The organism is Faecalibacterium sp. Marseille-Q0746, from assembly GCF_017377595.1.
Classification (GTDB): domain Bacteria; phylum Bacillota; class Clostridia; order Oscillospirales; family Ruminococcaceae; genus Faecalibacterium; species Faecalibacterium duncaniae.
The window spans coordinates 1-102,286 of sequence record NZ_JAFREI010000010.1 but is presented as its reverse complement, the minus strand read 5'-3'; the positions used below and the strand labels follow the sequence as shown (position 1 = coordinate 102,286).

The window sequence follows — 102,286 nt, the reverse complement described above, 5'->3', positions numbered from 1 at the left end:
CAGCAGCAGGCAGGCCGCCGCCAGCCTGTTTCTGGCAGCGGCCTGCCTGCTGCTGAGCGTTTCGGTCTACCCGGCCACGGCGGCTACCAGCATGTCCAGCCTGCAGAACAAGCTGGATAAGCTCTCCCAGTCCATTGTACAGCACAAAAAGGAACTGTCCAATGCAAAAAAGAAGGAGCAGGCCGCCAAGGCGCTGGAATCGGAGCTGAAGGAAAAGGTCACGGTGGTCCAGAGCCAGATCAGCGTGCTGAAGGGCCAGATCGCCGAGGTGCAGAACAGCATCGGCCTGAAGGAACAGGAGATCGCCGCCAAGGAACAGCAGATCACCGAAAAAGAAGCGGAGATCGCCGACCAGTGGGGGGATTTCAAGCAGCACATGGCCGCCATGCAGGAGCTGCGGGACGGCGGCAGCGTTGCCATGCTGTCTGCGGTGAACGACCTGTATGAGCTGCTGACTTTCAACGAGGTCATGCAGGACATCTCCATCAAGGACACCGAGATCCTGGACAACATGAAGAACGCCAAGGAAGCGCTGGAAAGCGATAAGCTGACGCTGGAATCCCAGCGCAGCGAGCTGCAAAGCAAAAAGGCAGATCTGGATGCCCAGAACAGCCAGATGCGTGCCAAACAGAACGAGCTCAACTCCAGCGTGGCCGCCGCCCAGATGAGCGCTGCCGAGGCGCAGCAGGCCCAGAAGGATGCGCAGGCCGCCATTGAATCGGACGAGATGAACTATGAGGCGGTCAAGAAGCAGATCCAGAAGATGATCGCTGCGGCCGCTGCCTCCAAGCCCACCCTGAGCTTTACCGGCTTCATCTGCCCGCTCAAGAGTTATAGCCGCATTTCCAGTGAGTACGGCTGGCGCAAGAACCCCGTTACGGGGGTCAACAAGCTCCACGCCGGTACCGACTTTGCCGCCCCGGGCGGCACGCCCATCTATGCAGCCGCCAGCGGCTATGTGCAGGTGGCGGGCTGGTCCAGCGGCGGCTACGGCAACTATGTCATCATCTACCACGGCAAAATGTCCGATGGCAACCAGTACAGCACCCTGTACGGCCACATGCGGTCGGTCGCCACCTCGGCAGGCAAGTATGTCCAGCAGGGTGAGATCATCGGTTATGTGGGCAGCACGGGCAACTCTACCGGCAACCACCTCCATCTGGAGGTCTGGAAGGGCGGCTCCAAGGCCAATGCCGTCAACCCCCGTGGTTATATCCCCATGAAATAATCTGCATTGTATCAAAGGAGGCCGTCAGGGCTTATGAAGGAAGAAAAACGCAAGCGCATCCTGCGCGTGGGCTGTCTGATCCTGGCAGGGATCTTTGCACTTTCCATGCTGGGCAGCGTGGTTATGATGCTGCTGGTCTGACAGAGGAGGGAAGAAGATGAACCGTAAGATATCGGTCGGCATGGCGGTCAGCATCGTCATCCTGGCCATGACCGTTACCTTTTCTATCACCATGCTGGTGGCGATGCGCCTGTTTGACAGCACCGTTTCCAGCGTGAAGGAAAAGGAAAGCATGTACAACAAGATCGCTGAGGTGGACCGCTATGTCCGCAGCAACGATTACTATCCCATCGATGAGACCACCCTCTACGACCGCCTGACGGCTGGCTACCTGCTGGGCACCGGCGACAAATACGCCCGCTATTTCAGCGCTACCGCCTATACGGAGCTGATGAATACCCAGAACGGCACCCTGATCGGCATCGGCGTGGAGCTGGCTGTGGATCAGTCCGGCTATGCCAAGGTCATCAAGGTCTACGATGAATCCCCCGCCAAGGAGGCAGGCATCCAGGTCGGCAACTACATCACCGCCGTGGACGGCACCGATGTCAAGAGCATGAGCAGCGTGGATGCCATCCAGACCCGCCTGCGCGGCGAGAGCGGCACCACCGTCAATGTGACCTGGCTGGACAGCGAGGCCGCCGAGCATACCGCTGACCTGACCCACTCCGGCTACAGCTCCACCACCGTGGATTACCAGATGGTGCAGGGCAATGTGGGCTACATCCGGATCCGCCAGTTTGATTCCACCACCCCCAGCGAGCTGGATTACGCCATCCGCAGCCTGAGCGCCAGCGGCGCAGGCAGCCTGGTGTTTGACCTGCGCGACAACGGCGGCGGCCTGCTGGACGATGCCATCCAGTGCATCGACCTGATCGCCCCGGAGGGCACGCTGGCCTTTGCTGAGGACAAGAACGGCACCCAGACCCTGCTGGGCACCAGCACCAGCGAGTCCCGGATCGACCTGCCCGTTGTCTGCCTGGTCAACGGAAGCACTGCCAGCGCTGCGGAACTCTTTGCCAGCAGCCTGCGCACCCTGAATGGTGCCCGTCTGGTGGGCACCACCACGCAGGGCAAGGGCACCATCCAGAGCAGTCCCCAGCGCCTGTCCGATGGCAGTGCCGTGGTGGTTACCGTGGCAAAGCTGGTCTGCGGCGACGGCAGCTGCTTTGACGGCACCGGCCTGACCGTGGATGTGGAGCGGCCCCTGACTGCGGACGAACAGACCGCATACTATGATTACACTGTGGAGAACGATCCCCAGATCCAGCGTGCCGTGAGCACTGCCCAGCAGATGAGCGGCACCACCACCGTGAGCGGTGTCAACGAAGCGGCTTCCAGTGAAGCTGCCGACAGTGCCGCCGCCGAGAGCGTAGCAGAGGGGGACGCTGAGGCTGCATCTGCCGAGAGCACTCCGGCAGAGACCGCGCCCGCCGAAAGTGAAGCAGCAGGGGAGAGCACTGCATCCAGTAGTCAAGAATAAGAGAACAACCCTCTCCGTCAGCGCTGACGCGCTGCCACCTCTCCCGAAGGGCGAGGTCTTGGCAATTCATGCAAAGTTTGCGGTTTTGTCAAAAGCTCCCCCTTTGGGGGAGCTGGCGAGCGAAGCGAGACTGAGAGGGTTATTTTGGAAAAGAAAGGATAGAGCCATGCCCGAACTGACCGACCTGTCTTATGTGCGCGCCCTGTGCGAAAAATATGATTTTGCCCTCTCCAAGGGCTTTGGCCAGAACTTCATCGTCAACCCCGGCCTGCCCCCCAAGATCGTGGATGCCAGCGGCGTGGACAAGCGCTACGGTGTGCTTGAGATCGGCCCCGGCATCGGCGTGCTGACCCGGGAGCTGGCAAAGCGGGCGGCAAAGGTGGTCTCCATCGAAGTGGATGAGCGCCTGCCGCCCCTGCTGGCCGAGACCATGGCCGGTGTGGACAACTTCAAGCTGGTATTGCAGGATGTGCTCAAGGTGGACCTGAAAGCCCTGATCGCGCAGGAGTTCCCCGGGATGCCGGTGGCTGTCTGCGCCAACCTGCCCTACTATATCACAAGCCCTATTGTGATGAAGCTGCTGGGTGACCGCCTGCCCATTGAGAGCCTGACCGTGATGGTGCAGAAGGAAGCTGCCGATCGTCTGGCTGCCGCTCCGGGCACCCGGGCCTCCAGCGCCATCAGCTGCGCGGTGAGCTATTACGCGACCTCTAAGATGATGTTCACCGCCGCCCCGGGCAGCTTTTACCCGGCCCCCAAGGTGACCAGCGCTGTGGTGCGGATGGAGATCCGCCCCACCCCCGCCGTGCAGGTGGAGGACGAGGAGGGCTACTTTGCCCTTGTCCGCGCGGCCTTTGGCCAGCGGCGCAAGACTGCCGCCAATGCCATTGCCAGCGGCCTGGGGATGCCCAAGGATGCCGTGACCGCTGCCATTGAAGCCGCCGGTTTCGATGCCCGCATCCGTCCTGAGGCCCTGACGCTGGAGGATTTTGCAAAGATCCAGAACGCACTGGCCCGGTGACTTGTTTTAATAATTCGGTTTTCCAAAAGCAGGAGCTCTTCGCAAAGCGTGGAGCGCCTGCTCTTTTAGAATATAAAGCAGAAAATACGGTGTCTTTTTGACAAGAACAATTCCGGTTGTTTTGTCCGCAGCATGGTCTGTTAAATTTCCTGCACGCTTTACCATGTAAAAGCAAATATATTTCATCGTTTTTGCGCGGCAGACTTTGCTTTTTGAAGAAAAAGCTGTGTGTGTTCCATTGACATCTTTTTATTTCAATGGTACAATATATGACGTGTTAAGGTTTTGCGGGAGGAGCACAGGTGCAGACAGAGGGGTCTGTTTCTGCGCTCTTTTGTATTCCCTGGCAATACAGGATTCAAAAAACCTCCGCAGAATAGTGGGAAAACAGCAGGACATCCCGCCCTGCACCATGCACTGAAGCACGGAATTATTATAGGGAGGAAAACACAATGAACAACAACTACGAGTCTCATGCAATCAGCCGCCGCAGCTTTCTGAAGGCTTCCGGTGTCGTTGGTGCCGCCGGCATTCTGGCCGCCTGCGGCGGCAACTCTGGCAGCAGCTCCACCGCCGCTTCCTCTGGTGCTACCAGCGCTCCCAACACCACCGGCGCTACCCCGCTGAAGGAGTTCATCTCCTGGGAGAGCACCAACCGTGAGCTGGAGAGCTGGAACATGCTGTACAGCCAGATGGCTTCCGACATGAATGTCACCACCAACCTGTGGGAAGGTCTGCTGAGCTTTGACTGCTACGGCAAGGCTGTGCCTTCCGTGGCCAAGGAGTGGAGCCACAATGAGGACTCTTCCGTTTGGACCTTCAACCTCCGCGACGATGTGGACTGGGTGGATGTGAACGGCGAGGTCAAGGCTCACCTGACCAGCAAGGACTTCCTCGTGGGTCTGGAGTGGGTGCTGAACGCAGCCAAGAACCAGGCCAACAACACCTCCATGCCCAACGAGACCCTGACCGGTGCTGCTGATTACTATCAGAAGACCAGCGATATGGGCGATGCTGCTGCCGAGCTGACCTACCAGGATATGCTGGATGCAGGCGTGGGCGTTGAGGCTCCGGATGACTACACCCTGGTCTTCACCTGCAAGGATCCCTGCCCCTACTTCGATACCGTTGCTGCCTACACCAGCTTCTACCCCGTCTCTGAGGATCTGATCAACGAGCTGGGCATCGAGGGCTTCCGTGCATGCGATTACACCAACATGTGGTACAATGGTCCCTATGTGGTGGAGGAGTTCATCAGCCAGAACACCAAGAGCTACATCCCCAACCCCAACTACTATGCAGCTGACGAGGTGTCTCGCTTCGACCGCTTCACCGTCACCATGATCAGCGACGGCACCGTCACCTTCCAGCTGTACCAGAACCGTGAGCTGGACGAGATGGATGTGGGCGAGAGCACCCTGACCACCATCCAGGCTGATCCCAACAGCGAGTACAATGCTCAGCTGTGTGAGAAGCGTCCCAAGAAGTTCAGCTTCCAGATGCACTTCAACTACCAGAAGAACAACGAGGACGGCACCCCCGACGACAACTGGAACAAGGCCATCGCCAACACCGCCTTCCGTCAGTGCTTCTACAAGGGCCTGAATCTGACCAACTACTATGCCCGTACCAACAAGATCAACCCCCTGAAGTGCGAGAACGACTACTACACCATGCCGGGTGTCTGCTATAACACCCAGGGCCAGGAGTACACCACTCTGGTGGCCAAGGAGATGGGCTTCGACAAGGAGTCTTATGACGGCAAGACCATGATCCGTCTGCGCGCCAACAACGGCGACATCGCGGATCTGAAGAAGCAGGCCATGGACGAGCTGAGCGCCATCGGCGTCACCTTCCCCGTCCACGCTGCTTACCACATCATCGCTGGTTCCACCACCGCTCTGGATACCGCAACGGTTCTGAAGCAGTGCTTCACCGACAGCTTCGGCGATGACTTCATCGTGCTGGACATCAAGACCTACGTCTCCTCCATCACTCAGGAAGTCCGTAATCCTCAGCTGCAGAGCTTCGTCATCAACGGCTGGGGCGCTGACTACGGCGATCCTGTCAACTTCGTTGGTCAGGAGATCCTGCACGACGACAACGCTTACTACAGCTGGTACTACTCCAACATCGCCAAGATCGTGGAGGCCGGCCCCGCTGACTGGCAGAAGGATCTGGTGGCCTGCTACGAGGAGTTCACCGATCTGGTCAACACCGCAAAGGCCATCGTTGATGATACCGATGCCCGCTACGCTGCCTTTGCAAAGGCTGAGGCCAGCATGCTGAACAGCGTTCTGGCCTGCCCCTGCAACTTCGATGTTTCCTGGACTCTGACCCACGCCAACGAGTACAGCAAGATCAACGCTATGTATGGTCCCTGCAACTACAAGGCTGTGAACTGGGAGACCAGCGAAGAGGCTTACACCACCGAGCAGTACGAGGAGTTCGCCGCTGCATTTGACGCAGCTACCAAGGCTTAAGTTCCCCGTTTCCCCGCCCGAAAGGGTAGAAATAAAAGTTAAGGGTTCGATAACATGTTAAAATACACGGTTAAGCGGCTGCTCCAGTCGCTTGTCACAATCTTTCTGATCGCAACAGCAGTTTTCCTGATGATGCGCTGCCTGCCGACGGACTACTACTTCACTGAGGAACAGCTCATGAAGTTTACCGATCAGCAGAAGACCGCCGCTCTGGAAGCAGCTGGCCTGACCGATCCCATCCCCACCCAGCTGGTCAAGTTCTATAACAACCTGCTGCATCTGGATTTCGGCACTTCCCGCCGCATTCAGAACGGTGCCCCGGTGGTCAAGGTCATTGGCAAAAAGTTTGGTGTCTCCATGCGTCTGGGCCTCATCGCCTCCGGCATCTCTCTGGTGGTCGGTGTGCTGATGGGCATCCTGCAGGCGGCATTCAAGGACAAGGTATTCGACTGGATCGGCACGGCCTACACCGTGTTCGTCAACGCGGTCCCGTCGCTGGTGTCGTATTCTCTGGTGCTGGTCTTTGGTTCCAAGTACCTGGGATTCCCCACGCTGTACTCCACCCGCAATGTGAGTGCTTCCAGCGTGCTGCCCATCACCTGCCTTTCGCTGGCATCTATTGCAGGCTATGCCCTGTGGACCCGCCGCTACATGGTGGATGAGCTGACCCGCGACTATATCAAGCTGGCCCGTGTCAAGGGCCTGAGCTCCCGCGAGATCATGTTTAAGCATGTTCTGCGCAACGCCATGGTTCCCATGGTGCAGTATATCCCCCAGTCCATCCTGCTGACGGTTGGCGGCTCCCTGCTGATGGAACGGTTCTTCTCCGTTCCCGGCATGGGCCCCCTGCTGACGGATGCCATCCAGCGCTATGACCTGAACGTTGTGCAGACCCTGGTCATCCTCTACGCTGTGCTGGGCATCGTGGGCGTGTTCCTGGGCGATGTGCTGATGATGGTGGTTGACCCCCGTATTACTCTGACCGGAAAGGAGGAGGCTCGCTGATGGCTAAGGCATCGGATTTTGAGGGCAAGAAGCCCGAAGAACTGTTCTACTTTGTGGATTATTCCCCGGAAGAAGCGGAACGCATCGGCTACTCCAACTATTCCTATTGGGGTTCTGTCATCCAGAACTTCCTCAAGCAGAAGGTCGCTGTCTTCTGCCTGATCCTGTTCCTGGCGCTGACGGTGTTCTCCTTCATTGCGCTGGGCATCGGCAAGTATCACTACACCACCCTGATCTCTGATTCCAGCAAGGCTTTCATCAAGCCCAACAGTGAGTACTGGTTCGGTACCGACAACCTGGGCCGTGACTACTGGTGCCAGGTGTGGTATGCCACCCAGGTTTCCATCCGTCTGGCTCTGGTGGTCGCCGTGGGCGAAAGCATCGTGGGCGTGATCTTCGGCCTGATCTGGGGCTATGTGCGCAGTCTGGACCGCTTCTTCACGGAGCTGTACAACCTGATCGACAACGTGCCCTATATCATCTATATGACCCTGATCGCCCTGATGGTGGGCCAGAGCTTTTGGATCATGGCCATCTCCATGATCGCCATCAACTGGCTTTCTATGGCACGCCGTGTCCGCAACATGGTGTTCATGTTCCGTGACCGCGAGTATAACCTCGCGTCCCGCTGCCTGGGCACCCCGCTGTGGCGCGTGCTGACCAAGAACATCCTGCCGTATCTGGTCTCCGTTATCATCCTGCGTATGGCGCTTTCCATCCCGGGCACCATCAATCTGGAATCCACGCTGTCCTACCTGGGCCTGGGCCTGGGCATCGACACGCCTTCTCTGGGCCTGATCCTGAGCAAGGTGCGCGGCTTCTTCCTGGATTATCCGTACCTGCTGGTTTTCCCTGCATCCATCGTGTCCATCATTTCCATTTCCTTCTATATCATGGGCAACGCTTTGTCGGATGCGGCTGATCCGCGCAACCACGTTTGATAGATTGGAGAGAGAGACGTAAATGGATAGACAACCGATTATCTCTGCCAAAGACGTGGAGATCACTTTTAGCCTGCGCGGCCGCAAGCTGAACGCCATCCGCAAGTGCTCGCTGGACCTGTACGAAGGCGAGACCCTTGCCATCGTGGGCGAGTCCGGCTCGGGCAAGTCCGTATTCACCAAGAACTTTGTGGGTATGCTGGATGCCAACGGTAAGATCACCGGCGGCTCCATCATGTATGAAGGCCGCGATATGACCAAGTTCACCGAGAAGGATTGGCTGGGTGTCCGCGGCAAGAAGATCGCCATGGTCATGCAGGACCCCATGACCAGCCTGAACCCGCTGAAGAAGATCGGCAAGCAGATCCAGGAGAGCATTGAGCATCACCAGGGTCTGAAGGGCGAGGAAGCCAAAAAGGCTGCCATCGAGATGCTGGGCAAGGTGGGTATCCCCGACCCCGAGCGTCGGTACGAGCAGTACCCCCACGAGTTCTCCGGCGGTATGCGTCAGCGTGTCGTCATTGCTATTGCAGCGGCCTGCCGCCCGCAGATCCTGATCTGCGACGAGCCCACCACTGCACTGGACGTGACCATTCAGGCACAGATCCTGCAGCTGATCCGCGACCTGCAGAAGGAACTGGGCATGTCCGTTATCTACATCACCCATGACCTGGGTGTTGTGGCAAACGTGGCAGACCGTGTGGCCGTGATGTACGCCGGCCAGATCGTGGAATACGGCACCGTGGAGGAAATCTTCTACGACGCATGGCACCCCTACACCTGGGCTCTGCTGCAGGCTCTGCCGCAGCTGGGCACCAAGGGTGAGGCCCTGCCCAGCGTGGACGGTACTCCCCCGAACCTGTTCAACGAGATCAAGGGTGACGCATTTGCGCCCCGCAACAAGCATGCGCTGGCAATCGACTTTGTGCAAGAGCCTCCGTTCTTCCAGGTGTCCGAGACCCACGCCGCAAAGACCTGGTATCTGGACCCGCGCGCTCCTAAGATCGAGCGGCCGCACTCCATCCAGAACCTGCGTGAGAAAATGGGAAAGATGGGAGGCGCCAACTTAAATGGCTGAACGCGAAAAGCTGATTGAGCTGAAAGACCTTCAGATCACCTTTGGCTCCGGTAAGAAGAAATTTGTTGCTGTCGATCATGTCAACTTTGACATCTATAAGGGCGAGACCTTCTCGCTGGTCGGCGAGTCCGGCTCCGGCAAGACCACCATTGGCCGTGCCATCTGCCGCATCAACCCGACCTCCGGCGGCGACATCTTCTTCAAGGGCCAGAAGATCAACGGCAAGATCTCCAAGGAACTGGACAAAGAGGTCATCCGCAAGATCCAGATGATCTTCCAGGACCCCATGGCTTCGCTGAACGAGCGTGCCAAGGTGGAGTATATCATTGCTGAGGGCCTGCTGAACCATCATCTCTACAAAGATCAGGAAGACCTGCACGAAAAGGTGATGAACGCCCTGCATGAGGTCGGCCTGCTGCCGGAGTTTGCCTCCCGCTTCCCCCACGAGTTCTCGGGCGGTCAGCGCCAGCGTATCGGCATTGCCCGTGCACTGGTCATGGAGCCGGAGTTCATCGTGGCCGATGAGCCCATCTCTGCACTGGATGTCTCCATCCGTGCACAGGTGCTGAACCTGCTGAACGAGATGAAGAAGAGCCGCGGCCTGACCTACCTGTTCATTGCACATGACCTGTCGGTGGTTCGGTTCATCTCGGACCGTATCGCTGTTATCAGTAAGGGCCGCATCGTGGAGCTGGCTGAGGCGGAGGAGCTGTTCCTCCATCCGCTGCATCCCTACACCAAAGCCCTGCTGAGCGCGGTTCCCATCCCTGACCCCAGCCTTGAAAAGCACAAGAAGCTGCTGGTCTATGACCCCTCGATCCACGATTACAGCGTGGACAAGCCGGTCTGGGAAGAGATTGCAAACGGCCACTTCGTGTATGGCAACCAGCGTGAGCTGGAGGGCTACCGCAAGGAGTATGAAAGCCAGCTGTAAGCTGAACCGCTTTCCTGTATTTTAACACAATGACCCCGCCGCGCTGGGAGTTTTCCCGCGCGGCGGGGTTTTGTGCTGTCAGGGAGCAAAAAAGAACCGGACGCTTCAAAAACGTCCGGTTCTGCTTTTTGCGATTGGCTACTGGTTCACGCGATCAGGCCTGAGTGGCTGCGTCGAATGCGGCGGCAAACGCATCGTACTGTTCGGTGGTGTAAGCCTCCTCGCTGGTCTCCCAGTTCACAGCCTTGTAGTTGCAGGGACCATACATAGCGTTGATCTTGCTGTACTCGTTGACGTGAGTCAGGCACCAGGTGATATCGTAGACGGTGGGGAAGATCAGGTTCTCGTCCAGGAAGTAAGCTTCGGCCTTGGCAAATGCAGCGTAGCGCGCATCAGTGTCGTCAACGATGGCACGGCCCTCGTTCACCAGATCGGTGAACTTCTCGTAGGCGGCAACCAGCTCGGTCTGGTAGCTGGCGGGGCCATTGTTCACAATGCCTGCGATGTTGGTCATGTTGCAGCTGTAGTAAGCATTGTCGTCGTGAACGATGATCTGGGTCAGGAAGTTGATGGGATCGCCGAAGTCAGCGCCCCAGCCCATGTGGGTGAAGCTCTGCAGCTTGGGCGCCACGACTTCCTTCATGGTGGAGGACACGAAGGTGTTGATATCCAGCACGATGAAATCATCGCCGAAGCTGTCGGTGAAGCACTGCTTCAGGACGGTTGCGCTGTCCAGAGCGGTGGTGGAGCCGGCCAGAATGTAGTAGGAGCAGTGAACAGGGAAGGTGACACCAATGGCGCTCAGCTCTTCCATGGCCTGCTTCTTCAGCTCGGTGATGTCGCCGTTGTTGGCGCGCAGGCGCTTCATGGTCTTGCCATCGTAAGCTTCGCCGTCCAGACCCATCTCCTTGGCCACCAGGTTGGTGTAGTCGGTGCCGTCAGAGGTGTAGCACAGGCCCTTCATGGTGAAGAAATCGTTCTCACACTTCAGGGGATTGATGGGGTTGTAACGGGCGAAGAACTTGTTCAGCACCATGCCCTTGGAGAAGCACTGACGGAAGGCCTTGTTGGCAATGGCCTTGTTCCAGTTCTCATCGGGGGTGCCATCGGTGTTCTTCTTGTCGTAGTTGAAGATGAAGCAGTAGCTGAACTTCTTGGCACGCTTCTCGCACAGCTGCTGATTGTACTCGTTGGAAGGATCGGACTGAATGGTGGTGATGTTGCTCTCGCCCAGGTCCACCTCGTCCAGCTCGCGGTTCTGATACAGCTGCAAGCTGATGGAACCGTCGCTGATCATGGTGACGGTGAAGCGCTCAAAGCGGCTGACATTGGCAGCATCGTAGTAGTTGGGGTTGGGGATGTAGCTCTTGGTGTTGCCCTGGATGTACTCCTCCACCACATAGGGTCCGTTGTACCACATGGTGGTGTTGTCGCAGCTCCGGAAGCCATCGACACCCAGCTCCTCGATCAGAGCAGGAGCCACGGGGTAGAAGCTGTTGTAGGCGGCAACGGTATCAAAATAGGGGCAGGCGCTGGGGCAGGTAAACACCAGAGTGTAATCATCCGGAGCCTCAATGCCCACACCGGCAGCCAGCATGTCCTCGTAGGTCATGTCAGCGGCAGCGTCACCGGCTTCCTTGGTCAGCTCGTAGTACTCGTAAGCGCCCACAATGGTATCGTTGGGCATGGAGGTGTTGTTGGCCTCGTTCTTGATGGCGTTCATCACCCATTCAAAACCAACCAGGAAGTCCTTGCTGGTCAGGTGAGCTTTCACCTCACCGTTGCAATCCACCCAGTCCACATCGTCCCGCAGGTGGAAGGTCCAGACCGTGGCATCCTCATTGTGCTCCCAGCTGGAAGCGATGGCGGGCACCACCTTGCCGTAGCAGTCAAAGCTCAGCAAGCCGTCCCACAGGTTGGTGACCACATTGGCATCCTCAGCCTTCTGGGTGTACAGCATGTTCCAGCTTTCCAGCTCACGGTTGCCGCTCTCAAAGGAGATGAACTCCTTCAGGGGGGTAGCGCCGGTGGAGTTGGGGGCAGCAGCGCCGCTGGCGGCAGCACCATTGCCGGTGTTGTTGGACTTTTCGCCGCAGGCTGCCAGCAGGCTGGCGGCACCCACAGCACCTGCACCCTTCAGGAAGGTGCGGCGATCAAAATTGAAGCTCATTGGATGATCCTCCCAGATCTTGCGCGGACAGAGCCGCGCGTTTTTCCTTTTCCTAAACGCAGTGAGGCTGTCTGCCTTTCCAAAAAGTGCGCAGGAAAGACAAAAGTCGCACCGCTGTATATTTTAGCACTTTACTGGAAAGAAGTCAATCCGCCGCAGCACTGAATTGGAAACAAAACGGTGACAAACACTTTCATGGAAAAAGAGTGTGGAAAAAATTACTATAAAATGGAAAGAACTGTATATCCGAGAAGAACAGATAAAAGGGGTGAATCGTTCACACGGCGCGCACAAAACAGCTATCTTTTTTCACGAAAACATGATACAATAAAGTGTATCTGTATCAATAAGGAGCGCACCATGAAGAAACTGACCTCGATGTACAAACGCTACATGTTCCACCCCATTTTATATAAGACCGTGACCCGCACCTCCATTGTGGCCGTGCTGATGCTGCTGTGGCAGCGCTATGTCAGCGATGGCACGTTTACCATCTGGGAGGCCCCGGGCTTTCTGTGCGGCGTGGTGCTGCTCATCTGGGCCTGGGTGGACTACCTGCGGCTGGATGGCGTAACCATCCACCATCTGCTGGAGGAATTCAAGGGGATGGGCAAGCGGCAGAAAAAGATCCACTCCACCCGCTCCATCATCGACTATGCGGATGAGAAGATCGTCTCCTTTGAGGAGCTGGAACCCGAGGAGCGCACCTATTGCAGCCTGCTCTCCAATCTGGTGCTGGGCCTGCCGCTGGTCGCTGCTGCGCTGATCGCCAGCGTGCTGTAAGGGGGCCGCGGCATGGAACAAGAGCACAAACAGCTGGTCATCGGCATTCTGGCCCATGTGGACAGCGGCAAGACCACCCTTTCCGAGGCCCTGCTCTACGGCACCGGCACCATCCGCAAGCTGGGTCGCGTGGACCATAAGGATGCCTTTCTGGACACCGACGCGCTGGAAAAGGCGCGCGGTATTACCATTTTCTCCAAGCAGGCCCTCTTCACGGCGGGCAATACCGATTTTACCCTGCTGGACACCCCGGGCCATGTGGATTTTTCCACGGAGACCGAGCGGACACTGCAGGTGCTGGATTATGCGGTGCTGGTCATCAGCGGCACCGATGGCGTGCAGAGCCATACCGAGACGCTCTGGCGGCTGCTGCGGCGGTACCGCATCCCCACCTTTGTGTTCGTGAACAAGATGGACCTGCCCGGCCCGGGCAGGGAAGCGCTTCTGACCCAGCTGAACCGTCGGCTGGGGGATGGCTTTGTGGATTTTGGGGCAGAGCAGGCTGACCGGGACGAGGCGCTGGCTCTCTGCGATGAGCGGCTGATGGAGGCAATGCTGGACCGGGGAAACCTGACCGATACCGACCTCATCCCCGCCATTGCCCGGCGGCATGTGTTTCCCTGCTGGTTTGGCTCAGCCCTGAAGCTGCAGGGTGTGGATGCGCTGGTGGAGGGCCTGGACCGCTATACCCGCCCGGCTCCCGCGCTGGAAGCCTTCGGGGCCAAGGTGTTCAAGGTGAGCCAGGATGAGCAGGGGAACCGCCTGACCTGGCTGCGGGTGACCGGCGGTGTGCTCAGGGTGAAAGCCCAGCTTGCCGGAGAGGTCGACGGGGAGCCATGGGCCGAAAAGGCCAACCAGCTGCGGCTCTACTCCGGCGCAAAGTTTACGCTGGCAGAGTGCATCGGCCCCGGCCAGGTGTGCGCCGTTACCGGCCTGACCAAAGCCCGCCCGGGCGAGGGTCTGGGGGCGGAACGGGACAGCGACCTGCCGGTGCTGGAGCCGGTGCTGAGCTATCAGGTGCTGCTGCCCGAGGGCGCGGATGTGCACGCCGCGCTGGGAAAGCTCCATCGGTTGGAAGAGGAGGAGCCCCAGCTCCATGTGGTCTGGAACGAGACCCTGGGCGAGATCCATGTCCAGCTGATGGGCGAGATCCAGCTGGAGGTGCTGAAAAGCCTGCTGGCCGAGCGGTACGGGTTGGAGGTCAGCTTCGGCCCCGGCGGCATCCTGTATAAGGAGACCATCACCGAAGCCATGGAGGGTGTGGGCCACTACGAGCCCCTGCGCCACTATGCGGAAGTCCACCTCAAGCTGGAGCCGCTGCCCCGGGGCAGCGGAATGCAGTTTGCCACCGACTGCCGGGAAGAGGTGCTGGACAAGAACTGGCAGCGGCTGGTGCTGACGCATCTTGAGGAAAAGCAGCATCTGGGTGTACTCATCGGGGCACCCCTGACCGATGTGAAGATCACCCTCATTGCGGGCCGCGCTCACCTCAAGCACACCGAGGGCGGCGACTTCCGGCAGGCGACCTACCGCGCCGTCCGGCAGGGCCTGATGATGGCAGACCAGATCCACAAGACCCAGCTGCTGGAGCCGTGGTATGCCTTCCGGCTGGAGCTGCCCTCTGACAATGTGGGCCGCGCCATGAACGATATCCAGAACATGGGCGGCAGCTTTGACCCGCCCGAGACCGGAGCCGACGGGGATACCACCCTGCTTACCGGCACGGCACCGGCCTCCACCATGCGCAGCTACCCCATGGAGGTGGTGGGCTACACCCGGGGCAGGGGACACCTGACCCTGACGCTGGACGGCTACCGTCCCTGCCACAATGCAGCAGAGGTCATCGAGGCCGCGGGCTATGAGCCGGAACACGACCTCGACAACCCGGCGGATTCGGTGTTCTGCGCCCACGGGGCCGGATTTGTGGTGCCCTGGGAGCAGGTGCGCAGCCACATGCATGTAGACAGCGGCTGGGGCAAGACTGCAAAGACCGAGGAAACGGTGCAGGCCCGCCCCCGCCGGATGGCCGCCTACCGCGCTACCCTGGAAGAGGATGCTGAGCTGCTGAAGATCTTTGAACAGACCTATGGGCCCATCAAGCGGGACCCGCTGGCGGCGTTCCGCCCCACCCAGAAGCGGGAACGCCCCGATTTCAACGCCGAGCAGTGGGAGATCCAGCCCGAATACCTGCTGGTGGACGGCTACAACATCATCTTTGCATGGGACGAGCTGAACGCACTCTCCAAAGAGAGCCTGGAAGCGGCCCGCCACAGGCTGATGGACATCCTCTGCAACTATCAGGGCTTTAAGAAGTGCGTGCTCATCCTTGTGTTTGATGCCTACCGTGTGCCGGGCAGCCCCGGCAGCATAGAGCAGTACCACAATATCCATGTGGTCTACACCCGGGAAGCCGAGACCGCCGACATGTTCATCGAGCGTGTCACCCATGAGATCGGCAAGGGCCGCCGCGTCCGCGTGGCCACCTCCGATGGCATGGAACAGGTCATCATCCTGGGCCATGGTGCCCTCCGTGTCTCTGCCCGCATGTTCCATGAAGAGGTGCAGGAGGCGGAGAAGGAGATCCGGAGGTATTTGCAGGGGGAAGGGTAACATCCTCGCCCTCTCCGTCAGCGCTTACGCGCTGCCACCTCTCCCAAAGGGAGAGGCAATGCTGCCTTTATCCAAGACCCGCAATAGGCTCCCCCTTTGGGGGAGCTGGCAAAGCCGTAAGGCTTTGACTGAGAGGGCGAAATCTTACCTGAAAGGAGCCGCCTATGTTCGAAACAACTTCTGATTTTGTTTGGCAGAAGATTCAGCCCCGTCCCCGGGATGCGCATAAGGGGATCTTTGGCTCCGTGCTGGCGGTGGCGGGCAGTGCGTCCTACCGGGGCGCGGCGGCGCTGGCCGTGGAAGGTGCCCTGCGCACAGGGGCCGGTATCGTTACGCTGGCAAGTGTGGAGCCGGTGCTGGCGGCGGTGGCTGCCCGCCTGCCCGAGTGCTGTCTCTGCCCCTGCGAAGCGGGGGCAGAGGGCGGCATCTCGCCCCAGAATATCGACCGCATCCGGCGGCAGAAGGCCTCTGTCCTGCTGGCGGGCCCCGGGCTGGGTTATACGGCCCAGAGCGCGGCCCGTGCCGCCGAGACCCGAACGCTGGTAAAAACGCTCCTGCCCGGCTTTTCCGGCAGTGCAGTGCTGGATGCGGACGGCCTGAACGCCGCCGCTGACCTGCTCCAAACGGAAAAAATGCCTCACCCTCAAGGAGAACTGATTTTAACGCCCCACCCCGGCGAGATGGCCCGGCTGACCGGGCGCTCTGCGGCAGAGATCAATGCGGACCGGGAAGGCACGGCGCTGCGCTATGCGAAAGCATGGAATGCTGTGGTGGTGCTGAAGGGGGCACATACCGTCATTGCAGGGCCGGATGGCCGCTGTGCGGTCAATCCCACCGGCAACCCGGGGCTTTCCCGGGGCGGCAGCGGGGATGTGCTGGCGGGCATGACCAGCGCCCTGCTGGCCTGCGGTCTGCCTGCCTTTGAGGCCGCTGCCTGTGCCGTTTATCTCCACGGTGCCGCTGCCGACCGTGCCGCTGCCCTGCACGGGGAAACCGGGATGCTCCCGCATGATCTGCTGGATGCACTGGGGACCCTGTTTGCCGAAAACGGGCGCTGAGCAAGGGGACGATCCCATCAAAAAAAGAAACGCTTCCCTTCCGCTGGATTTGTGTTATACTGGAGCTATCCAAAACACAACGATCTGCCGGAAAGGAAGCGTTTCTTTTATGGTTCCTGCACTGGAAAAAATCATTGCCGAGAGCGACCGCATCGTCTTTTTTGGCGGCGCGGGGGTCTCCACCGAAAGCGGCATCCCCGATTTCCGCAGCGTGGACGGCCTGTACCACCAGAAGTACGATTACCCGCCCGAGACCATCCTGAGCCACACCTTCTGGGAGGAGAACCCCGAGGAGTTCTACCGGTTCTACCGGGATAAGCTCATTGTGAAGGGGGCAAAGCCCAACGCTGCCCACCTGCGGCTGGCAAAGCTGGAGCGGGAGGGCAAGCTGAAAGCCATCGTCACCCAGAACATCGACGGCCTGCATCAGGCGGCTGGCTCCAAGACCGTTTACGAGCTCCACGGCAGCACCCTGCGCAACTACTGCGTGAAGTGCGGCGCGTTCTACGATGTGGACTTCATTGCCAACAGTACCGGCGTGCCCCGCTGCCCCAAGTGTGGCGGCATCGTCAAGCCGGATGTCGTTCTGTATGAGGAAGGGCTGGACGAGGAAGTGCTCTCCGGGGCCGTGTCTGCCATCCGCAAGGCGGATACTCTCATCATCGGCGGCACCAGTCTGGTGGTCTACCCGGCGGCGGGGCTCATCCGGTACTTCCGGGGCCGCCATCTGGTGGTCATCAACATGCAGCCCACCGGGGCCGATGCGCAGGCAGACCTGTGCATTGCCAAGCCCATCGGTCAGGTGCTGAGCGAGGACGTATTGTTGGAGGACTGAGATGAAAGCTGTCATTCTGGAAAGCTATGTCATGGAGGAAGGCGACCTCGACTGGTCGGGGGTAAAGGCGCTGGTGCCGGATACCACCAGCTATGTCCGCACGACCTACGAGGAGATCGCCCCCCGCATTGGAGATGCGGACATCGTTCTGCTGAACAAGTGCCGCATAGATGAGAAGATCTTACAGCAGTGCCCGAACCTGAAATGGGTAGGCATCATCGCCACGGGCACCGACAACCTGGATCTGGAAGCCTGCCGCCGCCACGGCGTTGCAGTGGCCAATGTGCCGGGCTATTCTACCTACAGCGTGGCCCAGATGACCTTCAGCCTGCTGCTGGCCATCTGCCAGTGCGCGGAGCGCTACAACCGTGCCGTCAAGCAGGGATGCTGGCAGTTGGATATCCCGGAGAGCATCGGCCTGCTGCCCCAGATGGAACTCTACGGCAAGACCTATGGCGTTTACGGCTATGGCAGCATCGGGCGGCAGTCGGCCCGCATTGCCAGAGCCTTTGGAATGGAGGTACTGGTCTGCACCCGCACCGTCCGGCCAGAATACGCCGCCGACGGTGTGGAGTTCGTGGATTATGATACCCTGCTGAGGCGGTGCGATATTCTCAGCCTGCACTGCCCGGCCACGCCCCAGACCCGGGGCCTTGTCAACGCGGAGGCGCTGGCGAAGATGAAGCCCGGGGCCATTCTGCTCAACACGGCCCGGGGCGCGCTGGTGGATGAGGAGGCCGTGGCAGCGGCCCTCCACAGCGGTCAGCTGGGCTTTTACGGGGCCGATGCCTTTGTCACCGAGCCTCTGCCTCAGGAAAGCCCCCTGCGGGCAGAACCCCACGCGATCCTCACACCGCACATTGCGTGGACTACCCGGGAGGCTTTGCAGAACCTGATGGACATTACCACCCGGAACCTGCGCACCTGGCTGGAAGGAAACGGCGAGCACATCGTCAACAGATAAAAAGGAGAGATGAATCATGCAGGCAACCATTCACAACGAATTCCTGACCCTGACCGTGGATACCCATGGTGCCGAAGCAGTCAGCCTGAAAAATGCCGCCGGGCAGGAGATGCTCTGGCAGGCCGACCCGGCTGTCTGGAAGCGCCACGCTCCCATCCTTTTCCCCTGGACGGGCAAGCTGACCGGCGGGGCCTTTACCCACAAGGGCAAGACTTACACCGGTGGTCAGCACGGCTTTGCCCGAGACGTGGAGCACACCCTGCTCTGCGCCGAGGGTGACACCATCCGGCTGGAGCTGCGCTCGGATGAAAAGAGCAAGGCAGAGCGCTTCCCCTTTGATTTTGTTCTGACCAGCACCTTCCGGCTGGAGGGCAGGACGGTGCACCACACCCTGACCGTCACCAACCCCGCCGATGCCGCCGAGGAGCTGCGGTTTGGCATCGGCTACCACCCGGCGTTCCGCATCCCCTTTGATGACAAGCACACCACCACCGATTACGAGTTCCGCTTCGACCGGCCGGAAAGCCCGATGATCCTGGACGCTTACCCCGACGGCTTGCTGACGGGCAAGTGCGGTTACCGGTGGAAGAACGAGCAGAGCATCCCCCTGACAGACGATCTGTTTGAGAACGACAGCTTCTGCATGGCCGGTCTGCGCAGCCGCACGCTGGGCATCTACGAGAAGGACACCGGCAAGGGGATCGTCTGCAATGTGGAGGGTTACCCCTATACCCTCATCTGGTCGGCTCCGGCAAAGCCTGTGCGCTTTGTCTGCATTGAGCCGTGGCACTCCCTGCCCGGTGCCCAGACCGATCCCCAGGAGTGGAGCCAGCGCGCCGCTGCCGCCTGCCTTGCCCCCGGCCAGACCTGGGAGACCACCCTCAGCACAACGTTTGAGCGCTGAAGCAAAGTTTGGCAAAGAAATGCAGGAACCCCTTGACAGAGGGGACTGCATTCTGATTTAATTAAAATCGATAAAAGGGAGTAAAGGGCATTCCGCAGGGCCTGCGGGGTGCTGCATGGCAGCGTCATCACGGCAGAAATGCCCGATGTCATGTGTTGGCTTGAGACTTTTGTCACAGACAGAGTGCTGTGGCAGGGGTCTCTTTTTTCTTGCCCGGCACAGGAACACAAGGAGGAAAAATAAATATGGATCTTCTGAACACATTCGCCAGTCTCTTTTCCAATTTTGGGAATCTGACCTGGCAGATGGTGGTGATGTGGGGCATCGGTGCGCTGCTCATCTACCTTGCCATCGCCAAAAAGATGGAGCCGAGCCTGCTGCTGCCCATGGGCTTTGGTGCCATTCTGGTCAACCTGCCTCTCTCGGGTGCCATCACGCAGGGGGATACGGTCGGCCCCATCTCTGCATTGTTTGAAGCAGGCATGTCCAACGAGCTGTTCCCACTGCTGCTCTTCATCGGCATCGGTGCCATGATCGATTTTGGCCCGCTGCTGGAAAAGCCGTGGCTGATGCTCTTTGGTGCGGCGGCCCAGTTCGGCATCTTCTTTACCCTGTTTCTGGCGGGCTTCTTCTTTGACCTGAAGGATGCTGCCTCCATCGCTGTCATCGGTGCGGCAGACGGCCCTACCGCCATTTTCGTGGCCAACACGCTCAACTCCCAGTACCTCGGTGCCATCATGGTGGCAGCCTACAGCTACATGGCGCTGGTGCCCATCGTGCAGCCGCCCGTGATCCGGCTGCTGACCACGCAGAAGGAGCGCCGCATCCGGATGTCCTATGAAAAGGGCAGTGTTTCCCAGCTGACCAAGATCCTGTTCCCCATCGTGGTCACGATCATTGCAGGCATGGTGGCTCCGGCCAGTGTGGCGCTGGTGGGCTTTTTGATGTTCGGCAACCTGCTGCGGGAGTGCGGGGTGCTGAATGTGCTGAGCGAGACCGCCCAGAATGTGCTGGCAAACCTCATCACCATCGTGCTGGGCCTGACCGTTGCCGGGCAGATGACCGCCGACAAGTTCGTGCGGCCCGACACCCTGCTCATCCTTGCACTGGGTCTGGTGGCCTTTGTCTTTGATACGGCAGGCGGCGTGCTGTTTGCAAAGCTGCTGAACCTTTTCCGGCCGGAGGGCAAAAAGCTGAACCCCATGATCGGCGCGGCCGGTATCTCGGCCTTCCCCATGAGCGGCCGTGTGGTCAACAAGATGGGCCTGGAAGAGGACAACCAGAATTTCCTGCTGATGTATTCCATCAGCGTCAACGTTTCGGGACAGATCGCGTCCGTCATTGCAGGCGGCCTGATCCTGACCCTGATGGTTTAACGGAGGTGATCGCATGCTTCATCTTACTTCGTGGATGACCACGCTGCCGATGATGCTGATCGGGATGGTCGGCATCATCCTTGTCATCGGCATCATTGTTCTGGCAGTGATGCTGCTCAACCGGCTGACGGGCCGGAAATAAAAGAAAAAGGCGATGCAGCTGTTCAAAACTGCATCGCCTTTTTGCTTGTGTAAGATTACAGGGCCTGGATGGCGGCCTTGATGCGCTGGGCGGCGATCTTGGTCTTTTCGGCATCGCCGAAGGCGGTCAGGCGGAAGTAGCCCTCGCCGCACTCACCAAAACCGACACCCGGGGTGCCGACCACGCCGCAGTTCTCCAGCAGCCAATCGAAGAATTCCCAGCTCTTCATGCCGCCGGGGCAGCGCAGCCAGATGTAGGGGCTGTTCTTGCCGCCGCAGTACCACACGCCGCACTCGTCCAGCGCGTCGGCAATGACCTTGGCGTTCTGGCGGTAGTAATCGAGGTTGGCCTGGATCTCAGCCATGCCGCTCTCGGTGAACACGGCGGCAGCAGCGCGCTGAACGACGTAGGGCACGCCGTTGAACTTGGTGGTCTGGCGGCGCAGCCACAGCTTGTTCAGGTTCATGCCCTCGCGCTCCAGCTCGTGGGGCACGATGGTGTAGCCGCAGCGGGTGCCGGTGAAGCCTGCGATCTTGGAGAAGGAGCAGATCTCAATGGCGCACTCGCGGGCACCCTCCACCTCAAAGATGCTGCGTGCCAGAGCGGGATCGGTGATGAAGCACTCGTAGGCGGCATCGTACAGGATAACGGCGTTGTTCTTTTTGGCGTAGTCCACCCAGGCCTTGAGCTGCTCGCGGGTGTAGGCGGCACCGGTGGGGTTGTTGGGGCTGCAGATGTAGATGATGTCAGCCTTCACGCTGTCATCGGGCATCCCCAGGAAGCCGTTCTCCTGGCTGGTGCGGCCGTAAATGATCTTGCGGCCGTCGGTCACGTTGTCGTCCACATAGGTGGGGTAAACGGGGTCCGGGACCAGAACGGTGTTGTCCACATCAAACAGGCCCAGCACGTTGGCCAGGTCGCTCTTGGCACCGTCGGAGATAAAGATCTCGTCCTCAGCCAGCTGGGTGCCGCGGCCTGCGTAGTAGCCCTGAATGGCCTGCTTCAGGAACGGATAGCCCTGCTCGGGGCCGTAGCCGTGGAAGCCCTCCTTGGTGCCCATCTCAGCGGCGGCATCCTGCATGGCGGTGACCACGCACTTTGCCAGAGGCTGGGTCACATCGCCGATGCCCAGGCGGATGATCTCCTTTTCGGGGTGTGCTTCCTGATAGGCGGCCACCTTGTGGGCAATGTCCACGAACAGGTAGCTTGCCTTCAGCTCGCCGTAATGGTGATTCATTTTCATAAGTTGTTCCCTCACTTTATAAGATTGCCCGCCCTCTCAGGCCGCTTCGCGTCCAGCTCTCCCAAAGGGAGAGCCGATGCAGCGTCTACGCCAGCAGAAGCTGACCGTTGAGCCGCAATTGCCTCTCCCTTTGGGAGAGGTGGCATTGCAAAGCAATGACGGAGAGGGCGAGGATGTTAAACTTCCGCAACTCCCTCGTACACCGTGACAGCGCTGCCGGTCATCAGCAGCTGCCTGCCCGGCAGTACCCGGATGACCAGCTCACCGCCGCGCAGCTGCACATGGATATCCTGCCCGGCGGGGCAGATGCCCAGCTCAGTCAAGGCCGCCACGGTGGCGCAGGTGCCGGTGCCGCAGGCCCAGGTCTCGCCGCTGCCGCGTTCCCACACCCGCATCTTCAGGTGGGCAGCATCCACCACCTGCACGAACTCGGTGTTGATGCGCTCCGGGAAGTTGGCGTGATGCTCGAACGCCGGGCCGATGGCTTCCAGCTTCAGGCTGTCCACATCCTCCACTACGGTCACGCAGTGGGGGTTGCCCACGCTGATGCAGGTCACCTTCCACACTTTTCCCTCTACGGTGAGCGGCTGATCCACCAGCGGGCCTTCGCCCATGTGGATGGCAGGCAGGTCGGCCGGCAGGGTGCTGTAAGCGCCCATCTCCACCTGCCACAGCTGTGCGCCCTGCCGGGTAATGCGCTTGACACCGCTGTTGGTGTCGATGGTCAGGACAGGCTTTTCCACCCCGTGGGTGTAGAGCCACTCGGCCACACAGCGCACGCCGTTGCCACACATCTGGGCCTCGCTGCCGTCCGCGTTGAAAATGCGCATCCGGCCATCGGCCCCGGGGGTCACAGGGGCGCAGATGCAGATGATGCCGTCCGCACCCACGGAAAAATGCCGGGCAGAGAGCCGCTGTGCAAGTGCGGCAATGTCTGCGGGCACACCGGATGCACGGCAGTCCAGATAGATGTAATCATTGGCACAGCCCTGCATCTTGGTAAATGACAATTTCATGGAGCATTCTCCTTTACAGGCGGGACCTCTGCGGCCATGCTGATGCAGCACGGCTGAGAGGTTTGGTTCGTCACATATAATCATAAGAATCAAACGGGCTTCTGTCAAGCAAAAAAGAGGGCTTTGTGCAATTTTCATCGGTTTTTTCTGCCCGTAAAGGGCCGGAATGCAAAACAGGGCTTGACAAGATACGGCCCATGGGATATAAAAAGAGAGAGTGCTTTTGCGCGCCGGAGAGGGCGTGCAGGCAGAGAAGAAAGAATCATTGACAAAAGGAGACCGCGACGATGGATACTTTTGAAAAGATCCGTGCACTGCTGGCAGAGCAGCTGGATATTGACCCTGCTAAGATCACGATGGAGAGCGACATTATGAGTGATTTCGAGGCCGACAGCCTGGATATCGTGGACATGGTGATGACGCTGGAGGATGAGTTCGGCATTGAAGTGCCGGACGATGCCATCGAGAATCTGCGCACCGTGGGCGACGTGGTGGAATTTGTGGACAGCCACAAGGGCTGATAACGGTTTTGCAAAAAGGCCCCGCATCCGCAGCGCTGCACACGGCGGCACTGCAGCGGGGCTTTTAATATGAGCTCGTGCGGAACGGCTGGAACACAGGCGTTTGGCGCACGGCTTAGGAGGATATAACAAAATGGCAAAAGACAACAAGAAGCTTGTGCAGGCGATCACCAGCCAGGAAGAAAACTTTGCACAGTGGTACACCGACATCTGCGTCAAGGCAGAGCTGGTGGAGTACTCCAGTGTCAAGGGCTTCATCATCCTGCGCCCCTATGGTCAGGCCATCTGGGAACTGATCCAGAAGGACATGGATGCCCGGTTCAAGGCAACCGGCCACGAGAACGTGGCCATGCCCGTGCTGATCCCCGAGAGCCTGCTGCAGAAGGAAGGCGAGCTGGTCAATGGCTTCGCGCCGGAGGTGGCGTGGGTCACGATGGGCGGCTCTGATAAGCTGGAAGAGCGCCTGGCGGTGCGTCCCACCAGCGAGACCATGTTCTGTGACCACTGGTCCCGCGTGCTGCACAGCTACCGTGAGCTGCCCATGAAGTACAACCAGTGGTGCAGCGTGGTGCGCTGGGAAAAGACCACACGTCCCTTCCTGCGCAGCCGTGAGTTCTGGTGGCAGGAAGGCCACACCATCCACGAGACTGCCGCCGAGGCCGAGGCCGAGACCCAGCAGCAGCTGAACTGCTACGCGGATGTCTGTGAGCAGGATCTGGCCATCCCTGTTGTCAAGGGCCGCAAGACCGATAAGGAGAAGTTTGCCGGTGCCGAGGCTACCTATACCATCGAAGCCATGATGAAGGACGGCAAGGCCCTGCAGAGCGGCACCAGCCATTACTTCGGCGATAAGTTCAGCAAGGCTTACGACGTGACCTTTACCGGCCGCGACAACCAGCTGCATCACCCGTTCCAGACCAGCTGGGGTGTTTCCACCCGTCTGGTGGGTGCCATCATTATGACCCACGGCGATGACGACGGCCTGATCCTGCCCCCGGCAGTGGCCCCCATCCAGGTCGTGGTCGTGCCCATCGCCGCCCACAAGCCCGGCGTTTCCGAGAAGGCCGCCGAGCTGGCTGAGAAGATCAGCAAGTATGCCCGCGTCAAGCTGGACGACAGCGACAACGCCCCCGGCTGGAAGTTCTCCCAGTGGGAGATGAAGGGCGTGCCCCTGCGCCTGGAGATCGGCCCCAAGGATCTGGAAAAGAACCAGTGCGTGCTGGTTCGCCGCGACACTCGTGAAAAGATCTTCGTGAGCCTGGACGAGCTGGAGACCGCGATCCCGGCCCAGCTGGAGGCCCTGCGCAAGGACCTGTACGAGCGTGCCCTCGCCAACCGCGAGAAGCGCACCTGGGCAGCCACCACCATGGAGGAGGTCAAGGAGCTGGCCAAGGCCAACACCGGCTACATCAAGACCATGTGGTGCGGCGACCTGGCCTGCGAGATGAAGATGAAGGAAGAGGCTGGCCTGTCCAGCCGCTGCATGCCCTTTGAGCAGGAGCACATCAGCGATGTCTGCCCCTGCTGCGGCAAGCCCGCCAGCAAGATGGTCTACTGGGGCGTGGCCTACTAAGCCGCCCCACAGTCAGAGCCTGATCAGATGAAAAAAGCAGCTTTCCCGTCCAAATGGGAGAGCTGCTTTTTTGTGTCTGCCTATTGACAACTGTGTATCTACTGTATATACTGTAAATATACAGATGCAACGGAGGCGGCAGACATGAATCTCTTCATCGATAACAAGAGCGGTGCACCCATCTACGAGCAGCTCTACACCCAGATCAAGAACCAGATTTTGAACGGGGAACTGCAGCCGGAGGAAGCTATGCCGTCCATCCGGGGGCTGGCGCGGGATCTGCGCATCAGTGTTATTACTACAAAGCGGGCCTACGATGAGCTGGAACAGGAGGGCTTTTTGTATGCGGTGCCCGCCAAGGGCTTTTTCGTGGCAGCGAAAAACACCGAGCTGCTCCGGGAAGAGAACCTGAAAAAAATCGAAGCACACCTGACGGAAGCCGTACGGCTGGCGGCTCCCTGCGGGCTGACCAAACAGGAACTGACCGAAATGTTGGAATTGCTGTGGGAGGAATGAACCATGAACGCATTAGAACTGCACGACCTTGAAAAGCACTACCCGGATTTTACGCTGGGGCCCATTGATCTCGAACTGCCCGGCGGCACAGTCTGCGGGCTGATCGGTGAGAACGGCGCGGGCAAGAGCACCACCATTAAGCTGATTCTGGACATGATCGACGGGGACGCTGGCACTGTGAAGCTGTTCGGGCAGGAGGGGATCACCCCGCTTGCCAAAGCCGATATCGGCGTGGTGCTGGGCGGCGAGGGCATCCCCACCTGCCTGACCGCGCCGCAGGTGGGGAAAGTGATGGCGGGCATCTATCCCAATTGGGATGCCGCCGCCTACGCCGACTGGTGCCGCCGCTTTGACCTTCCGGAGAACAAGAAGTACGGCGACTACTCCACCGGCATGAAGATGAAGCAGTGCCTTGCCGTGGCACTTTCTCATCACCCCAAGCTGCTGCTGTTGGACGAAGCCACCAGCGGTCTGGACCCGGTGGTGCGGGATGAGCTCATCGATCTGCTGCTGGACTTTGTGCGGGATGAGAACCATGCAATTTTGATCTCGTCCCACATCGTCAGCGATTTGGAAAAGCTCTGCGATACCATTGCTTTTCTGCACAAGGGCAGGCTTCTGCTCTGCGAAGATAAGGACACCCTGCGGGAGGAGTACGCCCTTTGGCACGGCACTGCCGGGCAATTGGAGGAGCTGGATAAAAACGCCATCGTCAGCCGTCGGGTGACAGCCTACGGGGCCGAGGCACTGGTGAAGAGGGAACTTGTCCCGGCGGGCAGCACCCTGACACCGGTGAGCATCGAAGAACTGTTCGTTTTGATGGTGAAAGGGGAGAATGTGCGATGAAAGGTTTGCTGTTGAAGGATTGGTATCAGGTCAGAACCAGTATGAAAACCATGTACCTGACGGTTGCATTTGTGCTGGTGATCTTGGTGTTCAGCACATCGAACGCCTATGTGTTCCCGGTGAGTTATGCGGCCGTTTTTCTGGGCATCCTGCCGGTGAACCTGCTCACCTACGACCAGAGCGTCGGTTGGGTGGAGTATGGCCGGACACTTCCGGTGAGCAAAAAGACGCTGGTGGCGGAAAAATACCTCATCGGTCTGTTCTGCGCTGCGGCGGCTGTTGTAATTGGAGGACTGTTCATAACGGTGATTTCTCTGCGCACCGGAACGACCCCGGATAAGGATGCGCTGTCCCTGCTGGCGGGCAGTGTGTGTGCCATCCTGCTGATCAACGGTATTTCCCTGCCGCTGCTGTACCGCTTTGGGGCTGAAAAAGCCCGCATGATCTACGTCCTGACCTTTGCCGGACTGGGTGCCCTGCTGGGCGGCGGCGGTGCCGTGATGGATGAACTGCAGCAGAACGGCCCGGGAAGTGGGCCGCTGCCTGTGCCCCTCTGGCTGGCCGCAGTGCTTCTGCTGGCGGTACTGGCCCTGTATGCCGTGTCCTGGCGGGTGTCGGTGGCATGGTATGGAAAGTATAAGAAGTAAGCTCTTCTTTGTGCAATATAGCAATAATTCGGTAAAAAAACTGTAAAAGGGCTTGAAAAATCCGGCCCGGCGTAGTATGATAACGGGGCTGAAAGAAAAATCTTACACCAAGGAGGAGTTTGTTTCCATGTCCAGTGACCATACGGATCACCCCAAACAACGCTTCTCCTGCGATGCGGGCCGTGCAAACGTGTTAGCCGCATCCTGAACTGCATGCCCTTTGTACACCGCAGGAGTTGTAACCAGACCGATGCGGTGTATTTTTTATGCCCGAAAACGGGAAACGGAGGGACCAAACCATGCAGAAGAAAAATTATGTGCAGGAGATTCTGGACATCATCCACAGCGGTCTGCCGCAGGCAGAGCTGGCTGAAAAGCTGTCCGATTACCATGAAAACGACCTGGCCGATGCCCTGACGGCCCTGACACCGGAGGAGCGCCAGAAGGTGTACACCGTACTGGGCGTGGATACGGTGGCAGAGATCTTCTCCTATCTGGACGACGCAGAGCCTTACCTGAAGGAGCTGGACCCCGAGCGGGCCGCCCGGGTCATCTCCCACATGGATTCGGACGATGCCGTAGATGCTCTGGATGACCTGGAAGAGGACGACAAGGCAAAGATCGTCCACCAGCTGGACAAGGATGCCGCCGATGATGTGAAGCTGCTGCTCTCCTATCACGAGGACGAGATCGGCAGCTGCATGACCACCAACTACATCTGCATCCGCAGGGATATGACCATCCGGCAGGCCATGAGTGAGCTGGTGAAGCAGGCAGGCGAGAACGATAACATCTCCACCCTGTATGTAGTGGATGAGAACGAGCACTTTTATGGTGCCATTGACCTGAAAGACCTCATCGTGGCCCGTGCGGAGGAGCGCCTGGAAAAGCTGATCGCACGCTCCTACCCCTACGTCACCGACCACGAGAAGATCAGCGACTGCATCGACCGCATCGTGGACTACGCCGAGCGCTCGCTCCCTGTCCTGAACGACAGCGGGAAGCTGCTGGGCATCATCACCTCGGCGGATGTGGTCGAGCTGGTGGACGACGAGATGGGCGATGATTACGCAAAACTCGGCGGCTTGACCAGTGAGGAGGATCTGAACGAGGGTGTGTTCCAGAGTGTGAAAAAGCGCCTGCCCTGGCTGATTGCCCTGCTGTTCCTCGGGATGCTGGTGTCCTCGGTGGTGGGTGCGTTTGAATCGGTGGTGGCGGTGCTGCCCATCGTCATCTGCTTCCAGTCCATGGTGCTGGATATGGCCGGCAATGTGGGCACCCAGTCGCTGGCTGTGACCATCCGTGTGCTGGTGGACGAGAACCTGACCACTGCCAAAAAACTCCAGCTGCTCTGGAAGGAAATGCGGGTGGGCCTGACCAACGGTGCATTGCTGGCCGTGCTGGCGCTGGGCTTCCTGGGCGGCTACATCCACTTCTTCAAGGCCTACGCCTGGGGTGAAGCCTTCCTGCTCTCGGGCTGTGTGGGCATATCTCTGGTCGTGGCTATGGTGATCTCCAGCCTGGTGGGCACGGTCATCCCCATGCTGTTCCATAAGATCCACATCGACCCCGCCGTGGCTTCCGGCCCGCTCATCACCACCATCAATGATCTGGTGGCTGTGGTGGTCTACTATGGCCTGGCCGCCGTGGTGCTGATCGATATGTTCCATTTGGGCTGAAATAGAGAAAGGCTGCTGCCGACAACTCCCTCAGTCACGGCTTCGCCGCGCCAGCTCCCTCTTGGAGGGAGCCTTGACGTAATGGCAATCTGTGAAAGCCTCCCTCATTGAGGGAGGTGGCATCGCGTGAGCGATGACGGAAGGAGTTTGGCAACAGCCTCTTTTTACTTATTCTGTATCCAATACCGCTGTGTCAGCGTTCCATCGGAGGAATCGAACTGCTCGTCCTCCAGCACGCCGCCGTTGGCGCGGATGGTCTTTGCTGAGGCAACGTTGTAATGGTCGCAGCAGATGCGCACCTTTTCGATGCCTCGTTCTTTTGCCTTTTCCAGCGTCAGGCGAAGCATCTGGGTGGCGTAGCCGTTCTGCCGCTCCGAGGGGCGGACGCTGTACCCGATGTGCCCGCCGTAGGTCAGCAGGTAATCGTTGAGCCGGTGGCGCAGGTTGGTCATGCCCACCAGATGCTCGTGCTCATCCAGAGCCAGATACTCCGTGGCGGGCACGAGACCGGCGGGGGTTGTGGCCGGGTCTTTCAGCTTGCGGAGTTGGGCCAGCCAGGCATCGAAGTCGGCATATTTGTCCAGAGCCGAGGTGCCGTCCATCCGGGAGTTGATGGCCAGAAATTCTTCCCGGTAGGCCATTACCTGTTCCCGGTCGCCCTCATCCGGCTCCCGCAGGTGGATCTTCTGGGGTGAGGTGCGCCGGGTGGCGGTGCGGAAATCCGGAGCCTTCATCAGGCCGTGGCAGTTGCAGTAGAAGTAAAGCACACCTGCGCCCCGCAGGGAGAAGCGGGCAGAGGCATCTCCCTCGGGGTAGAGCTTGACCAGCTGCAGCTTATCGCCGGTGAGGTAGGCCAGAAACGAGATGTAATGGTTTTTCTCCATGGGGTGGTGCAGGGTGACGAAGAGCTCGTCCTCCACCCGCTCCACAGTCAACTGATGATGCTCGTCGGCATCATCGGCTTCGGCGATGTCCAGCGCAGGCAGGGTGATGCCGCAGCAGCTCACCACAGCCTGTCCGGTGGCGTGGAGCACATTGCCGCAGAGAGGGCAGACGTAGAGCTTGCTCCGCAGCAGGTTGGCTGCCCGGTTCCGGTTGATAATGGGTTCTCCCTGCATCAGCTCCAGCACGCTGACCCCCAGAGCCGCAGCCAGCGGTTCCAGCAGGGAGATATCGGGCAGACCCTTGGCGGTCTCCCACTTGGAAATGGTCTTGGCGCTGACAGAGAGCGTTCCGGCAAGCTCTGCCTGGGTCAGGCCCTTGGTTTCCCGCAGCTGCCGGATGGTGCTGCCTGTGACGTATGTGTTCATAATGAATGAAACCTCTCAGTCTCGCGTTGCTCGACAGCGTACGGGTTGCGGCTCCCAGCATCCACTTCGCACAAAGTATTGTGCTCGTGTCTTGCTGGCCGCGGCCCCAACAACTCCTCCCTTCATCCGCCACTGGCGGCGGTCGTCGTCGTTGCCTAATAGGGGAGCCCTTGGCAAGTCGGGCAAGCGTAATTGTTGAACCAGAGTATACTATACAAAAAAACTCCACGCAACCTACGCTGCGTGGAGTTCGTGCTTTCAGGAATTATTCGGCCTCGGTCTCGTCTTCCTCGTCCGGGTCCAGCTCCATGGTGAACACGGCCTTTTTCAGCTTGCCGCAGCCCTGGGCCTTCAAGCCGGATTTGTACGGCTCCCCGGCCAGATAGAGGGCAAAGCGGCCCTCGCAGAGCATTCCAGCAATGCTGGTGCCGGCGGTGCCCACGGTGGTATCAGCGGCTTCGTCAGCGGGCCGGGTGGGGCTGAACTCGCCCAGGGACACTTCAAACAGCTCGCTGCCTTCGAGGTCGGTCTCAAGGGTCAGGTGGTTGTCGTGCCGGACAAAGGGGGCCTTGTCGCTGGCCTGCGGGGTCACGGTGCTCACCATGACCACAGCCTTGTCACCATCAATGCGGGTGCGCCCGGCGGGCAGGTTGTTGATATCCCGCGCCATGATGAACTCGATGACGCTGTCCAGACTGCTGCACAGGCCCAGATAGTTGGGGAGATTGTTCAGGGTATCGTAGATCATGGATCAGTCCTCTTTCGGGTCGGTCAGAAGCTCCTTGATGCTGGGCACAACGCCGCCCAGATTTTGCAGCTCCGACGGAATGATGATCTTGGTGGCCTTGCCGTTGGCGACCTTGGCCAGTGCTTCCAGGCTGCGCAGAGCCAGCACCTTGTCGTTGGGCATAGCCTCGTTCAGCAGGCGGATGGCATCGGCGTTGGCCTTCTGCACCGCGAGAATGGCCTGCGCCTCGCCCTCAGCTTCGAGAATGCGCTGCTGTTTGACGGCATCGGCACGGAGGATGGCGGCTTCCTTTTCGCCCTCGGCGGCGGTGATGGCGGCCTGCTTCTCACCGTCGGCCTTCAGGATGACGGCGCGCTTTTCGCGCTCTGCCTTCATCTGCTTCTCCATGGCTTCCTGGATCTCGCGCGGCGGGATGATATTCTTGACCTCCACGCGGTTGACCTTGATGCCCCACTTGTCGGTGGCTTCATCGAGGATGGCCGTGATCTTGCCGTTGATGACATCGCGGCTGGTCAGGGTGTGATCCAGCTCCATCTCACCGATGATGTTGCGCAGGGTGGTGGCGGAAAGGCTCTCGATGGCTGCGATGGGCTGGTTGACACCGTAGGTGTAGAGCTTGGCATCCATGACCTGGAAGAACACCACGGTGTCGATCTGCATGGTAACGTTATCGCGGGTGATCACAGGCTGGGGAGGAAAGTCCGCGACCTGCTCCTTCAGGCTGACCTTTTTGGCGATCCGCTCAATGAACGGGATCTTGACATGCAGGCCGGCCGACCAGGTGTCGGAGTAGCTGCCCAGACGCTCCACAACGTACACCATGGACTGAGGCACGATGACGATGTTGGTGACGACGATGAGCAGGATGACAAAGATGAGCGCGAGGATCACGAACAGCATGATAGGCATAGAGACGCTCCTTTTTTCAGTGGTTGATGGATTCGGTCAGGATGGGTTCCACGATGAGCAGGGTGCTGTGGATCTCGGTGACCCGGCAGGCCTGCCCGGGGGTCAGGGTATCGCCGGGGGTGGCGCAGCGGGCGCTCCAGTCCACGCCATCCAGCCGCACCCGGCCCGTCTGCTGGGCAGAAACGGGGGTCAATACCCGGGCCTCCCGGCCAAGGGCGCGGTCACCGTTGGTGGGGGTGGGCTGCTTGTGCAGCCGTTTGGCCAGCGGCTTGAATGCCAGCAGACAGACCGCGCTGACCGCAATGAACACCACCGCCTGCACCCGGAACGAGTGGGTGAACAGGCAGCAGAGCAGGGCTGCCGCGCTGCCTGCCGCAAACCAGACGGATACCATGCTGAAGGTCATGCCCTCCAGCGCCAGGAAACCGACGGCGGCAAGGAGCCAGAAAATGGGGTCAATGGACATCGAACATCCCTCCTTCTTCGTTTATTATATAACAAAGGCGTGGAAATGACAATATGTTGTTATTTAAGGGCGAGTGCTGCTCTGTTCAACCTCTCAGTCGCAGGCTTCGCCGCGTCAGCGAAGATGACGGAGAGGTTTAATCCGTTTCCTTATACATAATCATAGTAGCTGTGGTTCGGGTTATGCCCCACCTCTTCCACCACGATGGTGAAGCCCATGGGATTCACCTCAGTGCTCTTGCCGCTGGCAAGGGTCTCCACGATGATATGCTCGGTGCGGTTGACGATGATCTCCGCGGTCTCCACCTTGCCCACCCGCTGGTAGTGCAGGATGCCGTCCTCGGCACGCAGGACCCGCAGCTGGCCGGTGCGGAAAGCCTCGCAGGTGTGGCGGAGCTGTGCCAGCTGTGCCAGCACGGGGCGCAGGCGCTGCTCGTGGGCATCCCACCGGAAGAAAGCCCGGTTGAAGGGGTCCCGGTAGCCCTGCATGGCAATCTCGTCGCCGTAGTACAGGCAGGGCACACCCGGCAGGGTGTAGATGATGGCGTAGGCCATCCGCAGGCGGAGCAGGCCCTCCTCGTAGGCATCGCCGGTCACACAGCGGCCGCTCTGCCACGCGCGGCCCCGGCCATTGGCGGGCTCGTCAGCGATCACGGTCAGGGCACGCTCGGTGTCGTGGGTGGAGAGGAAGTTCAGGGCGGTGTCCATGGCCGGGGCAGGGTAGTGTTCGCAGATGGTCAGGATCTCCGTCATGGCCTGCTCGGCGGGCTTGCCCTTGACGAAATCCAGCACGGCGTTCTTGAAGGGGTAGTTCATCACGCTGTCCAGACCCTTGCCCAGCAGATAGGTGCGGCGCTTATTGAAGCCGAACTTGGTGGTGGCATCCTCCCACACCTCGCCCAGCAGGAACTTTTCGGGGCTGACCCGCTTGACGGCGGCGCGCACCTTCTCAATGAATTCGTCGGGCAGCTCGTCGGCTACATCCAGCCGGAAGCCTGCTGCGCCGCGCCGCAGCCAGGTGTCGATGACACCGCCCGGGCCGGTGATGAACTCCACATAGGAGGGGGTCTCCTCGTTGACCTCGGGCAGGGTCTCAAAGCCCCACCAGCTGCGGTAGCCGCCCTTGTACTGGGGGCCGAAATCGTACCAGCAGCGGTAAGGGGAGTTGGGGTCCCGGTACGCGCCGCCCTCGCCATAGCGGCCCTCGCGGTTGAAGTAGCGGCTGTCGGAGCCGGTGTGGCTGAACACGCCGTCCAGCACGATGCCGATGCCGTACTTCTGGGCGGCGGTGCACAGTGCCTCAAAATCCTCGTTGGTGCCCAGCAGGGGGTCCACATTCAGGTAGTCGGCGGTGTTGTAGCGGTGGTTGGAGTGGGCCTCAAAGATGGGGTTGAGGTAGATGAAATCCACCCCCATCTCGTGCAGGTAAGGGAGCTTTTGCTGGATGCCCTTGAGGTCGCCGCCGAAATAGTCCTCATTCAGGTGACCACCCACCTCGTTGGGCTGCCAGAAGGGCTCGGCGTGCTTGTCGGCCTGATAGATGCGGTCGGCAAAGGGCATGGGCTTGTTCTCCACCCCTTCGCAGAAGCGGTCCGGGAAGATCTGATAGAACACCTTACCCTTGATGCTTTCGGGGGTCTCAAAGTCCTGCTCATAGACCGTGATCTGCCAGCTTTCGCCATCCTGCCAGCTGATCACGCCGCAGTTGTCGGGGCCGCGCACGATGCGGCGGAAGTCGGTGTAGAGGTCGAAGTAGTAGAAGTAGAGGCCCGGGTCATTCAGAGGCACTTCCACAGAAAAGTGGTTCTGCCTGGGGGTCTGGCCATCGAAGTTCATCCGGTAGTAGACGGGAACATCGAACTTGCCCTCTTTTTTCAGGACAAGGTGCGGATCTACATAGCCCAGCTCCTCGGGGATGCAGAGCGACAGCCGGACAGTCTGCCCGGCGCGCACCGCACCAAAGGGCTGCTTGAAATAGGGGTCAAAACTGTTGAACAGACAAGACAAGTGGGGTCGTTCCTTTCTCAAAAAAAGCCCCGGTTCCGTAATGGCTCCGGGGCAGAGATATATTTGTGCTAAACCCTTCCGTCAATGCTTCGCATTGCCACCTCCCCTAGTAGGGGAGGCCTTGGCAGAACGGTGAAGTCTGTGCGTAAAGGAAAAGCTGTAAAACCTCCCGTAACGCCAGAGGCCCCACTACTAGGGGGGCTGTCACCGCAGGTGACTGGGGGGGGGGGGTAACCTTTCCAATTACTTCACAGCAGAAGCGTGCCAGATATCGCGGGCGTAATCCAGCACAGAACGGTCTGCGCTGAAGATGCCGCTGTTGGCGGTGTTCTTCAGGCTCATCTGTGCCCACTTCTCGCGGTCAGCATACAGGCGCTGCAGGTCGGCCTGAGCACGGCGGTAATCCTTGAAGTCGGCCATGACCATATAAGGATCGCTGGTGCGCAGGTTCTCGGTGACCTCGTGGAAGTCCTCGCCGTTCCAGCCGCGCTCCAGGAAGTTCAGAGCGGCATTTGCCACGTCATCGCCCATGATGAAGGCGCTGGGGTGGTAGCCCACCTGCTTGAGGTTGTTGACCTCGGGGGTCAGCATACCGAAGATCAGCTCGTTCTCCTTGCCGGCGGCATCGGCGATCTCGACGTTTGCGCCGTCCAGCGTACCCAGCGTGATGGCACCGTTCAGCATGAACTTCATGTTGCCGGTACCGGAAGCCTCGGTGCCTGCCAGAGAGATCTGCTCAGAGACCTCGGCAGCGGGCATCAGGTGCTCGCTCAGGGAGACGCAGTACTCTTCCAGATAGACCACGCGCAGCTTGTCGCGCACGGCGGGGTCATTGTTGATCAGGTCGCCCAGCTTGCAGATCATCCGGATCATCTGCTTGGCCATGTAGTAGCCGGGGGCAGCCTTTGCGCCGAAGATATAGGTCTTGGGGATGAAGTCGGCGTTGGGGTTCTCCTTCAGATACAGGTACTGAGCGGCGATGTTCAGGGCGTTCAGGTGCTGACGCTTGTACTCGTGCATCCGCTTGACCTGGCAGTCGAAGATGGAATTGGGGTCGATGACCTGGCCGGTGCTCTTCTCGAGATAGGCGGCAAAGTTCTTCTTGTTGTTCAGCTTGATCTCGTTGATGCGCTTCAGCACGGTCTTGTCGTCCGCATACTTGTTCAGCTTGGAGAGGTTGGAAGCGTCGTGCTTGTACTCCTCGCCGATGGTCTCGTCCAGCAGTTTGCACAGCTCAGGGTTGGAGGCCAGCAGCCAGCGGCGGTAAGCGATGCCGTTGGTCACGTTCTTGAAGGCCTGAGGCTTGAACAGGTAGTAATCGTGGAACACGCTCTCCTTGATGATCTCGCTGTGCAGCTTGGACACGCCGTTGATGCTGTTGGCGGTGTAGGCGCAGATGTTTGCCATGCGGACCTGGTTGTCGCCGATCAGGGCCATGTAGTTGATCTTGCCCTCATCGCCGGGGAATGCCTTCTCCAGCTCCTCGCGGGCACGGCGGTTCATCTCGACCACGATCTGGTAGATGCGGGGCAGGGTCATCTTGAAGATATCCACATTCCACTTCTCCAGAGCCTCGGCCATAACGGTGTGGTTGGTGTAGGCAAAGACCTTCTGGCAGATCTCAAAGGCCTTATCCCAGTCAAAGCCGCACTCGTCCAGCAGGATGCGCATCATCTCGGGGATGGCCAGCGTGGGATGGGTGTCGTTCAGCTGGATGGCGACCTTGTCGGCCAGATTCTCCAGCGTGCCGTAGGTGGACAGGTGGTTCTGCACGATATCGCCGATGGATGCGGCAGAGAGGAAGTACTGCTGGCGCAGGCGCAGGATCTTGCCTTCAATGTGGTTGTCGTTGGGGTACAGCACCTTGGAGATCAGCTCGGCGCTGGCGTTCTTGCTCATGGCAGTGTTGTAGTTGCCCAGAGAGAAGCTGGACATATCAAAGTCAGGAGCCTTGGCCTGCCACAGGCGCAGCTTGGCAACGCCCTTGCCGTCGTAGCCCTGCACATACATGTCGGAGGGCACAGCCATAACGCTGTTGTAGTTGGTGTGCTGGATATAGTGGAAGCCGTGATCCCAGTTCTCGCGGATCTCGCCGTCAAAGCGGACCTCGATGGCCTGATCGGGGTGGCTCTTCAGCCAGACCTGACCGCCGGGCAGCCAGTTGTCAGCGCGCTCCTGCTGCCAGCCGTCCACGATCTTCTGCTTGAAAATGCCGTACTCGTACAGGATGGAGTAGCCGGTGCCGCAGATGCCGGTGGTGGCCATGCCGTCCAGATAGCAGGCAGCCAGACGGCCCAGACCGCCGTTGCCCAGGCCTGCATCGGGCTCTTCCTCAAAGATGCCCTCGATGTTGATGTCGGCATCAGCCAGCACCTTCTGGGCAACATCTTCCAGACCCAGGTTGAACAGGCTCATCTTCAGGCTGCGGCCCATCAGAAACTCCATGCAGAGGTAGTATACCTGCTTGGTACCGGTGCCAATGGCCTTGGACTGGAACTTCTTGTGGTTCTCGCTCATCATCTGACGGCAGATCAGGGCAAGAGAGCGGTAGATCTGCTGCTTGGAAGCAACGCTCAGATCCACGCCGTACTCGCTGGTCAGCTTATCCTGAAGAATTTTTGCAAATTCTTTTGTAGTCATAAGGAACTCCTATCCGCACACACACTTGTGCTGTTTTGAAATATCGCAACAGGGAACTTCTCCTCTTTCCCTCTCCCTGTTACCACAACAAGAACATTATAATCAGTTCTATTCGTAAATGCAAGGAAAAACGCCGATTTTTGCCGTAACTGACATTTTTGTCACAATCTTTCTGGTAAATATGCAAAAAATTCAAAAATAACACTTTCTCTTGGAGCGCATTTATATTATAATAAGAAGTGAACGGTTGTCCCGGCGGGGGCAAAAGCGTGCACCGGGGCAGGAAACTCGGCCACAAACTCCGCTCAGAGTAATTATTAGTGAGGATACGATGGTTAATAAAGTGAGAGTGACCATTGCGGGCGCGCCCTATGCGATCGCAACGACGGATTCCGAAAAGTATATCGCCTCTCTGGCCAAACGGCTGGATGAGGATATCACCAAGCTGCTGGACACCAACGAAAACCTTTCGGTGACCAAGGCGGCGGTGTTCTGCGCCATGGATTATCTGGACGAGTACAAAAAGAGCACCGGCAGCGCCGAGAATATGCGCAGCCAGATCCAGGATTATATTGCCGATGCCGCCAGGGCAAAGCTGGCTGAGGATAAGGTGAGAACGGAAAATGAAACGCTGCGGCGTGAAAACGATGCCCTGCGGGAGCAGCTGGCACGCCTGCAGGCCAAGCAGAAGGCCGACCGGGAAGCAAAGACGGAAGCGTGAATGGGGGCGCGGTGAGCGCGCCGGAACAAAGGGAGTATTATGCCAAAGATCGAGATCCTTGCCCCGGTGGGCAGTGAAGAGATGCTCCGCGCTGCGGTGTTCAGCGGTGCGGACGCGGTATATCTGGGCTTTTCGGGCTTCAATGCCCGCACAGGAGCCGGAAATTTTGATGCGGACAGCCTGAAGGAGGCAGTCCGGTTCTGCCACGCGCGGGGGGTCAAGGTGCACGTGGCACTGAACACCACCGTTTACGGCGGAGAGCTGGCCGCGCTGGCCGGTGCCGTGAAGGCTGTGGCCGAGAGCGGCGCGGATGCGGTCATCTGCCAGGATCTGGCGGTGGCACAGCTCATCGGGCGGATCGCCCCCGACCTGCCCCGCCACGGTTCCACCCAGATGAGCGTCCACACCCTGCAGGGCGCATTGGAGCTGAAGGAGCTGGGCTTTACCCGGGTGGTGCTGGCCCGTGAGCTGAGCCTGCCCGAGGTGGAGCACATCACAAAGCACTGCGGCATCGAGACGGAGTGCTTTGTCCACGGCGCGCTCTGCATGTGTGTCAGCGGCCAGTGCTATATGTCGGCCTTCCTGGGCGGTCGCAGCGGCAACCGGGGCTCCTGCGCCGGGCCCTGCCGCCTGCCCTTTGAGGCAAACCCGCTGCCCGAGGGCAAGCCGGGCCGTCTGCACCACCTTTCCCTGAAGGATAACTCCGTCATCGACAAGCTGGATCGGATGCAGGCCGTTGGCGTGGCATCGGCCAAAATCGAGGGCCGTCTGCGCACGCCGGAGTATGTGGCGGCGGCGGTCAGCGCCTGTCTGGCAGGCCGCGAGGGCCGCGCCTACGACCGTGACCTGCTGAAAAATGCGTTCAGCCGCTCCGGATTCACCTCCGGCTATCTGGATGGAAAGATCGACGGCACCATGTTCGGTGTGCGCAGCGAAGCCGATGCGGAGCTGACCAAAAAGACCCTGCCTGCCCTGCGCGAGCTCTACCGCCGCGAGCGCAGCCGAGTGCCGGTGCAGTTCAGGCTGGAGATCGAAGAGGGCGGCGAGAAGCTGACCGTGACCGACGCGGACGGCAACAAAGCCTTTGCCTACGGCGATGCGGAACCGCAGCCTGCCCGCACCGACCCCACCGAGAGCCTGCAGCGCAGCCTTTCCAAGACGGGTGGCACCCCCTTTGCAGTGGAAAAGATCGATGTGGAGATGGACGGCGGCCCCTGGTTCGTGCCGGGCAGTGCCGTGAACGAGCTGCGCCGGGATGCGCTGGAGGCCCTGCTGAAAAAGCGGGAGGTCCTGCGCCCCTGGCCGGTACACGAGGTGGAGCCGGATGCGCTGCCCCTGCGCACTCTGCCGCCTCACCGCACCCTGCGCGCCCGCTTTGAAGCTTGGGAGCAGGTGCCGGAGCAGGCCCTGAGCGGGGTGGAGTATCTCATCCTGCCCATTGCGCAGGCCGACCGGGTGCCCCGGGAGTGGCGGGAAAAGACCCTTCTGGAGCTGCCGCGCGTGATGTTCGGCGCGCTGGAGGAGGACACCGCCCGCCGCATTGCCGCCACCCAGGATGCGGGTTTTGCGGGCTATGAGGTAAGCAACATCGCCCACCTGCGGCTCTGCCGTGGCCTGCCGATGAGCGGCGGCTTTGGCCTGAATGTCACCAACCAGATGGCAGCACAGTCCTACGCCGACCATGGCCTGAACAGTGTGCTCATCCTGCCCGAAGTCAAGGACAGCGATATCAGCACCATTGCCCCCACTCATAACGGCAAGCCTGTGCCCACCGGTGTGCTGGTCTATGGCCACATGCCGCTGATGGTCACCCGTGCCTGCCCGCTGCAGAACATCCATGACTGCGCCCACTGCAATAAAGCAGGGGAACTGACCGACCGCAAGGCCAAAAAGTTCCCGGTGCGCTGCGGCATGGGCGTGCGGACAATCTATAACCCCGTACCTATTTATATGGGTGATAAGCCCGGTGCTCTGACTGTGGACTACGGCGTGGCCTACTTCACACTGGAATCCCGGGAGGAAGCAGCCGCCATTCTGGACAGTATCCGTGTCCACGCACCCTTTGAGGGAGAGTTTACAAGAGGACTTTATTTCAAGGGGACCAACTAAAGATGCAGTTTCCCCGGGCGGGAGCCGAGAGTTTCTCCGAGGACCGTCCGCTGGGGTGGGACCCTGCTGCCGCAGGCAGTAGGGCGGGCGATGGAATGGCCCGTTTCGTGTCCGAGGAGAAAGCTCCCGGAACACGCCCGAATATAACTTTAACAAGAGGTATACTATGGAACCGATCACCGTAAACTATAAAGTATTGGACCCCCGGGCCAAGGTGCCCGCCTATGCAACGCCGGGGGCAGCGGCGGCCGACCTGTGCGCCGTGCTGGATGAGCCCCTGACACTGGCCCCCATGCAGCGGGCACTGGTGCCCACTGGCCTTGCCATCGAGCTGCCCGGCCCCCACGCTGTGGCGCTGGTCTATGCCCGCAGCGGCCTTTCCATCAAGCACGGCCTGTGCATGGCAAACGGCGTGGGTGTGGTGGACAGTGACTACCGCGGGGAACTGAAGGTGCCCATGATCAATCTGGGCACCGAGGCCTATACCATCCAGCCCGGTGAGCGTGTGGCACAGCTCTGCATTGCACCGGTGTATACCGCTGCCTTTGCTCAGGCGGCCGAACTGGGGGATACCCAGCGCGGCGCGGGCGGCTTTGGCTCAACGGGGAAGTGAAGCGTATGAAAGATCTGATCCTGGCTTCCCAGAGCCCCCGCCGGAAAGAGCTGTTGAGCCTGTACACGACGGATTTTACCGTCTGCGTCAGCGATTTTGACGAGGATGCCGTGACGGCGGATACCCCCGCCCGGCTGGTGGAACAGCTTGCCCGGGGCAAGTGCCTTGCTGTGGCCAAGGAACACCCCGGTGCCGTGGTGCTGGGCTGCGATACCGTGGTGGATGTGAACGGCGAGGTGTTCGGCAAGCCTCACAGCCCGGACGATGCCAGACGGATGCTCCGCGCGCTGTCCGGCGCGACCCACTATGTGCACACCGGTGTCTGCGTTTCCGATGGCACCCGCACCGAGAGCTTTGTGGATACCTGCAAGGTCACCTTCTTCCCGCTGAGCGAGGAGGAGATCGAGCGGTACGCCGCCACAGAGGAACCCTACGATAAGGCCGGTGCCTACGCCATCCAGGGCCGCGCGGCGGTCTGGCTGGATGCCATTGAGGGGGATTATTACACCATTATGGGCCTGCCCGTCAGCCGGACGGTCCGCCTGCTTGAACAGTTCTGACAGTTTGTGCGGCGGAACGCACAGAAAAATGAAAAATACGGAAAAACTTGACAAAACGCTTGAGAAAACGTTGACTTGCGGCTATAATAGAAACGTGTTATTCTGCGATAGGCGGTCAAACCCTGTGGAGTTTGGGCTGCCGTGCGTTTTGGAATAGACCGGAAATACGAAGGAGAGCTTCATTATGAGTTTTTTGTCAAAGGACGTTGGCGTTGATCTGGGTACTGCCAATACCCTGGTTTACATGAAGGGCAAGGGCATCATCATGCGGGAGCCTTCGGTCGTGGCTGTGGATACCAAGACCGATGAGGTGCGCTGCGTGGGTGCTGAGGCAAAGGCTGTCATCGGCCGTACCCCCGGCAGCATCGTGGCAGTCCGCCCCCTGAAGGATGGTGTCATCGCCGATTTCGATATCACGGCAAATATGCTGGAGAACTTCCTGAAAAAGGCCTGCGGCAACAGCATGTTCTCCCGCCCCCGCGTGGTCATCTGCATCCCCTCGGGCGTGACCGAGGTGGAGCGCCGCGCTGTGCGTGAGGCGACCCTCAAGGCCGGTGCCCGTCAGGTCTCCGTCATCGAGGAGCCTATGGCCGCTGCCATCGGCGCGGGCCTGCCCATCAGCGAGCCCACCGGCAGCATGATCGTGGACATTGGCGGCGGCACCGCTGAGATCGCTGTCATCTCTCTGGGCGGCATCGTGGCCTCCCGCAGCGTCCGGATGGCCGGTGATATGTTCGATCAGGCCATCATCGCTTTCATCAAGCGCAAGTATAACCTGCTCATCGGTGAGCGTACCGCCGAGCAGATCAAGATCGAGATCGGCTCTGCCTACCCCATGGACCCCGAGATGACCATGGAGATCAAGGGCCGCAACCTGGTGGACGGCCTGCCCAAGAACATCGTCGTCCACTCTGAGGATGTGCGCGAGGCCCTGCTGGAGTGCCTGGTCAAGATCACCAGCGCCATCAAGGAGACTCTGGAGCGCACCCCGCCTGAGCTGAGTGCCGATATCATCGACCACGGCATCACCCTGACCGGCGGCGGTGCCCTGCTGCGGGGCCTGGATCAGCTGATCCAGAGCGAGACCGGCATTGATGTCCATGTTGCGGAGGACCCGCTGGATTGCGTGGCCAAGGGTGCCGGTGCGGTGCTGGATCATGTGGATGTTCTGCACGACGTGCTGGATACCGATGGAGCTCACATGTAACGATGTAACAGAGGGTGCGGACGGCTCTGGGCTGTCCGCGCCCTTTTGCAATCGGAGGAAAACCCCTTGAAAGACTTTTTCGATACCTGGAAATTCAAGATCCTGGTGGGCATCGCGGTGTTTCTGGTGGGCATCATGGCCTACGCCGGTGCCAACGGCCGCCTGACTGCCGCTCCGCAGGAGCTGCTGAGCGTGGCGGCTGCTCCATTCCAGAAAGTGGCTGCTGTGGTCAGCGGCGGCGTGGCCTCCCTGTGGGAAAAGTACACCAGCATCGATGACGTGATGGCTGAGAACGAGACGCTCAAGGCCGAAAACGCCGAGCTGCGCCAGCAGATGGTGGATTACGACCGCGTCAAGGCCGAGAACCAGGCCTACAAGGCACTGGAAAGCATCCAGAGCCAGCGGCCAGAGATGAGCTATCTTTCCAGCTTTGTCATTGGCCGTGACCCGCTGGATTCCTTCTATGGCTTCACACTGGACCGCGGCACGCTGGATGGCGTGGCCGTCAACGATGCCGTGGTCAGTGACCAGGGCTACCTGCTGGGCATGGTGGTGGAGGCTGAGCCCACCAGCTGCAAGGTGATGAACGTTCTTCACCCCAACTTCAACGCGGCGGGCGTGGTATCCCGCACCCGTGACAACGGCATCGTCACCGGCAGCTCCGAATACGCCGCCGATGGCCTGTGTGTGCTGACCAACCTTGCGCGCAACACCCTGACGGAGAAAAGCGACCAGGTGGTCACCACCGGGCTGGGCGGGGTGTTCCCGGCTGACCTGCTGGTGGGCGTGGTACAGGAACTGGTGCCCGAGGTCAGCGGCAAATCGACCATTGCCGTCATCAAACCCGGTACCGACCCCCGCACGGTGCGCCATGCGTTCATCATTACCAGTTTCTGAGGAGGGACCCTGATGGAATCACGCCGGAAACGCAGCCGGGGCCAGATCGTCAAATGGATCTGCTATGCGCTGCTGGGCCTTCTTTGTGCTGTTTTGCAGACCACGCCCGGGCTGTTCCAGTTCGGGGCGGCAAAGCCGCTCTGGCTGCTGCCGCTGGCGTTAGCGGTCGCCGTGTTTGAGGGCGAGTTCGCCGGGGCTGTTTTTGGGGCGGTCTGCGGCCTGATGTGGGACTGGCTGGCCGGGCGCACCGTGGGCATGCTGGCGCTGGAGCTGCTGCTGCTCTGCTTTGCCGTTTCGGCGGTGATGCAGCTCTACTTCAAGAATTCGGCCGCAAATTTTGCACTCATTGCGTCTGCTGCCGCCCTGCTGGTGCTCACGCTGGACTGGCTGTTTTTCTACTACATGCCCGGTTACAGCGGCGCGGCCAGCCGCTGGCTGTGGTTTGTGCTGCCCACGGCAGCCCTCACCGTGCCGGTCTGCATCCCTCTGTTCGGGGTCGTGCGCCGCATCCACGAAGAATTTAAGATCGACAACGGCGTGGTGTAACGCACCCCGCGCCGGAAGGAGAATCCATGAACCAAGAAGAACGGAAAACCGCCATCCGGCGGATGCGTGTTCTGGTTGCCGCTGCCTGCATCCTCATGCTGCTGTATGGGCTGCGGCTCATTTTTTTGCAGCTGGTCAACGGGGACGATTTCAAATCCCAGGCCACCAACACCACCGACTACAAGTTTACGGTCACGGCGGCACGCGGTGACATTGTGGACAGCAGCGGCAAGCGCATCGCCACCAGCGTCACGGGCTACAACGTGGTGCTCAACAAGCTGCTGATGGGAGACGAAGATCTGGACGGGATGCTCCAGAAGATCGTCGAGCTGCTGCGTGCCAACGGTGAGAGCTGGAACGATACTCTGCTCATCAGCCAGCCGGATGCAGCGGGCAATTATACCTTTACCGCCGAAGAGGGCAGCACCAGGGATCAGAAAGCCCTTGCCGCCATGAAGGACAACCTTGGTTTACAGCAGTATGCAACGGCCAATGATGTGATGGAGAAGCTGGTGGAGGACTACGACCTTGCCAGCTATCCGCTGAGCTGGCAGCGCACGCTGGGCGGCATCCATTACGAGATGCAGCTGCAGGCGTTTTCCAATGTGAACAACTTTATCATGGCGGAAAATGTCAGCGAGGCCACCGTGGCGACCATCAAGGAGCACAGCCTCTCGCTGCCGGGCGTGGAGATCGTGGAAACGAGTACCCGCAGCTATGAGCAATCCACGGTGCTGCCCCATGTGCTGGGCCGGGTGGGCAAGATTACCGCTGAAAAGTGGAAGGTGACCGACGAAAACGGCCAGACCACCTACCCCCTGCGCGAAAAAGGCTACAACATGAACGACATCATCGGCATTTCGGGCCTGGAATCGGCCTATGAGGACGAACTGCGGGGCAAGGATGGCGTGGAGACCATCACCCGCAACTCCGATGGTGTGATTGTGGATACGGCCCTGACCACAGTGCCCGAGCCGGGCCACACCGTGCAGCTGACCATCGACAGCCGGTTCCAGAAGGCGGTGGACCAGGCGCTGGCCGAGAACATCGACATGATCAACCGGGTCTACAACACCGGCAGCATGAAAGCTGCCGCCTGTGCCGCCGTGGTGCTGGATGTGAAGGACGGCAGTGTGCTGGCCGCTTCCAATTATCCCAGCTTTGACCAGAACCTGTATGCCACCCAGTACAGTGAGTATAGCGCGGACGAGAGCCTGCCCCTGTTCAACCGGGCACTGCAGGGCCTGTACACCCCCGGCTCCACCTTCAAGCCTGCCGTGGCGGTGGCGGCGCTGGATTCGGGCCTCATCAACCGGTATTCCACCGTGTTCTGCAACGGTGTGTACAATTATTACAGCGACTACCACCCCAAGTGTACCCGCCACGGCCACAGCGGCAACATCGACGTGATCACCGCCATCAAGTGGAGCTGCAACATCTTCTTCTACGACGTGGGCCGCCGCCTGACCAGTGAGGTCTACGACGCCTACGCCTACAAGCTGGGCCTGGGTCAGCGCACCGGTGTGGAGGTCAGCGAGGCGCTGGGCCACCTGACCAGCAAGACCGACTCCAACTATATCGAGTCGCTGGACGTCCAGGCCGCCATCGGTCAGGGCAACACCGTGGTCAGCCCGGTGCAGCTGGCCACCTACGCGGCCACCATCGCCAACCGGGGCACCCGCTACCGCACCCACTTCGTCAAGGCCATCCTGGACTCCAACACCGGCGAGGTGCTGCAGGAGACCCAGCCCGAGGTCATGGACGTCATTGAGGACAGGGGCGAGACCTTTGATCTGGTGCAGCAGGGCATGATCGGCGTGTCCCAGACCATCCCGGTGCTGGCCAGCTACCCCTATACCATCGCCTGCAAGACCGGCACCCCCCAGCGCAGCGAGGGGTACTACGTCGGCAGCACCTATAAGCACTACACCAATACCACGATGATCGCCTACGGCCCGGCGGAGGACCCCCAGATCGCCATCGGCATCGTGGTGGAGTACGGCGGCGGCGGCGCCCGCGCGGGCAACCTGGTGGCGGACATTGCCAACGCCTACTTCGCCATGCAGGATGGTACCCTGAATGAAGATGGCACCATCGGCAAGCAGGAAACCGCCGCAGACAGCACTTCTGCTGACCAGACTGCCCCCGCCCAGACCGAAACCGGCACGGATACGGCCACAGACCCCGCCGCAGGCACCACGGATGCTGCTCAGGAGACCGCACCTGCCGGGCAGGATGCTTTAGACAATTGAAGAAGGATAAAACGCTGAAACGCTGCGTTTGGTGAATTCTGGCGCTTTTTTCCGAAAAAAGTATGAAGTTTGTCTAAAAAACGGTTGTAAAAGAACGGAAACTGTGATACTATGATATATGCAAGAAAATGCCCACTGGCAAAACAAAGGAGAGGTTGACCGATGACGATTGCACTGATTGCGCATGACTCCAAAAAAGAGCTGATGGTTCAGTTCTGTACGGCGTATTGCCGGATTTTGAGCCAGCATAAATTGGTGGCTACGGGCACCACCGGCAAGCTGATCTCCGAGGCAACGGGTCTGCAGATCCAGCGCTTTCTGGCAGGTGTTCAGGGCGGTGATCAGCAGATCGCATCCCGCATTGCCTGCAATGAGGTCGATCTGCTCCTGTTCTTCCGCGATCCGATCAACGCAAAGCCCAGCGAGCCCAACGAGATGACCCTGCTGCGCCTGTGTGATGTGCATAACATCCCGCTGGCCACCAACATCGCCACCGCGGAGGTGCTCATCCACGGTCTGGAGCGTGGAGATCTGGATTGGCGGGATATCGTCCACCCGCAGAACTGAAAACTGGAATAAAATACAAGCCCCCGCATGTTGGCCGGAAAACCAACGTACGGGGGCTTTTTGCATCCCTGTGATGTTACAGGAACGTGACGGTTTCAGACAGAGGCTTGCGGGAGCTGTGGTTGGGCAGGGGGCCTGCACCCTCGGCAGCGTGGCCCAGATCAAGGAGCATCACGATCGCCTCGTTTTCGGGCAGACCCAGCGCTTTTGCCAGCTTGTCCGGGTCAAAAAAGTTGACCCAGCAGCTGTCTACGCCTGCATTGGCAGCGCCCAGCAGCAGGTGGGTGGCCACGATGGCGGCATCCTCCATGCCGGAGTTCATCCGTTCGCCGGGGTAAGTAAAGGTGTGGTTCTTGTCATAGGCGACCACCAGACAGACGGGGGCACCGTAGCGGCAGGGAGTGGCAGCATCGATCTTTGCCAGCCCCTCTTCGGACTGAACGACGTAGATGCGCTGTTCCTGGGTGTTCTTGGCGGTGGGTGCCAGCCGACCGGCTTCCAGAATGGTGTGGAGTGCTGCAGCGTCTACCTTGCCTGCACCAAAATTTTTGCAGGAATACCGCTGTGCAATAAGCTGAGTGAATTCCATAACGATCTCCTCCTGACTTGGATTGGACGGAACAGAGCGCCGCTTGCGGGTGCTCTGTTATGCTGATTATACCACACTGCGCCGGTGGTGCAACCCTTAAAAGAGATCCAGCATGTTGTCCAGATAGATCGCCTCCCGGACGTGGATCTGATACTCCGGCCGGGTCAGATAATAGAGCAGAAACTCCAGCACCAGCGCGCTGCCCAGGCCGCGCCCTTCCAGCTTGAAATTGGAAAAGCCCAACGGCAGATAGCGCTCCCGGATGTCCGCAGTGCCGATGAATCCGGGGTTTTCCATCGCCTTGGAAAAGCGGTAGCCCTCCTGCGCGCCGGGGGCGGTGCACCGATGTTCGCAGACCTCCCCCAGATTTTTGCGACTGACGGCTTCGTAGCAGCGCCTGCGCTCGGTGCAGCCGAACCAGCAGCACTCGTTGCAGAGAAATTCTACCTTGTCCTTTTCGGGCTGGGAGAGTGCATTCAGGACATCGAAGGCCTTGTTCAGCCGGAAGTCCGGCACGACATACCGGAACTCCGGCCGCCGGACCTCTGCCTGAAACGCCCGAGGATCCGTCAGAACCTTGGTAGTGGAGGATACGAGATAAAGCTCCGGGTAATGCTGCTGCAGGTAGTTCAAAAGCAGCTCGGAGTGGACGATGACCCCGTTCTGCACGGTGCCCCGCTGGGCAAACTGCTGACACACTGCGTTGCATTTCCGGTCTGAGAGGTGCTCCGGGCGGAGCAGGGAATTGCTGAATGTGAGCCGGGCAGAGATGCCGTATTCCTGGGTCAGGGCCAGAACTTCGGCGGGGGAGTGCTCCCCGGCCTCCACGCGGCCCCCGCCCCAGATGCAGTCCGGCGGAGCGCCGTAGATGGAGCCGATCTCGCACCAGTCATAAAAATATTCCCGGTGCTCCCGGAACAGGGGCAGGAACAGGCGGTAGAGCTCGTAGAACTCGAACAGTCCGGGCAGGTGATAGCAGGCGGTATGTTTCATTCTCAGATTTCCTCGGTGTCAGAAGGTGCGGCGGTGATATCCCGGTAAAAGATCGCCCAGGCCGCTTCCTCGTAGGGGTGCAGAAAGAAAAAGCCGGCGCTCAGCGGGATGGACAGCAGGATCAGCGGAACAAGGACCGTATCCGCCGAGCGGGTGAAGGCAAAAACGAGAGAGAAACCAATCAGCATGGGCAGGGTGCAGAGCAGCTCCCAGCCCAGAAAGCTGAGATCGAGGCAGAACAGCCGCCACTTGTTGCCGTCCATGATGCGCCGGGATTCAGTGATGGCTTCGTTGGCCGTCAGGCCGGGGTGCTCGGCCATGATATAGGGGGTCATGGCATAGCTGTAGGCTTTTACCACGCCGGGGATGAACAGCAGCAGCGACCAGAGCGCCACATAAAGCCCCTGCAGGAAATTCATGCAGAAGCCGTCCCACAGGCGGTGCTTCTGGGAAGCAAGGTCGGAGAGGGCAGCGTCCCTGCCGTCTGCAAGGTTCAGGTTGAACCGGGCGTAGCCCAGCCGCGCCGCACCGCTCACGATGAGGGTGAACACTGCCCAGGCTAGGATGCAGATCACGAGAACCGCCAGCACGCCGCCGCTGCCGGTGGAAAACAGCCCGGCAAACCCTGGGGTGTCGCCGTTGGCGTTCTGGCTCATGTTGGAGATGACCCTGTCTGAGCTGCTCACAATGTTGGCGCTCAGCAAACTGGCGATCAGTCCGGCCAGAACGGCTGTCTTCCATCTGCCGCGTAGGGCATCCAGCGCAAGGGCACGATAATCAGCAGAAAATTTCATAGAGCTTTCCTCCTGTCTGTAATGGAGATCGTTCGTTGAAAAACGGCAGCTGCCGTTTTATACAGGATACGTTTCAGCCTGCACAAAAATTGCAGCCGGGACTTCTTTTGCAAAGGCTCATCCCCGGGCATCCTGCCGGGTGGAGCTGAAATATTCCTTGGGGGTCATACCGTACTCCTTTTTAAAGGCGCGGAAAAAGTGGTTGTAGCCCCCGAAACCGCTGGTTTTGTACACCTCGGTGATGGGCAGGCCCTGCTCAATGAGGGCACAGCAGCGGTCCAGCCGGGCCTTTACGATGTAGCGGTGCACGGTCTGGCCGGTCTGGCGTTTGAATTCCCGGGCAATGTGCTCCCGGGAGACGAAAAACTCCTTTTCCAGACGCTCCAACGTCAGTTCCTCGGTGAGGTGCGCTTGAATAAACAGGAATACCTCGTCCAGCATCAGGTGGTGGCGGCTGACCGAAGCGGTGTGGAATTCGGCATGGATGCAGGCACGCAGCGCCAGCACCACGAACATCTGCAGGATGCCGTGCTCGAACGCCGCCGCGCCGAACTGGCTGCTCTCCTGGGGGAGCACCAGCAGCTTCCGGGCAAGATTTTTCAGCAGCATATAGATCTGACTGTCCGGCCGGACAGCCACCTGCCGGAAGGGCACCACGTTGAAGCTTTTTTCAAAGTCAGTGTCCTCATCCGACAACTGCGCCAGCATCTGGGGAGACAACTGCACCCGGATGATCTCCAGCGGGCCGTAGGCTCCAGCATATTCCAGCCTGCCGCCCTGCCCGGGCTTGAGGATGATCAGGTTCTGCTGCTGGGCGGGCAGCACCACCTCGCTGCACCGGAACACACCGCTGCCCCGCATGACCAGAAACAGGTCATAATACGCGCCGGAAAAGAATTCCCGAACAGTGCTTTGTTCAAAAAGATAACGTTTGGCTGTATAATTCACCAAAATTCCCTCCGTGGAACTGTCAGATGCGACAGTTTGTTGTACACAACTGAAAAGTACAACTGTCATAATTGCATAATACATCAATTTGCGATAGTTTTCAATCATTTTTTGGATATGCTTTGACGCAAAATTAACGTATAATGCAATCGAAGAGAAGAGGCTTGTGTGAAAAGCCTCGTGGTTTCATCTGTTTTTTAAGGAGGATAAAACGCAATGGACCAGAAAAAGACCGTTCGGCCCTTCTCCATGAAGGACAAGATCGGCTATACACTGGGCGATTTGGGCTGCTGCTTCACGGAGCAGTACCGCGCCATGTATCTGTCGATCTTCTACACCCTGATCCTGCAGGTCAACCCCTTCCATGTGGGTATCCTGCTGCTGATCACCAAGATCTGGGATGCCGTCAACGACCCCATCATCGGCGCGATCGTGGACTCCCGCAAGGCCACCAAGGGCGGCAAGTTCATCCCGTGGATCCGCGCTTTCTCGTTCCCCATGGCAGTGCTGTGTGTGCTGGCCTTTGTCAATGTGGGCAACATCAGCTATGGTCTGCGTCTGGCTTACATGTTCATCACCTATGTGCTGTATGAGGCACTGTACACCTGCGTCAACGTGCCCTTCGGCACCCTGTCCAGCGTGATGACCGATGATGTGAGCCAGCGCACCGCCCTGTCCCGTTACCGCAGCCTGGGCGGCACCATCTTTATGACCGTCATGGTCATGGTCGGCCCCCTGTTCCTGTATGTGGACAACCAGCCTGTGGCTGGCCGCTTCCTGATGCTGGCCTGCATCTGCGCCATGCTGGGCCTGCTGTGCCTGCAGATCACCTGCGTGTGGTGCAAGGAGCGTGTGGAAGTGCCTGAGCGTCCGCAGGGCGAAAAGCTGAACTATCTGCACGTTCTCAAGGAGATCTCCCACAACAAAGCCCTGCTGGGCGTGATGTTCTTCAGCCTGACCGGCATGATCGGTGCATCCGTGGTCAACGGCCTGAACACCTACCTGTACAAGGACTTCTTCGGCAACGTTAAAATTCAGGCTGTCTCCGGTATGCTGAGCGTTCTGTACGCTGTGCTGTCCTTTGCCATCACCCAGCCTCTGGCCAACAAGCTCGGCAAGAAGGAGTGGTGCTGCATGGGCGCAGGCTTTGCCGCCGTCGTGTTCGGCATCCTGTTCTTCTTCCCCATCCATAACCCCGTGGCTTTCATCGTTATCAACGGCATCTGCTACCTGGGCGCTTCCGGTATGCAGGTGCTGATCTGGGCCATGGTCAACGATGCCATCGACTACCATGAGCTGCAGACCGGCGAGCGCAACGAGGGCATCGTCTACTCCACCTACTCCTTCTTCCGCAAGCTCGCAAGCGCCATCTCCGGCAGCCTGTCCAGCTTTGTGCTGGGTGCAATCGGTTACAACGTCACCGCAGGCGCTGTGCAGACCGCAGGCGTTGTGAACGCCATCTGGAAGAGCTACACCGGCGTCTACTTCCTGGGCTACGGCATTGCAGTGGCCATCCTGTTCTTCGTCTACCCCCTGACCAAGCAGAAGACGGCCGAGATGCTGGCAGAGCTGAAGAGCCGCCGTGCCGCAAAGGAGAGCAAGTAAATGAAGATTTTACAGGTCCAGTTTCAAAACCGTAATGGTCACACCCTGCGCGGCATCGTGACCCTGCCTGATACGGAGGGCAAGGTGCCCTTTGTGGTGCATCTGCACGGCTTTGCCGGCAGCTGCAGCGGCTACAAATCCATGTACACCCACCTGTCCCGCGCTCTGGCAGCGCAGGGCATCGGCAGCGCCCGGTTTGATTTCTACGGCAACGGCGAGAGTGACGGCGAGTTCGAGGATATGAGCTTCGATGGCCTGCACACCGATGCACAGGATATCTTTGCATGGGCAGCCCAGCAGCCCTATGTGGACAGCGAAAAAATGTTCCTCTCCGGTCAGAGCATGGGCGGCTACATTGCTGCCTCCTGCGCTCCGGTGATCCAGCCCCACGGCCTGATCCTGCTGTGCCCGGGCGCAGGGATGTGGTTCGGCTGCGCCCAGCGCGCCGACGGTGTGACCCAGACCGGCAAGGACTACGCCGACATGGAGGGTCTGTGCTACAAGATGGCCTTCAACTATGAGATGGCCAAGCACCCCGATCCCTTTACCGAGGCCAAGGGCTACAACGGCCCGGTGCTTCTGCTGCGGGCCGACGATGACCGTCTGGTGGACGAGGGCACCTGCAGCCGTTACGCACAGGTGTACACCGCACCCGAGGTGGACACCATTGCAGGCGGCGGACACAACTTTGCCACGCTGACAGCCCGTGCCGCCGTGGAGGAAAAGACCGCCGCATTCATCAAAGCACATCTGTAAGGAGGCATTTGTATGGAAAACATGATCCTGCAGCCCATTGTAGTGGGCGGACAGACCTTTAAGAACCGCATCATGTTCCCCCCGCTGACCACCGGCTACGAGAAAAACGGCATGATCAGTGAGCAGGACATGGGCTTCTACACCCGTCTGGCCAAGGGCGGCGTGGGCTACATCGTTATGGGCGATGTGGCACCCATCAACAGCTTTTCTCCCACCCCCAAGCTGTTTGACGACAGCCAGATCCCTGCCTTCAAGGCACTGGCCGACAGCGTACACGCCTACGGCACCAAGCTGGGCGTCCAGCTCTTCCACCCGGAGTACGATGTGGATGCCATCAACAGCCTGTTCATGCAGAAGAAGTTTGACGAGATGCGTCAGCGCCTGCATCACGACATGATGTTCTTTACCGATGAGGTCAGCGAGGAAATGCTGATGGCCATCATCGATAAGATGTGCGCCTGCGCGGTGCGTGCCCAGAAGGCCGGTGTGGACGTGATCCAGATCCACGGCGACCGCCTGAACGGCTGCCTGTGCTCCACCCGGATGAACCACCGCACCGACAAGTTCGGCGGCAGTCTGGAGAACCGGGTCCGCTTTGCCCGGATGCTGACCCGCGCCATCCGCAAGGCTGTGCCGGATATGATCATCGACTACAAGCTGTCCATCGTTACCCCGCAGCGCGGCAAGGGCGGCATCGACGAGGCCGATGCGGTGCAGTTCGCCCAGTGGCTGGTGGAGGACGGCGTGGATATGTTCCACGTTGCCCAGGCCAACCACACCGGCAACATGGCCGATACCATTCCTCCCATGGGTGTGCAGCCCTACGGCTTCTTTGTCAGGATCGCCGGGGACATCAAAAAGGCTGTCAATGTGCCGGTCAGCGCCGTGGGCCGTATCGTGGATGCCGAGATGGCAGAGCGTGTCATCGAGAGCGGCATGGCTGATATGGTGGCTGTTGGCCGTCCGCTGCTGGCAGACCCTGATTGGGGCGCAAAGATCGCTGCCGGTAAGGCCTGCGATATTCGCCGCTGCATCAGCTGCAACAAGGGCTGCACCGATGCCATCCAGAACCGCCAGTTCCTGTCCTGCGTGCTCAATGCCGAAAATGGCTATGAGAACAGCCGCAGCATCCAGCCTGCCGCACAGAAAAAGAAGGTGGCTGTTCTGGGCGGCGGCCCTGCCGGTCTGGAGGCTGCCCGTGTGGCAGCCCTGCGCGGTCACGATGTGACCCTGTTTGAGAAGACCACCTCTCTGGGCGGTCAGCTGAACATCGCCTGCGTGCCTCCCCGCAAGGAGGAGATGCGCCGCGCCGCACAGGATCTGATCCGCGCGGTCTGCAATGCCGGGGTGCACCTGTGCATGGGGCAGACCCGCACGGCAGAGCAGCTGAAGGAGGCCGGTTTTGAGGCTGTCATCAACGCTGTGGGTGCCCACAGCGCCGCACCCCGCATCCCCGGCATTGACAGCGTGAACGTGGCCGATGCCTGGAAGGTGCTGGCCGGTGAGCAGCAGGTCTACGGCACCGTGGCTGTCATCGGCGGCGGCATGGTGGGCTGCGAGACCGCAGAGTATCTGGCTGCCCGGGGCTGCAAGGTGTCTGTCATCGAGATGATGGACAAGATCGCAGCAGGCGAGAGCACCACCATTCTGCCTACCCTGCTGGAAAACTACAAGATCTACGGCGTGGAGCAGTACCCCAGCCACAAGGTCAAGGAGTTCCGCATGGATGCCGTTGTCTGTGAGAACAAGGACGGCGCAGAGGTGACCATCCCCTGCGATTACATCGTGCTGGCTATGGGCGCACGCTCCAATGAGTTTGACGCTGCTGCGCTGGAAGCTGCCAACATCCCGGTGTACTCCATCGGCGATGCCGCAGGCAAGGCTGCAGATATCTCCAACGCCATCCGTACCGGCTACGATACCGCCTGCCAGCTGTAAAGTAGTCTGAGATGCGCACAGCGCATCGCCAAAAGTGCAAGCCCGGAAGGTCTGTGTGCCTTCCGGGCTTGCTTTTTTTGGGAAAAGACGTGATCATTGGCTGCCCTCTGCGATATTTTTCCGCCGGTTAAGCCTGGATATAGAAATCCGACAAGAGTTGTGTTAGAATAAGGCATCCGGGAGCGCCATGCGGCGGGTGCTCCGCTTCAACATGAAAAATGGAGGCTTTTTATGAAAAAGACCTATCGCTCGTTCTTTTGTCTGCTTGCAGTGCTGCTGCTCAGTGTCAGTGCACTGCCCGCTGCCTCGGCACTGTTTTCGGAGCGGCTCTACTACTATGGTACGGTAGAAGAGATCAGCCGCGCTGCGGACGGTACGGTGGAGTCTGTACTGGTGACCGCAGAGGGGCAGGAGACCTATGAAATGGTGATCACTGAGCGCACCCAGTGGCAGGACCATGACGAAAAGACCACCTCCGATCCCGCTACCCTTGCAGTGGGGGAGCAGATCTGTGTGGTGCACGACCCTGCCGTGATGATGTCGCTGCCGCCGCAGTCGGTGGCTTATACCGTCATCCGCAATTTCCCCGAAGGTACGGATCTGGAGCAGGAAGCCCGCGACGCTGCCTGCCCGGTGAAGCAGTTCTTCGCCCGGACCCGCAAGGCCATTGAGGGCTGGTTCTACCAGACCATGCCCATTGCAGAGTGAATCTGACTGCATCGTAAAAAAGGAAAACATCTGCTGTCCCGCGCCGGAGGCTGTTACGTCCGGCAAAGGGGCAGCAGATGTTTTTTTGTGTGTAATCCTGCCTTGTTCAACTTACGATTCATCCAGTTGGGCAGCAGTGCAGAAACACTCAGTTCCGCTGGAACCCAAGATAGCGGGTACCCTGAAAACTCAGCTTTCCAAGGTCGCCCTCCACAAGCATTCCGTAGTCCGAACCACTTACGGTAAGCTCCATGCGGTCGCCGCTTTCCACCTGAAAGGTTACATAATAGGTGGTAAACGTATGCATCATCGTGTTGTCCGTGTGGTGATGAGAGACCTCCGTGCGCTTTGCCACCACCGCTGCCGGAACGGTGAGCCGCGGCGAATGGTTGTTTTTATTCCAGGTGCGGATATTTCCGATGATGGCATACAGGATCATGCCCAGAACCACAAGGAACAGGATGGGAAACAGGATGCTGAACAACAGATCAAATCCAGCGAAAAACATCTTACTCCTCCAAAATTTCTTCCAGCAGTCCCTTTACGTCCTCCAAAAAGGATTCCTCTCCAAGGGTGTTCACTTTGAAGAACACCGCCTGACTGCCGCCTGCGGTGATGGCGGATAACCGGATCGGGCTGTCCCCGTTCTGAAACATGGTCAGCGTCAGACTCAGGCGATTACCGCCCATCACGCTGTACCGTTCAAAGACGCGGACGCTGCACCGGGCATCGCCCTCTTTGAAATCACTTCCGGCTTCCAGCTCTGCCGACCAGCTGCTGGCTGGAATTTCGTTTTCCAACTTCCAGAGCAGCTGATCAAATTTCTTGTTTTGAATGGTCTTTTCAAAGATCGCCATAATGGTTCCTCCGTTTTACCAACAAAATTCGGTCCCTTATCCTTAATACGAAAGAACCCGCAGGAAAATTGCAGAATTCCATCCCTGCGCTCCGGATTCGGAGGAATACTTTGTGATCTTCCAACAGCATACAGTAGCACCAGGGGGTGCTGTGTATGCTATTAACGCTGCTGCAATTTTTCGCTACAAAATTTCTGGTGCTGGCGCTGCATCTGGAAGCGGGGAGTTTCCCAAAGCCGCTCAGTGCACGGGAGGAGATCGAAACCTTTGCGGCCCTGCGGGCGGGGGACAGGAGTGCGCGGGAAAAGATCATCCGGCACAACCTGCGGCTGGTGGCCCATGTGGCAAAGAAATACTATGCCCAGCCTGGCGACCAGGAGGACCTGATCTCAATTGGAACCATTGGGCTGATGAAGGCCGTGGATACCTTTGACACCACCCGCAAGGCGCGGTTTGCGACCTATGCCAGCAGATGCATTGAGAATGCTATCCTCACCCGAGCGAACGCCGGATGGAGAATCGGAACCATCTCCACCGCCCTCGGGGTCATTCTCGTCCTCTTCCGGGTCTACCGGGAAGGTGGTCCAGTCGATTTCATCCTCCGGTGAACCGAAGAGCACCACATGCGCCACCTTGCCGTCCCACACCACCTTGCGCACCACGGTGCGGATGGCGGCACGTTTTTGGGTCACGGTCATATCGTCGATGTTGTCGTGGAACACGGTCAGCAGTTGACGCATCAGGTCAAATTCCATCCCTGCCAGAACCCCTTCGTCCGTAAGGCTTTCCAGTTCCCGGATGCGGGAGCTCAGGGCGGCATCCTGCCCGTTCAGCTCCTCAATGCGCTTTTTCAGGTGGACAGCAGCGGTGCTGTCGCTGAAGTCAGCCAGCGAATCGATCAGTGCATTGATCTTACGCTGCGTCTCGGCCTGCTCTTTGCGCAGGGTGGAAAGCTTGGTCTCAAACTCGGAGCGGTTGCCTGCGTGGGCGGACTTTGCCTTTTCCAACTGCTTCATAAAGTCGCTGGAATGGTCGGCAAGGTGCTTGACCTGTTCGCAGATGGCAGCATCCAGCAAATTGCCGTTGGCATTCCGGACATTACATAACTCTCTCCGGCTGCGCTCCTTCAGTTTGCACATATAGGGAAAGACCACCTGCCCGTCGGCAGTTTTGCGCCCGGTGACCTTCGGGTACATCCGGCTGCCGCAGGAGCACCACAGCAGACCGGTGAGCAGAGCTTCGTTGCCGCGGGACTTGTGGTAGGACTTGGATTTGTTCCGCTCCAGGGATTCCTGCACCCGGATCCACCGGTTCGAGGAGATGATGCCGGGGTGCTCGCCCACCGAAACGATCCACTCGTTGATGGGATTGTAGACGGTGGCACGCCCCTTTTCCTGATCGCTGCGGTGGTAGGCCAGCACGCCGCGCACACCGTCGAAATCGGACTCCGGGGTGAACAGTTCTGCCTCATTGTCCACAAAATACTGATAGGCGTCCTTGTCTGCAATCAGGTAGACAGGATTCTGCAAAATCGACTTGATGGAAAACCGGGTGAACGAACGCCCGGTTTTTGTTTTGATGCCCTGCCGCAGCAGCTCGGTCTCGGTCATGGTCAGAGAATCGTACTGCTCGTAGAGGTCGAAAATTTTGTAGATGATCTCTGCTTCGTCCGGCAGCAGCTTGAGCTTGCAGGCCTTTTTGGTCTTGCCGTCCACCGTGATGCTCTTGACGCTCTCGGAAGCGTAGCCCGTGGGGGTGGTGCCGCCCAGCCAGCGCCCGGTCTTTGCCAGCTCGTGCATGTTGTCCCGGATGCGCTCCGCGATGGTCTCACGTTCCAGCTGACTGAACACGGATGCGATGTACATCATCGCGCGGCCCATGGGGCTGGACGTGTCAAAACTTTCACGGATGGACACAAAGTCGATGCCCAGCCGTCCCAGTTCTTCAATCAGGCTGGAAAAGTCGCTGATGTTGCGGCTGATGCGGTCCAGACGATAGACCACGATGGCACGGATCTTCCGCTCTTTGGCGGCGGTCATCATCTTTTTGAAGTCCGGGCGGTTCAGGTTGCCGCCGGAAAAGCCCTCGTCCTCAAAGACGACCGCTTGCTGTGCTGCGGCATCGCCGTAGTGGGTGCGGATGTATTCGCGGCAGAGGTCGATCTGATTTCCGATACTTTCGCCCTTGCCGGTGTAGCGGGATTTGCGGGAATAGATGGCAATGGTGTCGGCAGTTTTGGCCATGAGATACTCCTTTCCTGTTGTCCGGTGGCCGTAGATGCGGCTATTGTAGCATGGCAGGCCATGGTCTGCAAGGTTTTAATTATAAAGGAGAAACGACTATGGAATTCTTTAACTCTGCTGTGGAAGTTCTGCAGACTCTGGTGGTGGCTCTGGGTGCCGGTCTCGGTGTTTGGGGTGCAGTAAATCTGCTGGAAGGTTATGGCTCGGATAACCCCGGTGCCAATGCTCATGTGCCATAAAGTAACACCACAATATGAAAGACGGCTATCCCCATTATTCCGTAATCAGTAAAGGTGATTTGACATTTTTCTTGAAGTGGTGTATACTTTTCATGTAAGTATGAAAAACATGAATTAAGGAGATGCTGTACAATGTCCATGCCAAAAGGAAAGCACATATTTGGAACTGTTAAGGTTGGGGAGCGCGGACAAATTGTCATTCCCAAAGAAGCGCGAGAAATATTTGACATAAATCCCGGAGACACGCTACTCGTTTTAGGCGATGAGGAACAAGGAATAGCTGTAGTCAAAGCTGATGTAATGAAAGAGGTTGCTGTAAAGATTTTGAAAGGTTTAGGCCACTTCAAGGGAGGAAATGATGATGAAACTAAATGAAACTACGCTTCCCTTTTTAGAAGTGGATTGTATTCAACAGTTTGGGCAAGAAAAAGGAAAGCTGATTTTTGAGCAAGCAGAAAAAATTTATCAAGAACTTCTGAATAACGCCGACTATCGCAATAACGCCGCAATTCAAAATCATTTGCAATTAAAGCTATTTCCAACGTTGGCTTATTACAAGGCACTTCGAGGAGAGGGTATAAACCAAAATGAAGCGTTAGAATATGTTAGAAACGAAACCCATAAAGCCGCAAACGTTCAAAAAGAAGAAATGAAAAAGTTAGGAAGTATGCCTTTTGCATATACCATCTATCGGTTAGGTGTAAAAAAGCATATGCGAAAAAATTTTCCCGATGACGGTTGGACAACGGAATGGGTTAAATGTAATGGCAAAGAGATACACTTCAATTTGCATAATTGCATTTATTGGGAACTAACAAAAATGTATGATTGTCCAGAGTTATGTTGTGTGTATTGTGAAAATGATGATATTTCTTTTTCAGGTTTATTACCCAAAATTCGTTTTGAACGAACTGGCACATTAGGAAATGGTTCGCCATATTGCGATTTTCATTTTCTAAAAGTGAGGTAAAACCAATGATTAAGAATTATTTACCACACCAGCTATTCCGATGGCAGCGGGCAGCAGTTCATCACGCTGGTCAGCAAGTCGGGTGCGACTTTTTATCTGGTCATTGACCGTAATGCCAAGGGACAGCAGACCGTCCACTTCATGAATCTGGTGGATGAAGCCGACCTTCTGACCCTGATGGAAGAAGAGGATGCCGAAGTCTATACTGCTGAAAAAGAAGCTGTGGCGCAGGCCGAAAAAGAAGCCCTTGACCCCGATGCAGATTACACCGAGGACAAGGGCGATTTTGAGATTCCAATGGAGGATGAGCCGGAGGAACCCGGCAAGGAGGACATGGCGGAAGAATAATTTTACTGGCGGCATTTGCCGCCCTACATATTGAAATTCAGATAATCCAAATCGGGACGATATAGTTGTCTCGATCTATGATGCCGACTTTTGGCTTCATGCAGACGATAGCACCTTTCCCGCGTGGGACAGAGGCTTTGTCCAGCAAAGAGAACACCTTCGTCAATTCGGTGCCGGGATTCGAGGTCTTTTTGATTTCGATGGGATTCAGAACACCATCCTGCTCCAGAACAATATCAATCTCTTTTGCATCTTTGTCGCGGTAGTAGTACAAAAACGGCTCTCTGCCGGTATTCAGATAGGTCTTCGCAATTTCGGAAACAACATAGTTTTCGAGGATTGCACCGTTCATGGCACCATACTCCAGAACCTCTGCACTGCTCCACTTGGTCAGATAGCAGACCAATCCCGTATCATAAAAATAGAGCTTTGGGGTTTTTACCAAACGCTTCAGAAGGTTATTGGAATAGGGGTGCAGATAGAAGATGATACCCAGTGTTTCCAAAATGTGCAGCCAATCTTTTGCCTGCTTCTGATTGATGTCCGCATCCTGTGCAATTTCGGCAACATTCAGCATCTGGGAGCAGCGCGCCGCAACCGCCGTCATGAAACGCAGAAATTTCAGTGCATCGATGGCATCTGAAAGCTCTTTTACGTCACGTTCAATATAGGTGGAAAGGTAGCTGCTGTAAAAAATCTGGCTGTTGGTATTTTTTCCGCTTGCAATAGCGGGCATGGAGCCCCGATAGATACGCTCAAAGATATCTTTGGTATCTGCGGGCACAGCTTTTTCCTCGCGGTTCAGCAGAGCGTCCAAATCCACACGGAAAGGCTCGGTATCTGCACCGTTTATTTCTGACTGCGAAAGAGAAGTCATTGACAGCACTGCAACACGCCCGGCAAGTGATTCCTGTACCCCGTGCATCAGCTTGAACACCTGTGACCCGGTCAGCCAAAAGGCACCCGGCTCATGGTGAGTATCTGCATAGACTTTGATATAGGTAAATAGTTCCGGTGCATATTGAACCTCATCAATCAGAACCGGCGGCTTATGCAGCTGCAAAAACAATTCCGGATCATTTTTTGCGAGTGCCCGCTCGTTCAAATCGTCCAGTGAAACATATCCACGGGAAGTTCCTTCCATGAGCTTTTGCAGCATAGTTGTTTTTCCTACCTGCCGGGGGCCGGTCACAAGCACAACCGAATATTCCTGCGTGACCTGCTGCACAACTTTCTCAAGACTTCTTGTAATGTAACTCATATTGATCACCTGCTTCCGATTTCGGCTGATTTTTCTTATAATTCCATTTTAGCCGAAAACTTTGTCTTTTTCAAGTACATCTGGATGTTTTAATCGCATTATAAAAAGTTAGGAGTTGATGCTTATTGTCTTATCGCTTAGTAATCGCAGAAAAGCCCTCAGTCGGGGTTGCTTATGCAAAAGTTCTCGGTGCGACAAACCGCCAAGATGGCTATTGGGAGGGAAACGGTTATCTTGTCAGCTGGTGCATGAACCGTTACGTCCGGCGTGGTTCCAAGGGCATTGCGCTGCTGGATGAATCCGGCGGATACCCGCGCCTGCACTATGTCTTTGATGTGTCTGATACGGCACTGCGGCGAAACGCCCTGTACCCGGACCTGTGGCAGATCAATGAATCCCTGAAAGAGCCGGTCAGGTCTATGTTGGCAGAAAACTATGGCGTTCACAGCGAAAGTTTTGGCCAGCAGCTGGCGGATGTGGCCGGAAAACTGGTGCAGTCCTAGAGTGCGCCCTCCACGTTGATGGGCGTACAGTGTCCGTTCCGCTGTTGAACGAAAAACAGCTCGTGGCACGCAGTACGGCTGAAGCTGCTGGAAAGCGGTGTGATCCATACCGTGACACTGAAACAGACCGAGTGCCGCAAAAGGAACAAAAAAATAGCCGCCGCGGTCTACCTGTATCAGGCGGACAACGACGGCGAATGGGGTAATCTGCGGTTTGACTTTGAAAGCGGCACAGCGGAGATCGTAAAGCTGGCGGATTGGGATACGGTAAAATCTAACATCTTTGCAAAAACGGCGATCCGGTTTGTTCAGGGCTTACCGGAAGCGAGGCTGCTGAAATCCGTGGTCGTGCCGTTTGAGATGGGGATTTCGGAAAAACCCGCCCTTCCGACGAGCACGGCAAAAGCAACGAAGATCAATCCCGCACACACAATTTCTCTGCGGCAGACGGAGTGTCGGAAAACAGGTGAAACGATTACCGCCGCTGTCTACGAATATCTGGTAGACAACGATGGCGAATGGGGCGAGCTGCGGTTTGACTTTGAGAACGGCACAGCCGAGATAGTAAAACTGGCAGATTGGAACACGACAACGTCCAACATCTTTGCAAAAACGGCGATCCGGTACATACAGGGATTTCCGGAAGCGAGACTGCTGAAATTTGTAGTCGTGCCGTTTTGGAAAGGCTGGACATAATTATCCCCGAAGCATGACCTTTGCGCAGAACAGACCGTCCTGATAGGTAACCGTACTTGCCCCGCCGGATTTTTCTGCGATATGGCGGACGGACTGGATTCCGATGCCGTTTCCCTTGCGCTTGGACGAGCGGAAAACTCCGCTATTTTCGTTGATCTCCCCGTCAAAGGCGTTTTCCGCTTCGATCAGCACGAGCCGCGCGGCATGGACATACGCGGTGACCTCGATCTTCCGCCGGGCGGGAGCGGTGCGAAGGCTGGCTTCGAATGCGTTTTCCAGAAGATTCGACAGCACCAGACACAGATCGATCTCGTCCACGGGAAGCGCCTGCGGCAGATCCAGCTTGGCACAGAAGGGGATCCCCTCACGCTTTGCAAGGGCACAGTAATAGCCTACAACACTGTCCGCCGCCCGGTTTTCGCAAAAGCTCATATCCAGCTCCGGGATGCGGGAGACGGTTTTTGCAAGATAAGCCTTCAGACCGTCCAAATCTCCCGCTTCAGCCAGCGCGGAGAGCTGATTCATCTGGTGGCGCATATCGTGCCGTGCCTGCCGGGCTTCCTCGATGGCGGCTTTCAGGCTTTCGTAGCGCTGCTGCTGCATGGAAAGAAACTGGTTCTCCTGCTGCAATCTCGCGTTCCGGTTGATGCTGATCGCCATAAGAAGGAAGATCGCGTTAAAGAAGAGCATCAAAAACAAAAGCGCGATGCTCATAACGATGTAGACCTGCAAGACCCGCCCGGTCTGAAGCGTCGTCGGGTAACGCGGGATCATGAAAAGGTTCAGCAGAATGAACACAAGCGGCAGCACCCAGAACGCATACCATGTCTGCGCAAAGTTATCATCCTCCACCATCATGCGCACTGCGTGGGTGGCGGGATAATACGCTGCGGCAGTGATCAGCCAGCAGACCGCATTATAAAAAATGCAGGCAGCAAAACAGAACCACGGCTTATCCGGCGGCAGCTGGTGCCGCAGTGTGATCGCCGTGCCGATGGCGCGGGATAAGCTGTTCAGGCAGGCGAACACCGCGCAGACCGCCAGCGCAATCGTTCCGGACTTCCAGAGAGAGGTCTGCAATGTTTTGACATACAGAAGGCTCGCCGCAAGTGTGATAACCAGCAGGGGGAGCGCAGTCGGGCTGTTGAAACAATAGCAAAGCAGTCCGCCGCCAAGGCAAAGCCCGAGCAGCAGCGGCACTGCCCATGCCGCAAGCCTTGCGGGCGGCTGCTTCAAATAAGAGCGCACCGGAAAATACGCGAGCAGCAGACCCGGAAAGACCACGGTGAGCTCCAAAATCGGGCGCAGGAGGTCCTTCAACCCACACGCCCCCTTTGCAATAGAAACTCCATAAATGCCTGCCGGGCTGCCTTTAAAAGCTCCTGACTGACATAGATGCGGCTGCCGTCCGTCATACAAAAGGCGGCATCCTGAAAATCGGCAGCGTTCTCCATATTGACGATCGCACCGCGACCGCAGACGAAAAACCGAGGGTCTTTTTTGAGCGGCTCTGTGAACGCCTTGAAGCTCTGGCGCGTGGCAAGCGTTTTGCCGGCGGTGGTGCGGATGCTGATCATGTGGGCAAAATGCTCGGCGGAAACGATATCCCGGTAGCACAAACGGATGTCACTGCCATCGACCTTCACCGTCAGAATCGGCTCGGGGCGCGGAAGCTTTGAGAGCATCTCATCCAGCAGGGCAGAAAGCTCGGCTTCGGAAAAGGGCTTGACCAGATAATGAAGCGCCCGCACCTGAAAGCCCTCGAGCGCATGGTCTGTCGAGGTCGTGGTAAAAACCAGAAGGCAGTCTGCATCGGTTTTTCGCAGCTCCTTTGCCGCCTCCATGCCGCTTAAGCCTTCCATGTAAATGTCCAGAAATGCGGCGGAAAAACGCTGCTCGTTTTCTGCCGCCAGAAAAGCCTCTCCGCTGTCAAATTCCAGAAGCTCCGCCTCTGTGCCGCGCGCGCGCAGCTGCCGCACCAGGCGCTCCTTCAGTTGCGCGCGCTCCGCATCGAGGTCATCGACAATTGCAATTCTCATGCTATACCGGAAAGCTGCTTACAAACAGCTTCCAACCTCCTTTATAAAATCTTTCATCCTGATTATAGCACAGTTGCCCGGTTCTGTCGCAGCAGAAACCGGGATTTCGTGCCGGAAACCGGGCTTTCGTGCCAAATGCCTTGAAAAGGCTGCGCCTGCCCGTATACTGAAGACAGAAAAACCCCCAACGACGGCAGAAGGAAAGGAGGGGTGTTGTGCATCGAATCGCCGTGCTGACAAACAGCATGGCGCAGGAAGCCTTTTTAGCAGAGCAGCTCCTACGGTTCTGCGCCGAGCATTGTTTGTTTCCCCAAATGGATTGTTACCGCGATCAGGAAAGCTTTTTTGAAGCCGCACACAACGAGCCGCTGACCAATGCCTTGATTGCCCTGCCGGGTGTCGATGGCTTGAACGCGGTAGAGCATCTGCGCACACTTTGTCCCCAAACGCGCATCATCTGGTGCAGTGACCTGAATTTTTCGCTCCACGCCTTCCGGCTGCGCGCAGACTACTTTCTGCTCGAGCCGGTGACCGAAGACGCTTTACGGCAGGGCTTTTGCAGCTGGCTGGACAAGAAAGCGCCGCTCCGGTCTGACCGCAACGAACACAACAAGGAGAACGGTTTATGAAAAAGAGAAATATCATCCATTCTGCGTTAAGCCTGTCCCTGACAGCTGCCCTGTGCCTTTCCATGGCTGCCTGCGGCGGAACGCAGCCCCCTGCGGACAGCAGCGCCGCTTCTGCAGCTCCCGCACAGCCTGCTGCGGTACAGCCCGCGGCGGAGGAACCCACCTCTACGGCACTGCCCGTGAAAGCCCTGCACCCCAAGCAGGTAGATGAGAACCCCTACATGGCCAAGAGCGATGCAAACATTCATCACGACGGCTACAACACAGATTCAACGGATGAGATCCTGCCGCTTGCGATCTATCCCGAGATCAACGTTTCCTATGAGACGACGAACGCGAACGCTTCGCCCGCCATCTACTTTGACAGCTACGGTCATGCCGTTGTGCCGCTGCTGGGCGGCATCGCCATCCGAGATCTGAACGCCGAAGAGACAAAGACGCTCGGCTATTTCTCCCCCAAACAGCATGACGGCGGCGGTTACGTTATCCAGAGCTCCTATACCTTCCTTGACGAATCCAACCGCATCGTCTGCCCCACGAGCAACAACCATGTGCTGATGCTCCGCGCAACGGATGAAAACGGCAATGTTCTGCCGGAATTTGAAAAGGTGCTGGACATTGATATCAAAGCTGCTGCCGAGGCCGCGCTTGGAAAAGAACTGACGCAGAATCTTCTGTCCGTGGTCTTTGACTATGACGGAAACCTCTGGTTTGCAACGGGCGGCTTCCGCATTTATCCGCAGCGCCAGCAGCAGGGCGTCATCGGCTATATTGCCCGTTCTGCCATTGATGCGATCCTGAACGGCGAGCAGACTGACCTTTCAAAGGCTGTCTTTGTCTACGAGCTGACCCCCGGCGAGGGTGCCGAGAACGGCATCGCCGCCTCCAAGGAGGGTGCGGTGGTCCTCACCAACCAGAACTGCTATCTTCTGCGTGCAGAAGAAGGCGTAGACGTTGTGTGGTGCACGCCCTATGAGAGCGCAGGTGCAAAGGTGAGCGGCGAAGGCGATAAGACCACCGGCGGCGGTCTTGCATGGGGCGGCGGCTGCTCTCCCACACTGACACCGAACCTTGTGCTGTTCACCGACAATCAGGATATCGTAAACCTTCTTGCGCTCGATATGAAGACCGGCGAGGTCGTGGCAAGCGCCCCGGTGCTGGATGACCTGCCCGAGGGCTATCAGGTAGCCGTTGAGAACTCTGCCATCGTCTATGACGACGGCAACGGCACCGTCAGCACCATCGTCTGCAACTGGTTTGGCGCGGGCAATGCAGGTCTGGCTGATCCCAACAACGACTCCTCCATCCAGAGCTACGCCAATATTTACGACCAGAACTGGCTCATGAAGGGCAACATCATGATCGCCCCCGGCATCGAGCGCATGGACACCGTAAAGACCGCAAACGGCTACGAGATGAAGAGCATCTGGAGCCGGAACGACCTGAGCGACACTTCCATCCTGAAGCTTTCCACCGCAACGGGCTATATCTACGGCTATGTGCAGGATGTGACCACCGGGATGTGGCAGTACATCATTCTGGATTTTGAAACCGGCGAGACTGTTTTCACGATGGATGTTTCCAACAAGTACGGCTATAACAACATGGCCATTGGAATGTATGCCGGCAACAGCGGCAATGCGCTCTACTGCCCGACAGGCTATCTGGAACTGCTTCGTTTGCAGGACCGTTTCGTTTATCTGCCCGAAATGCCCTACCGCAAGGTCGATCTTGATCAGGCAGCAAGAAATGTCCTCTCGCAGGAACAGTTTGCGCAGGACGGCGGCGAAGGCACCGTTGCAAGCTGGCGCAACACTGTGACCGTCCGCAACGTACATCCCAACACCACGGTAGCTTTCCGCATGAATAACCTGTCCGGCAGCACCTCCGGTCTGACCCTCTACGCCTATGGCGTGGACGGCAAGCTAGCAAAGGTCGATCCTGCACTGTGGTCGATCACAGACGAGGACGGCAAGGCTGTAACGGAACTTACCGCCGGCACGCTCTATGAGCTGCGCGTGACCGTTGCCGACGGCGGTGCGTTCGACCTGAGCGAGGCGGAAAAGGAGATCAAAATTTCCGTTGTACTAGCGAAGTAAGACTCAAGGAAGGCTCCGGTGCCAAAAGCGCCGGAGCCTTCTTCAGCCTGTCAAAAAACCACAAAGTCATCTCCCCGTTTCTGATATAATGAAAGAAACAGGGGTGTAAAGCATGCCTTAAATGATTTGCGCCCGTGCCAGCATAAATGCTGATACGGGCGCTTCTCTGTTCCATTCACAGCATATCGGACTGCCCGGTGGCAGTCCGATATGCTGTGATGTGCTGATAGTTCCTTGCATGAGAACTGCCGACCGTTTGCGTCCTATTTTTCAAACAGGTACAGCAGGTATCCGTAGCCCTCTGCTTTCATCTTTGCGTAAGGCACAAAGCGCAGGGCCGCGCTGTTGATGCAGTAGCGCACGCCATTGGGGGACTCCGGATCGCCGGTGAACACATGACCAAGGTGAGAATCTCCGGCACGGCTTCTGACCTCTGTACGGCGCATGCTGTGGCTCAGGTCCTCCAGTTCCACCACGGCAGGGCCCTCGATGGGCTTTGTGAAAGCCGGCCAGCCGCAGCCGCTCTCGTACTTATCCGTGGAGGAAAAGAGCGGCTCGCCGGTGACGACATCCACATAGATGCCCTTTTCAAACTTATCCCAGAACTCGCCTGTGAAAGGGCGCTCCGTGCCGCTCTCCTGCGTAACACGGTACTGCTCCGCCGTCAGCTTGTCCCGGATGGATTCCGCCGCGGGCTTCTGATAGTCGCCCGGGTCGATGCGCAGCCGGGAAAAAAGCTCCATCTCCGCGCGCGGGATGTGGCAGTAGCCGCCCGGATTCTTTTCGAGGTAGTTCTGATGGTATTCCTCGGCGGGATAGTAGTTCTTGAGCGGGCCGATCTCCACAAAGAATTTCTCGCTGCGTCCCCGCTCGATCTCCGCGATGCGCTTCACCGTTTCTCTCGCACTTTCATTGGTGAAGTAAACGCCGGTCTGGTACTGGCTGCCCCGGTCGTTGCCCTGCCGGTTTTGCACCGTGGGGTCGATGACATAGAAGTAGGCCAGCAGCAGCGCGTCGAGGCTCACCTGCTCGGGGTCGTATTCCACCCGCACGGTCTCCCGAAAGCCGGTCTCTCCCTTGCAGACAGTCTTGTAATCGGCGTCCGTCTCGCAGGTGCCGTTGGCGTAGCCGTTCTCGGCATCGATAACGCCGGGGATGGACTGCATCAGCTGTTCCATGCCCCAGAAGCAGCCGCCCGCCAGATAGATGACATTGTCTGTGGTATCCATATAGGTGATCTCCTCGTCGGACCGGTCAAAAGCCGCTCCGTCCATGTTTGTTTCCTGTCCGCTCTTTTCCTTCGGCACAGTCTGCTTCCCGGCGGCGCAGCCGCCCAGCAGCACTGCGGCGAAAAGCAGGGCCAATACACTTCGATACATCGCGTTTCCTCCTTTCAGGGGAATCAGGGTTCACTCCGCTCCTTGCCCGCCGAGGGCAATGCAATGGCGCGCAGCAGGCACTTTTTAAATCTCGGGTCAGCCCATATCAGCGGCAAGAGCCTGGTCGATGAGCTTTTGCAGCGTCTCCGCCTGCTTCTTTTCCGTGATGGCGCCTACGATGGGTTCACCCACGATATTGCCGCTGCGGTCGACCACATAGGTGGTGGGATAGGCAAAGATGTTGGTGGTAAACTTTCCCGCCTCACCGTCGGAGTCAAAATACACGTTCTGATAGGTGGCGCCCTTCTTGGCAAGCACATCCTTCGCCTCGGAAATTGCCTTCTCGTCGCCGTCCAGCGTGAAGGTGTTGACACCGATGAGGGAGCCGCCCTTCTCCGCCAGTTCCTTGTTCAGCGCATCTAGCTCGGAAAGCTCGCCTACGCAGGGATTGCAGGTGGTGAACCAGAAATTCACCACGGTGACGGCGTTGGCGGAGAACAGCTCGTCGCTCTTCACCGTGTTGCCGTCCAGATCTTTCCCTTCAAAGGCGGGGAACTTCTGCATACTGCCGTCGTCGGGAGGGTTGCTCGTGTCGCTGCCCGCAGGCATGCTCATATCGCCGTCCATGGATTTCTGCATGATCTCGGGATACTTCTCTTCCAACTCGGTCAGCCTGTTTTCAATCTTGCTGATCTCCGTGGCGGACTCCTTCAGCCACGCATACTCCTTGTCGGTGAACTGCTCTTTAGCGGCCTCGACGGTATCCAGCAGGAAGTCGCCGTAGTTTTTGCCGTCCTCCTGCATGGTCATGCCCTTGTCGGCCGCCATGAAAACCTTTTCCCACAGCTCGGTATTTTCCGACAGAATCGCGTTCTCCCGCTCCAGCAGCTCCTTGTGCAGGGCGAGTGCCTTCTCGGCGTTTTTCGGCTCGCCAGTCATGGCGGAGCTGTCTCCGCTCATATCCGCCTGCTTGTCGTTGCCCTTTGCGCCGCAGGCTGCAAGGGAGAGCAGCATCATCGCGCACAGCATCAGAGCCAGTATCTTCTTTACATTCATATTCGTTTCTCCTTAAGCTTTGTTGTTGTTTTCTCGCAGTGTCGCTGCGTTTTCTTTCTCTTTTCCATCGCCGAAGCCGTAGCGGAAGCACACGGCGTTCGTCGGACAGGCGCGGATGCACATTCCGCAGCGGATGCACTCGGTATGGTTGGGCGTTTTCGTCACATCCACATCCATCTTGCAGGCTCTGGCGCATTTCCCGCAGGAAACGCACTTATTCTTGTCCACCTTCATCTGGAAGAGGGACACCCGGTTGAACAGCGCGTAGAACGCGCCCAGCGGGCAGAGCCACTTGCAGAAGGGTCGGTAGAACAGCACGCTCAGCACGATCACCGACAGCAGGATGCTGAATTTCCATGTAAACAGCTTGCCCAGCGCCGCCCGGATGCCGGAATTGGCAAGGGACAGCGGGATGGCTCCCTCCAGCACGCCTTGGGGGCAGAGGTATTTGCAGAAGAACGGGTCGCCCATGCCCACATCGTTCACAAGGAACGCCGGCAGCAGGAAAACCATCACCAGCAGGACAGCGTATTTCAGGTATGTCAGCGGCTTCAGCCTCTTTGTGGAGAGCTTCTTTGTCGGGATTTTATGCAGCAGCTCCTGAAACCAGCCGAAGGGACAGAGGAAGCCGCAGATAAAGCGTCCCAGCAGGACTCCCAGCAAAATGAGAAAGCCTGTGATATAATAGGAGAAACTGAACTTTGACGAGCCTACCACCGCCTGAAACGCACCAATGGGACAGGCACCGGAGGCTGCCGGGCAGGAATAGCAGTTCAGCCCCGGCACGCAGACGGTCTTCCCTGCCCCCTGATACAGTCCGCCCTTGAGGAAATTCGGCAGATGCAGGTTGGTCAGCAGCGCCGCACCCGCCTGAATCCAGCCCCGGAAGCGGGACATGGTCTGTGAAACGCCTGAAAACTTTTTACCCAATGCCCACACACTCCAGACATAATTTGATTGCTTTGCTCAGCACTGTCGCCGCCTCGCCCCGCCAGACACCGAAGCACAGCATGGCGGCTCCGGCCATCAGCAGCACGATCTGCGCCGCTGCCTTTTTCCCGCAGCTCATTTTTCATCACCCTTTCCGATTTTCTGCCCCCATCATAGCGCGGGAGAGTTAAAGTCTCTGTTAAGAACGAAAACTTAACGCAAACCTTATCTATTTTTGCTATAATGAAAGCAACACAAAAAACGAAGAAATATAAAGGAGGGCTCTCATGCACCTTTTAGTAATTGAAGATGAACGCGCCCTGTGCGAGACCATCGTCCGCAGCCTGCGGCGGCTGGCCTACAGCGTGGACTACTGTTATGACGGGGAAAAGGCGCTGGCGCTTCTGGGCGTGGAACGATACGATCTGGTGCTTCTTGATCTGAATCTGCCGAAAAAGGACGGCATGACAGTGCTGCGCACCCTGCGGCAGACCGACCGGGAGACGCGGGTGCTGATTCTCTCCGCCCGCAGCGAAGTGGAGGACAAGGTGCAGGGGCTGGATGCCGGGGCGAACGACTATCTGGCAAAGCCTTTCCACTTGGCGGAGCTGGAGGCCCGCATCCGCAGCCTGACATTGCGGCAGTTCACCCAGCAGGATGTGCTGCTGAGCTGCGGAGGCCTGACCTTTGACACCCGCTCCCGTACCGCCGCCGTCAACGGGCAGACGCTGACGCTCACCCGGAAGGAAACAGGGATCTTGGAATATCTGATGGTGCATCAGGGGCGGCCGGTGAGTCAGGAAGAGCTGATGGATCACGTTTGGGACAATAGCGTGGACAGCTTCAGCAATTCCATTCGCGTCCACATCTCCGCCCTGCGCAAAAAGCTCCGCGCCGTGCTGGGCTATGACCCCATCCGCAACCGCATCGGCGAGGGCTATCTGATGGGAGGCGAGGAGGAATGAAGCGGCTTTCCCTGCAGTGGCGCATCACGCTGATGACCGTCCTGCTCATCGGCATCACCTGCGTGGCCATGAATTTACTGCTGTGCTCCTCCGGTGTGTACTATATGGACACCATTGCGGACAGCTTGCAAGGCGGCGGTACGGTGATCCTGAATGATGGCGGAGCGGCGAGCTTTGACCCGCAGCTCATAGCGCCCAACGAGGAGTTGACCATCGTCGTCGATGGGGTGCAGGGGCGCTTCCGCACCACCAACTGGTACATCACGGCGGCGGTAACGCTGCTCAGCGGCATCCTCGCCTATTTCGTCAGCGGACGCGCTCTCAAGCCCCTGCGCAGCTTTACCTCGCAGGTGGAGCAGGTGCAGCTGAACAATCTTGCCGATATGAGGATCGATGAAGACACTATTTCGGAGTTCCGGCAGCTGAGCCGCTCGTTCAACCAGATGCTGGAGCGGCTGAACAACGCCTTTTCCGCCCAGCGGCAGTTCACCGGCAACGCCGCCCACGAGCTGCGCACGCCACTGGCACTAATGCAGGCGCAGTTGGAGCTGTTTTCCGCGGAGCATCCTGATGTGCGGCCGGAGACGGCGGAATTCCTCACGCTTTTGCGCGAGCAGACGGAGCGGCTGACGCAGATGACCAAGACGCTGCTGGAGATGAGCAATTTGCAGCAGGTGGCGCGGAACGAGCGGATCCAGCTCGCTCCCATGATCGAGGAGATCTTCACAGATCTTGCGCCACTCTCAGATAAGCTCGGCGTCACGCTGACGGCGGAGGGCGACGGCATTATGACCGGCAGCGATGCACTGATCTACCGGCTGATCTTCAACCTGACGGAGAATGCTGTCAAGTACAACCGGCCGGGTGGCTCGGTACGGGTTTCTGTCACTCAGGAATTGGAAAAGCTCCTGCTCCGCGTCTCCGACACCGGCTGCGGCATCCCGGAGGAGTATCAGCGCAGTATCTTCCAGCCCTTCTTCCGGGTGGACAAGTCTCGCAGCCGGGAATACGGCGGCGCAGGACTGGGGCTCTCACTGGTATGGGAGATCGCCGACCTCCACGGCGGCTCCGTTTGGGTGGAGGAAAGCTCGGACAAGGGCACGACCATCGCGGTGGAGCTGCCGGCAGGGGCGAAAAACGATTCCTCCGGCGCGGATATCCCATAATAGTCCTCGGCGGTTTTATGATGATCGTTTTTCAACCTCCACAATGTTATCGCAGCAGTTCTCGATCAGCTCCCTGTCGTGGGTGATCACGAGAATGGTTCTGCCGCTCCGCACCTCGCTTTTCAGCCTTTCTGCGATCAGGCGCATAATTCTGCCCGTCAAGATCGCTGGGTGACTCATCAAGAATCAGTATCCTTCCTTTGAAGCATTCTCCAAAGCTATTGCTGATTATATCGACTATTACAATAACAGCAGGATCCAAGCGAAAACAAAATGGATGCCTCCCTCTAAATTCAGGGAAGCATCCATGATGGAAGCTTAATTATTCAATTTTGAACCGGTGTCCAGAAAACCGGGTACATATCAATCATACGCTGCGGGGTCTTTTTTATTGCTGCCGTTAAGCAGAAAATGAAGGAGATCTATCTTTCAAAACCGCCTGTGGACTGCTGCGGCGATGGGGAGCCATAACAAACCCATCAGACAGGCTTTGGAAGAAGTAAATAGGGATGTGAGAAATGCACTGTCACAGGTTGATGCCGATTCCAAGGATCACGAATAGAATCGCCAGACAGATGCAGCTTAACATTTATCTGGAGATGGCCCAAGGATAAAATAGAAGCAGTATTAAAGCCGCTCACTGTGCTGGTTTCCAGCATGGTGAGCGGCTTTTTACTACAAATATGAGGAATCGAAGAAGTCTTTTAGTGTGATTCCCAAACCCAGACAGATTCTTTCAATCGTCTCTACACTCAACTGGCCTCCCCGACGAGCAGTGGTCGTGGTGCTGATCCTGATCGTCTTGGGTGGCTGAATCAATCCCTGCAGGTGAAACACAGGTTTTCCCTGTGGGGATTTTTTGAATCCGCTTGTAGAAAGCAACGGTCTATGGTAGGATGAAACAAAAGATACACAGGAGGGCTTACACATGGTTTTACTGGTTGTGGATACACAGAAAGGTATCGTGGATGAACGCCTGTATGCGTTTGAAAAGTTTGTCGGCAACATCAGGAGACTAATCCGGACTGCCCGCGAACAGGGAATCGAGGTCGTCTATGTCCAGCATGACGATGGGCCCGGTACAGGCTTTTCCATCGGAGACGATGAATTTGAGGTCTATTCCGGGTTTGCACCGCTGCTGACTGAAAAACGGTTCGTCAAAACCGTATGCAGTGCGTTCAAAAAAGAAAGCGGCCTGCTGGAATATCTGACGGAAAAGGGCGAAAAAGATGTGATGGTCTGCGGCATCATGACGGACTTCTGCATCAATGCAACGGTGGAGGCAGGCTTTGAGCATGGCCTGCACATGATCGTTCCTGCCTATGCAAATTCCACGCAGGACAACGAGTACATGACAGGGGAGCAGAGCTACCACTATTACAATGAATTCCTCTGGCCGGACCGCTATGCCGATTGTGTGCCCATGGACAAGGCGCTGGAGCTGCTCAAAAAGTGAGGTGTTTACAATGATTTCTGAAAAAGTAAAAAATCAGATTCAAGTGGTGCAGGGTGATATTACCAAACTGGAATGTGACTGCATCGTGAATGCGGCCAATCGGAGTCTGCTGGGTGGCGGCGGTGTGGATGGTGCCATCCACCGGGCAGCAGGGCCGGAATTGTTGGCGGAGTGTCGTACGCTGCACGGCTGCCGCACCGGCGAAGCAAAAATCACCAAGGGCTACCGGTTGAGAGCAAAGTATATCATTCATACGGTAGGCCCGATTTATTCCGGCACAGCAGAGGATGCCGCGCAGCTGGCGGACTGCTACCGCAATTCGCTGAACCTTGCCAAAGAGTATGAACTCCACAGCATTGCGTTCCCGGCAATTTCGACCGGCGTGTATGGCTACCCGCTGGAAGATGCCACGGAGATTGCAGTCAAAACAGTGGCACAGTGGCTGGAAGATCACGCGGATTACGCCATGCAGGTGATTTTCTGCTGCTTCGATGCCCGGACGGAGCGGGTGTATCAGGCAAGGCTGTAACCGGAAGAGGTGTGAGAGATGGGCTTTTTCAAAAAGCTGTTTACAGGGATCGGGTTTGCGGCAGGCTTTCTGTTCTTCGGATGCTTGTCAGTGATTGTGTATGCGTCCCGTGGACGGCATAAACCCTGCCATCGGCGCAGCAGCTTTTGGAACACACTGGAGCGCTACCTGATTTTTTCGTGGATCTGTGATGGTGTGCGCAGCAGCCGGAAACGAGCGGAAAAGTCCTATTATCAGCGCACAGGCAGCGATTTCTGGCAGACGCAGACACGGGTTCGACCGAAAAGTGTTAAAAATGCTGTTCCTGCGGTGAAAACACCAAGGCCGGAGGTAAAAAGCACGAGCACAGGTGCAACGCGGTCGGTGAAACCAAAGAGAACGGAGCGTCCTTCTGCGGCACAGAAAGCATCGGCAGCACAAAGCGGTGCCAAAAGCGTGTCGGTGCCGACAGCGGCAGGGCATAGTGCATCAGAGGCTGATGCAGAAAAGCACAGCGAACGGTCAGAGCCTAAGCCAGAACCCAAGCAGAAGCATGCTGCGCAACAGCCAGAAGCCAAAGAAGTACATCAAAAGTCCGCACAACAATTGGAAGCAGAACGGCAGCAGAAACTGGAAAACCTGCGTACTGCAATGCAAAAACAGATTTGCACCATTCATGCAGACGTGGAACTCCCGACGGACGGTCAGAATGACGGCAGAGCGGTGGAGCAGAAGCTGCATATCTTGTTGTACAAGTCCACGCTGACAGAAAATGACCTGAATCAAGCGCTGGATGAGCTTCGGACGGAGCGCAGACGGCAAAAGGCAGAGTATCAGGGGGCACCGTTTGCGGATGTGTTTCTGGTGAACCTGATTTTATCCGATGAGGACAGTGAACGGGCCTGCATCGTGGATGTGGGGGATACGGGCATGAGCTATGTCATTCCATGGAGCAGCATCCCGAAAGACCTGCAGGAATCGCTGCACCGCTACGTATCGGAAGCGGAAGGAAAACTCTGCGGCTACTGCAAGGAAGAACTCTGCAACAGCGAAAGCGGCAGGATGGTCGTAGAACTGTATCTTGGCAGGCAGGATGGACACAGCTCCCGAATCCTGTACTGAAAATGGAGAAAAACGTTGAAATACAGAGAAATTGTGGACGGCATTTTTGTTGACCGTCCCAACCGCTTTATTGCCTATGTGGAAGTGAATGGAGCAGTGGAAACCGTCCATGTCAAGAACACCGGGCGGTGCAGGGAACTGCTGCTGCCCGGTACTGCGGTGCGGCTGGAAGTGTCGGACAACCCGAAACGCAAAACAAAATACGACCTTGTGGCGGTACACAAGCAGGGCCTCGGCTGGGTCAACATGGACAGTCAGGCACCCAACAAGGTGGTAGGAGAATGGCTTTCAAAGCAGGAGTTTGACCTTGTCAGGCCGGAGTTTGCATACGGAAAATCCCGCATTGATTTTTACATGGAAAAGGGCGAACAGAAGTACCTGCTGGAAGTCAAAGGCTGCACACTGGAAGTGGACGGCATCGGCTATTTCCCGGATGCACCCACCGAGCGCGGCGTGAAGCACCTGCACGAGCTGGCACAGGCACAACGGAAGGGATATCAATGCGCTGTGGCCTTTGTGATTCAGATGGAAGGCATCACCGAGGTGCGGCCAAATGTCAGCACACAGCCGGAGTTTGGCACGGCACTGGCCGAAGCAAAGGCTGCAGGTGTGCAAGTGCTGTTTTTGCTCTGCCATGTAGGGCGGGATAGTCTGGAAATCGTGGAGCAGAGGGAAGGGTGAAGACGGCAGAAAAACGCTTTGCGTGATTCAGTTACAGAAATTATAAATAGGAAATGTTATCATATAGATACAAGAAACACACCGATAACATTCCAGCGGATGTTCACTATATTCAGTGGATTTTTGTGGAGACTGAGAACGGCGGGCAGATCCGCTATCTGAATCCGGGGCAGGCTCCCAACGTGGGGTTTGAACTGGGAAGTGAAAAGCCGGTGGCTGTTTACGCATACTGCAACCTGCATGGCCTTTGGGTGACGAAACTCTGATACAATCAATGCAAACAGGGAGTGATTTGATGTCACTCCCTGTTTTTTGATGAGAACTTTATGCGGTTCTTTTGGTTCGGAACTGTGTGCAAATAGGGTGGATAAAATGAATGGACACACTTATTGTGTTTGTTAAACGCTGACAGTGTTCGATTTTTTGCGTGGAATCGTGAAAATGAGACCTGTGAAAAACGTGGAAAATTTGATATGGTTGCGCTGCAAACTAAGACATATTGATGTTTTTGAAACGAGTTTATAGTGAAATATGTGTAATTCGAGTGCAGATATTCATTCTTGTGAGTTTGTTGTGTGAATTTGTCACGTTCCGCCGCAAAAAAGGACTTGACGGAAAAAATACTCTGTGGTAATTTATGAGCAAATTCGCTTTTTTGAAATAAAGTCGAATTTGAATCCGCATGCATGGAGATGCACCGCATAACAACCATCTGAGGGAAAGACTGACGTTTCTTGCACAGGAATTAGAAAAGATTACGGCGGACCTCCCGGTATGGGGATAGGAAAAAGCAGAATCCTCTTTTTCAATGCCCAAAAGCGTGGTAGAATAGGTAAAAGATTCAGTATCTGAAAAACGGAGCGCGCAACAATGAAGATTCTGGTCAGCGCCTGCCTGCTGGGCGAAAACTGCAAATACAGCGGCGGAAACAATTACAATCAGGCGGTTTGCGATTTTGCGCGGGGGCATCAGGTGGTTCCGGTCTGCCCGGAGGTGCTGGGCGGCCTGCCCACACCGCGGTGCCCGGCGGAAATCGTGCAGGGCGTTGTCACGAACAAAGAGGGCATCAATGTGGACCGGGAGTTCCGAGCGGGCGCAGCGAAAGCCCTTGCTATTGCAAAAGAAAATGGGGTGGAGCTTGCCATCCTGCAATCCCGCAGTCCCAGCTGCGGCGTGAAGGAAATCTACGACGGAACGTTTTCCGGGACAAAGATTCCCGGACAGGGTGTTTTTGCCAAGATGCTGATGGACGAAGGCATCCGTGTTCTGGATGCCGGGGAATTGCCTGAAATTATCTTGAAAAATGAGGACGGAAAATGTCAATCAGACTGATTTGCAGCGATATTGACGGTACGCTGCTGCAATACGGCAGGAAAGAGCTGGAAGGCGAGATCTTTGAACAGATACGGGAGCTGCATCGGCGCGGCATTCTGTTTTGCCCGGCATCCGGTCGGCAGTATACCAGCCTGCGCAAGCTCTTTGCACCGGTGGTGGACTGCTGTGTGTTTCTCTGCGAAAACGGCGGCGTGATCTATAAGGACGAACAGTGCATCGCCAAGAATCCGATGCCGCGCGCGCTGGCCGAAGAAATTGCCAACGACCTGTGGACCCGCAGCGACGGGCAGGGCGAAGTGATGCTCTCCGGTCAGAATACCGCCTACCTGATGGAGCGGGGCATGGGAATGCTCCAGCGCATCCAGTTCATCGGGAACAACTATCAGATCATTCATGCCCCGTCTGAGGTGCCGGAGGAGATCACAAAAGTATCGGTGTATCTGCACGAAGGCGTAGAATCTTACACGGAACGGTTTGTCCCACGATGGAAAGAGGCGAACTGCGCTGACAGGAGAATTTTATGACAGAGCGTTATTGTGAGGGTGAACGGTTTGCTGACCTGTCGTTCACCGAGGAGACTTTTGAGGACTGCGACTTTACCGACTGCGTGTTTGTGGATTGCTCTTTTACCAAGTGCGAACTGGATCATACCACGCTGAATGAGTGCAAATTCGTGCGGTGTGAGATCACAGGTCTGCGCAGCACTCATTCCTCGGTGCAGTCGCTGGATTTTGAGGACTGCCGCCTGAATGAAATTGAGTGGGCACCGCTGATGTCCAACGGTGCCTTCCCGGACCCCATCCACACGCTGAAAGAGTGCAGCCTGAAATATAACACCTTCACCGAAATGAACTTTAACCGCTTCGACTTTTCGGACGGCAACGAAATTGTCGGCTCCATGTTTGCCAAATGCGAGATGCAGCTGGCGAATTTCAAGGGCGTGGAACTTCACGAAACGGAGTTCTACCAGTGTGATCTGCGCAAGGCGGATTTCCGGGATGCTACAGGCTATAAGGTGGACATTCTGGGCAGCCGCCTGAAGGATGCGAAATTTTCCCTGCCGGAAGCGGTGAATCTGCTGGCAGATTTGAAGATCAAACTGTCGTAAGAAGGAGAAAAAATGCGTCAACTCATCATTGCACGAAAAGATCTGCAGATGTCTCCCGGTAAGCTGGCGGCGCAGTGCTGCCACGCTTCGCTGGCATTCCTCACCGACCCCATCGGCATGGGACAGGGCGTGGAACCTATTGAGAAAGACGGAGAAATTACCGGCTATCGGGCAGAAATCATGTTGGAGAAAGCAACCTATGAAGAATGGTTCGATGGTTCGTTTACCAAGACCGTATGTGGGGCAAAGAACCGCAATCAACTGCTGAAAGCAAAGACAATTGCCGAAGAACTGGGGCTTGTGGAAAACAAAGACTTCTTCCTTATCCGGGATGCCTGCCACACCGAGCTGGAACCGGAAGAATTTGATGAAAACGGAGAAGGCATGACCCTGACCTGCATCGGTTTCCGCCCGCTGCCGGATGAAATTGCACATCAGATCAGCCATAAATTTCATTTGTATTGATAGAATTCCTTTATTTTATAAGCATTTTCCGCAATCGCTGCAGCCGTTGCAGATCAACTTGCTGCCGCAGGTCTCGCAGTTTGCGCGGAAATGCGGCACATAGAGATCTTCCTGCGGGATGGGGTAGCCCCAGTCGTCCACGAGGTCAAAATGAATGGGCCTGCCCTGAAAATTCATGCCGGATTTATAAGCCATCCGGCTTTGCAGCTGCTTGCTGGGCAGGTGGTAGCGCCTGCCGTCCTTGATGAACACGGTGCCGGTCTCGATAAAGCAGAAGGTCACGTTGGCATCCACGCATTCCTGCCGGAGAGACTTGACCCAATCGAAATTGCAGGGGCGGGCACCATCGTAGTTTTCGCCGCCGCAGATGACCTGCTCGATTTGCCCGGTGGAAAGGTACTGCCGGATGCTTACTGGCCCGATGAAGGGCGCGCACATGATGCCCTTGTGCTTGAAGGGCAGGTCAAACAGAATGGGAATGCGCTCATCGGCGCGGCGCTGATTTTCACAGGTGACGTTGAAAAAGATGTTGTCCCAACCGCTGCCCCAGTCCGGCGGCAGGCACTCCCGCACCCGCTGCGGCCGTTTGGTGAGAAGGAAAAACACCACATCGCTGCGCTGGCGCATGATGTCCCACGCCTCAGCCCGCCACGGGTCGGCTTCTTCCAAGAAGAAGTCCGAGGTCATGCAGACCCGGATCTGCTCACCACTCTGGATTTTGTAGTGTCCGGTGCGGTCTTTCTGGAGCGGATAGGAAAAGCCGCTTTTCGTTTTGTAGATCTCGGCTCCGTTCTGGTCCCGCATCCGGTCGAGAAAATACATGTAGCAGTTCTGGCAGCCCTCGCTGCACTTGACGCAGCCGTGCCATGGATTCCAGATGTCGTGCAGGAAGCTCACCTTCTTTCGGTACCTATTATTATAATAGCTGCGCGGACAGGAAACAAGAGCACCCCTTGCACCGCCCCGCCGGATGTGATAGGATGAAGAAAACCATGTGAGGGAGGAACCACCATGCCGTTTCTGATGATCCGCAACGACATCACCAAAGTGGCGGCGGATGCCATTGTCAACCCGGCCAACCGGAACCTTTTGCAGGGCAGCGGCACCAGCCGTGCCATCTATCAGGCGGCAGGGGAGCAGGAGCTGACCGCTTCCTGTGAAGCCATCGGCCGCTGCGATTTGGGCAGAGCCGTGTGTACCCCGGCGTTCGGTCTGCCCGCAAAATATATTTTCCATGCAGTCTGCCCAGCGTGGCACGGCGGCGGGTTCGGCGAAGCTGAACAATTAGCCGGTGCATACCACTCCGCATTGGAATTAGCCGCAAAGTACCACTGCGAGAGCGTGGCCTTTCCGCTGCTGTCCAGCGGAAACTATGGCTACCCCAAAGAACAGGCCTTCCGCATTGCGGTGGACACCATCACACAGTACGTCATGGAGCACGACCTGACCGTGTATTTGGTGCTTTACGACCGGGACTCGCTGGCCGTGAGCCGGAAGCTGTTCGCCTCGGTGGAGGAGTACATTGATGACCACTATGTAGCACAGAACGATGAAAGCTACGGATTTGGCCGTCAGCGCAGGGAATTGTCAGAGCGGCGGAGGCTTCTGGAAGAAGATGCCGCCGTGCCAATGCTGGGGGCAGTTCCGGCACCCGCCGCGGCACCCAGGACAGCCCGCAGTCTGGAAAGCCTGATGGACAACCTTGGCGAGAGCTTCACCACCCGGCTGCTGCGGCTCATTGACGAGCGGGGGCTGAAAGACTCCACCGTGTACAAGCAGTCCAACATCTCCCGGCAGCATTTCTCCAAAATTCAGTGCAATCGCGACTACAACCCCAAAAAGAAAACGGTGCTGGCCTTTGCGGTGGGGCTGCACCTGTCCGAAGATGAAACCATCGACCTGCTCAAGAGTGCGGGCTATGCCTTTTCGGATGGCTCCAAGCGGGACTGGATCGTGCGGTATTGCCTGGAACACAAAATTTATAACATCAATCAGGTCAATACGCTATTGTTTGAATACGATCAGGAACAGCTGGGTGCGTGATTTGTCGCCTGCCCGTTGACCTTTTGCCCTCCGGTTTGTGGTATCCTTTTGCCAACGAAAGCGATACACCACAAAACGGAGGGCATTTATTATGAAGAAAAATCTTACCGAGCTTGTTTTCATTCTGGACCACAGCGGTTCCATGGGCGGGCTGGAGCAGGATACCATTGGCGGGTTCAATGCTATGCTGACTCGGCAGAAGGAGCAGGAGGGCGAGGCCAACGTGACCACGATCCTGTTCGACCATGAGGTGCAGCTGCTGCACGACCGTTTCCCGCTGAAGGCTGTTGCACCGCTGACGGAAAAGGACTATTACGTCCGTGGCTGCACGGCCCTGCTGGATGCCATTGGTTACGGCGTGGAGAAGATGGCGAACATTCAGCGCCATCTGCCGGAGAGCGAGCGCGCCGAAAAGGTCATCTTTGTCATCACCACGGACGGCTTGGAAAACGCCAGCAAGCGGTTTGGCTATGAGAAGATCCGCCGGATGATCGAGCGGGAAAAAGAGCAATACGGCTGGGAGTTCCTGTTCCTCGGTGCCAACATGGACGCCGTGAAGGAAGCTGCCCGCTTCGGCATCTCGTCCGACCGGGCTGTGCGGTTTGAGAATGACGCACAGGGCGTGGCGGTCAACTACCACGTTGTCAGCGAGACGGTCTCCCGGATGCGGGAAGCACCCTGCTGCGCGTCCATCGGCGCAGAGTGGAAAGAACAAATCGAAGCTGATTTCCAGAAGCGGCATTATAGGTAAGGGAGGAAACAGCCATGTTAGGAGCAATCTTGGGTGACATCGTGGGCAGTCCCTATGAATTTGACCACAACAATTACAAGCACAAGGATTTTCCGCTGCTGAGCGAGAAATCGCACTTCACCGATGATACCGTCATGACCGCTGCGGTGGCAGTTGGTCTGATTGACGGAAAGGGTCTGCCGGAGAGAACATTTTGTGCAGTGCAGCATGAAATGCGGTTCTGGGGCCGTGAATATCCCCATGCCGGTTACGGCGGGATGTTCCGCCGGTGGCTGCACGCAGAAAATCCGAATCCCTATGGCAGTTTCGGCAACGGCTCGGCTATGCGGGTGTCGGCAGCGGGCTGGCTGTTCGATACGCTGGACAAAACGCTGGAAATGGCAAAAGTGACCGCTGAAGTCACCCACAACCACCCGGAGGGCATCAAAGGCGCGCAGGCCACGGCGGCAGCGATTTTTCTGGCCCGTACCGGCCGCAGCAAGCCGGAAATCAAACAATATGTGGAGCAGACCTTCGGTTATGACCTGAACCGTACCTGCGATGAAATTCGACCGACCTATCATCATGTGGAGACCTGTCAGGAAACTGTGCCGGAAGCAATCATTGCTTTTCTGGAAAGCGTCAGTTTTGAGGATGCACTTCGCAATGCAGTTTCTCTGGGCGGCGACAGCGACACCCTTGCCTGCATCACCGGCGGCATTGCCGAAGCTTTTTACGGGATGCCGCAGGAACTGCGGGATGAGACTTTGAAACGTCTGCCGGAGGATATCCGAGAAGGATATGAGCTGTTTCGGTGGAACATCGGCCAGAGATGAGACATTCGGAGAACCAAGGAGCAGATACAACACACTCGTGATGTGAAGTATCTGCTCCTTGGCTTTTAATAAGACTCGATGAAGGGTGTCTTGCATCGGCCTGAAAAATCCGATATACTGAACCCAGAGAGTATATCGAATTTTTTGGGAAAAGGAGAGAACGGTATGGAACATCTTTATGAAAAGGCACTGGAAAGTGCGGAATATATCAAGACGCACACGAAAAAGCGCCCGAAGATCGCGGTGGTGCTGGGCTCCGGCCTTGGCAAGCTGACCGCGGACTTTACGGACACGGAAGAACTGTCCTACAAGGATATCCCCAACTTCCCGGTATCCACGGTGGCAGGACACAAAGGCGCATTGTTGGCTGGCAAGCTGGGGGACACGGAAGTCTACGCCATGGAAGGCCGCTTCCATTTCTATGAGGGCTACTCCATGAAGGAAGTCTGCTACCCGTTCTATGTGTTCAAGCTGCTGGGCGTGGAAAAGGTGGTGCTGACCAACGCCTGCGGCGGCATCAACCGGGAGTTTGCGCCGGGCACCCTGATGCTCATTACCGACTTCATCAACATGATGGGCACGAACCCCCTCATTGGTCCCAACGATGAGCGCTTCGGCCCCCGCTTCCCGGACATGACCGAACCTTACAGTCTGGAACTGCGGAACCTTGCCAAGCAGACCGCCGATGAACTGGGCATTGCCTACAAGGAGGGCGTTTACATGGGCTTTATGGGCCCTTGCTATGAAACGGCGGCTGAAATTCGCGCCTTTGCGGGGATGGGAGCCGATGCCGTGGGCATGAGCACCGTGCCGGAAACCATGGTCTGCAACTACATGGGCATGAAGGTACTGGCCGTCAGCTGCATCACTAACATGGCCACCGGCATCCAGACGGTCAAGCATAGCCACGCCCGTGTGCTGGAAATCGCAAATCAGGCAGGCGATACCCTGTGCCGATGGCTGGGTGCGGTGATTCAGAGAATGGAGTAAAAAAGACATACCATGAAAATCCTTTCGTTTGGTTCCCTCAACTACGATTATACCTATGAGGTCGAGCACTTTCTCGCGCCCAAAGAGACCCTTGCAGCCAAGTCCATGCAGCGGGGCTTTGGAGGGAAAGTCGCAAACCAGTCTATCGCCTTTGCACGCAGCGGTGCAGGTGGGCCGCAGACCGGAGAATCAGGGAAAGAACATCGTGGTCATCGTCCCGGACAACGGCATGAAATATCTGTCTACGCCGATGTACCGGCAGAAATGATAAAGACACGATGATACGACTGAATTTTGAAAAGATTGCATGGGATTTTATGAAAGTATTATTCTTTTATGAATTTTAGCACTCTTCTATTGACACTGCTAATGAACGGTGCTATAACAGTGGCGTGCTCAGGAGGAAGGGCAAAAGAGAGAGCCGCAAGGTGATCGAGCGGCTCCCCGGAAAGCCCTTCTGAATGGACGCTTCAGATTTTTTGCCCCGACCCGAACGCCGGGATTGGAGGAATGATTTATGCTTATGCCGACTGTTTTCCATGAAAACCTGTTCGATGATTTCTTCGATCCGTTCTGGAATGACGCTGCACTGGAACGTATGATGAACCGTGAGGCTCGTGATACCTTTGGTAAGCGTGGTGCAAACATGATGAAGACCGATGTCAAACAGACGGACAACGGCTACGAAGTAGCGGTTGACCTGCCGGGCTGCAAGAAGGAAGACGTTCAGATGGATCTGAACGACGGCTACCTGACCATTCAGGCAGTGCGCAGCCACAGCAACGACGAAAAGGATAAGAATGGCCGCTATCTGCGGCGCGAATCCTTCTCCGGCACCTGCGCGCGCAGCTTCTATGTGGGCGATGCCGTAAAGAAAGAGGATATCCACGCAAAGTTCGAGGATGGCATCCTGCACATCCAGCTGCCTGCACCCCAGCAGCAGAAGGCTCTGCCTGAGAACCCGAACCTGATCGAGATCGAGTAAAACGCCGGTCGTGTGCGCCAAGTCACACACGCACATAAGATGCCCCCGGAGAGCCGCAACAAGCCCTCCGGGGGCATTTTTGTTTCGCTATCTTTTCCGTAAGGGAAAACCATGGTATACTGAGAACAGCAACTCGGAATTTATGGAGGTACTTCACTATGGAATACAAACGCTTTGGCGGTAAGCTCCTTGTCCGCATCGACAAAGATGAGGAGATCGGTGAAACAAATTTGATTTTAGGGGGACAAAGATGAGTGATGTAAAAGGAAAGACCGGCGCAGTCCTGAGGGAGACGGCAGTCCTGACCGGGGCGGTGGCGATCATTGCGGCGGGCGTTTTCTTTTTTCTGGTGCCGAGCCATACATCCGTCAGCAGCATTTCCGGCCTTGGCATCGTGCTGTCCAATTTTGTGCCGCTGCCCTTGTCGGTCATTACGATGATCCTGAACGTCGTGCTTCTCATCATCGGGTTCTTTACCTGCGGCAGAGAATTTGGCGCAAAGACCGTATACACCAGTGTGCTGCTGCCGGTGTTTCTGGGGCTGTTTGAAAAGCTGTTCCCGGAGTTCGGCTCGATGACCGGCAGTCAGGAGCTGGACGTGCTGTGCTATATTCTGGTGGTCAGCATCGGGCTGAGTATTTTGTTCAACCGCAATGCATCCTCCGGCGGGCTGGATATCGTGGCAAAGATCATGAACAAGTACCTGCACATGGAATTGGGAAAAGCCATGTCTCTGTCGGGAATGTGTGTGGCGCTTTCCGCAGCCCTGGTCTACGATAAAAAGACCGTGGTGCTGAGTATCCTCGGTACTTACTTCAACGGCATCGTGCTGGACCATTTCATCTTTGATAACAGCATCAAACGCCGCGTCTGCATCATCACCGAAAAAGAGGAGGCGCTGCGTCAGTTCATCCTCCATGACCTGCACAGCGGTGCGACCATGTACGAGGCCATCGGTGCATACAATCTGGAAAAGCACAACGAGATCATTACCATCGTGGACAAGAGCGAATATCAGAAGCTGATGAACTTTATCAACCGGGAAGACCCCAAGGCTTTTGTTACCGTTTACAATGTGTCCAGCATGCAGTATCAGCCCAAGATCTGATCGGCGGAGAGCTGCCGCAAAGGGCGGGCCTTTTGCGGCTTGCTCTTTGCCATAGCTGCGTGGTATACTCAAGTCCGGAAAGATCAAAGCGCATGGAGGTAAAAAGCATGCTGACCTATACCTATGTTTCAGAGGGGACGTTTGCCCTGATGGAAAAACCAAAGCCGGTGCTGCAGCACGAGCGGGACGCCATTGTAAAGGTGACCCTTGCCAGCATCTGCTCCAGCGACCTGCACATTAAGCACGGCAGCGTGCCCCGGGCGGTGCCCGGCATCACCGTAGGGCACGAGATGGTGGGCATCGTAGAAGAAGTGGGCAGTGCGGTGACCAATGTGAAACCCGGCGACCGGGTGACGGTGAACGTGGAGACCTTCTGCGGAGAGTGCTTTTTCTGCAAAAAAGGCTTTGTGAACAACTGCACCGATCAAAACGGCGGCTGGGCGCTGGGCTGCCGCATCGACGGCGGGCAGGCCGAGTATGTCCGGGTGCCCTTTGCGGATCAGGGACTGAACAAGATCCCGGACGGCGTTACCGATCGGCAGGCGCTGCTGGTGGGCGATGTGCTGGCCACCGGCTTTTGGGCGGCACGCATCTCGGAAATCACCCCCGAGGATACCGTGCTGATCCTCGGTGCAGGGCCGACCGGCATCTGCACGCTGCTGTGCGTCATGCTGCACAGCCCCAAGCGCATCATCGTCTGTGAAAAGGACGCAAGCCGCCTGCAGTTCATCCGTCGGCACTACCCGCAGGTGCTCACCGTGCAGCCGGAGGACTGCGCCGCCTTTGTGCGTGCCCACAGCGACCACGGCGGGGCCGATGTGGTGCTGGAGGTGGCAGGGGCAGACTCCACCTTTCGGCTGGCATGGGAGTGTGCACGGCCCAACGCCATTGTGACGGTGGTGGCACTGTACGATAAGGCACAGACCCTGCCGCTGCCGGAAATGTACGGCAAAAACCTCACCTTTAAGACCGGCGGCGTGGACGGCTGCGATTGTGAAGAAACGCTGCGTCTCATCGCAGAAGGCAAGATCGATACCGAACCGCTCATCACCCACACCTACCCCCTGCGCCGGATCGCAGAGGGCTACGAGCTGTTTGAAAAGAAACGGGACGGCGTGATCAAGGTGGCAGTGGAGTGCTGACGGTGTGCGCCAAGTCACACACGCACATAAGGTGGCCCCGGAGAGCTGTAACAAGCCCTCCGGGGCCATTTTTGTTTCCCGACATCTTTTCCGCAGCGGCAAGGCGTGGTAGAATAAGGGCAGAACCAATCCACAGGTGAGAAAATCGAACTTCAGAGAGAGGAGATGTTTCTATGCAGTCTGATGAGCTGAAACGCCGGATCTCGGCAGGCAGAGGAGATGCTTTGGCCGATCTGGTTTTGAAAAATGCCAGAATCGTCAATGTGTTTACCGATGAGATCGACACCGCTGACATTGCCATCAGCGGAAATTCGATCGTGGGCGTGGGCACGTATCATGGCCGGAAAGAAGTTGATCTGCACGGCAAATATGTCTGCCCGGGCCTGATCGATGGGCATATCCACATCGAAAGCTCCATGCTCTGTGGTCCGGCTTTCGAGCAGGCAGTGCTGCCCCACGGTACCACTGCGGTGGCCACAGACCCACACGAGATCTCGAACGTTGCGGGGCTGGAAGGCTTGGATTTTATGCTGGAAACGACAAAAAATCTGACCCTTTCGGTTTATTTCATGCTACCCTCCTGTGTTCCGGCCACGGATCTGGATGAATCCGGTGCGGTGCTGAACGCAGAACAGCTCCGGCCTTACTACGGCGATCCCCGTGTGCTGGGGCTTGCGGAACTGATGAATGCCTACGGGACGGTGCGCTGTGACCCGAAGATCCTGCAGAAGATCCGCGACTGCACCGAAGCGGGAAAGATCGTGGATGGACACGCACCGCTCTTGAGCGATAAGGACCTGAATGCTTATATTGCGGCAGGCGTTCAGTCCGATCACGAGTGCTCCAACATCGAGGAAGCCATGGAAAAACTCCGGCGCGGACAATACATCATGATCCGGGAAGGAACGGCTGCCAAAAATATGGAGGCCCTGATGCCGCTGTTCCGGGAGCCCTATTGCAGCCGCTGTATGCTGGTGACGGATGATAAGCACCCCGGTGACCTGCTGGACAGCGGCCACATCGATTCCAACATCCGTAAAGCGATCCGGCTGGGCGCAGACCCGGCAGTGGCCGTCAAAATGGCAACGCTGGTCCCGGCACAGTATTTTGGGTTCAAGCAGCGCGGTGCCGTAGCACCGGGGCACCGGGCAGATCTGGTTGTGGTTCCTGATCTGGAATCCTTTACGGTCGAACAGGTTTACAAGAATGGCACGCTGGTGGCCGAGCACGGAAAAACGCTGAAACCCGCACCGCTTGACATCGACCGTGTGAGATTTTCCCACGTTATGGATTCCTTTGATCTGGATCAGATCACACTGCAGGACCTGGAACTTCGGGAAAGCGGGGAGCAGGAGCGTGTCATCTGCCTGAACCGGGGCGAGCTGCTTACGGAGGAAAAAATCATCCCGTTCCAACGGCATCCGGGCAAAGCTTCCGGTGTGGACCCGGAACACAACATCGTAAAACTGGCCGTTTTTGAGCGGCATCATCACTCCGGCCATGTGGGCATTGGCTTTTTAGGAAACTTCAGCCTGAAATGCGGAGCCGTTGCATCGAGCATCGCACATGATTCCCATAACCTGATTGTGGCAGGGGACAACGATACCGATATGATGTTGGCCGGCAACACTGTGCGGAAAAACAAAGGCGGACTTGCGTTTGTGGCAGATGGACAGGTCGTGGCAGAACTTGCGCTTCCGGTGGCCGGATTGATGAGCACCGAAAGCGCAGAGAGCGTTGCGGCGAAAATGCAGGCGCTGAACGATGCCCTCAAGGCACATGGTGTAGCGGAAGACATCGGCATCTTTATGACCCTCGCCTTCGTCAGCCTTCCGGTCATTCCCAAACTCAGACTGAATACATACGGCATCATCGATGTAGCGCAGCAGAAAGTCGTTCCGGCTGTTTTTTAATAGGCGATAACAAAAATACTGCCGGAGACCGACCCGAATGGTCCGTCTCCGGCAACAGAACAGTTCGTTCCTACTCTTAGAAGCGAGCCACATCAAGAGAAAAATTGACGGAAATTCTTATTTGATAAATCGGAATTTGACAAAGGAGTGTGATTATATGGGGAAAGCGATTTTAGCAATGATCGTAACCGTAATTGTTGGGTATATAAGTGGTGCCATCTTTGCAAATTGGGTCAATGCACCAGAGTGGGGCGTTATTCTTGCTGTTGCTGTGATGGGAGCATTTATCATTTACTTCAATGATAAGAAACAGTAAACAAATTCGCGTTTATCAAGGTGAACATTTAAGTATTAAAAACGGGAGTGAAACAAATGATGACCATTGCACAGATCATGGAAAAGATGATCGCCTTTTCCGAAGGGAATATCCATGACATCACTCACCTGAGCTGCGTGTGGACCTATGCCAAAACCATTGGTGAGCTGGAGGGGCTGGACGCAGACACGCAGTTTATTCTGGAGGTGGCGGCCATCACCCACGATATCGCCTGCCCGCTCTGCCGCAAAAAGTACGGCAACACCAATGGTAAATATCAAGAGCAGGAGGGTGCCCCGCTGGTGCGGGAGTTCTTGGCGGATACCGGCATGACAGCAGAACAGATCGACCGTGTGGCCTATCTGGTAGGGCACCACCATAGCCCGGCGCAGATCGACGGCATTGACTATCAAATTCTAATTGAGGCGGATTATATCGTCAATGCGTCCGAAAGCGGGTACGACCAGCAGGCAATCCGAACCTTTATGGAACATACGATGAAGACGGCAGCAGGTATCCGGCTGACGAAAACAGTGTTTGGAGTGTAAAAATGATTCAGAAGCATTGCTTTGAATGCGGCACGGCATTGATTGAAAAAGAACTGGAAGAAGAGGGCATTGTGCCTTACTGCCCGAAATGCCAGCAATACCGTTTCCCGATGTACAATGTGGCGGTCAGCATGATTGTTGTGGATGAGGAGACCGGGAAAATCCTGCTCATCCAGCAGTACGGTAAGCTCTCTTATATTCTTGTGGCCGGGTATGTGAACCGCGGTGAGGCAGAAGAACATGCCGTGGTGCGGGAGGTCCGGGAAGAAACCGGGCTGGAAGTAGAACACCTCCGGTTCAACCGTACCAAGTTTTTTGAGCCGTCTAACACGCTGATGTGCAACTTTACGGCTTTCGTCAGAACCGCAAAGGCGCTGCATATCAACCACGAAGTGGACCGCTGCAAGTGGTTCACCCCGCAGGAAGCCAGAGAAAACATCCGTCCCAACAGCCTTGCAGCGGAATTTTTGAATGCGTATCTGGACGAAGTGGGGAATAAGCCGATGGAGATGTGATTCGTGACGGAACCACGGGAATTTTGACGGAGAGTATGGAAAAAAGTTGGTTCGGCCTGTTTCGGTTGACTTTTTTATAAAGAATCGGTATATTGATACTATATAGTATCAATAAGTATCAACTGCGAGGTGGACAGAATGGATGGGGCACAGTTTGCCAAAATGCTTTCAGATAAGCATTTGTTTGAACTCAATCGGATGGAATACAAGTACTCGACTGTCAGCGTCAAAGAATTTGCCGAATTGCTGCGGCAAAACTTTGCGCAGCCTCTGCCGTTGACTGATTTTTCTGGAAATAAGCTGTTTTACCTGCCGAACCTCGCGCAAATTTCAACAAATGGTATGAAGCAGTTGCTCTCTGCCCCGGTCAGTGGACAAAACTTCGGTTTGTCGGCGATGACCGAGGAAATTTATGCTACTTTTCAAATTGAAAGTATCCGCTCGACCCGCAGCAGTATCCGTTATATCCTCGATGGTTATGCCCCTCGTGATGAACAAGAAGCCCGCATCTATGGTATGAAGCGCGGACTGGAGTTTATCGCGAATCGTCAGAATACGATCACCGAGGAGAATCTGCATTACCTATATCAGATCAGCACAGGGGATTATCTCCCGGATGAAGATCGATTACTGCCAAACCACTTTTATCGGCATGGCGAGGTTTTTATTGTGGGCGGTGAAGAACCCAGACCGGGACTTCCGGCAGAGCGGCTTCCCGGTGCTATGAAATGTCTTGTCGATTTTGCGAATGCCAATGACGGCATCAATGAGCTGCATAAGGCTGCCATTCTGCACTTTGCTTTTGCATACTACCACCCCTATTTTGACGGGAATGGACGCACTGCACGGCTATTCCACCTCTGGTATCTTGTTCAGCAGGGCTATCCTGCGGCACTATTCACGCCGTTTTCCCGATACATCGCTGAAAACAAGGACGCATATTACAAAGCCTACGAACGCGTGGAGAGAAATGCTCTGATTTCCGGCTATACGGATGTGACTCCCTTTCTGTTCTACTTCTGCAATGAGGTCTATAACCGCCTGCAGGTGGATGCAGTCCCGCCGAAAACTGATCTTGAGGTATATCAAACTGCTCTTGCGGAAGGAAAAATCACAGAAAAAGAACGGTTGCTCTGGGAGTATGTTCTGTCTGCTTATGGTGCAGAGGAGTTTACCACAAAGCAGCTGGAAAAGGATTTCCGAAACGCTGCGTATGCAACCATTCGGACGTTTGTGATGAAATTCCATGAGATGGGGCTGCTTACTGCAAGAAAAGCAGGAAACAGGGTGTTCTATCATGTCGGTGGGACTTCTGACGGTCGGCCATTATAATGAATTCTCCTTTGTCATCATGCATGCCGCATAAGAACGGCAAAAATTTTTCTGACAGGTTCAGTATAATCCTTAAAGTTGACTTCAGGTCAAGAGCTTTTTTGAATTTATAACAGTCGTGTCGAAAGACATCCCGTCTGAGGGCAAAGCGAAGGTTTTGCTCTTCAGGCGGGATTTTTTTGCTTTTTGGGACTGTTGTATACAATATATGGACTAAGAGGGTGGGTGACTTGGACTACGAGTCCATAAACTTTTGCTCGAAAGTACGATACACTATTGTCACGGCAACGGCCCACCTCCGAAAGGGAGCGGGAGCCGCAGCCGGGTGGACCTTGAAAATTGAATATTGATATGGCTTTGCTGGTCAGTCTGGCTCTGAACGTTCTGAGCGGAAGCCGCAGCGAATAGCGGACAACCAGTAACCCGTAAAAATGAGGTGATAGCGATGTAACCGGAGGTGAGTGAGCCATGCGAAAGAGTGCTCCCATTGAAGTGGTGGTACATTACCCCAAAACGAAAGAGGGATGGGACGAACTCGGAAAACGGGTCGCAACCGCCCACGCCAACTATGTGATCGAAAAAATCGACCGTCTGAACTGCCCCACATGGCAGAAGCTCGAATTGCTGCAGGCGGTGATCGATACTACCAAAGGAACCTACAAACCCAAAGAACACCAAAAGTCCGGTTGGCAGCCGAGCCGATAAACAAAACCCCACGCTCAACATATGCTTTTCTGCTCTGACCAGAGACGGTCAGATTCAGAGGCAGTGTTGAGCGTGGGGCTTTTTGTGTTACATAAGTCTTTTGAAATACGGCTGACACAACAAAACTGTTGATTGTTGGCAGCCAATATGGCATCCTGTGACATTGCGTAACACGCAAAACAGTTCCACTTTTTGCTGAAAGAGCGTATCGAAACCGTCCTGATGGAGCAGCAGAAAAAGCTTTTTGAAAAGTAAAAGCTCTTGCGTCCCGTGAAAAAAGAAGGTAATATAAATACAGAGCAAGACACAGAACGCAGGGAGGGATGAAAACCATGTTTTACGAGATCATGCACCGGGAAAGCTGTGTGGCACAACTCAGCACGACAGGGGAATGCAGGGTCTGCCTCGAGGATTTCATGCCCTATGATCTGGTTCTGGTGGAATCGGATGATTTTGACGAGCGCATCAATAATGTAACGAACTTTTACTATTGGTGTGCCTCCCGGATGTTGACGTTGGATCGCACCTACGCCAAGGAAATCCTGAACAGTATCGGTGCATCTCAGAGTGTTACGGACAGGGAACGAGCACAGATTGCATTATCCTACCATTGTCTGTCTTTGCTGGATGTGTTCTGGGTGAAAGAAGAAAACGAGAAGATTCGATTCGAGGATATCAACCTTTTTGCACACTCCTTAAGCAATGCGCTTGTGGATATTGCGCTGCGGGGGCACCAAATGACGGTGACAAACGCCCATCTTCTGGCAAATGACCTGTCTACGGGCGGCTTGTACCCCAAGGCGTGGGTGCGAAAAGAGGATGGCTTCTATCTTTACAAGGATGGTGGCAGGGAAGCGGTGGAACGTGAAGTGCTGGCAAGCAAAATCTGCCGGTGCTTTGACTGCCATCAGGTACTGTATGAGCAGGGGATGTTTGAAAATGAGCCGGTTTCTATCAGCAAAATCATGACATCTCAGCGATACAGTCTTGTGACCTATGCAGCCTATGACGTCTACTGCACGAACCATGATTGGAACACGCTGGATAAGATCTTAGAGTTGGATGCTCCCAGCTACTATATGATGAACATTCTGGATTATCTGGTGGGCAATACCGACCGTCATTGGGAAAATTGGGGTCTGCTGGTAGATAACGAAACCAATCAGCCCATCCGTCTGCATGACCTGATGGACTTCAACCGGGCGTTTCAGCAGTACGACACGCCAGAAGGTGCAAACTGTCTGACCGTGGGAAAACGCCATCTGAGCCAAAAAGATGCTGCAGTGGAAGCGGTGCGGAACATCGGACTGAACCAAGTCCGTCAGGTGGAGCACACCGTATTCTCCGAGCATCCGGCATGGAAAGCAACGTTTGAAGAACGACTGCGTGTTTTACGGAACGCCATGTAAGTCAGAGCGAATATCAGAATAATTGAAACAGAATGATTCCATAACGAAAGCCCGTCTGCGCTGCCACATATCGTGGCTTGCAGACGAGCTTTTTCGTTTGGCCGGAGAAAAATTACCATACCTCACATGCGCAGCATAGAAAGAAAATCGGGCCCAAGATTTTCGGCCAGAAGCCGGAAACACTTTTGGCTGATGGTTTTCTGTCCGGTCTCCCAGCAGCGGATGCTTGTCCGGCTGACCTTTGCATGGTCGGCAAGCTGCTGACGGCTCCAGCCTTTTGCTTCCCGGTATCTGCGGAGGAAGGCTCCGCCGCCCCGGTGCAGAAACAGGGTGTAGTCGTCCAGAATGTCCTCCACCGGGATGCCGTAAAGGGCGGCGAGCTTGTCCGCAAGTTCCGGCGTAAAGCTGCGGTGAAATGTGCCGCTTTCCAGATCCCGATAGAGCCATTCCTCCATGCCCACCATGGCAGCAACCTCTTTTTGCAGCAGGTCAAGACCATAGCGGCACCAACGCAGACGGTCCCATGGGTTCGGGATGTCGGCGTAAGAGTGGTACATACGGTAGAACGCCTGCGCCTCTACGGTGGTGCGGGGGCCTGCCAAACTTACCTGTAAGATGTATAGAGGGGTTAGACCACAACCCTCACATGACACCCTCTGAAGCAGAAAAAAGGAACCGCTCTCTCGGCTCCAAAAAATCCATTTTGACGTAGATGCGTCATTGCGTGAAAGAGATGGATTCTCTTTTCCATCTGAAAGTGCGCTGGGGAGAGGATAGCAAATGAGCTGCGGATGCATTTTCGCAGGGAGCGCAGAAATGGTGTGGTCGTTTCCCTGCAGGAAACACTGGAAGCGGGAAAGGAGGACAGCGCACTGACCCTTTCCGATGTACTGCAGGACGGTTTCTGCATGGAGGATGCCTGTGAGCGGCAGGACGAGGCCCGGCGGCTGCGCAGGCTGATCGAGGGCCTGCCCGCCCGGGAGCGCAAGCTGATTCTGCTGCGGTACGGGCTGGCGGGTCAGCCGCCCCTGACCCAACTGGAAACGGCACAGCTGCTCCAGATCAGCAGAAGTTATGTCTCAAGGCTCGAGACCCACGCACTGAATCAGCTGCGCAAAGGCTGGCTTCAAGAATCACCGGGAGAATAAAGGGGGCCGCCTGCGGGCGGCGTACATATCCTCTTTTACAATGGGATTGGGTGTGGTATACTGAATTCGTAAAATTGAAAAACGGGAAGGTGCAAAATGAAATGAAAATCCGTAAGGCAGAGGAAAGAGATATTCCCAGACTTCTTGCGCTGCTGGGGCAGGTATTGCAGATCCATGCAGAGATCCGACCGGATGTTTTTATTCCCGGCACTACCAAATACACTGTCTGCGAACTGGCTGAACTTATGAAGCAGGAAGATAAACCCATCTATGTTGCCGTGAACGAAGATGATGTGTGTATGGGCTATGCCTTCTGTCAAATGCAGGAGCAGCCATTTTCTACGAATATGGTGCCCTTTAAGTCACTGTTCATCGACGATTTGTGCGTTGACCAGCAGGCACGGGGACAGCACATCGGAGAAAGCCTGTTTGAATATGTGAAGCAGCAGGCAAAAGAGCAGGGCTGCTATGAGGTGACGCTGAACGTCTGGGCAGGAAACACTTCGGCAGAGCACTTCTACGAGAAAATGGGCATGAGGACAAAGGAACGGCAGATGGAATATATCCTGTGAACCGGGTGGCTTATCTGGTGGGGCACCACCATAGCCCGGAGTAGATCAACGGTATCGACTACCAGATTCTGATCAAAGCGGATTATATCGTCAATGCGTCCGAAATCGGGTACAGCCAGCAGGCAATCCGATCTTTTATGGAACATACCATGAAAACAGCGGCAGGTATTCGGCTGACGAAAACAGTGTTTGGAGTATAACAGAGAAGTTTGCCGCAAAACGCGAAAAAATAGATTCCATAAGCGAGTGACCTGAAAAGGACACCACCGAGAAAATCCAGACCCGATAAACAAATATCGCCGAGGAGCTTTCCCAGTTGGGAGGCATCCTCGGCGGATTTTTTAGTTTATATAGTAGTTTTGCAGAACAATGCGCCTGTTACCCGTATATTTTCCCCACGATCTTTCCGCGTGCTGCGGCGGGAATGTTGATCTGGTTCGAGTATACCGCATCGCAAGGCGACTGTCTATACTGATAGCCGGATCGTGGAAAAGTACAGGGATCAACTTGCGTAAATTTTTACGCAGATTGGCCTCTCTTTTTTACACAGCCAATGCCAATTAGCGCTTGAAATCAAAATGCTGCGCAAGTATACTATACTATATTAGTTATATTGTAAGCTAAATCTGCGGATCCGGGTGGAGGGTGCGCTTTCTACGAAAGAACGCAGCTTTGAGGTGGTGCGCACCGGCGGCAGGAGAAAAAAGACGACCTGCGTTGGATCGATCGGTTGGAAGAAATGGATGCGGCGCTGTAAGCGGACGAGGTGCAAGAAATGAACTTCTGGAAAAAGCTGTTTGCCGGCATGGGCTTTGTGTGCGGATTTCTCGTCTTTGAAGCCATGTCGCTGGCGTATCACAACTCCAGCCGCCGCCTCCGTCTGCGCTGAAAACGACAGCAAAGACCGCATCGGCATCCACGGCAGATAGGCTGAAGCCCCAATTGCTCCAGCCAATGTCAGAGTTTCTTAATTGTCCATCAGAAATACGTTGGTACGTTTTACACTGTGACGATTCAAAAAACAGAGGAGAGATATTTTACTATGATCTACAAAAAGCAATACGGTCAACCGTTTGATACCGAAAGTGTAGTGGGTCCTTTTTTGCCCATGATGGAAACGATACCCTATCTGACCAAGGAGCCGGATGGTTTCTCCTATGCCATGGAACCGCAGGATATTCTGTATGGTCTCGGCGAAAACGTCCGTGGTATCAACAAGCGCGGGTGGGTGTACGAAAGCAAATGCTCCGATGACGGCAACCATACCGAGGGCAAATCCTCGCTGTACGGTGCTTATAATTTTATGATCGTGTCCGGCAAGGATACATTTGGCTTTTTTATCGACTACCCGGGCAAGGTCACCTTTGACTGCGGCTACACTGACCTGGATACCTTACGCATCACGGTGGCCGAGGAAAATTACGATCTCTACATCATTGAGGGCGAGAGCCTGACCGATATTGTGCACCAGTTCCGCCAGTTGGTGGGGCGCAGTTATATTCCGCCCAAATGGGCTTTTGGCAACGCCCAGAGCCGCTGGAGCTACATGAACGAGGACGAGGTCCGCGAGGTGGTGGCAAATTACCGTGCCAATCATATGCCGCTGGACGCTGTGGTTTTGGATATCGATTACATGGAGCGTTACAAGGACTTTACGGTGGATGCGCAGCGCTTCCCGCGTTTTGCAGACTTTGCCGCCGAGATGAAAGCGCAGGGCATCCATCTTGTCCCCATCATCGATGCAGCAGTCAAGGTCGAAGATGGATATGATGTGTACGAGGAAGGCGTGAAAAACGGCTACTTCTGCACGAATCAGGATGGCACCCCCTTTGTAGCCGGTGTGTGGCCGGGACGGGTACACTTCCCCGATATGCTCAACCCGGAAGCCCGTGCTTGGTTTGGCAGTCAATATAAAGTTCTGCTGGATCAGGGGATCGAGGGCTTCTGGAATGATATGAACGAGCCTGCTATCTTCTACGCAGAGGAAAGACTGAAAAAGACCTTTGCTCAAATTGAGAAATACAGCAAGCAAAACCTGGATATTTCCAGCTTTGGTGCTTTTACCGGCATGGTGGCAGAGCTTTCCAACAACGAAAACGATTATAAGCTGTTCTACCACAACACCAAACAGGGGCGTATGCGGCACGACAAGGTACATAATCTTTTTGGTTATAACATGACCCGTGCGGCAGGCGAGGCTTTCGAGCGGCTGGAGCCGGACAAGCGCATTTTGATATACTCCCGTTCTGCCTGCATCGGGATGCACCGGTATGGCGGCATCTGGACTGGCGACAACCATTCTTGGTGGAGCCACATTCTGCTTGCGCTGCACATGATGCCCTCCTTGAATATGTGCGGCTTCCTGTACGAAGGCCCCGACATTGGCGGCTTTGGCAGCAATACCACGGAGGATCTGGTGCTGCGCTGGTATGGCTTGGGCATCTTCTCCCCGCTGCTGCGGAACCACTCTGCCAACGGCACCCGTCGGCAGGAACCCTACCGCTTTAAGAACAAGGCCGCCTTTGCCGGGATTTTACAGCTGCGCTACCTGCTGCTGCCCTACATTTACAGCGAGTACATGAAGGCTGCTCTGCACGACGGCATGTACTGTATGCCGTTGGCGTTCGCCTTCCCGGAGGACGACTTTGCCCGCCGGGTGGAGGATGAGGTGATGATCGGTGAAAGCCTGTTGATCGCCCCGGTATATGAGCAAAATGCCCGAGGTCGGTATGTTTATCTGCCGGAGGAGATGCTGCAGGTGCGGGTAAAGTGCAGCGAAAGCAACCGCATCGAAACCAGCGTGCTGCCAGCAGGCCATCATTACATTCCGGTGGAGCTGGATGAAGTGGTGTTCTTTATGCGCAAGGGACACCTTCTGCCCCTTGCCAAGGACGGCAAAAAGATCCAGAGCGTTGCCGATGTGGATTTTGCAGACTTGCGCCTGCTTGCCTATGCTCCCGATGGTGCATCCTATGAATACTATACCGATGACGGCGAGACAAAGGATTATGATAAGCCGGAACATTTTGTGCATATCACGCTGGATGCGGATGGAAACGCAAAGAGCGATCGCGCTACGGTCAAAGTAGAAGGATAATCGTCAGTCATTACGCAGTTCCTACAGAGTGACAGCGTTTCAGCTTGAAATGCTGCCACTCTTTTTTGTTGTCTATATCACAGATAAAATAGCCGTTCTATCTTGAAAACAGCGTAAAGATTTATTATAATAAGATAAATAGTTGTGACTTTTGCAAAGGAGGGCTGAAGTATGGCAGCGCAGCGCACCTATCTGGCAATCGACCTGAAAAGCTTCTATGCCTCGGTGGAGTGCGTAGACCGTCATCTGGACCCCCTGACCACCAATCTGGTGGTGGCGGACGCCTCCCGCACCGAAAAGACCATCTGCCTTGCGGTGTCGCCCTCCCTGAAAGCCTACAGGATACCCGGCAGAGCACGGCTGTTTGAAGCCGTTCAGCGGGTGAAAGAGGTCAACGCTCAGCGGCTGCAAACTGCCATCCGGCAGAAAAAAGCAGTCCGGGGAGAGGACGGCAAGTACCACTTTGCCAGAACCTCTTTTGATGCCAACGCCCTGAACGCAGACCCTGCGCTGGGCTTGAGCTACATTGTTGCGCCGCCCCGGATGCAACGGTATCTGGACGTTTCCACCCAGATCTACAAGACCTACCTCAAATATGTGTCCCCGGCAGACATTTACCCCTACTCCATCGACGAGGTTTTCATTGATGTGACGGGCTATCTGCCTTATTATCACATGAGCGCCCATGAACTTGCCATGACCATGGTGCGGGAAGTGCTGTACAACACTGGAATCACCGCAACGGCAGGCATCGGCACCAACCTCTACCTTGCAAAGCTGGCCATGGACATTGTGGCAAAGCACATTCCGGCAGACAAAGATGGCGTCCGCATTGCAGAGCTGGACGAGCAGTCCTATCGGTATCTGCTGTGGAACCACAGACCGCTGACGGATTTTTGGATGACCGGTCCCGGCACGGTCAAGCGGCTGGAAGCTCACGGTATCTACACCATGGGGGACCTGGCACGGTTTTCTATCCACGGGGATGATCGTCTGTATGAGATTTTCGGCGTGGACGCGGAAATTCTCATCGACCACGCATGGGGTTATGAGCCCTGCGGCATGGCCGAGATCAAAAGCTACAAGCCCAGCACCAACAGCATCAGCGAGGGGCAGGTGCTGACCTGTCCCTACCCCAACGACAAGGCGAAGCTCATTGTCCGGGAGATGGCGGAGATGCTGATGTTCCGGCTCACCGAAAAGAAGCTGGTGACCGAATCCATCACCTTGGAGATAGGCTACGACCGGGAGAACGTGGACAAGGGCGGCTACCGTGGTCTGACCCAGACCGACCGCTACGGCAGAGTTATCCCCAAGGCAGCCCACGGCACCGTCCGGTTTGATGCCCCTACCAATCTGGGCAGCACCCTCATCAACGAAAGCGCAAAGCTGTTTGAGCGCATCACCGACCCGGCGCTGACGGTGCGGCGCATTACCATCAACGCCAACAAGGTCACGCCGGACGAGGGCTTCTATCAGGTGGACTTTTTCACCGACACCAGGAAGCTGGAAAAGGAGAAAAAACTCCAGCAAGCCATGCTGGGCATCAAGAACAAGTACGGCAAAAACGCCGTGCTGAAGGCCAGCAGCTATGAGGAAGGTGCCACCATGCGACAGCGCAACGCGCAGATCGGCGGGCACAGCGCGGGAGGTTCGGCAGGAGGTTCGGATGGAAAACTACAAAAATAGCAAGATCGGACGGGAAACCGCCCAAAAGTACGGGGATATTCTGGAGATGGAACGCCCTCAGACCGAAGAATCTCTCCGCAAGCACCCCCGCATGACCTTGCAGAACCGTGCCAAGATATTCTCGCCCTTCTCTCCGCTACGAGGCTACGACGAGCAGCTTGCCGCAGAAAAACAGCGCACTGAGCGTGTGCCCAAGCGCATTCTGACCGAAGAAGAAATGTCGGCTCTGTCCGATCGGCTGATGCAGGTCACCAAGGGCATGACCATCACGGTGCGGTACTTCAAGGAGGATACCGCCCACCCGGAGGTTCCGGCGGTGGGCAACTACATCACGCTGACCGGAAAAGCAGACCGCATCGACCCGGTGTTCCGCACCCTTCAGGTGGGCGACACCGTAGTGCCCTTTGAGGATCTGGTGGAGGTCAGCGGGGAGGGCATCACAGACATCGATGCGTATCTGGGAATCGGAGAAGAATGACATTGCAAAGAAATTCTGAAAGAGAGCTTTATGGGATATCATCTTTGGTAAAATGACCTCAGAAGAAGCAAAACACACTTCAGACGGAGGAAAATACAATGGCAAACGGTGATTACGGCTATTTCGGCAAAGGCGACACGGGCTATGCCCAGTACATGACGGCCTTCAACCGCAACTTTGGTGGCTCGTCCGGCGGTGGCGGCGGAAATCACAACAATGGCGGCGGTGGTGGTGGAGACGGCAGCGGCTGCGGCTGCCTCATCGCCATTGCGGTGGTGGTCGTGCTGGTGCTTATTGCCATGGGAAGCTGAGGGCATCCCCACGGTGCAGAGCTGCTTGTGGTAAACGGCGGAAAAAACTAAAAAAGCACTTGACCCTGACGTTACGTCATAGCGTATACTGAGCTTGTCGCAAGGGAGGAAAACGAAATGATGACTGTCAAGGAAGTGAGCAATCTGACCGAGGTGAGCATTCGGACGCTGCAATATTACGATAAAATCGGTCTGCTGCATCCGGCGCATCGAACGCAGGCGGGATATCGCCTGTATGATGATGCTGCACTGGAACGATTGCAACAGATCTTGCTGTTCCGAGAACTGGAATTTTCACTGGAGGATATCCGAAAAATTCTGAAAAACCCGGAGTTTGACCGGGAAAAGGCGCTGGAACAGCAGATCACATTGCTGAACCTGAAAAAACAGCATCTGGAAAAGTTGATCGCTCTTGCGGAGAAGATTCGGACAACAGGAGGAAACGTTATGGACTTCAACGCATTTGACACACAGAAGATCAGGGAATACGCAGAACGTGCAAAGAAAGAGTGGGGCAAAACCACAGAGTATCAGGAATTTGAGGCAAAAAATGCCCGGCGGACGCAGAAGGAATCTGGCAGCATCAACGAGCAGTTGATGGGGCTCGTAGCGGCATTCGGAACGCTGCAAACCAGAGAACCGGCAGACCCCGCAGTACAGGCGCAGGTGAAAAAGCTGCAGGACTTTATCACCGAGAATTACTATACCTGTACGAAGCCCATTTTGTATCGGCTTGGACAGATGTATGGTGCCGGCGGCGAGTTTACGGAGAACATCAACGCTGCCGGGGGAGAAGGTGCGGCAGAATTCGCACAGAAAGCCATTGAAATTTATTGCCGATAAGCCCAAAGTCGGTGTTAATATACGCCTACTGCAACTTGCATGGTCTGTGGATGATGAAACACTAAGAAATAAACGGGCTCCTGCCAGTGGTTAAACGCTTGCAGGAGCCTGTTTTTTGCGTGCAACCAGAGGATTGATGCAGCGCTGAAAATGTTCTGCTTGACCTTGTGCAGAGGAGGAAGTATTATACTCGCAAGAAACTAACGTACGAGGATATTGTACCGTGGTGGATTGGCTGCAAAGCCACGCCGACTACGATATGAGGGTCATCTTCTGCTGCTTTGATGCCCGGACGGCGCAGGTGTATCAGACAAAAATGAAAATGGAGAAAAACGTTGAAGTACAGAGAAATCGCAGACGGCATTTTTGTTGACCGTCCCAACCGCTTTATTGCCCATGTGGAAGTGAATGGAGCAGTGGAAACCGTCCATGTCAAGAACACCGGGCGGTGCAGGGAACTGCTGCTGCCCGGTACTGCGGTGCGGCTGGAAGTGTCGGACAACCCGAAACGCAAAACAAAATA

Annotated in this window: 101 protein-coding genes and 4 pseudogenes; 78 read left to right on the top strand and 27 right to left on the bottom strand. The window is 56.7% G+C overall.

What is annotated here, in order from left to right:
* The first annotated feature begins 25 nt into the window (after positions 1-25).
* The 8 genes from J3351_RS07720 (at position 26) to J3351_RS07685 (ending at position 10,233) form a co-directional block, all read left to right on the top strand.
* Positions 26-1,228 (top strand): murein hydrolase activator EnvC, encoded by a 1,203-nt coding sequence (locus J3351_RS07720; protein WP_207697470.1) that lies wholly within the window; start codon positions 26-28, stop codon positions 1,226-1,228.
* Between the two features lie 157 nt (positions 1,229-1,385).
* Positions 1,386-2,771 carry a S41 family peptidase gene (locus J3351_RS07715; protein WP_207685113.1) on the top strand — a complete coding sequence of 462 codons (1,386 nt, stop codon included), beginning with the start codon at positions 1,386-1,388 and terminating at the stop codon, positions 2,769-2,771.
* Positions 2,772-2,937: 166 nt separating this feature from the next.
* Positions 2,938-3,792, top strand: a complete 855-nt coding sequence (rsmA, locus tag J3351_RS07710; RefSeq protein ID WP_097770604.1) for a 16S rRNA (adenine(1518)-N(6)/adenine(1519)-N(6))-dimethyltransferase RsmA — start codon at positions 2,938-2,940, stop codon at positions 3,790-3,792.
* A 452-nt stretch (positions 3,793-4,244) separates the two neighbouring features.
* Positions 4,245-6,275, top strand: coding sequence for an ABC transporter substrate-binding protein (locus J3351_RS07705; RefSeq protein ID WP_207697466.1), 2,031 nt, complete (start codon positions 4,245-4,247; stop codon positions 6,273-6,275).
* Positions 6,276-6,329: 54 nt separating this feature from the next.
* Positions 6,330-7,280, top strand: a complete 951-nt coding sequence (locus J3351_RS07700; protein ID WP_156070707.1) for an ABC transporter permease — start codon at positions 6,330-6,332, stop codon at positions 7,278-7,280.
* Complete coding sequence (locus J3351_RS07695) at positions 7,280-8,221, top strand: ABC transporter permease (protein WP_097770607.1); 942 nt, start codon at positions 7,280-7,282, stop codon at positions 8,219-8,221. The genes J3351_RS07700 and J3351_RS07695 overlap by 1 nt, the downstream gene beginning before the upstream one ends.
* A gap of 22 nt (positions 8,222-8,243) precedes the next feature.
* Entirely contained in the window at positions 8,244-9,299 is a 1,056-nt protein-coding gene (locus J3351_RS07690) for an ABC transporter ATP-binding protein (protein ID WP_207697465.1), read from the top strand.
* Complete coding sequence (locus J3351_RS07685) at positions 9,292-10,233, top strand: ATP-binding cassette domain-containing protein (protein WP_005932252.1); 942 nt, start codon at positions 9,292-9,294, stop codon at positions 10,231-10,233. The genes J3351_RS07690 and J3351_RS07685 overlap by 8 nt, the downstream gene beginning before the upstream one ends.
* Before the next feature lie 154 nt (positions 10,234-10,387).
* Here J3351_RS07685 and J3351_RS07680 read toward each other — a convergent pair whose 3' ends face one another.
* Complete coding sequence (locus J3351_RS07680; protein WP_207697464.1) at positions 10,388-12,403, bottom strand: ABC transporter substrate-binding protein; 2,016 nt, start codon at positions 12,401-12,403, stop codon at positions 10,388-10,390.
* A gap of 360 nt (positions 12,404-12,763) precedes the next feature.
* Here J3351_RS07680 and J3351_RS07675 point away from each other — a divergent pair, with 360 nt between their 5' ends.
* The 8 genes from J3351_RS07675 (at position 12,764) to J3351_RS07640 (ending at position 21,075) form a co-directional block, all read left to right on the top strand.
* Positions 12,764-13,186, top strand: a complete 423-nt coding sequence (locus J3351_RS07675; protein ID WP_099357215.1) for a hypothetical protein — start codon at positions 12,764-12,766, stop codon at positions 13,184-13,186.
* A 12-nt stretch (positions 13,187-13,198) separates the two neighbouring features.
* Complete coding sequence (locus J3351_RS07670; protein WP_207697462.1) at positions 13,199-15,796, top strand: translation factor GTPase family protein; 2,598 nt, start codon at positions 13,199-13,201, stop codon at positions 15,794-15,796.
* A gap of 164 nt (positions 15,797-15,960) precedes the next feature.
* A complete protein-coding gene (locus tag J3351_RS07665; protein WP_207697461.1) occupies positions 15,961-16,854 on the top strand; it encodes an NAD(P)H-hydrate dehydratase in 894 nt (297 codons plus the stop codon).
* Positions 16,855-16,963: 109 nt separating this feature from the next.
* A complete protein-coding gene (locus J3351_RS07660) occupies positions 16,964-17,689 on the top strand; it encodes an NAD-dependent protein deacylase (RefSeq protein ID WP_097772381.1) in 726 nt (241 codons plus the stop codon).
* Between the two features lies 1 nt (position 17,690).
* Positions 17,691-18,653 carry a D-2-hydroxyacid dehydrogenase gene (locus J3351_RS07655; RefSeq protein ID WP_207697460.1) on the top strand — a complete coding sequence of 321 codons (963 nt, stop codon included), beginning with the start codon at positions 17,691-17,693 and terminating at the stop codon, positions 18,651-18,653.
* A gap of 16 nt (positions 18,654-18,669) precedes the next feature.
* The gene (locus J3351_RS07650; protein WP_207697459.1) at positions 18,670-19,557 is read left to right on the top strand and encodes an aldose 1-epimerase family protein; all 888 of its coding nucleotides are present in this window, start codon (positions 18,670-18,672) and stop codon (positions 19,555-19,557) included.
* Positions 19,558-19,802: 245 nt separating this feature from the next.
* Positions 19,803-20,933 (top strand): sodium ion-translocating decarboxylase subunit beta, encoded by a 1,131-nt coding sequence (locus J3351_RS07645; protein WP_156068875.1) that lies wholly within the window; start codon positions 19,803-19,805, stop codon positions 20,931-20,933.
* A gap of 13 nt (positions 20,934-20,946) precedes the next feature.
* The gene (locus J3351_RS07640; protein WP_097770616.1) at positions 20,947-21,075 is read left to right on the top strand and encodes an oxaloacetate decarboxylase; all 129 of its coding nucleotides are present in this window, start codon (positions 20,947-20,949) and stop codon (positions 21,073-21,075) included.
* A gap of 55 nt (positions 21,076-21,130) precedes the next feature.
* Here the strand turns inward: J3351_RS07640 and J3351_RS07635 are convergent, their stop codons facing one another.
* Together J3351_RS07635 and dapF are read right to left on the bottom strand one after the other, a co-directional pair.
* Positions 21,131-22,318 carry an LL-diaminopimelate aminotransferase gene (locus tag J3351_RS07635; RefSeq protein ID WP_098922748.1) on the bottom strand — a complete coding sequence of 396 codons (1,188 nt, stop codon included), beginning with the start codon at positions 22,316-22,318 and terminating at the stop codon, positions 21,131-21,133.
* A gap of 176 nt (positions 22,319-22,494) precedes the next feature.
* The gene (dapF, locus tag J3351_RS07630) at positions 22,495-23,334 is read right to left on the bottom strand and encodes a diaminopimelate epimerase (RefSeq protein ID WP_117477291.1); all 840 of its coding nucleotides are present in this window, start codon (positions 23,332-23,334) and stop codon (positions 22,495-22,497) included.
* A gap of 287 nt (positions 23,335-23,621) precedes the next feature.
* On the opposite strand from dapF, the gene acpP reads away from it, so the two are divergent.
* The 6 genes from acpP (at position 23,622) to mgtE (ending at position 29,116) form a co-directional block, all read left to right on the top strand.
* Positions 23,622-23,855 (top strand): acyl carrier protein, encoded by a 234-nt coding sequence (gene acpP, locus J3351_RS07625; RefSeq protein ID WP_005932296.1) that lies wholly within the window; start codon positions 23,622-23,624, stop codon positions 23,853-23,855.
* A 133-nt stretch (positions 23,856-23,988) separates the two neighbouring features.
* Entirely contained in the window at positions 23,989-25,428 is a 1,440-nt protein-coding gene (gene proS / locus J3351_RS07620; RefSeq protein WP_005932298.1) for a proline--tRNA ligase, read from the top strand.
* Between the two features lie 144 nt (positions 25,429-25,572).
* Positions 25,573-25,944 carry a GntR family transcriptional regulator gene (locus J3351_RS07615; RefSeq protein ID WP_207697458.1) on the top strand — a complete coding sequence of 124 codons (372 nt, stop codon included), beginning with the start codon at positions 25,573-25,575 and terminating at the stop codon, positions 25,942-25,944.
* A gap of 3 nt (positions 25,945-25,947) precedes the next feature.
* Positions 25,948-26,790 carry an ABC transporter ATP-binding protein gene (locus J3351_RS07610; protein WP_207697457.1) on the top strand — a complete coding sequence of 281 codons (843 nt, stop codon included), beginning with the start codon at positions 25,948-25,950 and terminating at the stop codon, positions 26,788-26,790.
* Positions 26,787-27,437 carry an ABC-2 transporter permease gene (locus J3351_RS07605; protein WP_207697456.1) on the top strand — a complete coding sequence of 217 codons (651 nt, stop codon included), beginning with the start codon at positions 26,787-26,789 and terminating at the stop codon, positions 27,435-27,437. The genes J3351_RS07610 and J3351_RS07605 overlap by 4 nt, the downstream gene beginning before the upstream one ends.
* A 299-nt stretch (positions 27,438-27,736) precedes the next feature.
* Entirely contained in the window at positions 27,737-29,116 is a 1,380-nt protein-coding gene (gene mgtE / locus J3351_RS07600; RefSeq protein WP_374222241.1) for a magnesium transporter, read from the top strand.
* Between the two features lie 164 nt (positions 29,117-29,280).
* On the opposite strand, the gene J3351_RS14305 is transcribed toward mgtE, so the two are convergent.
* The 6 genes from J3351_RS14305 to J3351_RS07570 all read right to left on the bottom strand — a co-directional run bounded on the left by J3351_RS14305 (position 29,281) and on the right by J3351_RS07570 (position 37,195).
* A complete protein-coding gene (locus J3351_RS14305) occupies positions 29,281-30,426 on the bottom strand; it encodes a GNAT family N-acetyltransferase (RefSeq protein ID WP_207697454.1) in 1,146 nt (381 codons plus the stop codon).
* 265 nt (positions 30,427-30,691) lie between these two features.
* Positions 30,692-31,174: a YhcH/YjgK/YiaL family protein gene (locus J3351_RS07590; protein WP_097770624.1), complete on the bottom strand. Its 483-nt coding sequence runs from the start codon at positions 31,172-31,174 to the stop codon at positions 30,692-30,694.
* A 3-nt stretch (positions 31,175-31,177) separates the two neighbouring features.
* Positions 31,178-32,083: an SPFH domain-containing protein gene (locus tag J3351_RS07585; protein ID WP_005932322.1), complete on the bottom strand. Its 906-nt coding sequence runs from the start codon at positions 32,081-32,083 to the stop codon at positions 31,178-31,180.
* Between the two features lie 16 nt (positions 32,084-32,099).
* The gene (locus J3351_RS07580; RefSeq protein ID WP_005932324.1) at positions 32,100-32,549 is read right to left on the bottom strand and encodes an NfeD family protein; all 450 of its coding nucleotides are present in this window, start codon (positions 32,547-32,549) and stop codon (positions 32,100-32,102) included.
* Positions 32,550-32,698: 149 nt separating this feature from the next.
* Positions 32,699-34,555 (bottom strand): glycoside hydrolase family 13 protein, encoded by a 1,857-nt coding sequence (locus J3351_RS07575; protein WP_005932326.1) that lies wholly within the window; start codon positions 34,553-34,555, stop codon positions 32,699-32,701.
* A gap of 243 nt (positions 34,556-34,798) precedes the next feature.
* Positions 34,799-37,195, bottom strand: a complete 2,397-nt coding sequence (locus J3351_RS07570) for a glycogen/starch/alpha-glucan phosphorylase (RefSeq protein ID WP_098922739.1) — start codon at positions 37,193-37,195, stop codon at positions 34,799-34,801.
* Between the two features lie 331 nt (positions 37,196-37,526).
* On the opposite strand from J3351_RS07570, the gene zapA reads away from it, so the two are divergent.
* The 9 genes from zapA (at position 37,527) to mgsA (ending at position 46,667) form a co-directional block, all read left to right on the top strand.
* Entirely contained in the window at positions 37,527-37,916 is a 390-nt protein-coding gene (gene zapA / locus J3351_RS07565; RefSeq protein ID WP_005932333.1) for a cell division protein ZapA, read from the top strand.
* A 39-nt stretch (positions 37,917-37,955) separates the two neighbouring features.
* Complete coding sequence (locus J3351_RS07560) at positions 37,956-40,025, top strand: U32 family peptidase (protein WP_207697453.1); 2,070 nt, start codon at positions 37,956-37,958, stop codon at positions 40,023-40,025.
* Between the two features lie 166 nt (positions 40,026-40,191).
* The gene (dut, locus tag J3351_RS07555; RefSeq protein WP_035394001.1) at positions 40,192-40,638 is read left to right on the top strand and encodes a dUTP diphosphatase; all 447 of its coding nucleotides are present in this window, start codon (positions 40,192-40,194) and stop codon (positions 40,636-40,638) included.
* Between the two features lie 5 nt (positions 40,639-40,643).
* A complete protein-coding gene (locus J3351_RS07550) occupies positions 40,644-41,198 on the top strand; it encodes a nucleoside triphosphate pyrophosphatase (protein WP_005932346.1) in 555 nt (184 codons plus the stop codon).
* Positions 41,199-41,382: 184 nt separating this feature from the next.
* Entirely contained in the window at positions 41,383-42,405 is a 1,023-nt protein-coding gene (locus tag J3351_RS07545; protein WP_005932353.1) for a rod shape-determining protein, read from the top strand.
* A gap of 66 nt (positions 42,406-42,471) precedes the next feature.
* Complete coding sequence (gene mreC / locus J3351_RS07540) at positions 42,472-43,302, top strand: rod shape-determining protein MreC (protein ID WP_242699349.1); 831 nt, start codon at positions 42,472-42,474, stop codon at positions 43,300-43,302.
* 12 nt (positions 43,303-43,314) lie between these two features.
* The gene (gene mreD / locus J3351_RS07535) at positions 43,315-43,848 is read left to right on the top strand and encodes a rod shape-determining protein MreD (protein WP_207697451.1); all 534 of its coding nucleotides are present in this window, start codon (positions 43,315-43,317) and stop codon (positions 43,846-43,848) included.
* 26 nt (positions 43,849-43,874) lie between these two features.
* Complete coding sequence (locus J3351_RS07530) at positions 43,875-46,100, top strand: penicillin-binding protein 2 (protein WP_207697450.1); 2,226 nt, start codon at positions 43,875-43,877, stop codon at positions 46,098-46,100.
* Between the two features lie 162 nt (positions 46,101-46,262).
* Positions 46,263-46,667 carry a methylglyoxal synthase gene (mgsA, locus tag J3351_RS07525; protein WP_097770635.1) on the top strand — a complete coding sequence of 135 codons (405 nt, stop codon included), beginning with the start codon at positions 46,263-46,265 and terminating at the stop codon, positions 46,665-46,667.
* A 76-nt stretch (positions 46,668-46,743) separates the two neighbouring features.
* Here mgsA and J3351_RS07520 read toward each other — a convergent pair whose 3' ends face one another.
* The 4 genes from J3351_RS07520 to J3351_RS07505 all read right to left on the bottom strand — a co-directional run bounded on the left by J3351_RS07520 (position 46,744) and on the right by J3351_RS07505 (position 49,991).
* Positions 46,744-47,256, bottom strand: a complete 513-nt coding sequence (locus J3351_RS07520; RefSeq protein ID WP_207697449.1) for a nitroreductase family protein — start codon at positions 47,254-47,256, stop codon at positions 46,744-46,746.
* A 96-nt stretch (positions 47,257-47,352) separates the two neighbouring features.
* Positions 47,353-48,249, bottom strand: coding sequence for a hypothetical protein (locus tag J3351_RS07515; protein WP_207697448.1), 897 nt, complete (start codon positions 48,247-48,249; stop codon positions 47,353-47,355).
* Positions 48,250-48,251: 2 nt separating this feature from the next.
* Positions 48,252-49,043, bottom strand: coding sequence for a DUF975 family protein (locus tag J3351_RS07510; protein WP_207697447.1), 792 nt, complete (start codon positions 49,041-49,043; stop codon positions 48,252-48,254).
* Positions 49,044-49,160: 117 nt separating this feature from the next.
* On the bottom strand, positions 49,161-49,991 hold the full coding sequence (locus tag J3351_RS07505; protein WP_307862857.1) for an AraC family transcriptional regulator: 831 nt from the start codon (positions 49,989-49,991) through the stop codon (positions 49,161-49,163).
* 216 nt (positions 49,992-50,207) lie between these two features.
* Between J3351_RS07505 and J3351_RS07500 the strand changes: the two genes are divergently transcribed.
* The 4 genes from J3351_RS07500 to J3351_RS07485 all read left to right on the top strand — a co-directional run bounded on the left by J3351_RS07500 (position 50,208) and on the right by J3351_RS07485 (position 54,998).
* Positions 50,208-51,596 carry an MFS transporter gene (locus tag J3351_RS07500; RefSeq protein WP_005932378.1) on the top strand — a complete coding sequence of 463 codons (1,389 nt, stop codon included), beginning with the start codon at positions 50,208-50,210 and terminating at the stop codon, positions 51,594-51,596.
* Positions 51,597-52,352, top strand: coding sequence for a S9 family peptidase (locus tag J3351_RS07495; protein WP_156068862.1), 756 nt, complete (start codon positions 51,597-51,599; stop codon positions 52,350-52,352).
* A gap of 12 nt (positions 52,353-52,364) precedes the next feature.
* The gene (gene bilR, locus J3351_RS07490; protein ID WP_207697445.1) at positions 52,365-54,290 is read left to right on the top strand and encodes a bilirubin reductase, long form; all 1,926 of its coding nucleotides are present in this window, start codon (positions 52,365-52,367) and stop codon (positions 54,288-54,290) included.
* A gap of 231 nt (positions 54,291-54,521) precedes the next feature.
* Positions 54,522-54,998: a hypothetical protein gene (locus J3351_RS07485; protein WP_207697444.1), complete on the top strand. Its 477-nt coding sequence runs from the start codon at positions 54,522-54,524 to the stop codon at positions 54,996-54,998.
* A 148-nt stretch (positions 54,999-55,146) separates the two neighbouring features.
* Here the strand turns inward: J3351_RS07485 and J3351_RS07480 are convergent, their stop codons facing one another.
* Together J3351_RS07480 and J3351_RS07475 are read right to left on the bottom strand one after the other, a co-directional pair.
* A complete protein-coding gene (locus J3351_RS07480) occupies positions 55,147-55,506 on the bottom strand; it encodes a DUF2500 domain-containing protein (protein ID WP_207697443.1) in 360 nt (119 codons plus the stop codon).
* A 1-nt stretch (position 55,507) separates the two neighbouring features.
* Complete coding sequence (locus tag J3351_RS07475; RefSeq protein ID WP_005932394.1) at positions 55,508-55,855, bottom strand: DUF6054 family protein; 348 nt, start codon at positions 55,853-55,855, stop codon at positions 55,508-55,510.
* 155 nt (positions 55,856-56,010) lie between these two features.
* On the opposite strand from J3351_RS07475, the pseudogene J3351_RS14145 reads away from it, so the two are divergent.
* Positions 56,011-56,310 (top strand): annotated as a pseudogene (locus J3351_RS14145) (sigma factor); the annotation flags it as partial.
* Here the strand turns inward: J3351_RS14145 and J3351_RS07465 are convergent.
* Complete coding sequence (locus J3351_RS07465) at positions 56,245-58,098, bottom strand: recombinase family protein (protein WP_242699347.1); 1,854 nt, start codon at positions 58,096-58,098, stop codon at positions 56,245-56,247. The pseudogene J3351_RS14145 and the gene J3351_RS07465 overlap by 66 nt on opposite strands.
* A 98-nt stretch (positions 58,099-58,196) precedes the next feature.
* Here J3351_RS07465 and J3351_RS07460 point away from each other — a divergent pair, with 98 nt between their 5' ends.
* From J3351_RS07460 to J3351_RS07445, 4 genes and pseudogenes are all read left to right on the top strand, one after another.
* A complete protein-coding gene (locus J3351_RS07460; protein WP_117505164.1) occupies positions 58,197-58,337 on the top strand; it encodes a Maff2 family mobile element protein in 141 nt (46 codons plus the stop codon).
* A gap of 132 nt (positions 58,338-58,469) precedes the next feature.
* Positions 58,470-58,712 (top strand): AbrB/MazE/SpoVT family DNA-binding domain-containing protein, encoded by a 243-nt coding sequence (locus tag J3351_RS07455; protein WP_097770648.1) that lies wholly within the window; start codon positions 58,470-58,472, stop codon positions 58,710-58,712.
* Positions 58,699-59,307: an L-2-amino-thiazoline-4-carboxylic acid hydrolase gene (locus tag J3351_RS07450; RefSeq protein ID WP_226972282.1), complete on the top strand. Its 609-nt coding sequence runs from the start codon at positions 58,699-58,701 to the stop codon at positions 59,305-59,307. The genes J3351_RS07455 and J3351_RS07450 overlap by 14 nt, the downstream gene beginning before the upstream one ends.
* A 21-nt stretch (positions 59,308-59,328) precedes the next feature.
* A pseudogene (locus J3351_RS07445) lies at positions 59,329-59,655 on the top strand (CD1107 family mobile element protein); the annotation flags it as partial.
* A 37-nt stretch (positions 59,656-59,692) separates the two neighbouring features.
* Here J3351_RS07445 and J3351_RS07440 read toward each other — a convergent pair.
* Positions 59,693-60,916, bottom strand: coding sequence for an ATP-binding protein (locus J3351_RS07440; protein ID WP_097770650.1), 1,224 nt, complete (start codon positions 60,914-60,916; stop codon positions 59,693-59,695).
* A gap of 248 nt (positions 60,917-61,164) precedes the next feature.
* Between J3351_RS07440 and J3351_RS07435 the strand changes: the two genes are divergently transcribed.
* Positions 61,165-61,419: a hypothetical protein gene (locus tag J3351_RS07435; RefSeq protein ID WP_197036997.1), complete on the top strand. Its 255-nt coding sequence runs from the start codon at positions 61,165-61,167 to the stop codon at positions 61,417-61,419.
* Between the two features lie 99 nt (positions 61,420-61,518).
* The gene (locus tag J3351_RS14345) at positions 61,519-62,115 is read left to right on the top strand and encodes a hypothetical protein (protein ID WP_197036996.1); all 597 of its coding nucleotides are present in this window, start codon (positions 61,519-61,521) and stop codon (positions 62,113-62,115) included.
* On the opposite strand, the gene J3351_RS07425 is transcribed toward J3351_RS14345, so the two are convergent.
* Both J3351_RS07425 and J3351_RS07420 read right to left on the bottom strand, forming a co-directional pair.
* Positions 62,116-63,534 carry a sensor histidine kinase gene (locus J3351_RS07425; RefSeq protein WP_374222240.1) on the bottom strand — a complete coding sequence of 473 codons (1,419 nt, stop codon included), beginning with the start codon at positions 63,532-63,534 and terminating at the stop codon, positions 62,116-62,118.
* The gene (locus J3351_RS07420; protein WP_117536127.1) at positions 63,432-64,154 is read right to left on the bottom strand and encodes a LytTR family DNA-binding domain-containing protein; all 723 of its coding nucleotides are present in this window, start codon (positions 64,152-64,154) and stop codon (positions 63,432-63,434) included. Before J3351_RS07420 ends, J3351_RS07425 begins: the two co-directional genes overlap by 103 nt.
* 215 nt (positions 64,155-64,369) lie before the next feature.
* Here J3351_RS07420 and J3351_RS07415 point away from each other — a divergent pair, with 215 nt between their 5' ends.
* Both J3351_RS07415 and J3351_RS07410 read left to right on the top strand, forming a co-directional pair.
* A complete protein-coding gene (locus J3351_RS07415; protein WP_179860369.1) occupies positions 64,370-64,783 on the top strand; it encodes a response regulator in 414 nt (137 codons plus the stop codon).
* Complete coding sequence (locus J3351_RS07410) at positions 64,780-66,882, top strand: hypothetical protein (protein WP_207697441.1); 2,103 nt, start codon at positions 64,780-64,782, stop codon at positions 66,880-66,882. The genes J3351_RS07415 and J3351_RS07410 overlap by 4 nt, the downstream gene beginning before the upstream one ends.
* Positions 66,883-67,145: 263 nt before the next feature.
* Here the strand turns inward: J3351_RS07410 and msrB are convergent, their stop codons facing one another.
* The 4 genes from msrB to J3351_RS07390 form a co-directional block, all read right to left on the bottom strand.
* The gene (gene msrB / locus J3351_RS07405) at positions 67,146-68,111 is read right to left on the bottom strand and encodes a peptide-methionine (R)-S-oxide reductase MsrB (RefSeq protein ID WP_373417922.1); all 966 of its coding nucleotides are present in this window, start codon (positions 68,109-68,111) and stop codon (positions 67,146-67,148) included.
* Between the two features lie 246 nt (positions 68,112-68,357).
* On the bottom strand, positions 68,358-69,317 hold the full coding sequence (locus J3351_RS07400; protein WP_156061477.1) for a TlpA disulfide reductase family protein: 960 nt from the start codon (positions 69,315-69,317) through the stop codon (positions 68,358-68,360).
* A 12-nt stretch (positions 69,318-69,329) separates the two neighbouring features.
* Positions 69,330-70,214 carry a 4Fe-4S binding protein gene (locus J3351_RS07395; RefSeq protein WP_197037003.1) on the bottom strand — a complete coding sequence of 295 codons (885 nt, stop codon included), beginning with the start codon at positions 70,212-70,214 and terminating at the stop codon, positions 69,330-69,332.
* Positions 70,215-70,239: 25 nt separating this feature from the next.
* Positions 70,240-70,386 carry a CD1871A family CXXC motif-containing protein gene (locus J3351_RS07390; protein ID WP_165643166.1) on the bottom strand — a complete coding sequence of 49 codons (147 nt, stop codon included), beginning with the start codon at positions 70,384-70,386 and terminating at the stop codon, positions 70,240-70,242.
* Between the two features lie 148 nt (positions 70,387-70,534).
* On the opposite strand from J3351_RS07390, the gene J3351_RS07385 reads away from it, so the two are divergent.
* Positions 70,535-71,212, top strand: coding sequence for a response regulator transcription factor (locus J3351_RS07385; protein ID WP_097770659.1), 678 nt, complete (start codon positions 70,535-70,537; stop codon positions 71,210-71,212).
* The gene (locus J3351_RS07380) at positions 71,209-72,378 is read left to right on the top strand and encodes a cell wall metabolism sensor histidine kinase WalK (protein WP_156061473.1); all 1,170 of its coding nucleotides are present in this window, start codon (positions 71,209-71,211) and stop codon (positions 72,376-72,378) included. The genes J3351_RS07385 and J3351_RS07380 overlap by 4 nt, the downstream gene beginning before the upstream one ends.
* Positions 72,379-72,393: 15 nt before the next feature.
* On the opposite strand, the gene J3351_RS14255 is transcribed toward J3351_RS07380, so the two are convergent.
* Positions 72,394-72,525, bottom strand: coding sequence for a hypothetical protein (locus J3351_RS14255; protein WP_255668640.1), 132 nt, complete (start codon positions 72,523-72,525; stop codon positions 72,394-72,396).
* 31 nt (positions 72,526-72,556) lie between these two features.
* On the opposite strand from J3351_RS14255, the gene J3351_RS14340 reads away from it, so the two are divergent.
* The 10 genes and pseudogenes from J3351_RS14340 (at position 72,557) to J3351_RS07330 (ending at position 79,053) form a co-directional block, all read left to right on the top strand.
* Positions 72,557-72,700 (top strand): IS3 family transposase, encoded by a 144-nt coding sequence (locus tag J3351_RS14340; protein WP_097770794.1) that lies wholly within the window; start codon positions 72,557-72,559, stop codon positions 72,698-72,700.
* A 606-nt stretch (positions 72,701-73,306) separates the two neighbouring features.
* On the top strand, positions 73,307-73,834 hold the full coding sequence (locus J3351_RS07370) for an isochorismatase family protein (RefSeq protein ID WP_207697439.1): 528 nt from the start codon (positions 73,307-73,309) through the stop codon (positions 73,832-73,834).
* Positions 73,835-73,844: 10 nt separating this feature from the next.
* Positions 73,845-74,363 (top strand): O-acetyl-ADP-ribose deacetylase, encoded by a 519-nt coding sequence (locus tag J3351_RS07365; protein WP_207697438.1) that lies wholly within the window; start codon positions 73,845-73,847, stop codon positions 74,361-74,363.
* Positions 74,364-74,381: 18 nt separating this feature from the next.
* A complete protein-coding gene (locus J3351_RS07360) occupies positions 74,382-75,464 on the top strand; it encodes a hypothetical protein (RefSeq protein ID WP_207697437.1) in 1,083 nt (360 codons plus the stop codon).
* A 15-nt stretch (positions 75,465-75,479) separates the two neighbouring features.
* Entirely contained in the window at positions 75,480-76,145 is a 666-nt protein-coding gene (gene sfsA, locus J3351_RS07355) for a DNA/RNA nuclease SfsA (protein WP_207697436.1), read from the top strand.
* 98 nt (positions 76,146-76,243) lie between these two features.
* Positions 76,244-76,411, top strand: a pseudogene (locus tag J3351_RS07350) (desulfoferrodoxin family protein); the annotation flags it as partial.
* 604 nt (positions 76,412-77,015) lie between these two features.
* Entirely contained in the window at positions 77,016-77,477 is a 462-nt protein-coding gene (locus tag J3351_RS07345; RefSeq protein ID WP_207697435.1) for a DUF523 domain-containing protein, read from the top strand.
* Positions 77,462-78,004 carry an HAD family hydrolase gene (locus J3351_RS07340; protein WP_242699346.1) on the top strand — a complete coding sequence of 181 codons (543 nt, stop codon included), beginning with the start codon at positions 77,462-77,464 and terminating at the stop codon, positions 78,002-78,004. The genes J3351_RS07345 and J3351_RS07340 overlap by 16 nt, the downstream gene beginning before the upstream one ends.
* A complete protein-coding gene (locus J3351_RS07335) occupies positions 78,001-78,588 on the top strand; it encodes a pentapeptide repeat-containing protein (RefSeq protein WP_207697434.1) in 588 nt (195 codons plus the stop codon). Before J3351_RS07340 ends, J3351_RS07335 begins: the two co-directional genes overlap by 4 nt.
* A gap of 12 nt (positions 78,589-78,600) precedes the next feature.
* Positions 78,601-79,053 (top strand): aminoacyl-tRNA hydrolase, encoded by a 453-nt coding sequence (locus tag J3351_RS07330; protein ID WP_005921358.1) that lies wholly within the window; start codon positions 78,601-78,603, stop codon positions 79,051-79,053.
* Between the two features lie 15 nt (positions 79,054-79,068).
* Here the strand turns inward: J3351_RS07330 and J3351_RS07325 are convergent, their stop codons facing one another.
* Positions 79,069-79,950: a DUF5131 family protein gene (locus J3351_RS07325; RefSeq protein ID WP_374222239.1), complete on the bottom strand. Its 882-nt coding sequence runs from the start codon at positions 79,948-79,950 to the stop codon at positions 79,069-79,071.
* 114 nt (positions 79,951-80,064) lie between these two features.
* Between J3351_RS07325 and J3351_RS07320 the strand changes: the two genes are divergently transcribed.
* From J3351_RS07320 to J3351_RS07255, 14 genes are all read left to right on the top strand, one after another.
* Positions 80,065-81,096 (top strand): macro domain-containing protein, encoded by a 1,032-nt coding sequence (locus J3351_RS07320; RefSeq protein WP_207697433.1) that lies wholly within the window; start codon positions 80,065-80,067, stop codon positions 81,094-81,096.
* A gap of 91 nt (positions 81,097-81,187) precedes the next feature.
* Positions 81,188-81,847, top strand: a complete 660-nt coding sequence (locus tag J3351_RS07315; RefSeq protein ID WP_207697432.1) for a vWA domain-containing protein — start codon at positions 81,188-81,190, stop codon at positions 81,845-81,847.
* A gap of 14 nt (positions 81,848-81,861) precedes the next feature.
* The gene (locus J3351_RS07310) at positions 81,862-82,662 is read left to right on the top strand and encodes an ADP-ribosylglycohydrolase family protein (RefSeq protein ID WP_207697431.1); all 801 of its coding nucleotides are present in this window, start codon (positions 81,862-81,864) and stop codon (positions 82,660-82,662) included.
* Positions 82,663-82,827: 165 nt separating this feature from the next.
* Positions 82,828-83,652, top strand: coding sequence for a purine-nucleoside phosphorylase (locus tag J3351_RS07305; protein ID WP_097785016.1), 825 nt, complete (start codon positions 82,828-82,830; stop codon positions 83,650-83,652).
* 517 nt (positions 83,653-84,169) lie between these two features.
* On the top strand, positions 84,170-84,637 hold the full coding sequence (locus tag J3351_RS07300) for an Hsp20/alpha crystallin family protein (protein ID WP_156070540.1): 468 nt from the start codon (positions 84,170-84,172) through the stop codon (positions 84,635-84,637).
* Positions 84,638-84,887: 250 nt separating this feature from the next.
* Entirely contained in the window at positions 84,888-85,745 is an 858-nt protein-coding gene (locus J3351_RS07295) for a YitT family protein (protein ID WP_156057600.1), read from the top strand.
* Positions 85,746-85,852: 107 nt separating this feature from the next.
* Positions 85,853-86,887, top strand: a complete 1,035-nt coding sequence (locus tag J3351_RS07290; protein WP_035394006.1) for an alcohol dehydrogenase — start codon at positions 85,853-85,855, stop codon at positions 86,885-86,887.
* 173 nt (positions 86,888-87,060) lie between these two features.
* Positions 87,061-88,800, top strand: a complete 1,740-nt coding sequence (gene ade / locus J3351_RS07285) for an adenine deaminase (protein WP_207697430.1) — start codon at positions 87,061-87,063, stop codon at positions 88,798-88,800.
* A 157-nt stretch (positions 88,801-88,957) separates the two neighbouring features.
* The gene (locus tag J3351_RS07280; protein ID WP_005932444.1) at positions 88,958-89,116 is read left to right on the top strand and encodes a hypothetical protein; all 159 of its coding nucleotides are present in this window, start codon (positions 88,958-88,960) and stop codon (positions 89,114-89,116) included.
* A 56-nt stretch (positions 89,117-89,172) separates the two neighbouring features.
* Positions 89,173-89,664: an HD domain-containing protein gene (locus J3351_RS07275; protein WP_005922554.1), complete on the top strand. Its 492-nt coding sequence runs from the start codon at positions 89,173-89,175 to the stop codon at positions 89,662-89,664.
* Positions 89,665-89,666: 2 nt separating this feature from the next.
* A complete protein-coding gene (locus tag J3351_RS07270; protein ID WP_097778871.1) occupies positions 89,667-90,179 on the top strand; it encodes an NAD(+) diphosphatase in 513 nt (170 codons plus the stop codon).
* A gap of 138 nt (positions 90,180-90,317) precedes the next feature.
* A complete protein-coding gene (locus J3351_RS07265) occupies positions 90,318-91,511 on the top strand; it encodes a Fic family protein (protein WP_207697429.1) in 1,194 nt (397 codons plus the stop codon).
* Between the two features lie 468 nt (positions 91,512-91,979).
* Positions 91,980-92,216: a hypothetical protein gene (locus J3351_RS07260; RefSeq protein WP_207697428.1), complete on the top strand. Its 237-nt coding sequence runs from the start codon at positions 91,980-91,982 to the stop codon at positions 92,214-92,216.
* Positions 92,217-92,548: 332 nt separating this feature from the next.
* Positions 92,549-93,625, top strand: coding sequence for a hypothetical protein (locus tag J3351_RS07255; RefSeq protein ID WP_374222238.1), 1,077 nt, complete (start codon positions 92,549-92,551; stop codon positions 93,623-93,625).
* 122 nt (positions 93,626-93,747) lie between these two features.
* Here J3351_RS07255 and J3351_RS07250 read toward each other — a convergent pair whose 3' ends face one another.
* On the bottom strand, positions 93,748-94,227 hold the full coding sequence (locus J3351_RS07250) for a helix-turn-helix transcriptional regulator (RefSeq protein WP_242699345.1): 480 nt from the start codon (positions 94,225-94,227) through the stop codon (positions 93,748-93,750).
* 189 nt (positions 94,228-94,416) lie between these two features.
* Between J3351_RS07250 and J3351_RS07245 the strand changes: the two genes are divergently transcribed.
* Entirely contained in the window at positions 94,417-94,773 is a 357-nt protein-coding gene (locus tag J3351_RS07245) for a sigma-70 family RNA polymerase sigma factor (RefSeq protein WP_005934110.1), read from the top strand.
* 101 nt (positions 94,774-94,874) lie between these two features.
* Positions 94,875-95,345, top strand: a complete 471-nt coding sequence (locus J3351_RS07240; RefSeq protein ID WP_207697427.1) for a GNAT family N-acetyltransferase — start codon at positions 94,875-94,877, stop codon at positions 95,343-95,345.
* A 604-nt stretch (positions 95,346-95,949) separates the two neighbouring features.
* On the opposite strand, the gene J3351_RS07235 is transcribed toward J3351_RS07240, so the two are convergent.
* Positions 95,950-96,300 carry a hypothetical protein gene (locus J3351_RS07235; RefSeq protein ID WP_156070537.1) on the bottom strand — a complete coding sequence of 117 codons (351 nt, stop codon included), beginning with the start codon at positions 96,298-96,300 and terminating at the stop codon, positions 95,950-95,952.
* 87 nt (positions 96,301-96,387) lie between these two features.
* Between J3351_RS07235 and J3351_RS07230 the strand changes: the two genes are divergently transcribed.
* The 6 genes and pseudogenes from J3351_RS07230 to J3351_RS07205 form a co-directional block, all read left to right on the top strand.
* Positions 96,388-98,442, top strand: a complete 2,055-nt coding sequence (locus J3351_RS07230) for a TIM-barrel domain-containing protein (protein WP_207697426.1) — start codon at positions 96,388-96,390, stop codon at positions 98,440-98,442.
* A gap of 171 nt (positions 98,443-98,613) precedes the next feature.
* The gene (locus J3351_RS07225; RefSeq protein ID WP_207697425.1) at positions 98,614-100,131 is read left to right on the top strand and encodes a DNA methylase; all 1,518 of its coding nucleotides are present in this window, start codon (positions 98,614-98,616) and stop codon (positions 100,129-100,131) included.
* Entirely contained in the window at positions 100,112-100,609 is a 498-nt protein-coding gene (locus J3351_RS07220; protein ID WP_097770681.1) for a hypothetical protein, read from the top strand. Before J3351_RS07225 ends, J3351_RS07220 begins: the two co-directional genes overlap by 20 nt.
* Before the next feature lie 98 nt (positions 100,610-100,707).
* Positions 100,708-100,920, top strand: coding sequence for an HFLK protein (locus J3351_RS07215; RefSeq protein WP_097770682.1), 213 nt, complete (start codon positions 100,708-100,710; stop codon positions 100,918-100,920).
* Between the two features lie 117 nt (positions 100,921-101,037).
* Entirely contained in the window at positions 101,038-101,763 is a 726-nt protein-coding gene (locus J3351_RS07210; RefSeq protein ID WP_097770683.1) for a MerR family transcriptional regulator, read from the top strand.
* Positions 101,764-102,098: 335 nt separating this feature from the next.
* Positions 102,099-102,286: pseudogene (locus J3351_RS07205) on the top strand (DNA/RNA nuclease SfsA); the annotation flags it as partial.

What these genes read in the sequence shown, in the direction of transcription:
- J3351_RS07465 (WP_242699347.1), bottom strand. Translation starts at nt 58,098, where the DNA reads ATGGCCAAAACTGCCGACACCATTGCCATCTATTCCCGCAAATCCCGC.
- mgtE (WP_374222241.1), top strand. Translation starts at nt 27,737, where the DNA reads ATGCAGAAGAAAAATTATGTGCAGGAGATTCTGGACATCATCCACAGC.
- J3351_RS07650 (WP_207697459.1), top strand. Translation starts at nt 18,670, where the DNA reads ATGCAGGCAACCATTCACAACGAATTCCTGACCCTGACCGTGGATACC.
- J3351_RS07510 (WP_207697447.1), bottom strand. Translation starts at nt 49,043, where the DNA reads ATGAAATTTTCTGCTGATTATCGTGCCCTTGCGCTGGATGCCCTACGC.
- J3351_RS07255 (WP_374222238.1), top strand. Translation starts at nt 92,549, where the DNA reads ATGTTTTACGAGATCATGCACCGGGAAAGCTGTGTGGCACAACTCAGC.
- J3351_RS07215 (WP_097770682.1), top strand. Translation starts at nt 100,708, where the DNA reads ATGGCAAACGGTGATTACGGCTATTTCGGCAAAGGCGACACGGGCTAT.
- J3351_RS07380 (WP_156061473.1), top strand. Translation starts at nt 71,209, where the DNA reads ATGAAGCGGCTTTCCCTGCAGTGGCGCATCACGCTGATGACCGTCCTG.
- J3351_RS07270 (WP_097778871.1), top strand. Translation starts at nt 89,667, where the DNA reads ATGATTCAGAAGCATTGCTTTGAATGCGGCACGGCATTGATTGAAAAA.
- J3351_RS07265 (WP_207697429.1), top strand. Translation starts at nt 90,318, where the DNA reads ATGGATGGGGCACAGTTTGCCAAAATGCTTTCAGATAAGCATTTGTTT.
- J3351_RS07560 (WP_207697453.1), top strand. Translation starts at nt 37,956, where the DNA reads ATGCCAAAGATCGAGATCCTTGCCCCGGTGGGCAGTGAAGAGATGCTC.
- msrB (WP_373417922.1), bottom strand. Translation starts at nt 68,111, where the DNA reads ATGGATACCACAGACAATGTCATCTATCTGGCGGGCGGCTGCTTCTGG.
- J3351_RS07515 (WP_207697448.1), bottom strand. Translation starts at nt 48,249, where the DNA reads ATGAAACATACCGCCTGCTATCACCTGCCCGGACTGTTCGAGTTCTAC.
- J3351_RS07635 (WP_098922748.1), bottom strand. Translation starts at nt 22,318, where the DNA reads ATGAAAATGAATCACCATTACGGCGAGCTGAAGGCAAGCTACCTGTTC.
- J3351_RS14305 (WP_207697454.1), bottom strand. Translation starts at nt 30,426, where the DNA reads ATGAACACATACGTCACAGGCAGCACCATCCGGCAGCTGCGGGAAACC.
- J3351_RS07655 (WP_207697460.1), top strand. Translation starts at nt 17,691, where the DNA reads ATGAAAGCTGTCATTCTGGAAAGCTATGTCATGGAGGAAGGCGACCTC.
- J3351_RS07275 (WP_005922554.1), top strand. Translation starts at nt 89,173, where the DNA reads ATGATGACCATTGCACAGATCATGGAAAAGATGATCGCCTTTTCCGAA.
- J3351_RS07245 (WP_005934110.1), top strand. Translation starts at nt 94,417, where the DNA reads ATGCATTTTCGCAGGGAGCGCAGAAATGGTGTGGTCGTTTCCCTGCAG.
- J3351_RS07295 (WP_156057600.1), top strand. Translation starts at nt 84,888, where the DNA reads ATGAGTGATGTAAAAGGAAAGACCGGCGCAGTCCTGAGGGAGACGGCA.
- J3351_RS07455 (WP_097770648.1), top strand. Translation starts at nt 58,470, where the DNA reads ATGTCCATGCCAAAAGGAAAGCACATATTTGGAACTGTTAAGGTTGGG.
- J3351_RS07590 (WP_097770624.1), bottom strand. Translation starts at nt 31,174, where the DNA reads ATGATCTACGATACCCTGAACAATCTCCCCAACTATCTGGGCCTGTGC.
- J3351_RS07700 (WP_156070707.1), top strand. Translation starts at nt 6,330, where the DNA reads ATGTTAAAATACACGGTTAAGCGGCTGCTCCAGTCGCTTGTCACAATC.
- J3351_RS07300 (WP_156070540.1), top strand. Translation starts at nt 84,170, where the DNA reads ATGCTTATGCCGACTGTTTTCCATGAAAACCTGTTCGATGATTTCTTC.
- J3351_RS07400 (WP_156061477.1), bottom strand. Translation starts at nt 69,317, where the DNA reads ATGAATGTAAAGAAGATACTGGCTCTGATGCTGTGCGCGATGATGCTG.
- J3351_RS07280 (WP_005932444.1), top strand. Translation starts at nt 88,958, where the DNA reads ATGGGGAAAGCGATTTTAGCAATGATCGTAACCGTAATTGTTGGGTAT.
- rsmA (WP_097770604.1), top strand. Translation starts at nt 2,938, where the DNA reads ATGCCCGAACTGACCGACCTGTCTTATGTGCGCGCCCTGTGCGAAAAA.
- J3351_RS07450 (WP_226972282.1), top strand. Translation starts at nt 58,699, where the DNA reads ATGAAACTAAATGAAACTACGCTTCCCTTTTTAGAAGTGGATTGTATT.
- J3351_RS07520 (WP_207697449.1), bottom strand. Translation starts at nt 47,256, where the DNA reads ATGGAATTCACTCAGCTTATTGCACAGCGGTATTCCTGCAAAAATTTT.
- J3351_RS07705 (WP_207697466.1), top strand. Translation starts at nt 4,245, where the DNA reads ATGAACAACAACTACGAGTCTCATGCAATCAGCCGCCGCAGCTTTCTG.
- J3351_RS07485 (WP_207697444.1), top strand. Translation starts at nt 54,522, where the DNA reads ATGAAAAAGACCTATCGCTCGTTCTTTTGTCTGCTTGCAGTGCTGCTG.
- dut (WP_035394001.1), top strand. Translation starts at nt 40,192, where the DNA reads ATGGAACCGATCACCGTAAACTATAAAGTATTGGACCCCCGGGCCAAG.
- J3351_RS07585 (WP_005932322.1), bottom strand. Translation starts at nt 32,083, where the DNA reads ATGCCTATCATGCTGTTCGTGATCCTCGCGCTCATCTTTGTCATCCTG.
- J3351_RS07605 (WP_207697456.1), top strand. Translation starts at nt 26,787, where the DNA reads ATGAAAGGTTTGCTGTTGAAGGATTGGTATCAGGTCAGAACCAGTATG.
- J3351_RS07410 (WP_207697441.1), top strand. Translation starts at nt 64,780, where the DNA reads ATGAAAAAGAGAAATATCATCCATTCTGCGTTAAGCCTGTCCCTGACA.
- mgsA (WP_097770635.1), top strand. Translation starts at nt 46,263, where the DNA reads ATGACGATTGCACTGATTGCGCATGACTCCAAAAAAGAGCTGATGGTT.
- J3351_RS07610 (WP_207697457.1), top strand. Translation starts at nt 25,948, where the DNA reads ATGAACGCATTAGAACTGCACGACCTTGAAAAGCACTACCCGGATTTT.
- J3351_RS07360 (WP_207697437.1), top strand. Translation starts at nt 74,382, where the DNA reads ATGGGCTTTTTCAAAAAGCTGTTTACAGGGATCGGGTTTGCGGCAGGC.
- proS (WP_005932298.1), top strand. Translation starts at nt 23,989, where the DNA reads ATGGCAAAAGACAACAAGAAGCTTGTGCAGGCGATCACCAGCCAGGAA.
- acpP (WP_005932296.1), top strand. Translation starts at nt 23,622, where the DNA reads ATGGATACTTTTGAAAAGATCCGTGCACTGCTGGCAGAGCAGCTGGAT.
- J3351_RS07320 (WP_207697433.1), top strand. Translation starts at nt 80,065, where the DNA reads ATGCCGTTTCTGATGATCCGCAACGACATCACCAAAGTGGCGGCGGAT.
- J3351_RS07690 (WP_207697465.1), top strand. Translation starts at nt 8,244, where the DNA reads ATGGATAGACAACCGATTATCTCTGCCAAAGACGTGGAGATCACTTTT.
- J3351_RS07615 (WP_207697458.1), top strand. Translation starts at nt 25,573, where the DNA reads ATGAATCTCTTCATCGATAACAAGAGCGGTGCACCCATCTACGAGCAG.
- J3351_RS07335 (WP_207697434.1), top strand. Translation starts at nt 78,001, where the DNA reads ATGACAGAGCGTTATTGTGAGGGTGAACGGTTTGCTGACCTGTCGTTC.
- J3351_RS07220 (WP_097770681.1), top strand. Translation starts at nt 100,112, where the DNA reads ATGGAAAACTACAAAAATAGCAAGATCGGACGGGAAACCGCCCAAAAG.
- J3351_RS07640 (WP_097770616.1), top strand. Translation starts at nt 20,947, where the DNA reads ATGCTTCATCTTACTTCGTGGATGACCACGCTGCCGATGATGCTGATC.
- J3351_RS07225 (WP_207697425.1), top strand. Translation starts at nt 98,614, where the DNA reads ATGGCAGCGCAGCGCACCTATCTGGCAATCGACCTGAAAAGCTTCTAT.
- J3351_RS07365 (WP_207697438.1), top strand. Translation starts at nt 73,845, where the DNA reads ATGATTTCTGAAAAAGTAAAAAATCAGATTCAAGTGGTGCAGGGTGAT.
- J3351_RS07310 (WP_207697431.1), top strand. Translation starts at nt 81,862, where the DNA reads ATGTTAGGAGCAATCTTGGGTGACATCGTGGGCAGTCCCTATGAATTT.
- ade (WP_207697430.1), top strand. Translation starts at nt 87,061, where the DNA reads ATGCAGTCTGATGAGCTGAAACGCCGGATCTCGGCAGGCAGAGGAGAT.
- J3351_RS07420 (WP_117536127.1), bottom strand. Translation starts at nt 64,154, where the DNA reads ATGAGAATTGCAATTGTCGATGACCTCGATGCGGAGCGCGCGCAACTG.
- mreD (WP_207697451.1), top strand. Translation starts at nt 43,315, where the DNA reads ATGGAATCACGCCGGAAACGCAGCCGGGGCCAGATCGTCAAATGGATC.
- J3351_RS07475 (WP_005932394.1), bottom strand. Translation starts at nt 55,855, where the DNA reads ATGGCGATCTTTGAAAAGACCATTCAAAACAAGAAATTTGATCAGCTG.
- J3351_RS07240 (WP_207697427.1), top strand. Translation starts at nt 94,875, where the DNA reads ATGAAAATCCGTAAGGCAGAGGAAAGAGATATTCCCAGACTTCTTGCG.
- J3351_RS07440 (WP_097770650.1), bottom strand. Translation starts at nt 60,916, where the DNA reads ATGAGTTACATTACAAGAAGTCTTGAGAAAGTTGTGCAGCAGGTCACG.
- J3351_RS07460 (WP_117505164.1), top strand. Translation starts at nt 58,197, where the DNA reads ATGGAATTCTTTAACTCTGCTGTGGAAGTTCTGCAGACTCTGGTGGTG.
- J3351_RS07345 (WP_207697435.1), top strand. Translation starts at nt 77,016, where the DNA reads ATGAAGATTCTGGTCAGCGCCTGCCTGCTGGGCGAAAACTGCAAATAC.
- J3351_RS07570 (WP_098922739.1), bottom strand. Translation starts at nt 37,195, where the DNA reads ATGACTACAAAAGAATTTGCAAAAATTCTTCAGGATAAGCTGACCAGC.
- J3351_RS07210 (WP_097770683.1), top strand. Translation starts at nt 101,038, where the DNA reads ATGATGACTGTCAAGGAAGTGAGCAATCTGACCGAGGTGAGCATTCGG.
- J3351_RS07545 (WP_005932353.1), top strand. Translation starts at nt 41,383, where the DNA reads ATGAGTTTTTTGTCAAAGGACGTTGGCGTTGATCTGGGTACTGCCAAT.
- J3351_RS07390 (WP_165643166.1), bottom strand. Translation starts at nt 70,386, where the DNA reads ATGAGCTGCGGGAAAAAGGCAGCGGCGCAGATCGTGCTGCTGATGGCC.
- J3351_RS07435 (WP_197036997.1), top strand. Translation starts at nt 61,165, where the DNA reads ATGAACCGTTACGTCCGGCGTGGTTCCAAGGGCATTGCGCTGCTGGAT.
- J3351_RS07230 (WP_207697426.1), top strand. Translation starts at nt 96,388, where the DNA reads ATGATCTACAAAAAGCAATACGGTCAACCGTTTGATACCGAAAGTGTA.
- J3351_RS07665 (WP_207697461.1), top strand. Translation starts at nt 15,961, where the DNA reads ATGTTCGAAACAACTTCTGATTTTGTTTGGCAGAAGATTCAGCCCCGT.
- J3351_RS07290 (WP_035394006.1), top strand. Translation starts at nt 85,853, where the DNA reads ATGCTGACCTATACCTATGTTTCAGAGGGGACGTTTGCCCTGATGGAA.
- J3351_RS07685 (WP_005932252.1), top strand. Translation starts at nt 9,292, where the DNA reads ATGGCTGAACGCGAAAAGCTGATTGAGCTGAAAGACCTTCAGATCACC.
- J3351_RS14255 (WP_255668640.1), bottom strand. Translation starts at nt 72,525, where the DNA reads ATGCGCCTGATCGCAGAAAGGCTGAAAAGCGAGGTGCGGAGCGGCAGA.
- dapF (WP_117477291.1), bottom strand. Translation starts at nt 23,334, where the DNA reads ATGAAATTGTCATTTACCAAGATGCAGGGCTGTGCCAATGATTACATC.
- J3351_RS07395 (WP_197037003.1), bottom strand. Translation starts at nt 70,214, where the DNA reads ATGTCCCGCTTCCGGGGCTGGATTCAGGCGGGTGCGGCGCTGCTGACC.
- J3351_RS07645 (WP_156068875.1), top strand. Translation starts at nt 19,803, where the DNA reads ATGGATCTTCTGAACACATTCGCCAGTCTCTTTTCCAATTTTGGGAAT.
- J3351_RS07370 (WP_207697439.1), top strand. Translation starts at nt 73,307, where the DNA reads ATGGTTTTACTGGTTGTGGATACACAGAAAGGTATCGTGGATGAACGC.
- J3351_RS07480 (WP_207697443.1), bottom strand. Translation starts at nt 55,506, where the DNA reads ATGTTTTTCGCTGGATTTGATCTGTTGTTCAGCATCCTGTTTCCCATC.
- J3351_RS07330 (WP_005921358.1), top strand. Translation starts at nt 78,601, where the DNA reads ATGCGTCAACTCATCATTGCACGAAAAGATCTGCAGATGTCTCCCGGT.
- J3351_RS07495 (WP_156068862.1), top strand. Translation starts at nt 51,597, where the DNA reads ATGAAGATTTTACAGGTCCAGTTTCAAAACCGTAATGGTCACACCCTG.
- J3351_RS07385 (WP_097770659.1), top strand. Translation starts at nt 70,535, where the DNA reads ATGCACCTTTTAGTAATTGAAGATGAACGCGCCCTGTGCGAGACCATC.
- J3351_RS07340 (WP_242699346.1), top strand. Translation starts at nt 77,462, where the DNA reads ATGTCAATCAGACTGATTTGCAGCGATATTGACGGTACGCTGCTGCAA.
- J3351_RS07530 (WP_207697450.1), top strand. Translation starts at nt 43,875, where the DNA reads ATGAACCAAGAAGAACGGAAAACCGCCATCCGGCGGATGCGTGTTCTG.
- bilR (WP_207697445.1), top strand. Translation starts at nt 52,365, where the DNA reads ATGGAAAACATGATCCTGCAGCCCATTGTAGTGGGCGGACAGACCTTT.
- J3351_RS07670 (WP_207697462.1), top strand. Translation starts at nt 13,199, where the DNA reads ATGGAACAAGAGCACAAACAGCTGGTCATCGGCATTCTGGCCCATGTG.
- J3351_RS07715 (WP_207685113.1), top strand. Translation starts at nt 1,386, where the DNA reads ATGAACCGTAAGATATCGGTCGGCATGGCGGTCAGCATCGTCATCCTG.
- J3351_RS07680 (WP_207697464.1), bottom strand. Translation starts at nt 12,403, where the DNA reads ATGAGCTTCAATTTTGATCGCCGCACCTTCCTGAAGGGTGCAGGTGCT.
- J3351_RS07695 (WP_097770607.1), top strand. Translation starts at nt 7,280, where the DNA reads ATGGCTAAGGCATCGGATTTTGAGGGCAAGAAGCCCGAAGAACTGTTC.
- J3351_RS07675 (WP_099357215.1), top strand. Translation starts at nt 12,764, where the DNA reads ATGAAGAAACTGACCTCGATGTACAAACGCTACATGTTCCACCCCATT.
- J3351_RS07550 (WP_005932346.1), top strand. Translation starts at nt 40,644, where the DNA reads ATGAAAGATCTGATCCTGGCTTCCCAGAGCCCCCGCCGGAAAGAGCTG.
- J3351_RS07580 (WP_005932324.1), bottom strand. Translation starts at nt 32,549, where the DNA reads ATGTCCATTGACCCCATTTTCTGGCTCCTTGCCGCCGTCGGTTTCCTG.
- zapA (WP_005932333.1), top strand. Translation starts at nt 37,527, where the DNA reads ATGGTTAATAAAGTGAGAGTGACCATTGCGGGCGCGCCCTATGCGATC.
- J3351_RS07500 (WP_005932378.1), top strand. Translation starts at nt 50,208, where the DNA reads ATGGACCAGAAAAAGACCGTTCGGCCCTTCTCCATGAAGGACAAGATC.
- J3351_RS07660 (WP_097772381.1), top strand. Translation starts at nt 16,964, where the DNA reads ATGGTTCCTGCACTGGAAAAAATCATTGCCGAGAGCGACCGCATCGTC.
- J3351_RS07305 (WP_097785016.1), top strand. Translation starts at nt 82,828, where the DNA reads ATGGAACATCTTTATGAAAAGGCACTGGAAAGTGCGGAATATATCAAG.
- J3351_RS07260 (WP_207697428.1), top strand. Translation starts at nt 91,980, where the DNA reads ATGCGAAAGAGTGCTCCCATTGAAGTGGTGGTACATTACCCCAAAACG.
- J3351_RS07315 (WP_207697432.1), top strand. Translation starts at nt 81,188, where the DNA reads ATGAAGAAAAATCTTACCGAGCTTGTTTTCATTCTGGACCACAGCGGT.